We start from the raw sequence: 115343 nt of genomic DNA on the forward strand, positions 1-115343 counted from the left end.
CTCTCCGACGCCGTGGACCCGCAGGCGCTCTATGAAGCCGTGGTGCGCTCCAACCCGGGCCTGCCCGCGGTGAGCGTCCAGCTGTGGAACCTGCGCGGCGAGCGGGGCAACCTCCGCCTCGCCGAGCTGATGGGCCTCTCGAACGCCGACCAGGTCAACGACCGCAGCGAGGTCTCGTCCTATCCGGCGAGCCTGCGCCCGGTCTGCGACACGGATCCCGAGTACGACCCGCTGAAGCACCCGTTCCTGGCCGGGTACAACTCGCTGAACTACGACATGACCATGCTCGCGCTGTACCTGATGGAGACCTTCCCGGCTCCGCACTCCGGTCGTCTTGTCCAGCCGACCACCGCGCGCGAGATGCGCGAGCACAACGACAAACTGTTCAACGAGCACATCGAGTACATGCCCGGCTACCTCGGCTGGGACGGCCCGGCCGCCAAGATCCGCCGCGCCATGATGCACTCGGGCCGGCACCTGGACGTCGCCCGTCTCAACGAGCTGCAGACCAAGGTGAGCCTCAAGCGCCTGCTCGGGATGCTAGGCCGCCAGATCAAGGAGTCCGACAAGCTCAGCCACGACACCTCGATCGCCGCGATCGAGGATCTCTACGAGCTGCTGGCCTACAACGTCTCCGACTGCCTGGGCCTGGCCCAGCTCTTCCAGCACCCGGCCTACGCCAGCAACTTCGACCTCAAGGCCGGTCTGCTGGCGCAGTACTCCGAGACCGTCTACGCCAAGAACGGCTCGGTGCGCCGGGACCGCCTGACCATCGACTCGTCCTCCGCGAAGTTCGTCGGCCGCATCCTCGCGCCGTACACCTCGCTGAACGACATCGAGGCCGTGTCGTTCCTCTATCCGGCCAAGGAGGTGGCCGAGAAGCAGGGCATCTCCCAGGTCAACGTGCTCGACGAGTGCGTGCGCTTCTTCGAGGACAACGTGGCCCCCGACCCTGCCAAGGACCCATCCGCGACGCCGGCACAGGCGCAGGCGCACCGCCAGTTCATGCAGGTCGTCAACTACTACCGCTCGATCGAGGGACAGAACTTCAACGACTCCGAGGAGTACCGCGACCTGTTCGACCTCCCGGCCAAGTCCTTGCGCGAGCTGCCGAAGACCCCGAACAACGTGCCCTACTTCCACCGTGACGCCTCTCCGTCATCGTGCTTCGCCACGTTCAGCACAGGCGGCATCCACGGAGCCGAGGCAGACATGACAGTCTTCGACGCCGACTCCTTCGAGCACCGAGAACAGGCAGCGATGATCGGCCTCGCCAAGCTCTTCTACCCGGACGCGAAGGACTTCGTCGCCGAGGCCAAGCGCCAGCACAACCTGCTCGCGCTGCCCGACGGGACGACCGTCGACAAACGGCTCGTGCTGCTGGGCTCGGACCCGAAAAGGGTGAAGTACCGCAAGTCGAAGAAGGGCGACCAGGACCAGGCCGAGCAGCTCGCGCGTGCGCAGGCCCAAGTGCCGGATCCGGCCCAGCTGCTGGACACGCAGCGCCCGGACACCGAGGCGATGCACGTGCGCCTGGCCGACGGGACCGTGCTCGACGGCAAGATAGTCCTGGCCGTCACCTCGGCGGTCAAGGCCGTCTATCGCGATGAGCCGGCGAAGAAGGCCCCCACGCTGTTCACTGCGAAGGCCGACAAATCCACCAAGCTGCACCCGAAGTTCGCACGGACCTCGGCAGGCCTCGTCATCCATGAGGACTTCACGAGCTACTACCCGAACCTGCTGCGCAACATGAGGGCGTTCTACAACCCCGAGCTGGGCGCGGACCGCTACACGACGATCTTCTTCGAGAAGGAGCGCCTGGGCTTCGAGATGAAGAAGCCGGGTATCTCCTCCGAGGAGAAGGCCCGGCTCACGACCCTGCGCAACGGCACCAAGCTGATCCTCAACTCGGCCTCTGGAGCTGCTGACGCCGCGCACCGGACCCCGATCAGGATGAACAACCGCACCATCTCGATGCGGATCATCGGCCAGCTGTTCAGCTGGCGGATCGGGCAGGCCCAGACGCTGGCCGGTGCGCGGATCATCTCGACGAACACCGACGGCCTCTACTCCGTCGTCGGCGGCGAGAACGGCTTCGATGAGACCACCAACAACCGGGTGCTCGCCGAGCAGCAGGCCGCCATCGGCATCGACATCGAACCGGAGCTGATGTTCCTCATCAGCAAGGACTCGAACAACCGGCTCGAGCTGGAGTCGCCCAGTGAGGACCGGAGCGTCGCCGACAGCCCGATCATCACCGCCTCCGGCGGGACGCTGGCCTGCCACGCGGGTCCTACCCCGACGAAGTCGCTGGCCCACCCGGCCGTGATCGACTTCGCCCTGGCCCGCTACCTGCAGACCGTCGCCAGCAGGGGAGAGGAGGCTCTCGCCGAGCCGTTCGATCCTGTGCTGGGCCGGAAGATGATCGAGGAGGCGATCGACCCGGCCGATCCCGTGCGGACGCTGCTGCTGTTCCAGAACGTCCTCGCCGCCTCGCGCGGATCAATCACCTACCCGTTCGCCGCCGACCCGGTCAGCGCCGCGCCCGACCGTGACGACAACGAGGACGCCGATGCGCAGCTGGTGAACCCGCGGGCCCTGCAGATGGTCAACCGGGTCTTCATCGTCCACGACGGCACTGATGGTGCCGTGAGCCTGCACAACGCCGGCGCATGGAAGGTGAACCCGGCCAGCCAGGGCAAGCGCCGCGAGTCCGGCAGCGCCGGGGTGCGACGTGACCCGATCGCGCTGGAGATCCTGCGCCACCACGGGTGGGCGAAGAACCGCAGCGAGGCCAGCATCTCCGACGGCCTCACGCTGCTGCCCGATAACCAGGACGTCGTGATCCGCCGGATCAACGGCATCGACCCGCACTGGTCGGTGATCGTCGTCAACGACGACCTCCGCGCGCTGCCGGCCGCCCGAGTCGAGCAGCTCATCGGGGCGCTCGATCTCGGCATCTACACCCGAATGCTCGACGAGACGTTCACCAAGAACTGGAAGAACGCCGCCTGATCAGCTCCCCGCTCCACCATCGGACCGCAGGGTGCCGGGCCGTGCCGACACGACGCTGCTCGGGGCCCGATTCGAATTTCGGATGAAGGCGAGTCTTGCTCGCCATGGCAAGAGAATCGAGAGACGTCATGTTCCAGACCACACTTCCCGTCCGCACCGTTGAGGGGGGCGACGAGTTGTGAGTGCCGCGACCGACACCTCCGCCGAGGACGACGACGCCCAGGTCCAGCAGGAAAAGAACACGACCCGCGAGGGCATCCTGGTCTGCCCGGGTCAGATCTGGGAGGACCTCGACACCCGGCAGAACCAGCGCCGCGTCGTCGTCGAGTTCGTCAAAAACGGCAGGGCCCGGGTCCGGGCCCACTACGGCACGAGGCGCTCGACCATCAGCGTCTCCCGGATGCACAAGCACTCCTCGGGCTTCCGCCTCGTCGATCCCAGTGAGCTGAAGTACGGCGTGCCGACGGTCTCCTCGGACGAGACGGCACAGCGCTGATGGCTCGCACGCGAGAGAGCACCATCGAGGACTATCTCCTCAGCCAGTGCCGGGCGCACGGCTTCCTGTGCCTGAAATTCGTCTCACCAGCCCGCGGGGGAGTGCCCGACCGGATCGTCGTCGCCCCCCGCGGCACCGTGTTCGTCGAGGTCAAACGCCCCGGCGGCCAGCTGCGGAAGCTGCAACAGCTCACGCACGCCAAGCTGCGCCGCCACGGCGCCGAGGTTCACGTCGTCGACGACAAGCCGAGCGTCGACGTCTTCATCGCGCACCTCCTCAAGACCTCATCCGACCAACAGGGAGCAGCACCATGACCCACACATACATAGCCGCGGCCCGGCAACCGCAGTATGAGACCAAAGACTCCGGCCAGCGCGACGAGTTCTCCTCCGGGATGCTGCGCGAGCCCGACACCGTCTTCATCAGCCTGTACGTCGTCGGCTACGCCACCACCGTGATCGGCCTGGTAAATGGGCACATGGCGCAGATCAACGCGCAGACGGACGTCGCGCAGACGTGGTGGGCCCGCAAGCAGGGCCGCGAGAGGTGCAGCGTCCACGACGCCAACCGGCGCACGGCCCGCTGCTCGGGGCGTGCCGCATGAGCACTCGCGATCGGATCATCAATCACCCCGGAGTGCTCGCCACTGCCGACGCAGAGATCGTCGAACTGCTGGATGCGTACCGCACTGAGGTCATCCAGAAGTGCATCGGCCGACTCCGTGCCATCCCGGTCACCTGTACCGCCCTCACCGGACCCATCTGGTACGGCACTGGCTGGAACGACGCGATCACCCAGCTCGAGGAGATCGCCGACTACCAGACGCCAGACGACGAGGCCTACGTCGGCGAACTCGAACTGCTACGCGCCCTCGCCCTCAACGTGCGTGCCGCCGCCCGCCGAGGCGACCTCAGCCACGTCCAGCAGCTCAGCCACCAGCATCACCAGGCTGACAAGGACGCCCGCAACAAGGTGCGGCAGTAGAACCCCACCGTCATCAACACCGCACTGAACGAGCAGGACGGACAGGTTGGCGCAGTCGAGCAGCCTGACGACCCGGTGGCAGTGCTGCAACGCGTGCGCGAAGCCCTCGGGCCCGACCCGCGCGTCCGCAACCTTCCCGCCCTGAGCACCTCGAACTGACCATCCGCTCGCCCCGAGTCGGCGCACCCGCCCGCGCCGGCCCGACTTCCACCACCAGAGGAGACCCATGAACAGCCCGGTCCTGCAGGCGTTCCCGGCATTCCGGCTGCGCCCGCCCGCCGACGGCTCCGCATCGGCCGAAGTCGTCGACGCCAACGACTTAGTCGTGGGCCAGGTCGACGCCGCCGGCGGCGCCTACCGCGGCCGCGTCGGAACGGATGTCGGCCCCCGGCGCACGGACGCTCCGCGGGCGGCCGAGGACGTCGGGGTCTTCCATATCGCCCTGCACGCCACGGCCGACGCAGAGCACCAGCCGTACTCCAGTGTCTTCGAGGCCCGGGCCGCGCTCTCCCCCATTCCGCTCCAGCGCCAGGAGATCGTCGACTCCGCCGCCCGCGCCTACTTCTTCCACGCCCTGCGCCAGCCGCACGTGGCCGCGATCCTCGACGGCCTGGAGGCCATCGTGCGGGAGCACGACGCGTCCGGTACCCGCGGCGGATGCCTGCGCGTCGTCCGCCTCCTGGACCAGGTCCGTGAACCCGCCCGGGCCCTGCTCTCCGACGCCACCGGCGACGAACGTGAATGGATGGCCTTCCCCCTCGCCCGCCTGCTGGCCTTCACCGAACTGGTCACCGCCCGCCTCGGCGCCACCGCGTCGAAGCCGCCCTCCGACCTCGACGGCCCCTTCCCCGACCCTCACACCGCCGACCGGGCACTCGCCACCGCCTTCCGCACCTACCGCGACGTCCAGGCCGGCGTCCGCGCTCTCCCCTCCCTGCCGACCAGCGCCCTCCACACGCTCGGAGCGCTCGACGCAGCAGCGGCCCAGCTTCCCAGCGGTCCCTGCGCGAAGAACCGGGCCGACTGCCGAGCAGCCGCCTCCGCCCTGGACGAACTGGCCGCCGCGGCCCGCAACGTCGAAGCCTCCGCCACTGCGGCCGAGGTCCGCACCCTGGCCCTGGAACTGTCTGCCATCGCCACCGACACCAGCGCCCGGCTGGAGGCCACGGCCCTGCTGCTCGAGGACGCCAGCCGCCACGGCAGCGTCCGCACGATCCTCACCACCCTCCACGACGCCGAGCTGGGCCCCGAGACCGACGCCGGCACCCGTTCCCTCCTCGTGGACGACAGCGAGGCCGGCCCGATCCGGCGTACGGACAACGGCCGCTGGACCGGACCCGGCATCACCGACCCCTACCGCTCCCCCGAGGGCGCCGCGGCAGCACTCATCAACACCTTCCGCGACCGGCAGGCCACCGACCGCACCCGCGCCTGAGGGCGTCCCCGACCGCCCCCTGGAGCCAACGCGCGTCACGCGGCTCGAAGCGAGGGTCGACACGAGCTGGAGACCGAGGGCGCGCAGTAAAGGTCTCGACCCCGCGCAGTGCGACGGGGGGGCTCGACCCCTCGCACCAGAGAGCCGACGAGGCCCATGCCCGACTCGCCCTCATTCAAAAGGCCTTCCATGCCTGACCACTCACTCGAAGAGAAGGGATGACCAGCGACATGACTACGGCTACTGCTCCGTCCCCGATCTCGCTGATGCCGCATCAGCAGCAGATCCACGACTTCCTCGTTGACCATCCCTTCGCCGGCGCGTGGCTCGGCGTTGGGGCCGGCAAGACGCTCACGACCCTCAGTGTCCTGCAGACGATCCGCCCGATGGGTCACATCCTCGTCATAGCGCCCGTGGCGATCGCCCGCTCCACCTGGATCGACGAGATCGAGAAGTGGGGCTTCCCCATCCGGACGAAGTCGCTCATCGTCGACGAGAACGACAGGAAGCTCTCCAAGGCCAAGCGCCTGAGGCGCTTCCAGGAAGTCGCCACAGATCCGCCGACGATGTACTTCATCAACCAGGAGCTGCTGACTCAGCCGTCCCAGGAGACGAAGCTGATCACGCCAGTGCCGGGCGCAGTGCCTGCCCCGACCGTCTCACCGGAGGCGACGGCGATCCTGGGTCTGTTCCAGGTACGCGGGCCACTGGGCCGAGACGAGCTGATCGACGAGTACCGTGCTCTGGTCGCCGGCAACGCCAACAACCGGGTCCCCGCCAAGGCCAAGATCCGCGCCTGGATTCAGGAGTTGCTCAAGTCGGCCCTGGTGGCGTGGGAAGCCTATGACTGCCGAACCTGTTCCGGCGCAGGCTGCGCTCAGTGCCGCTTCGGTCTGGTCGACCAGCTGCCGGTCCAGAACATCAACGGCCAGAACACCATCATCTGGCCCTTCCAGACGGTCATCATCGACGAGTCCCAGGGTTTCAAGTCGCACGACTCGCAGCGCTTCCTGGCCCTGGCGACGGTGCGGCCGGCCATGAACCGACTCATCGAGCTGACGGGAACGCCCAGCCCTAACGGTCTCCACGACTTGTGGAGCCAGGTCTACCTGCTCGACCAGGGCCAGACGCTAGGTCAGAACATCACCGCGTACCGCAACCGCTGGTTCACGCCGAAGATGGTGCCCGGCACCACGACGCCGGCGAAATGGATCCCCACGGCAAACGCCGAGGCTGAGATCCATCAGGCCATCTCGCACCTGGTGATGAGCGCGCAGAACACGAGCCTGCAGCTCCCGGCGCTCAGCATCCAGGACGTTAATGTCACGCTCCCGCCGGATCTGCTCCAGGCCTACAAGGACTTCAAGCGCGACCTGGTCCTGGACATCGTGCAGACCTACACCGACGACGACGGGAAGCTGACGCAGAGCGTCGAATCGATCGTTGCCGCGAACCAGGCGGTGCTGACGAGCAAGCTGATGCAGTTCGCCTCGGGCACGCTCTACACCGCGGATCCTGACGACCCGACCACGAAGGGCCGCTACGAGGTCATCCACGACAAGAAGATCGAGATGACCGAGTACCTGGTGCGGAACAACGGCGGCGAGCCCGTGCTCATCGCCTATCACTTCAAGTCCGACAAGGAACAGCTGCTCACGCGGCTCCGGAAGGCCGGCATCGACGCGCAGGCCTTCGACGGCTCGCGCGACATGGTCCGCCGGTGGAATGCCAAGCAGATCCCGGTGATGCTGCTCCACCCCGCCGCCGCGGGGCACGGCCTGAACCTGCAGCACGGTGGCTCGACACTGATCTGGTACACGCTGCCCTTCTCGCTCGAGCACTACCTGCAGACCAACGGCCGGCTCTTCCGCACGGGCCAGACGAAGCCGGTGACAATCCATCGGCTCATTGCCAAGGGTACGCAGGACGAGCGGATGCCCTCGGTGCTCGCCGGCAAGCAGCAGGTCCAGGACGACCTCATCCAGGCCGTGTCCGGGGACTTCAACGCCGAGCAGGCACTCCTCGCTGCCCTGGAAGAAGAGATCCGCGAGGACCTCAACGACCTCTGGGCCTCCGAGCGGGTCTGACCCGCACCCATCCGACGATAGCCCGGTTGTGATCCCACAGCTGGGCTGTCGCTTCGGCGACCGCTCACCGACACGCATGATCAAGAAGAGGACTCCTTCATGGAGAAGATCACCGACCTCCGGTAGAGCAAGAACTTCGCGTCACGTTTCGATGGGTGACAGCGTGATCCCCTCGGCTTCGCGTCCTACGGGCGCTGGGCTCGGCGGTCCGGGTCGGCATAGCCGACCCAGGTGCGGGATTGATACCGGAACAGGCCGGGTGTTCGTGCACCCGGCCTGTTCCCTTCTTGTCCATCGACGTCTCGGCAGTGGCATTTCCGAGTCCCGGTGATGCACCGAACAAGACGCGTTGCAGCCACCGGCCAGACGCGAGGGCGACGCTGATCGCCGATGCCCCGGGCAAGACACCGATGAGGCCCCTCAGTGCACCAGCTGGGACACGCATCGGCCGCCAACCGGACACCAAGGAGGCTCGACTGATGCAGGCCTACAGCGGCACCACCCGCCAGACCTACCCCTCGTGGGAAGACCGGCTGGCGACCGTACATCGCGCGTCTGAGCCACCACCTCGCCGGCTGACCCAGGCACACCCTCCTGACCGGCCTCTGAAAGGACCGCAATCATGCCCTTCGAGATCTATCGCCCTGACCTGGGACAGCCGCGGCGAAAGCAGGGACCAGCGAAGCTCACCGTGCTCCACAGCGAGAACGGACGCTCGCAGATCACCCTGTCCGCGGGCACGCGGGACTGGCTCCGTCCCACGCCAGGCGACGACAGTGCTCGCTGGCCGGGCAACGTGCCAACGATGAAGCTCGTCGTCCTTGTGGACCGGGACGCCCGCAAGCTCATGCTGCAGCGTTGCGCCGACAACGAGACCGGTGAGCACGTCTACGAAGTCCGTGGGCTCAACTCCAGCGGAACCGCATACATCACCGGGTGGAAGTTCGACGAAGCACTCGACATCGAGGCCGGCCACTACTTCTGTGAGCTGATCCCTGACATGGCCGACGGCAGCGGCGGCACCGCACGCGCCGTCACCATCTCCATGGACGCCGGCGTGCCGCCGAAGAAGAGGAGGACCTCCGCCCAGCGCACTCATGTGCAGCAGCATGCTGCCGGTTCTCCCGCTGAATCGACGACGGAGATCGACCAGCAGCGCATCGACGAGATCCGCACTGTGCTCGACGAGGGCGTCACCGTCGTCGCGCCCTAGCTGCGCACCGCGCCTCCACACAGCCGCAGTCCCTCCCACACGAGCCAGAAAGGCATTCGCATGCCTCCCGTCAACAGCATGGACCTCCCGCGGACCATGCGTGTTCTGCCGACGATCACGATCTACGGCCCGCACGACTGCCCGAACTGCGATAAAGCCATACAGCTCTTCGACGGCAAAGGCATCGCCTACACGAAGGTCGACCTTGAGCCGGGCGACGAGAACCACCGCCACGTCACTGAGAAGCTCGGCTACCAGCAGACCCCGGTGATCACCGTCAAGTTGGAGGGTCAGCGGACCGTCCACTGGGGCGGGCACCGCATGGACGTGCTCATGGCCCTCGGCAGGCTCTGTGCCGAGGGCGTGGCGTCCGACCACAAAGAGGCTTCGCGATGACGGCCACCGAACCCACCATCAGCATCGAGCTGACCGAACGCCAGCAGAGCGTCGCCCTCGACGCGTTGTACGACAAATCCGCCGAGACCGACCGGTACCTCAGCTCCTACCGGGACACCGAGAAACCCGGACCGCTCGACAGTTGCTGCGCGGCGCACCTCGCCCGCTTCGAGGAACGCAGCGCCCAGCGCGCGGACTTGCTTGAGCGCAAGCGACATGTCCGCAGCGCCATCAGCATCGTCGACGGGGCTGTGCCTGCTGTCTGGGACAACGCAGTACCGCGGGCCCTCGCGGACGCCTTGCGCGACCGCGAGGACGACCGGTCCGTGCAGGCAGCCGAGTGGCTGGCCGAGCACGAGAACGACGACGAGCTCTGGAGCCTCATCGGTAGCCTGCTCGATCGGATCACGGAATTTGCAGATCCGGATGGAGGTCCGTCATGAGCATCGATGCCCGCACATCCAAATCGAGCCGGCGCATGTTCCATAACACCGACCGACCCAAACCCGGTGACTACGTCATCGTCGCCGAGCCCAGCATCGACAAGGGTCACGAGTCCTACGCGTCCCTGGCGATCGGCCGGGTGACCCGGCTCGCCGACGACGGTGAACCGCTGATCGTCTACGTCGGCAGCACCGACGATACCAAGGTGACCTTCGGCGAAGCACTGGTCATCCCGCAGGCCGTGTTCGAACAGCTCACTGGGTGCGAAGAGATCTCCCTCCCCGACGCGGAACCGGACTCCGTCCACGACTACTTCGATCGTCCACTTCGCGCCGGCGACTCGGTGCTGATCCCGGAAGGAGCGACGGCGGACCGCATCGCGGCGAGGTCGCTCTCGATCACCGATGGCATCGCCGGGCGCACCGACACCATCGTCAGGATCGGCACCGACGGTCTCGTGGCCTTGCTCTCGCCCGGCGCTGGCGACTTCCCCGCGGATCTGCTGATCCGCACCAACGAACGTTGACAGGCAGGCACCCCATGACCCACCTGACCGAGGCTGCCCCGCACATTCGTCTCTCGTCGCCATGAAGGAGCACGCCGACTCCATCGGCGCTGAGCCGTCGATGTACTTCCCCGAGCAGGACGGCAAGGCCGTCCCGGAGGAGGGCGCGTGGATCATCGTGGTCGAGGAGCCGATGACCGAGCTTCGCTTGAGGTTCCGCGTCCCCGAGCTGTCGATGTGGCGTGCCCGTCCGCACCAGCTGAACTCCGGCGCGATCACCGTCGGCCACGGCAAGCAGGCCGCCAAGGTGTACCCCAAACAGGCGGTCATCGCCACGCCCCGGGGAGACCTGCACCTGTGGCCGCACGAGTACGTCGTCGCCGACCGCCCAATGGAGCTCGCGTCGGATCCCGAAGCGACCCTCAACTCGCTCGGAGGGCAGCCAGTGCTCGACGAAGGGGAGCTGTTCTACCTCATGAGCCGCGGCATCCCGCGCCACGAGGCCGTGATGCTTCTGTTCGACAGGGTGACCTCGCTCGACTTCGTCTACGTGACGTTTCCCAAGGAGGTCACTGACGTCCTCGCCGGCGCAGGGCGGAGCCTGCGCCGGCACATGACACTGAACCCCCGCGCCTAGCTCCACCATCACGCGCAGCATCCAACCCACATCACGCCCTTCGAGGAGGGACTGACTCATGGCCCGCACGCAGACGATCACGAAGTACCAGGTCGACCACTGGAAGAACACGCTGGAACAGATGCTCGAAGAAGGCAACTTCAGGCAGGACGGCCGGCCGCTGAGCCCCGCCGGCATCGCGGAGCGCAAGCAGGAGGTCGCGATGCTCCGAGGGCTGAACACCCTTCGCGTGGGCCAGGTCGTCGACCTGGACACCGTGCAGCCCATCCACGAGGACACCAACAACGCCGGAAGCTAGACCCAGGTCGCCTTCGATCCGAACAACGACGTGCACTTCGCCTCGGAGATGTCTCTGACCGCCGCCCAGGCAGTCGGCATGTTCCAGGGCATCGGAGAAGCAGACCAGCGCTGCGCCCAGACCCATGAACGCTCCGACCTCCGAGTCAGCATCCGTGCCGCCCTGGCGAACCGTGAGCACCAGGTCATCGTTTTCCTGGGTCCCAACGAGGTGGCCGTCGGATCCACTGGCCACTTCTCGCCCAGTGGCCACAGCGCTACCCGTCGGCCCTACGACTGGATCCCCCCCACGACGTCAGCTTCACGCCGCCCGACGGCGAGGTCTTCACCTCGCACCACGGGCCGGCCAACGACGAGAAGCTCGTCGAACTGCTCGTCGCGGCGCTCGTCACCGAGTGCAGCACACCTGGGGAGAGCGACCTCCCGCACGGACTGTGCGGCGACAAGGCCGATCATCAGCCGCACTCGTACATCAGCGGATCGCTGGGTGAGTTCCGGCTACCGTACGCGCCCGAGATCCAGCAGAGACCACACCCCGACACGAAGGAGCAGACTCGACCATGAGCATCCGCATCGACACCCTCGCCATGACCGTCCGCGACTCGGTGACGGATGCCGACGCCACCCGGGAAGACTGGATCCGGGCTATCAACCTTGCCTTCGACCAAGGCTCCGCCCCCGCCGAGCTCGACCCAACAACGGAGCGCGACACCGCGTGGCTCGTGAGCTGGGAGATCGACGCCGAAGGAGGCTCGGCTCTCGGAGCCGCGCGCCAGGTCTGGGCGGACATCTTCGGCCGCGACGGTGCCACGGACGGGGACACCTGTGTCTTTACCGTCGTTGACAAGGCGACGGGCCAGTCCGTGGTGATCGACCTTAGTGACTACGAGGGCCGCGACGCCAAGAGTCAGGTCGCCGAACCGCTCTGAAGCACAAGCGTTGGGCCGGCACTGCCGGCTCGGGGGCGAAAGAAACACCCGCCTGCCGGTGGGGCCGTGCTGGAACGACCAGCCCAGCTCCACCGGCAGATTCGTTGCTGGCCCCAGCCATCTGCCGTACCCAACAAGCTCAAGGAGCAGCGCTCATGACCGATCACCACTGGGACAACCCAATCACCTGCGAGTCCGTCGGCGCGCAGCCACCCGAACACCCGAATGGGGAAAACACCGTGTCCAGTACCGCGATTCCCGAGAAGCTCATACGCGCCGTCACCGACGCCTACCTGATGGCCCTCAGGCAGGGGGATCTTCACGCAGCGCTCGGACTCATGACGCAACTGGCCAACACGTACGGTCTGGTAGCCGTCCGCGGCCTCGCCGCCGAGCTCGCCATGAACCTTCACACCCACTGCCCGTCACGCTTCCGTACTGCCTTCGGCGGCGCGAACCTCTCCGCTCTCGCCCCCGCGGTGGACGACGACGCGCTCACCACCATCGATGTCGCCTCCAAGACCAACCGCCTCATGGGGCGCGGGCAGGTCACAGCTGCCGACTTGGAGGACACCGAAGTCCAGATGCGCGTCACGGAAACCGTCCGCCACGTCGTTCAGGCGGCACTCAATGCCGCTGCTGGGCAAAGCAGTTCGGCTGTGGCCTCTCAGCTGGGCGCGCTGACCACACCCCGCGAGTTGTCTGCGGCCGTGGCCCTGCTCACCAACGGGTTCCGCGCCGTGCTGCCGTAGGCGCACGGCATGAGCCCCCGTGTCTGCCGCAAGGGCCATGGCCGCCCGATCCCGTTCGACTGCAAGTCCGGCGCCGGACACCCAGGAACGTGCAGCCCCTTCACCCACCGGCCCCACCCACCCGAGAACGCTGACGATCACGCTGCGCTCCTCGCTATGAGCAGGGAACGCCCGGACGCCAGCGCGAGTGCACGGGCACGCTCGGCCCCTGATTTCGCTTCACCTTCATGACGGACCTGGAGTGTCCTTGCATGCCCGCATTCCTGGAGCAGCCGACGTCGCTCGACCAGATCGTCGGACAGGCGCACCTCGTCTTCCCGGGCTCGCCGCTCGAACTGCTCGTGTCCGGCCGCGGCGCGACCTCAGTGCTCCTGTATGGCCCGCCCGGATGCGGCAAGACCACCATCGCCAGCATCGTCGCGCACCAAACGGGCCGCCGCTTCGTCCTGCGCGCTCTACACGGGTCCCGACGTCGGTGCGGAGCGGGCGGCACAGCCGCCCCGGACGACAGCATGAGATGCCGAGAAGCTCTGGAGGACCCGTGTTCCCCAGGGCTTCCGCATTCCTGCGACCCACCACGAGCACCACGAAGCACTGGACGTGCCAACACACGACAGAGGAGTGACAGCACAGTGCAGGACTTTACCGCCGGCAGGCACCGTAGGAGCCCCAAGCCGAACCCGGCAAATCAGAACGTCACGTTCACCGGGCTGGACGTCGATACCTACGACCCGAATGTGGCGGCCCTCAAGAAATCCATCGCTGGGAACCTCGCCCCGATGGGCGTAAACGGCATCACCTTCGCCGAGCCTGGTGAAATCACCGATGCCCGCAACCAGATCCAAGGGCGAGAAGACGCCTACATGCACGTGAGCGACGGCACATTCCATGGTTGCCTGTGCGGCTACACCGTGCAGCGCGACGCACCATCCGGAGCACCCGAGTGCCCCGTCTGCGCACTTCTGGACGCCTGAACGACGCAGCCGCCGCGATGGCCGGCAGGAGACCGACGTGCCCTCCAATTGCCGCCGAGCTCCAGATCTCCGACAAGACCGTGTACCGGGTGCTCAACAAGCTCCGCACGCAGGAAAAGGAGCCAGCGCAGGCCGCGCCGGCTGATCCCGATCCAGCCGGCCGACCAGACGCAAGAGGAGGCTCCCTCCCGTCCGACCATCGACGAAAGGGGCCATCGTGTCCTCCAGCCGCCAGCCGCTGGCCGCCCGCATGCGGCCCACCTCGCTCGACCAGATGGTGGGCCAGGAGCACCTGATCTTCCCCGGCTCACCGCTGGAGCTGCTCGCCGGCGGACAGGGGGCCACCTCGGTCCTACTCTGGGGCCCGCCCGGGTCGGGCAAGACCACGGTCGCCAGCGCTATCGCGCATCAGACCAGCCGGTGCTTCGTCGAACTCTCGGCCACGTCCGCGGGCGTCGCCGACGTGCGCAAGACGCTGGCTGCTGCTCAGAAGACGCTGGACGCTGGCGAGCAGACGCTGGTGTTCATCGACGAGATCCACCGCTTCTCGAAGGCCCAGCAGGATGTGCTCCTGCCCGCCGTCGAGGCCGGGCTGATCTCACTCATCGGGGCGACGACCGAGAATCCGAGCTTCGCGGTCAACGCTGCGCTCGTCTCACGCTCGATCCTCATGGTGCTGCGACCCCTGGAGAGCCGCGACATCGTCGCACTCCTGGCGCGGGCGCTCGATGACGACCCGCAACTCAGCGCGACCGGAATCGGCGTCGAGGACGCTGCACTCGATGCGATCGCCGACCTCTCCAGCGGCGACGTCCGCCAGGCGTTGAACCGTCTGGAGACCGCTGTCGCCACGGCGCAGGCCGCCGGTAAGAGCACCATCAACCGTGAGGTGTTGGAGCAGATCACCGGATCCGTGCTGCAGCGCTACGACCGCGACCAGCACTACGACGTCATCTCGGCGTTCATCAAGTCGCTTCGCGGCTCGGATCCCGACGCTGCCCTGCACTGGCTGGCCCGGATGCTCGAGGCAGGGGAGGACCCGCGGTTCATCGCTCGCCGGCTGATCGTGCACGCCAGCGAGGACGTCGGCATGGCTGATCCGTCGGTGCTCTCCATCGCAGTGGCCGCCGCGCAGGCGGTCCAGCTGATCGGCATGCCCGAAGCCCGGATCAACCTCGCCCAGGCGACGGTCGCGATCGCCACGGCTCCCAAGTCGCCGGCAATCGTCCGCGGTATCGACCAGGCGCTCGGAGATGTGCGGCGTGGCCGCACCGGGGAGGTCCCGGTGCATCTGCGCGATGCGCACTACCCGGGAGCCAAGGCCCTCGGCCACGGCCAGGGATACCTGTACCCGCACGACTTCGAGCACGGCGTCGTCACCCAGCAGTACCTACCTGACCGAGCGCTCGGCACGCAGTACTACGTGCCGACATCTAACGGCTTCGAACAAACCATCAGCCAGCGGCTGAGCGCTATCCGTAGCCTCACCGCGACCCAGGAGAACAGACCATGACCTACACCACTGTTGACCCGCCCCCTCGTCACCGAGGACGACCTCACCGTCCAGTACGACGAGACCCGGTCGTCCCTGCCCCGGCGCCCCCGGCTGAGGCCCGCTGCTGTCGGTGGATCCGTTCGACGCACTGACGGCGTCGCTTGACGATCTCCGCTCGCCTTGGGGGGAAGTGGTCTGATGAGCAGCAAGACGACGGCCGCCCTCTTCGGGGCGGCCCCCCGCCCCCGGCTGGCGCTGGTCGCTGGCCCCCGGGTCATGGTCGGCTCGCAGGGCCCGGATAGCGACGCCGCGCGGACCATGGCCGATCTCGGCTGGTGTGCCGCGTTCGTGGACACGGTGCGGCTGGCTGTCACCGGTGGCCTGAAAGCCGACGCTTCCGGGTTCCGCGCGGCAGACGCGGACGGCCGTACAGGGCGGCGGGTCAAGGGTGAGCGGGTGCGGCTACTCGCCCGCTGCGGGTACCTCGCGCGTCACGCCTCGGGCCTGGTCGTGGCGACGGAGGACGGACACGAGGCGCTCAGGCTCGCCGAGGCTGCCGGGCCGGGCGTGCTGCGCGATGAGGCCGACGTCATGGCGTCGGTTCGCAAGGCCCGCCGCGCCCGCCAGTGGGACAGCCACGCTGGCCAGGACGCGCACGCCTTGCCGGTGCTCCCCGGGGGCGGTGCGGAACGCCGCCGCCTGGCCGTCGCCCGCAAGGGCGCGGAGCGGGCGGCCGTCGAGGCGGAGAAGACCCGCAAGCGCATCGAGGCCCTGATGCGGCGGGCGCGGATCCGGGACCGCCGGGAGGCCCGCCGCGAGGCAGCACGGGAGGCCGAGCGCACCGCGCCGCGCCGGTGCTGCCGGGGGGTGTGGCCGCTGGACTGGCGGTGCGGGGAGTGCCGGGAACTGGCAGCGCGGGGCATCGAGGACTTCCCCGCCCTCCCTCCGGGCGACAGCGACAGCGACAGCAGGACACAGCAGGACCACGACAACGACACGGATGGACGCACGGACATGGCGGGTAAGCGGTGTATCACGGTGAAGCGGATCACGGGGTTTCTGTAGCACGCGACCACGCGCGCGCAGGTGTACACGATCGTGAAGGAGGACGGCCGCGAGTGGCCGTGGATCGTGGTGTCCCCCGACGGTGAACGCATCGCCCACCCGTCCGTGATCAACGACGAGCCGTTTATCGACGACATCCGCGACATTGTCAGGGCGCACGCCGACGGCAAGCCCGTTCCCTGTCTCCCCCGCTGACTCCGAGCCGGCCGCCGATGCCGTCGCTACCCCCGAGGAGGCAATCGGCGAGAGCGCCGAGAGCAGCGACGCGGACGAGGCCGCTCTGGTCACCGCCGACCTCAACAGCCTCCCCACCGGGCGCCTCGCTGCCCGCGAAGACACCACGTACATCTTCGCCGACATGCACGAGCTGCTCGCCTGGCTGCGTGCACTCGGCGGCCACGTCACCCACCAGGCGGCTGGCGACGGCGTCACCCTCTGGACCCTTCACACCCACACCGAGCCCCGCCGGGACGGCTCCCGGACCCCGGTCCTGGTGCACGCACTCGCCATGACGACCGAGCTGGTCCCCGCCGCCATCACCGACCCTGACGCCTGAAGGGCCCACCGTGAGCACCCTGTTCGACATCGAGCCCACCGCGCTGGTCGTGCCCGACAACACAGTCACTCGTGACCAGTTGCCGAATTTGGCGGACTACGACCTGATCGTTGGGAATCTGTCCGGCGGCAAGGACAGCTGGCTGATGCAGAGCGTTCTGATGGACGCTGCCCGTGCGGCTGGTGTCGCCGACCGCGTGTGGACGTTCCACGCCACCCTGGGCCCGCTGGAATGGCCCGGCGTCGAGTACGGCGGCCAGTACTACCCGAGCGTGTCCGAGCTCGCTGCCCAGCAGAGCGCCGCATCAGGTGTGCCAGCCGAGCGGCACATCGAGGCCACCAAGCTCACTCTGGACGACGATCCGGAGCCGTACGACCTGCTGACGTACATCGCCGCGTACGGCTGTTTTCCCCGGTTGGGCACCAGGTACTGCACGAAGGCCTTCAAGGAGCAGGTCGAGGATGCCTCGTTCACCCCGATCATCAACGGCTTGAAGGTGAAGCTGGGTCTGGCGACCAAGCCCAACGCGGTCAAGTTGACCCGGCGCGTTCGCCGCCTGAAGTCGCTCGGACTCCGCAGCGACGAATCTCGCGACCGCGCCGCCCGCCCCGCCTACCGAAACGTCATGACCAACGGCGTCCGCCACCTGGACGAGTGGTGCCCGGCCAAGGACTGGACCACGCAGCAGGTCAAGGACTTCCACGCGGAGACCGGCTTCCCGCACCACTGGACGTACGACTCCCACCCCGGCGCAGGCGACTGGGCAGGTACCTCCCGCTGCTCCTGCTCCTTCTGCATCCTCGGCTCCAAGCGGGACCTGCTGATCTCCGTACAGCGCCGCCCGCGCCTCGCCGAGCTGATCGCCCACGTGGAGACCGTCCGCGGCGACACCTTCCGCCCCGACATCTCCATGCACGAACTCCTCGCCCTGTCCCGCCAGCCTGGCGCGCCCAAGGGCGGCGTGGTCATCCCCGACGAGACCCCCGAGTTCCAGGCCATGAAGGCGTCCGTCATGGACGCCCTTTCCAAGCCGCCCCGCAAGGAAACCAGGCTGGCTGGCCGCCCCCGGACCTCGCTGCCCCTGCTCACCGACACCTGCGCCAGCTGCAACAGGTGCGCCTGACACCAGAACGGACCTCGCTATGACCACCATGACCATCGCGCCCGCCGCCTGACCCGCAACGCAGACCAACCGCCCCCAGCAGCACCGGAGCACCACTCGGACCCAGCACCACACCCGCAGGACGGAGAACCGCCGTGACCGCCACCAGCTGCGAGGTAGCCGAGGAGCAGACCGAGGCGGCCGGCGAGTCCCGTGCGGGCAGCGACGCCGACGAGGTCATAACGGAGGTGGACGACGAGGCGGCGGCGGACATCGTCATTCGCCCCAGCCGCGCCCAGGGAACCAGCGTTGAAGGTGACACCCACCCGGCGGCGTGCGGGAGATCTTGAAGCGGAACCGGTACGGGCGCCATTGTCCGCGACGACGGTTCAACCTCTCTGATGAACGGCACCCGACTGACCACCCGGGTCGAGCACCCGACGCCCCACCTGCTGGAGTGCGGGCACCCGCCCATGCCGAGCGACGGCCCCGGTACCGGCTACGCCCGGGACCCGAAGACCGACGAACGGCGCTGCTCCCCCTGCGCGGACGCCTGGCAGCGGGAGCAGATGAAGACGGCCGACGTATGGATCGGCTACACCGGCGAAGACCGTAAGCGGTTCGCCACCTGGTCCGGCGGAGTGCTGGGCAAGGTCACCAGCTACGTGACCGAGGAACGAGTCCGGAGCACGCCCAGCGGCGGCCAGTACCGGATGCGCGGCACGTGACGGTACAGCCATGGATGCAATCACAAGCTCAATTGAGGGGGAAGTTCAATGACCCGTGCCCAACTACCGTACGGGTGGGACGGAAAGAAGCCGATCACTCGGGCCGACCGCGGGATGAGCATCAAGGTCGAGGGCCAGGAGCTGGTCTACCGATGCGACGCGTCCGGCCACATGCCCGAGCGGAACACCCGGTACCTGATCCTCAACGAGCGCCCGACGATGCCGCGTGGTGAGGCCCGTCTCGTGGACGACAACGGTCAGACATGGTGGACCGGGGCCGCATACGTGAACCTCAAGGGCACGTTCGGCGACGGTGAAGACCGCATGCTCGCCTGGAAGTTGGGCGAGGCCGACGCGCGGGATGGGTATCCCAGCTACCACATGCAGCAGCAGCGCCGTCCTGTCGGCTCGCACGGCGAGTGGGAGAACTATAAATCCTCGTTCTCGATTCGGGCGACCGGGTGGACCGGACAGCCGCACGCGTTCAAGTCGGAGGCACTGGCGTTCCTGCGCTGGCTGCCGGAGGAACAGCCAGCCTACGAGTGGCGCGGCCGGGTCTTCCAATGGGTGAACGGCTATGCCGGCCGACCGCACACCGTCTACCCGGACGGCAAGGTTGTGCCCGACAACTGATCACGTGCCGCTGTGGATTTTCATGCTCCAGCAGTACGTGCCCCCGGCTGGTGACGAACCGGCCGCATGGGTCGACACAGCGACCCGATACGTGCAACTGAAACCGCGCGGGGCGGCGCGGAATCCGATCCGGTCGCGGCTTGCTGCGTGCGCCACATGAGTGCACGCATGCGTAAGGGCAAGCCCCAATACCGCGTGAAAGACCGCGAGTTCAGAGGCGCACATTCCATCAGGCATTCGTGGTGTACACCGATGGCACCTGCACAGCAATCGATGTCTGAGTCTAACGGCAGCCCAGGAGGCAGCAGCAACGCCGCGCCCCGGGCTTCCGAATGTCAGCCGCAGTAGAAGTCCAGGAGGGGAAACCAGATGCCGCACGTCTACAAGAGGCCCGAAAAGCACTACGTCCAGCCCGGTGACACCGTCGTCGTCAAGCTCGGTGCGTCCGAATGCATGCAGAGTATGGGGCTGACCGGCAAGCTGATGCCGGTCTACATCCTGAGGGACGGATTCGGGCAACTCCGCGACCAGGAGACGGGCCACGACTACTCCATGCCGAACCCGCTCGGCTGGATGGAGTTCTACAAGGACGAGACCGGCTGGTACTCGTACGACGTCTACGAGATCGGTGTGAGCCACACCGTGACCCACGCGACCGGCCGCTTCTACGTCTACGTGGAAGGCAGGCAGCTATTCGGGGTCCAGTCTCCGCGTTTCGAGGAGATGCGCGACGCAGCCCGCGAAATGCACGGGCGGGATATCCCGAGCGCGGAGGTCCGCTTCGTGGAGAACAGCCGCTGTCTGCCCATCTGGTGGTCCCGCTCCGTTGTCGTGCCCCTCGACACCGAGGTCCGCGAGCGGGCTGGCCGCACCTACCGTGATACGTGGATCGACATTCCCGAGTACTTCAACCTGTTCGCCGGCCGGTACCATTTCCAGGAGGTCTGAGCCCATGCGGCCTGCTGCCGAAAAATACCAGAAGTACAGCCGCAACGACGGAATGCCGATCAACCTTCCGGACACAAAGCGAGTCGTCGAGTTCGTCGACCGGCTCGTGGAAACGGTCTGGACGCATGAGGAGCGCCTGGCCTTCGAGGCGAAGTACTACCACAGAGATACCAAGCAGGGGATCGTCGAGTTCTGGCAGGACCGGTGGTTGGAATACGCCCCGGAGATTGCCCGCCACGGCCGGTGCGTTACCTGGAAGCACCAGCGCGACGAGTGGACCCCATACCGAGTCGACGGTGTTCGCCTGGAGGACGGCGAGATCAAGGCCGTGATCCTCAAGGACCGCATGGGTTCGCGGTGGCAGGCGTGGCCTCGGGATCTGGAGCCCGCCCCCGAGCCGCACAAGCCGCTCGTCCCGGTCCGGATGACGACCGGCTACCGCACTGACCCCACGCCGAACCGGGTCAGCGTCGAGACCGCCGTGAAGGTGCTGCGCATGGCGGACCGCTACAGCAATGCGCCCCACGACCCGCACTGGACAGTCACACGCGAGACCTACGCCCACCACGTCAAGGTCGTGATCAAGAGCAACCGCAGCTTGCTGGTCGACAGCATCCGCGTCCCGCATGGGGTAGCGCTGCTGGCGGCCGACGGCCGGTTCCAGATCACCCACACCTGGGACGGCCACGCGACGCGACGATGGCACGCCCGCTTCTGTGACCAGTTCCTCGGAACGTACGCCACGGACGTCGAGGCCGCCGATCGGCTGCACACCTTCAACGTCAAGCGCATGGGCTGACCGACACCCCGATCCGCCAGCAGGACCAAAGGGAGCACACGTGCAGATCACAGTCCAGGCCCGTCGACGCCCCAAGTGCCGAGCCCGGAAACTGGCGTAGGAGAACGGCCCCCTAGCTAGGGTGGACACATGGATCTTGCGGACGATTTGATCACCCGCCCATACGACGTATACCAGGGGCTGCGGACCACCTCTCCGGTACACCGCATCACGGGAACGGATGGGCAACCTGCCTGGCTCGTCACTCGGTTCGACGACGTTCGCGCAGGCCTTGCCGATCCGCTGCTGTCGCTGGACAAGACGCATGCGCGTGAGGGCAATTACCGGGGGCTGTCCCTGCCTCCGGCTCTGGACGCCAACCTCCTGAATATGGATCCTCCCGACCACACCCGTCTGCGTCGCCTCGTCGGGAAGGCCTTCACCCAGCGCCGGGTCGAGCAGCTGCGCGCGCCGATCCGCGCCACCGCCGACCAACTCCTGGACGCTCTGGGCGCGGATGGCACCACAGACCTGATCACCGCCTTTGCGGCCCCGCTGCCGATCACCGTAATCTGCGATCTCCTCGGCGTCCCGGCAAGCCACCGCAGGGACTTCCGCTCCTGGACAACAGCGCTGATCGCCCCGGATCCGGCCCGCCCCCACGAAGCCAAGGAAGCCATCGTGGCCATGCTGGGCTTCTTCACAGAGCTCATGGCCCACAAGCGGCGCGAGCCGGCCGACGATCTCCTTTGCGACCTGATCGCCGTACGGGACACGGAGGGCGACCGGCTCACCGAGGACGAGCTGATGTCCTTGGCCTTCCTCATCCTCTTCGCTGGCTATGAGAACACCGTCCAGCTGATCGGCAACGGGATCCTGGCCCTGTTGCAGCATCCGGACCAGATGGTGCTGCTGAGGCAGGACCCGTCCCGGATTCCTGCCGCCGTCGAGGAGTTCGCCCGTTTCGAGGGCCCGGCCTTGCTTGCCATCCGGCGCTTCGCGATCGAGGACGTGACGATCGGCGGCATCCGGATTCCGGCGGGCGAGACGGTACTGCTGTCCCTGTCCGCCGCCAACCGCGACCCGGATCGCTTCCCGGACCCGGACCGCCTGGACCTCGGCCGCGATGCCGGCGGCCACCTGGCGCTCGGCCACGGCATCCACTACTGCCTGGGCGCACCCTTGGCACGAGCCGAGACTGAGATCGCCCTGGCCGCGCTCCTGGAGCGGTTCGCGGATCTTGAGCTCACCGGGAACGAACCGCGGTGGCGGCCTTCGCTGCGCGCCCGAGGACTCCTCGAACTGCCGGTGCGCTACGCAGCCACCGAGTCCTCGTCCTGACCGAGGCACTCGTCGACGACGCCGCTGCCCTGTCCGGCGTGGGCGGGGCAGCTAGTCTCCGGCCAGTGCCTTCTTGTCGCGCAGGCGCTCACGCAGGGCACCGACCATGGGGAGCGTCAGACCGCAGAAGAGGAACAGCACCGCCAGTCCGCTCAGCGTGGGGCTCACGACCTCCTCGGCCTTCAGCGGCCAGGGATTGTCGAGGGTGTAGAAGATGATGTACGAGCCCTTGGAGAACGCGTACGCCAGGCCGAGGGCCGCCGACACGGAGGACAAGGCGAAGCCGGCGCCGCTCCACGGTCTGATGCCCCAGTTGCGGCGTGCCGTCCTGCCGCACATGAATGCGAGTTCAGCGCAGGTGACCAGGACGTAGGAGAGGTAGATCAGCAGATACGCGGCGACCTTCGGGTCGTCGGCGTACTCGGTCGTGAACTCGACATCGGGCCGGTTCGTGGCCAGGAAGAGCGGCACCAGGATCATCAGTTCCACCGCGGCGGCGAAGCCGCGCTGGAACATCGCGGCCTTCAGGTACTCGGGCCGGTAGGCGAGGTCCACCATCGTGATCTGAAGGAAGGCACACCACAGGACCGCACAGATGTGAGCCACCAGCTTGCCGACGTTGTGCAGGCCCGTGATGTCCTGCAACGCATCGGCCACCGCGGGGACGGCGCACAGGACGCCCAGTGTGCACACCCCGAAGGCGAGGGCGATCGCCCAGGTGGACACCCGCGGATTGCCCACGGCCCTCCGTGTGCAGAGCGCTGTGACCACCAATCCGGCTGCGGTGCACGTCCCGAAGACTATGCCGTCGACCACTTACAAACCCTCCAGTGCATCTGCCGCATAGCGTGCGGCGTCGTCCATACTCCGGCGTCGTTGAGGCTTGTCGGGCGACTTGTCCGCCTCGTCGTCCGGCACCGGCTCTAGACCGAGATCATCCCGACGCTGTTCAAGGTCCGCGATGAGGTTCTGCACCTCGTCGGGCGGCATGCCGTTCAGCAGTGCGAGAACTCGACGTACCTGAGGATCCTCGAAGGCCTCCAGGGCCTTGAGATCGCCATAGGTGTTGTGCGGCAGAAGATGTGCGGGTGGGACGCCGCCGAGAGCTTCGCACAGTGCCAGGATGGTGCCCACCGTCGGGTTGTCCTGGGAACCCTTGGCCAATTTGGCGATGGCGGCGTGAGACACCGACGGGTGCTCGCCCGGCAGTGCGTCGACGGCGGCAGACAGCGTGCGCGACGAGAACGCGCGGCCTTTGGCATCGCGGCGGGCGGCCATCAACGCGCTAAGTCTCTCCGCCAGAGGGCGGCGGCCGCGCCTCAGCACAGGCAGGGATTGCCGGACAGGGCCTGGGAGCCGTCCTGCTGCAGGCTGTACACCACTATGTATCGGTCTCTCACTCAGGCGGGGTTCGGTGCTGTGTATTTTAGTTGACATAGCCGGGGGCGCAAGGCAGGATCACGATAGGGTGAATGAAACCCTGCGCAGCAGATTGATTACTGACCGTAACGACTGTAGTGCGGGAATGATCTCCTGGGTGCTGGGTCCCCAGTAGCCCGAAGAGTTGGACACGACGGCGGTGGATGCGGCGTTGGTGTTTGCCGAACTGCGGCTCACGCTCGCAGTTCGGGCGCTGCACCGGCAGGGGGAAGAGTTGAGGATGGAGCTGGCATCCAACAGCAGTGACCATGCTGGCCGGGATGTGCGGGGAGAGTCAGCCATGGCGCGTGCTCTTCGTGAACGCCACTGCTCTCGACGGGGGAGGGTGAGCGCCGGGGGAGGGGCTCGTCCGTGCCCTCGCGTGACTCCCCGCCGGGCGCAACTGGCCCGCGCCCGCAGATGGCGCCGGGCCGAGCGCCTCGTGCATCCCGCGGTACCTCCCGCGGGACGCCGTCTCGAGCGGGCGGCACCTCCACGCCCCCGGCTTCTTCTCGCTGGCGCGCGGGTGGGTCAAAGCGCACCTCCAGGACCAGTAATGCGAATCGACGGAAGCGGAGCCATGAGGTCGTGATCACTGAGTGCCTGTGCCGGCCAGCCGGTACCGGAGGCACTTCACGACCTCGTCCCGACTCCCGAGGAGCGCACCATGCTGACTCTGGGCTCACTGCCCACTGACCGGCCGGAACTCGAACTGACATTCGTAGCAAGCGGTTCCCTGCGTGCCCAGACCGCGGAGATCACCGGCGTGGTGACGGTGACGCCGGAGCAGCTGCTGGAAGACGGTATCCCGTCGGCTCTGCCTGACGGCTCGCTCGTCTTGATCACCGGAATTTCTCCCTTCCGCCTGCGTGGCCGTATCACCACGGTTCTCGATCTGTTGCTGCAGCGGATGAGCCGGGACGGCGGCGCAGGTCTGGCCGTCAGTGCAGCTCCCGGGGCGCGCCAGCCGTTCCCCCCGGTCATCGTGGACCGGGCCAGTGGGCTGGGCATCGCCCTGCTGATCACGTCTGCTCCCACCGAGTGCTGGGAAGGCGTGCATGAGGAGATCCAGCAGTCCCGCCTGAGGTTCGCTGAGCGTCGTGCCGCCCAACTCAGCTCCCTGGTACAGGAGTTGCCGGCCCAGCTGGCCGATTCCAGGGCCATGCAGCGCATCGCGGACTGGCTCGCCCGGGTCCTCGACTGCCAGGTTCTGGTCAGCGAACCGGAGCGGGTCCTCGCCGCCTCACCGGCCACGGCAGCAGAGCAGCTGGCTCAGGCCATCATCCGGCAGTCCGTCGACGGAGTTCTCCCCGAGACGCTCTCCGGACCCCACACCCAGCTCATCTCGCTCGCCCCGGCCTCGGCCGCGGACACCGTACTCGCGGTGGCCCGCAGAACCCCATTCGACGAGGCGGATCTGCGGTTGCTGCGTCATGCGGCGAAACTCCTGGGCCTCGTGGACCAGGCGCACCGCGAATACCGGGCAGCCTCCGGTGCCTCCCAAGCGGCGCGCAGCGCAGCGTTCGAGCTTCTTCTAGACGGCGAGGTTGAAAAGGCGCGGCGTGTCATGGCCAATTTGGCGCCCGGACTTCTGGAAACGGAAACCGCCCGCGTCTTCGTTGTGGAGACCCAGCCGTCACGCCGGGAGCTGACTGTCCGCCGCTGCAGGACATCTGTCGGCCAGCATGCCCTCGTCGTGCCTGCCCCGAGAGACGACCGGCGGATACTGATCGTGCAGCCGATCCGCCCCGACGAGGATTCCGGGGAGGATGTCTCCGCCGAACTCACCCGCCTGGTGGGCGCATTGGGGCCGCCGTCGTCTCTGGGGGGCAGCGGGGTCTACTCCATGGCCCTGCTCGCCGACGCACTTCACGAGGCCATCACCGCCCAGAGGTTTGCCGCCTTCCAGCCTGACTCCGTGGCCCTCTCCGTGCACGGCTCCGACCTCGTCAGTCTCCTGCCGCAGGCGGAAGCGCAACACTGGGCCCGCCGCCTGCTGCACCCGCTGATGCGCGACGAGACGCAGTGGGAGTCCATGCGCGAAACCCTTCCGGCCGCCCTCGCCTACCCATACACGGTGGCCGCCCGCCGGCTGCGCCTGCACCGCAACACGGTCATGCGCCGCGCCTCACGAGCCGCCGAACTCCTACGCATGGACTTCACGTCCATAAGCGACCGCATAGCCGTCGCCCTGGCCATGGAACTGGTCACGCAACGAGAGGGTTCCGCCTCTCCGCGGCTGGCCGGTGCGGAACCGCCCTCCTTGGCGCGGCTGTTGGACACTCCCCAGGTGCACGCCTGGGCACAGACCTTGGTCAGACCGGTCCAGGCAGACCGGCGTGACCTCCAGTCCACGGCGCTCGCCTGGCTCACCTTCGACACGCACGTCGAGCCGGCAGCCCGCGCGCTCGGTCTCTCCGAGGTCACAGTGCGTTCCCATCTGCGGGCCGTGGAGAACCACATGCAGCGCGATCTCGCCACCCTCGCGGGCGTACGCGATCTGCAGTTCTCACTTCATGTCGTCACGGGCCAGCCTGATCTGCCCTCAGATCAGCAAGGACTGTCTGTCGTTGCCTGCTGAGCGCCTCGGCGTCACAGAACTCGGCGTGAGAGAGACCCCTGCTTTTTCTTCCTCATGTGGCCGGCCTTCGCAGCGCGTCGAGGGGCGGCACGTCCTCGACGGCCATGTCCGCACGCACCCGCACAAAGCGCACAGGGTGGCGCAGACGGCCGCGGGCGTCCCGGGAGACATCCACGCTGATCTCGACGACGGTCTCCGGAACGACCAGAGACACCTGCAGTTTCTCCCGTGATCCCCAGCCGGCGGAGAAAGACCACCCGGCCCACGGGTGATCCGCTACCGGGCGCAAGAGACCCCCCATGATCTGAGCCTGAACTCCCGGCAAGGCGCTCGTGCTCCCGCATACTGCAGTCGTCCGTCGAAGTCGTGCCGGCCGAGCAGCAGTGTCCGGGGACGGTGGGGCGCCCCGGTGACCGCACCGACGATCATCTCCAGGGTGTCGCGCACCCACTGGTGGACTTCCGCCAGGAGCGTTCTCCTGGCCGATAGCTTTCGCCGCCGTCCTTGAACACGCAGCCTTCCACGCCGGCCACGGACCAGGCCAGCCACCCTCGGGCCACTTCGGCATCGTTTGTTGACGGGCACAACGTCCACGGCGCAGCCAGCCCCTCCCGCTGGAACAGGGTTTCGAGTGCCCGCCGTCTCTCGACGTATGAGCGTTCGCGCAGGCTCTGGCCCTCGACGTGGAGCAGGTCGAACACGACGTAGTGGGCCGGCTGGGCAGCCGCGGCCTGCTGAGCGACGGCACCCCGGCGGTGCAACCGCTGCGTGAGCCGCCCGAACGCGAGCCTGTTCTCCTCCCACACGACCAATTCGCCGTCGAAGACGACGGAAAAGGGCAACCACCGAAGGGCTGAGGTGATCTCCGGAAAGGCCGCGGATAGATGACTGCCCGTGCGCGAGCGCAGCACCGTAGGACCGGTAGCATCGTGTGCCGCGAACGCCCGGAAGCCATCCCATTTCGGTTCGGCAAACCAGTTCAAGAGAAGTGCAAACGTCTCGACGGGATTCGCCAGCATTGGCTCGGAGGGAAGGTCGATCACATCGGAGGGCTACCACAAACGCCTCGCGGGACGAAGGAAGACACGAGGAAAAACGGCTCGTCAGTATGGGGTTAGATCACCTTCCACGCCACCGCAAGAGACCACCGGGAAATGTCTCCTTATCGACCAACCTGCCGTTCGTGGCGTGGTGTTCAGGATGGGGCGGAAGTTTGCCAAGTGATAGACGAGCTACGCGTGGGGCCTGAAAGTGTGCAACCCCGACACCCCTGTCATGAGGAAGGTGCACTTCCGCGCCGGCGTGTAGCCGACTGGTGCAATACCGACAGGTGTCAACGGCCAGTTTGTGCACCGGCGAAATGGCATCGCCACGCGCATATGCCTAGCGTTGCCGATGCAAGCCCGGCCAACCATGAGGCGAGTGAGGCTCAAGCCGAAATTGCCCACGGGGAAGCCGACAAAGCCCGCGGCGGTGAACCGCTGCACGCACCAGGAGGCGGGCGCTGAAAGGTGGTTGGAGCCACCGCATATGAAGGAGCGCACCGATGATCCACCCCCACCCCGAAGCGTCCAACTCTGACGAGTTCAAAGGTTTCGATGAAGCCCGGCGCATCATGTGGTGCCATGAAGCTCGTGCCCGCGTGTACGAACGGTTCGAGCAGACGAGCTTCATCGGTGACACGAACGTTGCAGCGGTCCACGTCGACAACACCACCAGGGCAGACCGTGTGTTCCTCGTGGCTTTCGACAAGGCCGGCCAGCAGGTCGGCGTCGACACGCTCTACATCGACGAGCCGAATCAACACCTCGGCATCGCGCCCGAGTTCGACCACGATTTCACCGGCATGGACGTCGTTCCGGACTCTCAGCTTGACCAGTCCATCTCTCGCGAGAACGGCTGGGTCGTCAACCTGAAGGTACTGCGCGAGTACGACCCCTTGGCCGATCGCCGGGCCACGCAGCGTGCGGTGTTCCTGGCGCATCTGCAGGACATGATGAAGAACGGTGATGTCCGCGGATTCCTGTTTGGCCGGGGTGAGTCCGACGACACCGATGCGGCGTGAGAGACCACGACCTCGTACCTCAGACGACCCCCGCCGGCAGCCTGGCCGGCGGGGGTCGTCTGATCTCTGACGCTGTTACGAGTGCTGCGTTTCGCAACAGGAGAGGGGATCAGCACAGCTGATCCGGGTGTCGAACCCAGGCCGAGTGCTTTGCGGGGAGACATGCCGTGGACCGGCTAACGCCGGTCCCGGGTGACGCCTCGCGGTGAGCTCTACGAGGCCCACGCAGTTCGTCTTCGACACCGTCGACCAGAACCTTCCCCCCGACCTCGAGCAGCGACTGGGCGGCAGAGCCCAGGACCGAAGCATGACCGCCTCCGCCGATTCCGGGCTCCCGCTGGACGACGTCCTCGATCTGAGCACAGCGCTCGATCTCGGCGATGCGAAGATCGAGCTGCTCAGCGAGTACAAGCTCAAATACCCGCAGGACTACACGCCGGATGGCATCCGGTCCATGAACGACGAGGTCGAGCAGCTGCACCAGCTGCGCACGCGCCTGATGGACCTGCGGGCCCGCCGGGAAGCAGAGTCCTCCGCCCTGAGAAGACGACGATGCCCTGACCGCCTCGTGGCGGTCAGGGCATCGAATCAGGCTCGGTACGCGGCAGTGCCGCCCTGCCGGGTCGTCACACCGGCGGGATGAGCAGCGAGGCCCCCGCATAGATGAGATCCGGATTCTGGATCTTGTTCGTCTCGACCAGGATGCCGATCGGCATCCCCGTCGTCCCCGAGATCGCGGTGAGCGTATCGCCTGGCTTGATGGTGTACGGCTTCGCCTTCGGCGAGGGCTTCGCCTCGGCCGGGGCACCCGATCCGTTGGGCTTGTCCTCGTCGCCGCGACCCGGCGTCGGATCCTGACTCGCCCCGTTCTCGTCCTGCTTCCCCGTGCCGCCCTCGCTCGGCTGCTGGGCGCTGCCGCCTCCGGCGTTCTTCTCGCCGGGATTCACCGGTGCCTCGACCGGGGCGTGATTGCCCTGCAGTGCCTGGATGAAGCCGCCGTCGGACGTCGCGAGCTGCGTTAGGCCCCATCCGGCGAAGAGCGCCGCTCCGCCCACCATGACGCTGGCGGCGATGACGGGTCCATTGCCGAAGCCCATCGGGCCGGCGTGACTCCCGGCAGCTGCTCTCGTCTGCGCCGACGGCTTCGACGCCGTCCCCACTGGCCTCTGAATCGTAGCCGTCATCCCTGTCCCGACTCCTCTGCGAATAGCACGCACAATCATTCATGTCCGGCATTGGCATTCTACTCATAGTCGAACTGAAGTTGATAGAATAAGGGATTGGATGGCAGTCCGAATCCTGTCCGATAGCCCCCCAATGGACCCCTGAGTCACCGACCGCCAGACCGAACGAAGGAACCGCATCACCATGGCCAACTACTCCATCTCCGCCAGCCAGATCACCGAGGGCAAGAACGTCTTCATCCGCGGGAAGCTCGGCTTCGCCGTACTCGCCCGCCTCATCGAAGGCGCGGAGCTCGTTGCCAGCGACCAGCGCAAGACGACGAACGGGATGAGCCCCGTCGGCAAGCCGCACACCACCGCGACGATCATTCACGCCGAGGTTCAGTTCGCCGATCCGAACAACCCCACCCTCGAAGAGCAGTTCGTCTCCGAGCGCCGCTACGACTCCCCGAAGCGGCCCGAAACCGGACCCAACTACTCCATCGACTCCAAGGGCAGCACCCTGCCGGTCATCGCGATCCCTTCTCCGAAGGGCGACGGCACCTACGACCAGGACGAGTCCGGTCAGGAGCTCGCGCAGGGCCTCGACGTCACGCTCGTGCTGCGCACCTACAAGCCGAAGAACTTCAACAACCGAGGCCTGGCCCTCGAGCAGGTGATCGTCCACGAGGCGCCGCGCTACTACAAGGCCGGCGGCATCGACCAGGCTGAGCTGGCTGCGCGTGGCATCGTGCTCAACGGCACTCCGCGTCCCGTTCAGGCCACTCCTGCCAGCGCTGCCCCTGCCGCCGCCGTCCCGGTGGCGACCGAGGTCGAGGACGGCCTGTCCTTCCCGGCCCCCCAGCCGGCGTCCGCACCTGTGGCCGTGGCCGCGCAGGCTCCCGTTCAGGCTCAGGCCCCGGCGACCGCCGTGGCTGCGCCCGTCGCTGCGGCTCCTGCTCCGGCCGCGGCTCCTGCCCAGCAGGAGACCCTGGAGCAGAAGCTCGCGCGCCTTGAGGCCGAGAACGCCTCCCTCAAGGACGCCGGTTCGGCCGTGGGCTCGCCCGTGGCCACCGACCCCTGGAACGGCTCCGGCCTGGCCCAGCAGGCGGGGATCACCTACCAGGGCTGATCCACGCTGACCCTCGATGAGACCCCCGTACTCGCATCCGTGCGGTACGGGGGTCCTGTCTTTCTCTTCCCTTCCTGACGCCTCCGACCGAAAGCGTGCGTCCCACGATGACTCCAGCCGACCCCCATGCCTGGTTCCCGCAGTTCTACGGCAACCCCGCGATCCGCACTCTCGCCAGTGCCTGTCGGTGGACCATCTCCGGACAGATCGGGGAAGAGACCCCCGACAATCCCACCAAGCCGCCGAAGCGCAAGGCCCCGATCGACGTACGGCACCTGCTCGCCGGCTGCACGTCCAGCTGCAAGCACGCCAGCCCACTACGCGGAGCCTTCGCCCTGGACGAGACCTGCCTGCTCACCCTCGACGAACTCACCGCGGCGATACCGAACGCCGCGAACACCGCCTTCTACCTCCAGGCCCAGACTGACGGGCTGCTCGTCCTCGACATCGAGGCCGACTGCCCGCCAGGAGTGGCCACAGACCTGCTGCGGCTGCCGGGCATCCTCTACTCGGAGCTGTCGATGTCCGGCCAGGGCTTCCATCTCGTCATGCCGCTGCCGAAGAACTTCCACGACTTCCCTGTAGCCGCCGGCAAGCGCGTCCTGCGTGAGGAACACGGCTGGTACGAGCTGCTCCTGGACCACTGGTCGACCTTCACCCGCCAGCCGGTGCCCGATCGCATCGTCGCTCACGTCAACACAGCAACTAATGTGCCGGCCTTCGCCTCCATCGAGGACCTCTACGCGCAGCTGGCCGTGAACGCCAGCGAGAGCTCCGGTGCTTCAGCATCAGCTGTCGACACCACCGAGGACATGCCCGACATCCCGTACTCGCAGGCGATCGTCGAGCAGGCCCTGGCCAGTGCACGCCATCAGCTCCGGGATCCCGGCGACTTCAACCACGACATGTCCCGCTGGGAATTCTCGGTTCTCGCCTCGCTCTACGGCTGGATGCGGACGCAACTGCGCGCCTACAGCGCCCTCGGCGTCGAGTACTCGACGGGCGACACCGCGTGGTTGCTCTACAAGGCGGCGGTCGATGTCATCCCTGCGCGCCCCAAGCACCGCGAGCGACGCAACGGCCGGCCCTTCCTCCTCGACCGGGCGGCTGCGCTCGTGGCCGACCGCGAGGCCCGTTCCTCGTCGACCAACTGACGCTCTGTGCCTGTTCCTGCTGCTGCTTCTGCTCCTGGTTCATCTGCTGCCTCCGGCAACGGGGGTGGGGTGGGTGACGGGTGCTGCGGCGGGGCCGGGCACAGGTGGAGGACAGTGCTGGATCGCGCGGAGCGCGATCGGGTGGCGATGTGCAGCGGGGCTCCATCGCCACCAATGGCGGGAGTGCAGGTCTCCGCCAGGCTCCGACGGCGCGGCCCGCGCCACAGGACCTTCACGGCCTATGCAGCATCGGCGACGCCGAGAGCAGCAGCGCCGTCCTCCGACATCTCTTGGCTTTCTCTCTCTTCCTCGCCCACGCACAGAAAAGACGTCGACATGAAGTTCAACGACACCCTGACGACCCTCATCAAGCAGTCCCTTGAGGTCGGCGCGACGCCCGCTCTCATGGGCGAACCCGGCATCGGCAAGTCCAGCTTCGTCGAGGACCTGGCCTACTCCATGGGCACGCAGGCATTCACGCTGCCGTGCAACCAGCTCGCCGACAAAGCAGACCTCACCGGTGCGCGCCTGGTGCCGTACACCAAGGACGACGGCACGCAGAGCTACAAGCAGGTCTTTTACCCGCACCAGGTGATCCAGGAGTGCATCGACTACGCCGAGAAGAACCCGCGCGAGTGGCCGATCCTCTTCCTCGACGAGATCAACCGCACCACCTCCGACGTCACCTCCGGCGCGCTGACCCTGGTCACGCTGCGCCGCATGGGGTACGTCGACCTGCCCAAGAACGTCCGCATCGTCGTGGCCGGCAACGACAGGGGCAACGTCACCTCGCTCGACGAGGCAAGCCTGTCCCGCTTCGCGATCTTTCACGTCGAGCCCGACGCCGCCACCCTCATGTCCGTCCTCGGCGACAACATGAACCCCTGGGTGAAGACGGTGCTCACGCAAGCCCCCGGGCTCGTCTTCCAGAAGTCGACGCCCGAGGCCATCGTCGCCGACGGCCAGGACGACGACGACAACGGCAACGTCACGATGGCCGATCTGTTCGACGGCGGCGAGGAGATGAACCAGCTCACCACGCCGCGCACCATCGACAACCTGTCGAAGTGGCTCAACGCGGCCGACCCGCAGCAGCTGGCGCAGTATCTGGCCACCCCGATCCAGATCGGCGACCGCGAGACCTCGCTGCTGAACGAGGCCATCGAGGCCTACGTCGGGGACACCATGTTCACCACGCAGCTCGTGGCCACCATCGCCCAGGACTTGGCGAGCAACGTCGGCGGCGTGCAGCAGAACCGGGTGAACGTCCCGAAGCCGAACTGCTACCAGAGCTTGAAGGCCGCAGCGACCATGACCGACATGGCCGCGGTCATCGCGACGCTGACCGACAACGAGAAGTCCGGGTCGCTGCTGTACGCGCTCAAGGAGAGCAAGGACAACGCGCGCCTCATCGAGCAGCTGGCCCAGGCCATCACCCAGATCGAGCCGGAGCACACCCGCACGCTCATCGAGATGGTGACCAGCCAGCAGATCGACCGCCAGAACCTCGAGGCCTTCATGGAGATCGACGCTCCGATCGTCAACCAGGCCAAGCCGGTCCTCTCGGCCTTCCTCTGATCGCTCGCTCACCGGTGGTGGGGACTACTGCGGTGCAGTCCTTGCTGCAACTCCCCACCACCGGCGGCGTTCTGCCGCTGCCTTGTCCTCAGAAGGAGACCACGACCCATGACGATCACCGTCACGAACCAGAAGCCGGCCGTACTCGACGCACTGCACACCATCTCGTGCACCGGTGATTACGACCCGATGCCGGCGATCCAGCAGACCCTCATCGACCCGCTGCTGGAGCCGTTGAACCCCAACGCCCCGGCGAGCATCACCGACGCCCAGGGCGCTGATCTGACGGGGAACATCCCGGATCTGGTCCTGAGCTGCCTCGGCGACACGCTGAACGTGGCCAGCGAGCAGACCGTCAAGGAGCTGCTCGGGCAGACCCTGATCAACTTCGACCAGGGCACACCGCTGCCGGTCGCCGAGCTCTTCGCCGTCCAGGCCGGACAGCAGAACAAGATGCCCGCGCCCTCCCCGCGGGTGCTCTACACCGCGCAGGCTGATGTCCTCCCGGCCGCGAAGGCTCTGCTGGCGGGGACCGGCGACGAGAGCGCCTTCTTCGCCTCGATCGCCTACACCTTCCACCCCGACACCCTCGGGTTCTGGTTCCAGTCCTCCGCGGCCTTCGACGACTTCAAGATCTGGCTGTCCCAGCAGACACAGACGATGGCCAGTGCGTTGCCGCTGGCCACCACCAAGCTGCTCAACGACTTCACGGCCCTGTCCCTGAAGGGGCTCACCGAGTCGCTGCTGGTGCGCAAGGACGACTCTGACGCCAACGATGAGCACTCCTTCGCCCGCGTGCTCGTGCACATGCTCATGAACTACATCGAGCAGCAGCGGGTCCAGGCCAGCCAGCAGAACACCGCCCTGGACACAGGCGTCCTGCCGTTCACGATCGGGGAGTTGTTCTGCCCGCGCTCCCTCGTCCTGGTCAACGTCGAGGCCCATGCCCGGGCCACTGCGGCGAAGATCACGGGGGAGTGGAACCTCATCAACCAGTCGCTGGCCTCGCCGGTGAAGGTCGTCTCGAACACGTCGCTGTCCAAGCTCACGTCGCTGCCACGGGCCGCCGCCCGGGCCGCCGCCCTGGGAGCCACGCAGCAACCGGGCCAGCCTGGCAGCCGTAGCGCCCAGGTGGCGTTCCGCAAGCAGCCGCCGAGCAAGCTCGACCTGCTCAAGGACATCACCCGGGTGCTGCGCCGGATGGGCAAGGTCAACAAGTCACAGAACATCTTCCGCACAACGAAGGCGACCTTCCTCAAGGCCAACCGCCGGGACCCGGACGACTGCAACAAGCCCGGCCGGATCACCTCGGTGCAGTACATGCCCGACCTGCACATCTACATCGACACCTCCGGTTCGATCTCCGAGGAGAACTACCAGGAGGCGGTCATGATGCTCATCCGGATCGCCAAGAAGCTCAACATCAACCTGTACTTCAACTCGTTCAGCCACTTCCTGTCCCAGGAGGTGATGCTGCGCACGGAGAACAAGTCGACGACTCAGATCTGGAAGGAGTTCCGCAGGATCCCGAAGGTGTCGGGCGGAACGGAGTACACCCAGATCTGGCGGTACATCAACGCCAGCCGCGTGCGCCAGCGCAGGCTCTCGCTCGTGGTCACCGACTTCGACTGGCTGCCGCCGTCCACGCGCCAGGACCACCCGAAGAACCTGTACTACGCACCGTGCTCCGCCATGGACTGGTCGTTCATGGTTGACCTGGCAAAACGCTACGCCGACTCGATGCAGCACATCGATCCGAGCATCCGGCAGAAGCTCCTCGGCATGGTCGTCTGACCCTGCTGCCCCAAGAACCGCCAAGAGCGGTGCCATGCAACCAACTCACCTGGCTGGCACCGCTCTTGGCGACCCCTGACTTTCCCCTCTCACTCATCCATATCCCTGCTCGGGACACCGTGGCGCATCCACCCAGCGCGCCACCACGCCGAGCGACCCGCACCGAAGGAGGACCCGGTGGGTCTCAGCAACTTCACACCCGGCGGCTCCGACGACGACAAGGGCAACGGCGGTGGCGGCAGCTTCCCTCCGCAGTTCCCGTCCGCGGCCTTGCCGTCCAGCGGTGGCAGCGCCGATGACGTCAAGGAGCTCCTCGTCGACTACAACGAGAAGTTCAAGAACGCCGATCCGACCATGTTCCGTGACACGCTCATCGGGCAGGTCCTCTCGGTCATCATCAGCAAGACCAAGCCCAACGCTCTGCTGGTCGGTTCCGCCGGCGTCGGCAAGACGAAGATCGTCGAGGACGTTGCACGGCGCATCGCGCTCGGCGACGCCCTCATTCCCGACCAGCTCAAGGACTACACGATCTACGAGCTGCCCATCACCAACATCATCGCCGGGACCGGCATAGTCGGCTCGCTGGAGGAGAAGGTCAAGGCGATCGTCGAGTTCGCCTCGGACCCCAAGAACAAGGCCATCCTGTTCATGGACGAGATCCACCAGATCACCGGAGGGTCCGGCAGCCATGGCGACGCCGTCGGCCGCAAGATCTCGCAGATCCTCAAGCCGGCCCTGGCCCGCGGCGACATGTCCGTCATCGGTGCGACCACCAGCACGGAGTCTCGTGCCTTCGATGAGGACCCGGCCTTTGCCCGTCGCTTCACCCGGCTCATCGTCGACGAGCTGAGCGTGGAACAGACGCTGGCCGTGATGACCACGGTCCGGCCCGGCCTGATGGCGCACTACCGTCACCAGATCGGGGTCTCCGACGACGTCCTGGCCTCGGTGGTGCAGATCGCCGAAGCGAACTCCCGGGCTGGCCAGCACCGTCCGGACAACGCCATCACGCTGCTCGACCGGGCGATGGCTGACCGGGTCCTGGAGCAGAAGAAGCTCATCGTCCAGGCCGAGGTCGCCGGCGACACGGCGCTCGCGCAGACCTTGCGGTCCATTCCGCAGGTGCCGCTGACGAGCACCCGTGTGCTCGATGTGGCCAAGCGCCTGATGACCGGAAACGCCCAGCGCAAGGACCTCGACGTTGCCGCGCTGAGCGCCACGCTCACCAGCCGCCTGCAGGGCCAGGACGACGTGCTCGCCAAGCTCACGGACCGTCTGGCCCGCGAAGAGCTCGACCTGTTCCCGACGAAGACGCCCACGACGTGGCTGTTCGCCGGGGCCTCGGGTGTGGGTAAGACCGAGGCGGTCAAGATCATCGCTGAGGAGACGACCGGCACCGAGCCGATCATCCTCAACCTGACCGAATTCCACAGCGAGTGGTCGACGTCGAAGATCATCGGCGCACCTCCCGGCTATGTCGGATCGGACTCCAACCAGGAGCTCCCGTTCGACACGCTGGAGTCCAACCCCCACCGGGTGATCCTGCTCGACGAGTTCGAGAAGGCCGACAAGGCCGTGCAGCGCCTGTTCCTCTCGGCATTCGACGAAGGCTACATCCGCAATGCCCATGGCAAGATCCTGGACTTCTCCAAGGCCCTGGTCATCTGCACGACCAACGCCGCCCGTGATTCGCTCGACGGCAAGATGATCGGCTTCGGCAACAACCCGAAGACCATCTCGAACCAGAGCCTCAACAAGGCACTGGAGCAGTTCTTCGACGCCGAGCTGCTGGGCCGGTTCTCACTGGTCGTGGGGTTCAACCCCATCGACCGGCAGACCTACCGACAGATCATGGCCGCCGACTACGAGCGGCAGCGTGAACGGATCGTCGAGGCCAAGCCGCGGCTGGCCCAGGCGCTTCCCGCGTCGATGCCCGACGACGAGCTGCGCGCCATCGAAGAGACCACCTACGTGGACTCCCAGGGTGCGCGGCCGGCGCGCAAGGCAGTTCGCACCTGGATCGAGGACTACCTGCTCGCTGCCCAGACCGGCGGCACAGCCTCGGCATCCCCCTCGGATGACTGAGCAGCCGTCCACATCGCACCGAGTGCTCCCGTTCCGGATGTTCCGGAACAGGAGCGCTCGGCGTCAAGTCCGTCGACGACATCACAGCGGCGCTGGCCCGGCCCTGACCAGCATCGCGGGGGCGAACACGCTCCCGCGTCGGGCGGCCGGGCCTGGACCAGACAGCGGCCGCCGCCGGCCCGGCTCCGAGGGGCCGGGCCGGTGCCACCCCACCGAACAGGAAGTGACATGACCGAGGAGATCCGGAGCACCGCAGGGCGCCCGATCGGGGCACGCGGTCTGAAGACTCGCAGCCAACTGCTGCTCTGTCTCAAGGAGTTGCTGGCCGAGCACGGCTATCACGCGACGAGAGTGATCGATGTCGCCCGTCGCGCGCGTACCTCGCCCGCGACCTTTTATCAGTACTTCGCAGACGTCGACGCGGCCGCCCTGGAGCTGGCCCGGCCCGTGGCGCAGGAGGGAAGCGACGGACTGATCTACGCGGAGATCGGCAGTTGGTGGGGCGGCGGGCGTCACGCGGCCGGGAGCACGGTGGACGCCTTCTTCGCGTTCTGGCGGGAGCACGAGGTGGTCCTGCGGGTGGTCGACCTGCGGGCGGCCGAGGACGACAGCCGGTTCGCCGAGATCCGCCGCCGCATACTCGCCGGTCTCCTGGGGCACCTGGAGTACGCGATCACCGCTCGTCCGTCATCACCCGGCGCGACGGACGACTCCTTCGCCGCGGCCGAGGCGCTGACGGTGCTGCTTGCCGCGGCCGCCGGGCACCAAAACCCCGAGACAGCGGACTCACAGGTGGTTCGCCAGATGCTGGTCGAACTCATCGCCCGGGCCGTGTCCGGCGGAACCGTCGCCGTTCAGCTGCCGACTGCGTGACCCGTCAGGGACGCGAGTCGAGCACGCGATGTCCGACCGGCGACACGCTCGCGGTAGTGACGTGGTGCGCTAACCCCGGCCCAGACGGGCCGGGTACCCGCCACAACCCTCTCGGGAGTACCGCGTTGGCCGTGACCGCCAATGTGATCGACACGCTGATCGGGCGGCCACGGGCCAGCGACGGCTCGGGCCAGCCCGCACCTGGCCGGACCGCCCTTCCCCACCAGACGACTTCGGCGCCCCGCCTCCCGGCCGGGCACCACTGATTCCACTGCCCATGGGCCGTGCAAAGGACGTCCGTCATGCCACTGTCGCTCTCTCAGCTCGAGAGGCACCTGCTGGGCGCCGCCGAGGTGCTGCGCGGCCCGCTGAGCCCGCACCAATATCAGGACTATCTGCTGCCGTTCGTCTTCCTGAAGCACGCCAGCGACGTACCTCACCCCCACGCCCTCATTGCTCAGAAAGGGGGACAGCCATGTCCACCATGCTCCCCAAACCTCTGCTCCAAGAGCACCGAAAGCGAGCCATGGAGCTCTCCGCCGCGGCCCGAACGAACCTCACCGCCCATGTCCGGAGCACCGATGAACTCCGCGAACTGGGCCTCATGCTTGGTCTGATCGAGGTCGATCCCGCAGGATCCCTCGTCACGGCCTGTCCCTGGGATCTCGATGCCGACGATGCTGCCGTCGATGGAACCGACCGGCGCCGCTCGGAGTCGACCTCGACGTGAGGTGAGTTGCCGCTGATGAACGACCGCGCGCCTGGGTAGCGCGCGGTGTCCGGGGCGTGGCTTCGCCACATACCCCGGACTCAGGGGCCTAACGGCCCCTGACGGGTGGGTTGAGAGGAACACGGGCGGGGCTCGTCGGCTGACGAGAGCCCCGCCCGTGTTCGTACCTGCGCCCCCATGGTCTAGCCCTGTCGCTGTGCTCTTCGCTCACCTTCGAGCATTCGACTTGCTGTTAATCTCTTGTCGGAATTGCTATGCGGCGTGATTCATGCCTTCTATCAATCCGCCTCTCAATCCACTCAAGAAAGGCAGCGACATGCCTGTCCTGCTTGATGACCTCGACCTCTCGGCCAATGCCGTTGCTCAGAAGGCCGTCGACCCGAAGTTCTTCTCCTCGAAGCTCACCGGCAACGGCAAGAAGATCGGCCTGCTCAACGAGTCCTTGCTGCCGATCAACACTGCCACCAACACCGCCTACGCCATGGCCACCGATATCGAGGTCAAGCAGAGCTCGACGCAGCATGACATCACCACGACGTCGATCCCGCTCGCGCCGATCACGCGCCGCGCTCTGAACGCCGGCGGGTCCTTCACCTTGCCGAGCCCGCACGCCGACGACTGCTTCGCTGTCGACACCGCGTCCAGCCGATTCGACGACTGGGACGTCGCCTTCGACATGACCCCGCAGGCGCTCGTGTTCTACGAGGACAAGTCCGGCGGCAAGTCCACGCGCGACCTCGTCATCCAGTACCGGATGGAGCTGTACTTCTTCAAGAATGGGCTGCCCGACCCGGAGTACGCGACCGCTGTCTCGCGCTCGGCCGGCTACGGCAACCACGACGCCGCCGTCTTCCTGCAGTGGGACACCAGCCCGCTGGAGAACGCCCGTGACTACGTCCAGGACGTGCTCACATCCGCCGGCCTGACGGCCTCCAACCTCGGCGATGAGTTTGACGAGTGGATGCGCCAGTACTCGATCTACGAGCGCATTACGCGCCTGGCCCAGATCTGGGACTCCGAGGTGATTGCCGACGAGGTCTGCCGCTACATCCAGGACATGCCCGCGGGCCCGACGGAGCAGCAGCTGAATATGCTCGCCGTCCAGCTGCGCTACCTGGAGAACTACAACGTCCCGCTGGAGGCCTACCGCCAGATCCACAAGCAGCTGGATGCGACCTTCTCCGACCGGATCGCCACGAAGCTGTCGAAGCAGAACCTCAGCCTGCTGATGAACCGCACGCTCGACCACCTGGAGCAGATGAAGCCTCAGCTGATCGTGCCTGCGCAGCCGGCCACGCCTCCGAATCTGCCGCCCCACCTGTCCAAGCAGCAGCTCGACGCGCTCACCACGCACGAGCCGCTGGTGATGACGCAGGCGGGAGCCGGCACCGGCAAGTCGACCGTGATCCTCGAACGGATTAAGTACCTCGAAGCCTGCGGCGTCCCCGCCTCGGACATCACGGTGCTCTCGTTCACCAACGCCGCAGCCGACAACATCACGGAGAAGAACCCGGACGTCGGCTCGATGACGATCGCCAAGATGATCATCGACATCTACTCGATGAACCACCCGAGGCACAAGGTCTCGGCCATCGACACCATCATCAACTCGATCGACATCTTCTACCCGAACAGCCAGTTCGCGGCGACGTTCCGCCACCGCCTGCTGGAGGTCGACCAGAACAGGACCGGTGCCTTCACGGCCCTGAACACCTTCGTCGAGAGCCACTTCGACGAGGTGATCGCCCTGCTCGACCGCATCGAGCAGACGTCGCTGGAGCTGCAGATCATCATCTGCTACCAGAAGATCGACGACATGGCCGAGCCGGCCCACGTGCAGTCGAAGTACCTCATCATCGACGAGGTGCAGGACAACAGCGTGTTTGAGTTCATCTACGTGCTGAAGTACATCACCAAGCACGCTCAGTCCCTGTTCATCGTCGGCGATGCCTCGCAGACGCTGTACGAGTTCCGCTCAGCGAACCCGCGCGCGCTCAACACGCTGGAGGGCTCGGGGGTCTTCGCGACTTTCAAGCTCACGACGAACTACCGGAGCAACCAGGAGATCCTGGACTTCGCGAACGTCGTGCTCGGCGGCCTGGAGACCAACCAGTTCGCCAACATCCAGCTGCAGGCGAACTCGCTCGCCATGCCTACGGCCGACTCGTTCCAGGAGAAGGTCACCCTGGAGTACCGCGAGGTGGCCAGACTCACTGGGTTCGTCACCCAGGACCTGCAGGCGATCGTGCGTAACACGGTCATCCCCGACTACGTGGACAAGTGCCTGGACCGGGGCGAGCAGGTGGCTTTCCTGGCCTACTCGCGCCGCGAGGTGTCCTTGATCCAGGATGTGCTCGAAAAGCGCTACCCGGACCGCCACGTCGCCTCTCTGGTCAGCGATCGGGTCTACGCCACGGACATCTTCTCGAAGTACATCAAGTTCTTCTGGAACGACGTCCTGCAGGCACCGCCGGCCAACGCCGCGTTCGTGGTCTCCCAGGGGATCAAGGACAACATGGGCAAGCTGACAAAGAACGCTGCCAACGCCAACGTTGAGAAGGCGATCCTGCGCACGATCTCCGAGTGGTGGATCGAGAACAGCGCGACCATCAACGGCTGGGTCACGCTCTGCCACCAGGGCACGCTCACGCACGTGGCGTTCTTCGATCGGCTGCGCGACAACCTGCTCTCCTTCGAGATTCGGCGGAACCAGCAGAAGCTGAACATCAACAAGCAGAAGAACCAGGAGCGCAAGCGGAAGAACCTCGAGTCCAAGGCCGACCTGGTCGTTTCGACGATCCACGGTGCCAAGGGTCTCGAATTCGACAACGTTGTCGTCCTCTACAGGGAGGACACGAAGATGACCCAGGACGTCAAGCGGATGTTCTACGTCGCCTTTACCCGCGCCATGAAGAGCCAGTACGTACTCGGCTACGGCACCGTGAAGAACCCGCCGATCCAGAGCAGTTACGAGCAGATCGTGACGGCTCTGACCGAGCGCGACAAGAGGAACGCCGCTCGCGCCCTCGGCATCGATCCGGACCTCTTGGACGACAACGACAGCGCTGCTCCCGGCAACACCGAAGATCGCTCTGCGGTCACTGCGGCCGTCTGACCAACCGCCGCCACCCCATGCCGCAGGGGCGGGTGTTCTCGACGAGCGAGACACCCACCCCTGCGGTCTTCCACATTGCACAAACCTACCTCGTCCAATGGGCCATCCAGGGCGAGGTCCTCTTCGCCTTCAACGCCCTGGCAGAACGCCAGGCGCAGCAAGCCGCACCCGCCATGTCCCCCTCCCGCACAGCGACCTAGCTAGGCGGAACGGCGGTGTTTGAGCAGCGCCGGGTCTTGCCTCCCGCCTCCACCACGCTTTCCCGCCGAAGAACAGGAATCCACCCATGGACTTTCCCGGCCTGGAACTGAAGATCCGCATGACGCTCGTGGCCGGCCCGGACGCGCGTGTCTTCGTTCCCGTGCGGCTGTACTACACGGACTCCGACCCGTACGCGGTGCAGTTCTCCTTTGACGTCACGCCCGACGAGGTGGTCCGGTGGACGTTCGCCCGGGAACTGCTCGACCAGGGCCTCATCACACCCGCTGGCATCGGGGACGTGAAGATCACTCCGATCGGTCCTTACCGAAACCGCTGCTTCAGCATCGAACTGGAATCCCCCGGCGGATACGCCTGCCTTGAAGGGCCGGCAGCTTCCGTGAAGGCATGGCTCGCCAAGACCTTCGAGGTCGTCCCCGCAGGCCGGGAGTCTGAATCCGTCGATATCGACAGCTTCCTCGACGAGCTTTTGACCCACTGAGCCAAGCACCGCCCCGCACGCCCGCAACGGGCCCAGCGCAAGAAGACCCGCGCCGCCATGTCACACGAGCGGCGCGCAGCAGCCTTCGCAAAAGCGGCGGCCTCGGCGACCGCGCCGCCGTCTACCTCGTGATCGACCGCTCCTACTTCATGAAGAACTACTTCACCGACGGCACCGTCCAGCGGCTGAGCGACCAGATCCTCAGCCTGTCGGCACACCTCGACGACGGGCAAGGTCCCGGTCGGCGCGGCTTCTTCTCCGGCGGAATACACGCCCTCACGCGAGGCGGCTTGTTCCGCCGCTCCCAGAGTTTCGTCGTCGTCGCACTCGGCGCTCACCAGGGTCGCATCGCGGAGCTGCACAACTCCCTGGGGCACCTCCCTATTGCCCTCGGACAACAGGGGGCTTCCGATCCGCTGGTCCGCCGCCATCTCCATCCACTCAACTCCCGCGAAAGCGAGAAGTCTTCATGCCCGCATCCACGATCGTCGCCTCCGGCGGGGAGTTCCGCCTCTACGGGGACTCCGTGCAGACCTTCGCTGACCTGCCCGTGGCCACCTACACGATCGCCTTCTCTCAGACGACCGGCTACAGCCTGCGCCAGACGGAGCCGCTGGGATGCGCCGGAGAGACCGTCTACGGCAGCCACGCCTCCCGTGTACGGAGGATCGTCACCGGCTACTCCGCCATGGACCGCTCGCTCGGCGTCATCCTCTCCGGCGACAAGGGCATGGGTAAGAGCCTCATGCTCCGCCTGCTCGCCGAGCGGATGCGCGAGGAGCACCACCTGCCCACCGTGCTCGTACACCACGACACACCGGGGCTGGCAGCCTTCCTCGACGAGCTGGGCGAAGTCGTCGTCGTCTTCGACGAGTTCGAGAAGATCTTCTCCAACGAGGACGACGAGTCGCAGAACCAGTTCCTGAGTCTGTTCGACGGGCTGAGCACGACGAAGCGCCTCTACGTCCTGTCGGTCAACGAGCTGCACCGCGTCAACGACTACATGCTCAACCGCCCCGGCCGCTTCCACTACCACATGCGCTTCGCCTACCCCGAGCCCGAGACGGTGGCCACCTACCTGCGCGACCAGGTGCCCGGAGTAGCCGAGAAGCAAGTGGCCGAGATCGTCGACTTCTCCCGGAAGTACGACATCAACTTCGACCACCTGCGGGCGATCGCCTTCGAGCTGCGCCTGGGAGAGTCGTTCGCCGAGGTGATCGGTGACCTGAATATCAAGCGCAGCGAGCACGCCGGCTCGCGGATCGAGGCCCACATCACCTGGAAGAACGGCGACACCGACGTCTTCGACGGTCGTGTCGATCTGTTCAACAGCGACAGCCTGCAGACCATCAACGACTGGGACACCGGCATCGGGCTGCAGTTCCGCATGCGCGACGCCGTCCCGTCCGAGGACGGCTACCAGCTCCCGGATGGTGCCTTCACGCTCACCGACCTCCGTGACGAGGACGACAGGTCGCCCGACGACGAGAAGGACCTGCGTGCCGCCGCGGTGATCCTGCGCCGTCCCCCGAAGTACTCCATCGACTTCTGAGGACGCCCCCATCTGAACCGCCGAGGCGCCACTCCAGTCTCCTCGGCGGTTCGCTGTCCGGCTCACGCGTTCCTGTACAGAAAGCAGCCTTCGACCATGCCCGAGTACCACATCGTCTCCGAGCCCCGCCCCGGCGCAGAGCATCGTGAGCCCCGAAGGGCCAACCTTTGCCTCGGCAAGGTCAGTCTCGTCACGGCCATCGACTCCGAGGATCTGTTCCGGGTGACCAGGCGTGAGCTGATCTCCTTCGGCAACGACCTGCACTGAGCGCTATGCAGCCAGATCCGACTGTGCTGCTCGCCTGCCTGGCCGTCGCTGCGCTCGGTGTCCTGTGTCTCGCCATCGGCGTTGGCCGTAAGCGGCGTTGGCGTGATCCCACCCGGCTCTTCAGCTGGCCCCAGAAGCAGCAGCTCATCCGCCAGGCCAACGGCCGGTGCGAGCACAAGCCGCCCCTCTGGTTCCGGTGCCCGGCACCGGGAACTGAGGCCGATCACATACACCCCTGGAGCCGCGGCGGGGCGACTGAACTGTGGAACGGCCAGATGCTCTGCCGCCGGCACAACCGGCGGAAGTCCAACCGTGTGCCGAGCCCCCTCTACCGCTGGCGTCTCGCGCGCCGGCGCAAGAGATACGCGGACGACTCCTGGAGCCGTCGCGACTCGTTCGGCCGTTACGAGCGCGAGGAGTACGAGGTCGGAATGCGCAGGGCCTCGGAACTGATCGACCCCGACGAGGACGGCGGCCCGAATCCGTCACAGCTCCAGTGCTCGCAGCACAACGGCTTCGGCCCCTGCCCCGGCGCCCCCTACTGCACTCCGAAGGATTCCTGATGACCGACCTGACCCCGAACGACTGGCAGCGTGAGAACCTGCCGCCGCTCGCCGTCGCCTGCCCGGACTGCGGCTCGGCGGCCGGCGAACTGTGCACGAGCCACGGCGGCACCCGCGCCCGCAACTCCCAGGTGCACCAAGGACGTTCCGCCGCATGGAACCAGGCCCGGATCGACGGCAACCCAGCCGTCCGCCTCATCCTCGACGCCACCAAGACCCGGCGGGGCATGCACGGCACGCACGCCGCCGAGCTGCTCGACGCCCATGGCCACACGGCCGAGGCCGAGCGGATCCGCCGCGCCGTGTCCGAGCGGAACGGACTGCTGTCCGCCAAACAGGCCGCCGCGCTCATCCTCGACGAAGCCGAGGGAGGTAAGACCCAGTGAGCGCCCGCGACACACTCATCGGGATCCTCCGACAGTGGGCCGAGCGGCACGACGCCGCCCCCCAGACGTCCGAAGCGCTGGTGGCGGCTTCCGACGCAGAGTTGCTGCGCGAGTGGTCCGTGAAGATCCGCGAGGTCGGCACCGCGAGGGGTTGGTCGCTGTGGGCTGCCGCCTACATGGACCCCGATGTTGAGTTCGTCGACACCGGCATGCCGTCGACCGAGACTATCGTTGCCGCGCTGCGCCGCCTCGATCGCGTCTCGGTCCTGCGCGAGGTCGACGAGCAGTTCGCCGCGATGAAGCTGCCCGACGAGTTGAAGGGCACGTTCAACGCCGGTTCCTATGCCGACGCGTGGCGCCGTTGCCGGGTGATCGTCCAGGCCATGGCCAAGGAGAAGGGAAGCCGCCCAGAGCACGAACCGCTGGTCGTGTCGCGGTACGACGTCGCCATGGAGCCCGCCTCGGAGGAAGAGCCGGTCTTCACGGTCGGCGCGGTCACCGAGGACGGGCGGCCCGTGGCGCTGTGCTTCGACCCAGAGACGCGCCGGAAGGTCGCGGCCTGGCTCGCACCGGGCGAGATCGCCGAGCTGGAGCGGCTGCGGGCTCGATTCAGTCGAGGCCCGGCACAGAGTCAGGACCTCACCCAGCGAATCGCCGCGCTGAAGACGGCCAACGCCCAGTGCCGGGCGGCAACGTTCGTTGCTCTCGCCCTGGCGCTGCGCCAGGAGCCGTCGTATGACCTGGTGACCAAGCTGGAGGACCTCGGAGAACTCGCGTTGACGGGTGAGCCGGATGAGATTGGAACGCTGGTAGAGCAGATCAGTGAACTGGCTTCGGTCGATGAAGTCGCCACTCGGCTCGGCGGAGAGATCCCGTATGTGCCGGGCCCGAACAGCCAGGACGCGCCGGAGGCCCCGGCCGCTCCCGACTTCTTCCAGCCGGAGCGCACCTATCAGCGCGGACGCTGGATGTTCCAGTGCCTCGCCGTAGCCCCCGCGCCCCACAACGGCCAGGTCCACGCGGTCGGCTACCTCGCCCGCCAAGACGGAACCGCGACCGTGCACGGAATGAGCCCCGAGAACTGGAAGCACGACGGCTGGACCGACGTCACCGAGACGGAGGCGGCGTACCCGGACGTCTCACCCGTGGCTCACGCCGATGCGCCGTCGCGCACTACCGGCGACACCGCGGGGGAGGACCGGTGAGCCAGCCGCACGACCCGCACGATCCTCAGCGAAGGGCCTCGACGGCTCCACCGGCGCGAAGGCCGCCTTCTTCCAGGAGCGCATCAGCGACGCCATGAGCCGCGCCGCCAACGACGTGAGCGATCTCGCGCCCGAGAACGAGCAGGTACGTGACGCGGCCAACCTCATCGACAGCGCCGCGCTGCACTACCTCGAGAACCCCGGCGCGACCCCGCGCCAGGCGATCAAGGCCAGCTGCGACCAGGACGTCGACGACGTCCTCGGCTGGATCCAGGACTGATTCGACCCACTAATTCTTCCATCCTTGAGGAGCAGATCATCATGGGCGCGAGCATGCTCACCGCCACCATCGCCTTCCCGGCCGGAAGCACCGAACCGCCGAACTTCGACCGAGGCCGTCAGCTGCTCGAGAAGATCGAAGATCCCTCGCTCTTCACCTTCGACGAGCCCGGAACTGAGCTGGAGGAGCTGCTACCGGATCTGGACGACGAGTCCGACCTCTTCGACGAGAACGGCGCAGTGCTCATCGAGTACGCCCGGCGCGCCGGGCTCGTCATCATCAACAACCTCGAAATGGCCCTCGACTCCCGTGAGACGACATTCCTCACGGTCGCCGACTACAGGCTCTATATCTCCGGCGGGCTCTCCAACGGCGACACCCCCACGAACGTGACCCAAGCGATCTGGGACGCCTACAAGCTGCCCGAGAGCGTGATCCTCGCCATGGGCTTCATCCCGGACTACGAGCAGCCGCTCTCCCACACGAACAGCCGCGGGGCCAGCGCGCCCCTCACTGACACCGATGTGGTCGACGCGATCGCGCTCGGCCTGGGCACCTCGCCGGAGTGGCCCGGCACGGACACCCTCAAGTGGATCGCCGAGGCCATCGGCAAGGTGCGTGACGAACCCGGCAACGCTGAGCCCGTCGAGTACCTCAAGCGCTGGTCAGAGCGGTACGGCCTCGACCCGCTGTCGAGCAAGTTCCTCTCGGCGTACATCGTCGAAGAGATCGGCAAGGCCGGCGAAGACGAGAGCGAGGACTGACAGCGCTCGCACGACCCATAATCTGCAGCACTTGGTCAACCAGCTCAACCACCCCTCGAAGAGGCCGGATACGAGACCCCCAGGCCGCCGGTGGAGGAGTTCGGCTACCGGAAGCGACCAGGGAGCCCACCAACAAGGGCACCTTCCGGCACGAGCAGGTGGTATGGGATGACCCGGAGCTTCAGGGCGAGCCACCAGCCGGCGCCGGAGAATCCGCCGAAATCGGGCCATCAGGGACGGGGAAACCGGCGCCGGTGTGCCAGTGACCACCACCCCGACGCATGTCCGCGCCCATGACCACTCTCCACGTGACCCCGGACGCCCTGTATGCCGCAGCTGTGGAAACGGAGTAGACCGGGCCCGGCGCATATGGGTCGACCAAGGCGGCGAAACAGTCGTACCGATCCCGCCCGCCACCAACGACGACCCCACACCTGACACCTCGCCACCGACAGGGTGGGGAATTACGTGACCACACGGCCGGGGAATTACGTGATCGTCCACAGTTCTTGCGGGAGGGCTGCTCCCAATGGCTGTCCGAGACGGATTTCGACTGATCGCCCGCTGTCGACCACCACGCCCGCGTGCTGCACGCTCCTACTGGAAGGAAGACCCTGTGATGACGCTCCCCACCCCCGGCCAGTTGCGCACGCTCATACATGACGCGCTCACCACAGCGCTGACCCGCGACGCCGCCACACTGCCGGCCTCCATGCTCTACACGCCCGGCTGCCGCCCCGCGCTGTTCATCGACAGCAGCGTGGTCCGAGGCGGTCCCGGAGTCGGCAAGACGTTGTGGGCCCGGGTCCTGACCGACCCTGACCTCCGTGCGGCAGCCGCCCATGACCTGAAGATGCCGCGCCTGGAGGATACCCGGGTGATCTCCGCCCCAGGGGCCGCAGGAGACAGCGACGGCTATCCGGCCGCGCCGGAGCTGGAGGCACTGATCGGCGAAGGAATCCGCCCCGTGACGGTGTGGACCGCTGTCGCCCTGACCGCCCTGGGCGTCTGCGACCTCACACACCTGCCCAGCTGGCGCGACCGCGCGCAGTGGTTGCTGCGTAACCCCGACGCCCTGCGCCAGGCCGTGGCCGACCTGAACTCGCAGGGCCACACTCATCTGGTTGTCTTCGACAGCTTGGACCGTCTCCACCCCGATCAGCGCATTACGGACCGCCTCGCCTCCGGAGTCCTCCAGCTCGCTGCCGACCTGGCCCGCCTCGGGCCGCGCGTGAGGGCGAAGGTCTTCCTACGCCCCGACACCCTCGACGCGGCCCTGTGGGCGCTCAGGTCCGAGGCCCGACGTGCTCTGCGTACGACCGACTTGAACTGGAGCACGCCGGACCACTGGGGCCAGGTGACCGGAACGCACCTCTACGGGCTGTTCTTCCAGCTCCTGGCGAACCACCCCAGTGAAGGTGCCGCCGCCTTCCGTTCTCTGACCCCGGGCTGGAGGCTCACCCCCGACGGTCGCTTCAGCGCGCCCGAGCAACTGACCTCCGATCCCGCCGCGCAGGAACGCCTCTTCACCGTGATCGCGGACCCGTACATGGGCGCGACCGCCCGCAAGGGCTCCACGTACCGGTTCATGCTCACGTATCTCCAGGACGGTGTCGGCGGACTCAGCCCGCGCCCGTTCCTCATCGCACTGAGGCAGGCCGTGCGCCACGCCCTGGACGATCACCCCGACCACCCGCGCGCCCTTCACCACCGGGACATCCGCCGGGGCGTGCCAGACGGAGCGCGTGCGCGCGCCGCAGAGGTCGAGCAGGCCATGCCGTGGGTGCAGGCGGCACTCGCTCCGCTGGCCGGGCAGCAGCTGCCCGTCGACTCCGACCAGGTCATCGCCCAGTGGGACCATGCGTGCCTGCCAGACCGTCTTCGCCGTCTCGGCTCCCGCGCGGCGGACCCGTACCCCAGCGGCATGCGGCACCTGGCTCGCTACCACGACCTCCTCGAAGAGCTCACTGCCGCTGGCGTCGTGCACCCCAGGACCGATGGGTCCTGGGACATGCCCGAGCCGTTCCGCATCGCGTACGGCCTGGGACGCCGACGAGGTGTGAAACCGGCCTCGGCCCCTGTCTAGCCCAGGCTGAGGCGCGCCCGGACTCCGGCCACGCACCGGCACGCGCACCAGCTTCGCGCTGCCCCGCCGCCGGATACCGATAGTGGGGGTGCGCCTCCCGTCGGCTGCGACGAGTGGTCGCACAGCGTGAGCGCAGGCGCTGGTTGGCTCGTCGATTCCTGAAGCCGAAGGCGTTGCGTGCTTCGAACCGCGCATCACCCGCGCCCTCAAGGTCCTCGCCGAGGCGGGCAAGCCTGTGACGCTCGGCACCTTGCAGTGAGAGCTGGAAGGGCCGCCGACGTTCGAGCGGCAGCCGCGCACGGCTGACGACCCGTGAGTGACCCCCGACTACGTCCCCGGCTCCCGGCCTCCAGCGGCCCCACCGCCCGCAGAGCACCACTTCGGCTAGCCGGGCACCGTACCCGTGGGCCGAGTGCAGGTGCACGCACGAGCCTCCGTGCGTGGCGGGCTGGATCGACACCGTCGAGCAGGAGCCCGAGAGCGGCGCCGACAGCCGACCGTACCCGGGACAGCCAGCCCGTCACCCACCAGACGAAACGCCCTTGTCCCAACTGCCGCTCCGAGGCGGCCCAAGCCCTGGCCGACTCGATGCCCGCGCGGCCAGTAATTCTCGAAGTTCCGTAAGCGCAAGGAGCGCTGATATGTCCTTAGCCCAACCCACCGAGACGCGCCCCCCGACCTGGCGCGAGGAACTGACCCACGACCTGGCCGACGCCACAGAGAAGACGCGGGCGGCCTGGCTGTCGCAGCGCAACGTCGTCGCCACCTACCTGCGGGCCGTCATGCCCCACTTGGAGGCGGCGTTCCACCGGGGCAGGCGCGGCCACCTCCGCGACCTGGGGATGCTCCCGCCCTCGCTGACGCACCCGCTCACCGGCCGCGAGAAGCAGGTCATCGTCCGCGTGGCGCGCGGCATGTCCAACGCGAAGACCGGCGTGGACCTGTTCCTCTCCGAGGACACGATCAAGACCCACCTGCGGCGCATCTACAAGAAGACCGGCACGCACGACCGGGCCCACGCTGTCGCCCTCCTGCTGATCCGGGGCGACATCACGGCGGCCGACGTCCTGGAGCCCCTGGATGACGACCGTTGACGCCCCTCTCCCGCACCTGGCGCCCGCAGACAGCACCGAGCGCCCGGTCCACCTCGTCGAAATCCGGTGCCCCGACGACGAGTACCCAGCCGCTGCGCCGGTGGGCATGGTGCGGCGGCTGCCAGTTTCACAGCGCCACTGTGAACGCCTGGCCCCCGGACGGCTCGTATCCCATCGAGGCGACCACGCTCACCGACACCTAGGAGTTCCAGGGCTTCTCATGGGGCCACGGGTACGAGCGCGAGATGCCGCTCGACACCCCCGCGAAGGAAGTGGCCGACGCCGTCCTCGTCACGCTCCCGGCCCAGGAGAAGCAGAGCGTGCCGGTCAGCTGAGCCCCGGCTTCGTCATGCCGTCGTGCTCGCCGCCTCCCCACAACATCCCACCGCACGTCAGAGAAAGCGCAGCACACTCATCATGACCAAGCCGACCAACCCCTACGCCCACGCCTACGCGGACTTCCTGCGCGAAACCGCCGAGCACCAGCTCGTGGTGCTCCACAATGACGGCCTCTACCGCCATCTGCGGATCCAGGAGCCCGGCACGCGCATCTGGTCCTGGGACATCACCACCTGGCAGAGCCACTACTCCGACGGCGCGCCGAGCATCGACGTGCACTACTGGGCCGAGAAGCTCTGCGGCGGCCGTTCGTACGAGGTGGAAATGTACGACGCCGACGTGCGCGGCTTCCGCGCGCGCGGCCGTCCGCGACGGCGGAGCAGCCACCCGACGACTGAGGCGGTGCAGTCATGAGCCGCCGTCCTGTCCAGGACCCAGTGATTGACGCAGCGCAGGGCGATGAGATCCACCCCGCCTTCGGCGTCGCGGTCGTGACACGGAGGAGCGGCGGAGGTCGTTCGCTGTTCCAGTCCGACCTGCTCCACAACGAGACCATCTCGCTCTCGGTCCACCAGGCCACGCGCAAACGCGACCTCAACCACGACTGGGTTCATCCAGGCCGAGAGCTCGTGGAGATCGAGATGAGCCTCGCGCAGTGGGGCTCGCTCGTGTCCTCCATGGGGCTCGGCAGCGGCGTGCCGGTGACCATCCGGTGTACCGAGCACGACGCCTTCGTGCCCGAGATCCCTCATCAGCCCCGCACCGCCGAGAGCCTGCGGGAGGTCCGCGAGGTCACCGACCGGATGTACGCCCGTGTCAAGGCCGCCACGGCGGCACTGCACGAGGCGATCCACGAGAAGAAGGGCGTGAGAGCCACCAAGGAGGCACTCAACGCACTGGAGAACGCCGTCGCCGGTGCGGGCAGCAACGCCCAGTTCACCGTCGACTCACTCGTGAAGGCCGGCGAGCAGGTCGTCGCCCAGGCCCGCGCCGACATCGAGGCCCACGTCCTGGAGGTTGTCCGGCTGACGGGTGCCGAGCCCTCCATCGAAAGCTCGTCATTCGATGCCCCGGCGCTGCCGGGGCCCACTACCAGCCGAGAGGAGCCCACCGATGCCTGAACTCACCGTGCCCGACGAGCTGTTCGACGCCGATTCCGTCGCCTCCGACGAGCACAGGCTGGCCGACCGCTTCGACTGGATCATCCAGGACGGCCAGATCGTCCACGCTCCCGTCGTCGGCTGGACCTGGGCGTGCCCCAAGTGCGGCGAGTCCGGAACCCTGCCGGAGGCCCCTGTTGCTCTTTTCCACAGTGCCTCCCCGCACGGGAAACAGCACGCAGCTGGCCCGTTCGACACCCTCGTGCCGTTCCTGGTCTCCGTCGTGCGCGAGTTCCCTGGCTCTGCTCCGGGAGCCGACTGAAGCACCAGCCTCGATACGGAGAGACGTTCGACCTCGAGGAGATCGACGGCGGCGAACGCTGGCGCTGCAAACATGCGGGGCGCATGGCGAGACGTGGAAGCCCATGCCCGGCCTCTACGACTACCCGCACGCCATCGGCACCGCCGCCCACCGCCACCCCACCTGCGAAAGGACCAGCGCGTGACCGATCAGCCGACCGCAGACACGATCACTCCGGAGGAACTCGCCGACCTGCGGCGCGAACTCGCTGGTCTGCACATCACGATGGGCCTGCGCACCTGCCTGACACCGGGCTGCCTGAAGCAGTACGACCACTTCGCCACGCTCACCGGCGGCCAGCCGGCCCGCCCCGAGTGGTCAGGGGAGGGATGGCGGCAGGTAACCCGCGGGCCCGCCACGGGCAGCATCTGCCCCGAGCACCTCGATGCCGTCACCGCGCACCTGCCCCGCACCGTGGACCTGCCCAACGGACGGTGGATGGTGGCCTGCGCATGCGAGTGGATGTCCCGCCCGCAGACGTACGGCGGTCTCCTGCGCCCCCTGTGGGAGGAACATCTCCTGCTCGCCACGGGCCAGCTCGAGGCCCCTGTCTCGCTCGCTGAGAAGCTCGGCCGGCTCCCGCTGGAGGAGCACACCGAGGACAGCCTGCGCGAGCTGTACGAGGCCGTCGAAGACACCGAGCACGACCGTGCGGAGACCTACGACGCCGCGCAGGCCATGTTCAAGGCCTGGGACTGGCACCGGCAGACCCTCGGCGGCGTATCCAGCGCCATCGCCGCGGTCCGCAACATGATGCGGACGTCGGCCGACTTCCTGGATCACCGCGACTGGACAGTCGACCGGATCGACGCCTACCTGTGGGCGATCCTCATCGGTTGGGACGACCGCACCCTCCAGGAGGTCGCGGTCAGGCACCGGTGGGACGAGCACAGCATCAAGTACGTACGGCGGATGCACGGCTACCTCGCACCGATCACCGACCCGCAGCCGAAGGAAGACCAGCGATGACCTCGCACCGATCACCGACCCGCAGCCGAAGGAAGACCAGCGATGACCTCCCAGCTTCCCGAGACCACGCCGCTGGTCTGGTACCGCTCGCGCTGCCGCAAGTCCTAGAAGGTGCAGGACCCCGCCTGCCGCTGTAAGACTCCTGTGCCGAGTCTGCGCCCCACCCAGGTCACCGTTGCACGCTCCGACGCGGCGCCCCCTGCACGCGCTCAGCGACGAAGAGGCCAGGACCCGCGCGCTCCCCCGCAAGAGCACCAAGGTCCGCGTCACCTTTCGGAGCCGAAGTCGTCGACGCCTGGCAGTGGTCCAGCGCAGGCAACCGCAGCCTGGGCTTCACCGTTCGCACCTCGGACGGCCGCAGTTTCACCATCAACCCTCAACTGCTCGGTCTCTCCATCGAACGCATCAATGACAGCGTGGAGGAGCCGTGATGGATGAACAGAGGAGGCAGGAATTGCAGGACAGCCTGCCGGACGACCCGGTCAACGCCGAGCGGCTCCCGGAGTCCCTCCAGCAGAAGACAGACCGAATCGCCTCTGCCACCGGCCATCCCACCGAGGACAACATCACCCTGCCGTCCCAACTGGAGCGCCTGGCCGACCAGCTGGCCCGCCAGTACGACTACCGGCCCCTGGCCGAGCTCGAGCAGGAAGACCCCGAACGCGCCCAGGAACACTGGGACGCGGCCGCGCACCTGGCGCCGTGGATCCAGGGGTGCCCCCGCGAGGAACGCCGTGCCGCCTTTGGCCGCGGCTTCGACAAGGGCAAGGAACGCCAGAAGCTGCGCACTGCCGGCGACGTACGGCGTCTCAAGGACGAGGTAGCCGAACTACGGCAGGACCGTGACCCGGACGGGCTGCGGGCTCGTATCCGGGACCTGGAGTACGCGCTGGAAGGCTGGGACCGCTTCATGACCGGCCGGGTCCTTCCTCGGCCGGACGTGCCAGCGGACTGGAAGATGCAGGCCGCCGAGTACCTGGCCAAGTTGACCGCGGTACAGCGGGAACTTGCCGTGCTGAAGGGCGTGCAGCCATCCAACGCCACCCGGAGCAGCTCGTCGTGACCGAAGGCACCTTGTACGCGCGGCTGGACGGGTTACAGGCGGCCTTGTCCCGGCCCACACCGGCCCCGCTGGACGGCCAGAGGTCATCGACCTGACCCACCCCGCCGTAAACGGCCAGACCCTGGCCCCCGCACTCGCCCCGTGGGTGGGCCCGGCCTGCCCGCGGGGTCACTACCCGAACGGATACAGACCATGTCCTCACCCGATAAAACCCCCACCCCCGGCGGCACTCCGGAGGTCCCGGGTCCTGGGCCGCTGCTCGTCGGTGCGCAGGTCGAGGCGTACGCCCTCGTGGTCCGCCGCCAGACCTGCGATGACCTTGCGGGGGAGCTCCGCGATGATGGCCAGGTTCTGGCCGCCGATCTCGTGGACGAGAACCACGACTTCACCGAGATATCCCGCTCCCTGGCCGCCATCCCCGCCGCACCGAAGACGGAACACGGTGCCCACTGCCGCCCCTTCGACTGCCGGTGCGGCTGCGACCGGGCCCAGAACTGTCTCGACTGTCGGCGACGTGCTGGCGCGCGCAGTGCTGCGCCCAGGTTGCCACCGACTACGCCCGCGCACGGGCCCGCAAGACCGCCCTGCGGGCACTCCTCGACGCCGTGGACCCGGTGATGCTGACCGAGGCTGCGGGAGACCGTCGCCGAGGCCGAGGAAGCCGCCCTGCGCGACACGATCGCCCGCCGGGTCCGCTTGCTCACGCCGACCGACGGCCCCCGCTACACGCATGCCGTCTTCGCGGCCTATGACTCCAAGCTGGGCATGGGCCATGCCGACTACCGCCTCCACGACGTGGAGCTGCACGAAGACGAGAACAAGCACGAGGACGAGGGCGGGCTTGCGACCGTCGACCTGGACGACGATGTCCTGTCCGCCGCGCTCGGCACTCTCGCCGGGCTGCTGCGCCCCGACGAAGGCGCGGACCTCGCCGTCGACCTCACCGACTGACCCCGTACACCGAAACGGCGGGGCGCGCGTGGCCTAGGGGGTCGCCCGAGGGCGCCTCGCCGCAGCGCTTCTGGCCCGCGCGCCACAGGAACCATGCGCGCCCTGCACCCCTTTGCTTTCACTACCCACCAGGAGAACCGCGTCATGTCCGCGATCACCACCGCCCCAGCCCAGGTCGGCAATGGCAAGGCCGTGCACTACGTCCGCAAGGACACGTTCCACTCCCACACCATCGGCTGCGGTCGACTGGTGTCCCGGGAGCTGACCGCCCAGGAGGCCGCCGACCGCAGGGCGTGCGGCCCCTGCAAGCGCGCCGTGGAGGTCCTGGCTACCGAGCCGCCGGCCGAGACCGAGGCCCCCGCCGCCGGCGCCGCCGAGCAGACCCCGGCAGCCCCAGCGGAGGACGACCAGGCCGCCAAGGTCGCCGACATCGAGCGGCGCGTGCGCCCCCTGGATGCCGACACCGTCACGACCGCGACCATGTTCGACCCGGAGTTGACCTACTACACGGACGGCACCCGGGTGGTCATGCGCGCCAAGGACACCGAGCGCACCGGCACCACGTTCGGCGTGGCGGACGGCGCCGCCCCCTACGCCTACCAGGCCGTGCGCTGGGACGACGGCGGCGCCGACCTGGTCGCCCCCCACGTCCTTCACCGCGCCGACCAGGACGACCAGGCGCGCCGTCAGGAGCTGGTGACCGAGGTCGCTGCCCGGACGCTCGTCCTGGCCAGCCACGCCACCGCCCACGCCTTCCAGCCGGTCGACCTGCCGGACGGCGAGCGTATCGCCTGGACGTTCCGCACCGGCCACGGCGCCCGCGCCCACTACCACTGGGTGTCCGTCCGCAACATCATCAGCCAGGGCGACGGCAGCGAGTACCGGTGGCAGGCTGACCAGGCCGCCCTCCTCGCCCGCCGCACCGGCCTGGACGACGCCCCCATGGCTGAGCACATCGCCGTGGTGACCGCCGAGCCCACCGAGGTTCTGGAGTGCATGGCCGCCGCCCTGGACCCGGACACAGTGCGCCTGGAGTCGGACGGCGCCGCCCGCTGGGCCGTCGTCCGCGGCGGCACCTTCCTGGGCACCGTCCACGATGAGGGCGCCCGCATGCGCCGCGGCCGCTACGCCGCCTGGGCCCCCTACGCTGAGCGCCGCGACGGCAAGGTCGGGTTCCACCACGACCTGGACGCCGCCAAGGACGCCGTGGCCCAGGCGTGGCCCGTGGAGGTCGCCGAGATCGCCGGCGAACTGGGCGTGCCGGTCACCCAGGTGATGGAGGTCGCCGAGCAGGTCGACCAGGATTGGAAGGTCCAGGGACGCCGCGCCGTCCTGCGTGCCGAGGCGTACACGGGCACGGACGGCCGGGTGACCCAGGCCGCCGCCGTCGAGGTGCGCAGCCGCCTGGCCGTGCCGTTCCACGGCCCGGCCGAGTACGACGGCCCGACCGGCTTGTGCGGCTACGACGACCACACCGCGCCCCTGCTGCCCTCCGGCAAGCTCGCCCAGTACGACCGCCAGCAGGGCGTCATGTGGGTGTGCCCGGGGAGCTGCCGCCCCGCACGCGGCAGCCGCGAGAAGCTGACCATGCGCGACACCACGGCCGTCTTCTACCACCCGCCGCCCCCCGCGGCCTGGCCTGCCACGCCAAGGACGGCGACCTGGTAGTGGTCGACGGCCAGGCGATGGAGGTCAAGGGTCTCCAGGTGGACAAGACCACCAACGCTCACGTGTGGCTGGTCCTGGACGGCATCAGCGCCGGGCCGCTCCGCTTCACGCTCGAAGACCGGCTGGAGTTCCGCCGGCGCGTGCGCCGCGTGGACGTGCCGTGCCGGGAGTGCTGCGTGTACGTGGTCATAGAGGTGGACGAGGTGGTCGACGGCGTGCCCAACACCCGCCTGTGCGGCCTGTGCGGCCTGTGCGACCGCCCGCAGCCGGACGAGCTGACCGAGGACCAGGCCCGCGCCCGCGTGGAACGCACGTACCCGCACGCCGAGGCATTCCAGGCCGAGCGTACCGAGCGCGGTCGGCTGACCGGCTACACGTTCCGGGCCGGCCGCCTGCACTCCGCCCGGTACGGCTGGATCACCGCGGCCGGGACGTACGCCCAGGGCCTGGAGGACTACCGGTCGCAGGCTGCCGCCATGCTGCCCATGGCCGTCCGCGACGAGCAGGCCGCCCGCCCCTCTACCCCCGGCCGGGACTGCCGACCTGGATGACGAGGTTCTGTCCGCGGCGCTCGGTACTCTCGCGCTGCTGCGCCCCGACGAGGGCGCTGACCTCACCGTCGACCTCACCGACGAGGGGAACTTCTGAAGTCGCGACCGTCCATCCATCAGGGCCCGTGCCCCGGCTCCGCACCGTGCGGGACTGGGGCACGGGTCTCTTCTTTCCCCTAACCGCTCCGTCTCTCAGAGGCGCAGCGATCGACCATTCGATGTCCTTATCGACTCGGCGAACAAAGTCGTATGCGAGTCGATGACAAGCTATTTAGGCTGAAGCTATGACTCACAACAGCAACGCTCACGACAACGGCACTCCCGACGCCGAGCTCCCGAAGTTCTCCGTCAATGTCGTCCCGACCGACCAGCTCAGGCGCGAGGACCTCGCCACGATGCTGAACCTCTATCGCCGCGGCGAGATCACGCCGCTGATCTTCGGGGACGGCAACAAGCCCGAGGCCGCGATCATCCCCTTCGCCGCGTTCGTGCGCCTCATGAAGTACGACCACGCGGCCCACGTCCACGCTGAGGCTGCTTTCCAGGCCGAGCTCTCCCGTCGCACCCAGGAGTCCGACGCTTCCGGCGAGGCGAGCATGACCATCGAAGAGCTCGCCGAGAGCCTTGGCCCGCTCGGTCAGCAGTGGGCGGATGGGCATCGTGCTGCCCAGCAGGAGAAGCGTGATGAGTGAGCGTCGGTCTCCCGTCCGCCTTCTGCCGACGACCGGTCTCAAGCAGGACCTCCAGACGCTCCACGACGCCGCGGTGATGCACCCTCATGGACCGGAGGACCGGCTCCTGCGCGTGGCTCTCAACCAGCTGGGCCGGATCCAGCAGGGCGCGCCGAGCACGCACCCGCTGGAGTACATGCCCAGTTATCCCGACCTCTCTGATTGCGAGACCACGTACGTCGGCGCGGATCCGAATGCGAAGCCCTCGCACCGGATCGTCTGGCGGGAGCGCGCGCCCCAACGCCCGGGCGAGCCCGTCACCCGCGAGATCATCGCCCTGGGTGAACGCGCGAACGGGCAGGCCTACTACATGGCCGGCCAGCGCCTCGGTCGCCCCCTGGGCTTCACTCTCGCCGAGCTGGCTGCGCAGCGCGAGCCGATCGCGAGTCCCTCACGACCCCGACAGCGCTCGATCAGCAGCTTCGGCACGCCATACGCGGGTGAGCCTGACCTCCAGTTCGAGTGACCTGTAATTCGCGATTCTTCTGACCATTGATGGTTTCTCATAGAATGGAGGTAATAGCTATTTGATAAGAGCGAGATGGTGGCGATGTACGACTACGAGTCAGTGACCCAGGCGGCAGCTCTGGATGCTGAACCCCAGTCCAGCACAACCGCGGGACGCCGCCGGTTGATCAGTCCTCGTTGCGCCCTCTTCGTACGGCGCGGCATCGGACTGGCGATCGCCCTCGGCATGGCCTACGGCACCTTCCACGTCATCTTCCGCACTGAGCTGTTCGCCCCCGTACTGGCCTACGTCGGACCCGTCAGGGACTTCATCGGCTGGGTGGTCGAGGACCCGGGGCGGGCCTGGATCGCGCTGGCGGCCCTCGTCATCCCGCACATCGGGCTGTACTACCTGCTCTTCGAGGACCGGAAGTAGTGCGGGGCGTCATGTGTAGGACCATGTTCAAGAGTGCTCGTGCCATCATCGCTCTCGGTCTGATCGGCGGCGTCAGTCTGGCGGTCATCGGCGGATGGGTCACCGGCTTCTTCGCCTCGATCGCGAGCACCGTCGCCGGCCTGTGAACGACTTCATGGGCTGGATCAACTCGCCGCTTGGGTGGGAGCACCTCCTCGCCGGGGCTGGCGTGCTCATCGTCCTGGTCATCGTGCTCGTGCTGATCTTTGCCATCGCCCACGGCTGAGCGTCGCAACTGGGCTCGTCCCGCCATAAAGAGAACCCCCGTGATGCCTGTGCATCACGGGGGTTCTCTTTTTCTGCTGGCTCCTCGTTGCCTACGACGCGGCCCGTAGCTCACGATCCTCAATGACGTTCTCGAACTCGTCGGCATCCTCGATCATCCCGTAGGTCTCCGGTGAGATCTCGTCCTCATCGCCGCCGAGCCGGCGGTTGAAGCTGCTCGACGCGGAGAACTTCAGCACCACGTAGTCGTCGACGTTGCTCTTGCCGAAGCGCACCTTGTGGCCCTTGTGGTCCTGTCGGTAGAAGCGGCCGAAGCTCGTGAGCACGACCGTCTCTCCGCAGCTGACTGCGCCCGTGAGTTCGCCGAGCAGCGACTCGTACACCTTGTTCACCACCCGGATCGGCAACCCACTGCGAGTCGCGACCCGAGAGATGAACTCGCGCTTACTGACACGCGGATTCGTCGTCGTCTCCATACCCACACCCTGTCCTGTCGTCCTTCATGACGCGGTTTCGCTGAGAAACCAGTCTATCGAAGATAGTAACGAGTCGAGAAGGAGAGACGGGCTTATAGAGTGCCACTCGCTACGCTTGTCTTGGCCCATTCGGCTAGAGCTCCAGATCCAGCTCGATCTCCTCCCGGTCGTCCTTGGGCTCGTAGTCGACCGATTCGATGCTGTTCCGCGTGTTCGGATCGCGGCGCTGGTTCACGACCCTGTCGTGGGACTCCTCGAACCGCTGCTGCGCCGCTACGCGGTGGGCGGCATCGAGCTTTGCGCCGATGTTGCGCTCCCCGAACTCCATCATCGAGCCCAGCGCCGACTTTGTGCCCTGCTTGATCGCGTTGACGTTCGGCTTGTTCTGCGCCCGCTGCTGCTCCCATCGGCTCCGGTCCTCCGGCGTGACGTAGCCGAACATCCGCGCAAAACGTGAGCCGAACCTGACCTGCTGTCCCTCATTCTGTTCCTGGCTCATGGCCCTTCCTCCTGCTCCTTGTTCGTGTTCTCGGATCGCCCTCAGGCGGGCTGGTAGTCCTCGGAATCGGCCTCAGCGTTCGGGCTCTCGTTCTGCGGGCCGGCCTCCTGCTCGGACGACGGACCCGTAGGGCGCGACCGCGGCTTGAGCCGCTGCTCCTCGAAGAAGGCACCCGGGTCGTCGACCGCCGTCTGCAGCGTCTGCTGCCAGTTCTCCCCGAGGCTCCGTTTCAGCTCGGCCTCAAGATCCGGGTACTTCTCGTTCACCGCCTCCATCGCGTCGACGTAAGCGTTGGAGTAGACCCGCTGCTGCTCCTCGGGCGGCAGGCCGTCGATGTCCATGCTCGCGATCATCACCTCGGACTGGTCCAGGCGGTGCTGGAGCGTGTCGGGCAGTCCGCTGGTGTCCAGGCCCTGCTTCTGTGCCGCGAAGCCGACCAGGTAGCCGAGCATGTTGCCCCCGTAGCCCTCTTGGTCGCTGCGGCCCAGCGCGTCGAGCAGCGAGGTCTTCATCGTCTCGGCGAGCTGGACCTGGTGGGCGTCCGCATCCATGGGCCGGCGCAGCGTGAACATCCCGTCCTCGGGCAGACGCTGACCCAGCTGGTCGTCGAACTCCCCGCTCCAGACCGTGCGGACCCGGTCGGAGCCTGCGATCCGCTCCTCGTGCGCGGGAGCCTTGACGATCCGGCCGTGGGCCACGCCGTTGAACATCGTGCGCAGCTCGGGCTCGTACTCCATCCGCTCGCCGATGATCATTCGCGCGCGCTGGACGACCTCCTGGCGCTCCAGGCCGTCTTCGCGCATCTGCTCGTGCAGCCGCTTGCGCATCGCCCGGTAGCTGTCGCGGATCAGGCCGGCGTCCGCGCCCGGCTCACGCATCTTCCAGAAGGCGTTCTCCATGAGCGCGACCTCGGTCATGGCTGCCGAGTCCGGGGTGAACATCTCCCGGTGGCCGCGCTCACGGTGCTGCATGGCGTCGAAGCGCTGGCGCCACTTCTTCGTCAGGTGGTCACGCGGATCGGTGCTGCCGATGAGGCGCTCGCGCCGGGCGTCGCTCGGCACGTCCTTGAAGATCCTCTGCCGGTGCGCGATGCCGCTCTCGGCAGAGGCGATCATGCCGCGGGTCCTGGTGTCGATGCGTTCCTGGATCTTGTCCTTGAGGGGCTGAAGGTAGCTGTCCATCTCCTTCTTGAAGTCCGGGGCGAGCATCCGCATCGTCATCACCATGCCGACGGCCTGGATGATCGAGTTGGCATTCACTCCGCGCGAGAGCGGCTTGAGACACGACTGCATCATCATCTGCATGTAGACGTGGTGCATGACGCCGAGCTCCTGCGTCCGTTCCTCGTCGTTGAAGCCGGGCACCAGCAGCTTCGAGTCACGCAGCGAGGCCATGTACTTCTCGCCGGCCAGCCGCGTCTCCGCCCGAAGCTTGAGCATCTGCTCGCGCTGTTCCAGGCCCTCGGTCTCGTCCTCTGCCCGGTCGACGTCGATCCCGTGCACGCGCTCGCGGTCGGCCATCCGATCCTGTGTCTTCGCGCCGAAGAACCCGCGAGCGCGGTCCCGGAGCCACTCGCGCCAGGCGCGCGAACCGTCGGCGTCCTCCGGTCCGGGCTCGTCGATCACCTCGGCGTCGATCGGCTCGTTCGAGCGCGAGTCCCAGTAGGCGTATGCGCTGCTCTGCGGCTCGTCGGCCTGCTGCCGATCGTCGTCCACCGGAAGCTCCTTGGCCGCGCGCGGGCGGCCCGCAGGGCCCGTTCCCAGTTCCTTGTGCTGTGCCATTTCAGTAGCCCGCCCCGTAGTCGTCGTCGCCCTGCGGCTGATCGATCTCGATGCTCGGCGTGTAGACCGGGCGCGACGCGCCCACGCCCACGGCATGCGCAGAGCGGCGGTGCGAGCCGCGGGTGCGGGAGGCCCCCGCGTCCTGAGAGATCACGTCGCGCTTGACCGCCGAGTCATCGACGGCGATCGCAGCGCTGTCCAGGCCCTGCGCCTCGGCGGAGCTCAGCTGATCGAGCTGCCGGGACATCTCCGCCCGGGCCTTCCGGGTCCCCGAGGACGCGAACTGCTCGTTCTTCTCGCCGTCGTAGACGCTCTCGCGGTTCTTGGCCGCCTGCACGAGCGCCTCGAAGCCACCGCCGTAGGCCATCCGGTCCATGACGGTGCCCCGCAGCGACGGGTCCTCTTCGAGGTTGCGGATGAGCCCGGTTTTCGGGTCCTCCAGCGAACTGGCCACGCGGGCCACGTAGGCCGGGTTGACCGTGACGCCGAAGCCCTCCTTGGACTCGTAGAACTCGATGAACTTCTTCTCCCACTCCTCGGCCGTGGCCTGGACGGGCTCACCGTCGAGGAATGCCGTGCGCCACTGACCGGGGCCGACGTGTTCGATGCTGCGGCCCCTCCAGAGCTCGCGGCCGGGGCCCTGGAGCATCGCGTACTTGTGCCGGGCCTCGGCGGCGTCGTGCTTGGCCTGCAGGATCGACTGGGTCACCGGGTAGGTGACCTCCAGGACGGCCTTGAGGTCTTCGCCGCGCAGCGCGCGCACGGCGCGCTGGCTGAACGAGCCGCCCAGGCCGGTGCCGTGAGCCTTGATCGCCGTGGCGAACATCGAGGCTTCCTGGTCGGCCTGCGTGATGCCGGGCGTGCCCTGCGCATCGCCCAGGTTCCGGGCGTAGTCGGTGAGCTTCTTCTCGCTGCCCTTGGCACCGGTCTCGACGCAGACCTCGCGCACGCTCTGCAGGTGCGCCTCGCGGTCCGAGAACGTCAGTGCCGCGCCGAACTCGCCACGCTGCGCCTGGCGGTACAGCGCGCTCAGCTCCTCCGTCACGACCTGCTGGTCGAGCTTGATGTCCTCAGGCGACTCTGCGCCCGTGAGCGCTTGCAGCCGGAGCCGGTTCGCCTCGCTGCGCGAGCTCTCCAGCTCCTCAGCCAGAGCAGTGTCCTTGGAGAGCGCGACCTGGGTGTCCAGCGAGACCTGCATGGCCAGCGGGTGCGAGCCGTCGCCCTTGACCACGCCGGTGTCCAGCAGGTTGGCCGGCACCGAGAGCTTCGCCAGGGCTTCCCCCTTGGCGGCCTCGCTGTGCAGCTTCACCACGGCGACCGCGTCGCCGTCGAAGTCGCCGTCGAAGCAGGCGTCCATCACCGGGTTGATCGCGGCACCGGTGAGCCGGTCGTCGATCGCGACCCGCATGTAACGCACGCCGGCGTCACGGAGCACCGGGTCACGCCACACCAGCGCGTGGTCACCCTCGGCCAGCCCCAGCTGCTCGGCCTTGACCGAGCTCAGCGCAACCTGGTCGACGTCCAGCCGCGGGTCCGCAGTCCACACCATCGTCGCCGAGTCGGTCAACCGCGAGGCCATCAGCCCGGTCTTGAAGATGTTGTTCTTGCCCGTGAGCACCCGGTTCTGCACGTCGGTCGTGATCGCCTCGAAGGCGCGCTGAGCGCGCGAGACCGACTCGCTCATGCCGCGGCGCACCTCGGAGCGCTTTTCCGCGGACAGACCCTGGCCGTCCAGCTGCTCGGTCATGTAGCGGTAGCGGCAGGCCTCGACGAAGACGTCCTGGTAGCTGCGGGTGTAGTCGTGCGTGACGGAGGACCCGTCCTCGAACTCCTGGCCACTGCGCAGATGTGAGGACATCACCGGCAGCTTCCACGAGCTCGCGCTCACCGTCTCGGTCTGCTCACCGGTCGGATACGTGAGCGGGAACGGGATCTCCATGTCGCCGCCGCGGTCGCCGATGAGATTGCCGAAGGACTTGCGCATCGCCGTGGTGTTCAGTCCCGGGAGCTGGCCCTCCTTGCGCGGCTGAGTGCGCAGCAGCTCGGGCATCGGGATGAACCGGCGCTCGGGGCGCTCGTCGATGCCCTCGGCCTGGCCGACCACCCGCAGTGTGCCGTCAGCCTCCATGTCCATGCCGGTCACCAGCAGGTACTCGCGCAGGTTCGACTCGGCCCCGCTGTTGTGGCCGTAGAACTCGCCCATGATCGCCGGGCAGTCCTGAGACTGCAGCGCCCAGGCCAGCTGCGAGGAGGCTTTGCGGCCCTTGCCAGCACGCACCTGCTCGTCGTCGTAGATCTTTGTCTTCTCGTCGACGGCCATGTGGGTGACCACGAAGCGCATCTCGCCCAGGGCACTCGGCCGCAGTTCTCCGTTGGGGGAGCGCAGGTCGGAGACGTTTCCGCTCATCAGCTCGCGCGCCGAGCCCGCGTTGCGCCGGGAGATCAGGCTGAACGGGCTCATCACTACGTCCAGGCCCGGGTTGGCCCGGAACCAGTTGACCTCTTCGACGACATCCTGCTCCTGCGCGTCCTGCAGCGGCATGTCCCGGTCGACGATCAGCGAGATCACGCCCTTGTTGCCGTGCAGATCCGAGATCTTGTCGCCCACGACGAGATCGCGCTCCTGGCCGCCGGCGCCGCGGATGCGGTGGCGCTCGGCGAACTCCTTCGACACCACGATCGGGTCATCAGCCGTCCAGCCGCCGAAGGTCATCAGCGCCGTCTTCGCCGGCGCGGTGACCTCAGAAGACTGCATGATCGTCGAGGCCGTCATCTGCTGGCGGTCGAACGGGTCGTACCGCAGCGTCTCGAGCTCGGGGAGAGCCATGAGCGGCGCACGCTGTCCGGCCACGCTCTCGTCGCCCGGCACGATCTGGCCGTCGGCGTCGACCTGGGCCTGAGTGGTCAGGTACCGCACGATGCCCTGGTTGGTCGCGCCTCCGGTCATCACCGGGTCGAAGTAGCCGCTGGGCGCAGCGACGTTGTTCCGGTCCTTGCCGGTGAGTACCGTCATGTTCCGCCCGCCGGTGAGCCGCCAGGCGTCGAAGCGGTTGTCGTCAGCCGGGTCAGTTTGGTCGCGCTGGGCCCGGTACTCGGCGTAGATCGTCGAGCCGGCCTTGATTTCGTTGGAGTAGCGCACACGGCGCGCCTCGGTCTGCAGGATCGCGGCCGTCCACTCGTCCAGGTGCTCCTTGATCTCGCCGGTGGACTCGTCGAGCTGGTACGTGGTGGCGCGCTCGATGAAGTCGATCGGGTGCTTCGTGCCGTACAGCTGCGAGTAGACCGCGTTGAGCGAGGAGGGCTCGCCGGTCTCGCTGCGCCCGGCGATGAGGTCGCCGGCGATCTGGTACTGGATGCGCTCGTGCATGAGCTGCTCGTAGCCGCGCAGGCGCGTGCGTTCCTCGACCGAGGTCGGAGCCTCGCCCGGAGTCTGGGCCGTGATCGTGGCCTCGTAGCCCGGCACGACCAGGGCGTTATCCCCGCTGGCGAAGGCGGTGGTGATCTCGCCGTACTCGCCGACATCGAAGACCTGGCCGATCTCACCCGAGATCGGAGTCCCCTTGCCGTCACGGCGCTGCTTCTCGCCGCTCCAGCGGATGACGCCCTGCTCGTCGACCAGGATCTCGGAGACCGTCGCCGCGTTGCGCTCGATGCTCTCGCGCACGGTGGCCCCGATGCGCCGCATGAATGCAGATTCGTGATCGGCGATCGGCACGGAGCGCTCGGCGTCGAAACGGACGAGCCGGTCCTTGAACCGGGTCGTCTGGAAGGTCGAGCCCATCATCTCGTCGGGGGAGATTCCGCAACGACGAAGCGCCGAGGCGAGGTTGTCGAGGTTCGACCACTGCCCGGTGGGGCTGGTCATGTACCGCGCCACCCGGTCCGGGTTGAAGCGCTGGTCGACCCACTCGCCGTCGACGTCGTGGGGCTCCGCCTCCCAGGTCCCGATGAGTTCGAAGGGGACGTCCTCGGCGTGCTGCCGGACCTTCTCGACGGCGGTGCCGCCGTAGACGAGGTTGCCCATCTCGGGCACCTCCTCGGCCTGCAACTCGCCGATCTCCTCCAGCCTTTCCTGGTACATCTCTTCGGTCGCCCCCGGGCGCAGCAGATCGCTGTGCGCGCCGGTGAGGACGTCCCAGTAGGAGCGCTGGATCGCAGCGACCTCAGAGTCAGCCGAGTACTCCGGCGGCTCGATCGCATCCAGCTGTCCGCCGGTTCGCTCCAGCTCGGCCTCAGCACGAGCGATCAGGTCTTCGACGCCAAGAGCTGCCTGCAGGTTCTGCCGCGCGCTCTCGACGGCGGCCTTCGCGTAGGCCTCAGCGGGCTGGGCGTCGATGAAGAAGGTCGGCAGGGAGCGGTTCTTCGCGTCTCGGCGCAGCATCACCTTCGACCCGGGCCGGGGACCGGACTCGCCCGGGGCCACATAGTTGCCGACCACGAACATCGACTCCCGGTCGACGTGGTAGCTGTCGGGCACATCCACCAGCGTGCGGCCACGGCCGCGCTCCTGGTGCGTCGTGCCCATCTCGCCGGCGGCGTGCCCCGGAAGATCCGTGCGCTCGATGCGGTGGCCCTGGGCGAAGCGCAGCAGCTGAACGGCTTCCGTCGGCGAGGGGGAGTAGACCGCCATGCCGCCGGGGACCCGGTAGTTCGTCGAGTAGCGCAGCACGGTGCCGTTGTCGTAAATCCGGGCTCCGGCGTACTCCTCCTGGCGCGTGTCGGTGAGGCGGATCTCCATGCCGGTCTGGGCGATCTTCGCCTTGATCTGACCGGGCTCGCGGTCGCGCATCACCTCGTAGGACACGCCCTGGGCCTTCAGCTCTTCGAGCAGTGCTGCCGAGCGTGCCACGGCGCGCCGGGACATGAAGCGGTTGCGGTCGACACGGTTCGTCTGGGGATCTCGGCCGCCGTCGATGACCCACTCGCGGACCTGGTCGTACTCCTGCTGGCTCATCTTGTCCATCAGCGCGGTGAGCCCAGCGGCGTCATCGTTCGTCATCGCTCGGCCGGCCTCGAAAGGTTTGCCCTCGTCGTCGATGCGCCAGAGCACCATGTTCCCGCGACGGGGATCGGCTAGGGTCTTCACCTCGCCGCCGGCCACGCGTGCGATCGTCTCGTCCGGCAGGTACACAAGCGCAGTCCCGGCGCGCTTCACGGTCGCGCGTTCGGACCAGTCGGGGTCGTAGGGGCTGATCGGCAGCCGGGCCGACTTCGGGTCGGCCTGGGCACCGACGCCGGTGGCACGGATGAACTCCCGCTGCGACTGCTGGTAGCTCTCGTTCTGCGGGGAATGGTCACCGAACTGCGGCTCGTAGTCAGACACCTTCTCCGCGAATGCCTGGTCGATGGCGGTGAGGCAGTCCGTGACGCCCAGCCGCGGGTCGGCCAGCGCGGTGCCCCGCTGTCCGAGGATCTCGTCGACCCGGGCGCGGATCGCCTTGGCCTGGGAGATCGGGATGACCTGTCCGGTCTGATCCCGGGCCTGCTCGACTGCCTTGTAGTAGACGTACTCATAGAAGTACCTGCGCAGTCCGTGTGCCTTCTTCATAGTCAATCAGCCTCTGTGGACGCTCGGGGTTACATAAGCATGTATAGAGCCTACTCTGCCTATCGAAAGGAAGTGAGGGGTCATCCAGAAAGGCCAGTGCCGAGGCAGTCTCCCTTAGTCGAGAGACGACCTCGGCACTGGCCGTGATCCTTGGCTGGCCCCCAAGTGGCCGTCGGCTACTTCGAGTTCATCTCGATGGCCATGGCCCGGTCGAACCGGCCGTCGGCCAGTACCTCCCAGCTCGGCAGCGAGGCCAGGTACTGGTAGAAGGCCGAGTGCACCTTCACCGTCGCCAGGGACTTCAGGTCCTCCTCGGTGACGTCCCCCTCCGCGAACACCCGCGAGTCCTCGTTGTTCACATGGCCGTTGATCCGGCGGGCCGCATGGGCGTACGCGTCCGAGCGGATCTGGCTGATGTACGTCTGAGACCCGTCGGCGCTGCGCAGCTCGCCGTCGCCGCCGACCGAGAAGTGCTCGCGATCCTGTTCCAACTCGGTCTGCGCCGACTTGTAGGCCTCACCGATCTCGATGTCCAGGCTCTTGACCTTCGCCGAGCCGTCGGGGTTGACCAGCATCTCCTTGCTGATCGTCCCCTCGGCGTAGAGCAGACGCTGCCGCTCGGCGCTGACCGCCTGACTCTCGGCGACCGCAACCCCGACCTCGACGTTCTCGATGAACTGGTCCTCGTCGAACATGCTCATCCCCTCGTACGCGTCGGGGTCGACGACCACCGGAGCGTTGGGGTCCTGGCCCTCGTCGACCGTGGTCATCGTCGTGATGACCTCCATGACCTCGTCGGCGTAGACATCGGGATCCAGGCGCTCGATGTCGACCTCCTGGTAGCTGTAGATCTCCTTGTACTGCGCCTTCGCGTCTGCGGCCTTGACTGCCTGCCGCATGCGCTTCTCCAGCATCTTCACGAAGTCCGGCTGGTTCATTCGCACGTCGAAGTCCATGGCACTGGACAGCGTCGGGATCGTCTGCAGCGAGTACGTGTGCCCCGGGTGCTTGATCGTGTTGCCCAGCAGCCGGAACGACATCGGCAGGATCGTCTGGTTGCGGTTCCAGATCGGCGCGTCGCCGGCCCGGAAGACGATCGAGTTGCGCGGCGAGAGGAATGCCATGTCGTTGTAGCTGATCAGCGGCTCTTCCTTGGTGTTCATCGTGTAGGAGACCCGGCCCTCGGTCTTGCCGCCGATGACCTTGTCGAGATCCTGGCTGATCTGCTTGCTGTCACGGTACGACCGGTGCGTCTTGCCGCTCATCTTCTCCAGCGTCTCGATCATCGAATCGTCCGTGGACTTCAAGAAGACGATGTTCGAGGTGTTGCCCTGTACGATCTTGTCGACGCTCTCGCCGTAGACGTCGCGCAGCTGCTGCAGGGTCTGCAGGATGAGCGTGAACTGCTGCTCCTGGCCCAGGCCGATGGAGAGCATCGTCTCGAAGCCGTCGATGCCTTTGCCCTCGGACTGCAGGTTGCCGAGCTCGTCGAGCATGAACCGCGTGCGGTAGAGCGGCTTCTGGTTCGACTTCGTCATGTACGCCTGGTCGGCGCTCACGTCGAACAGCTGCTTGACCAGGATCAGGATCAGCTTCGCGTACTTCATCAGGTGGGGTGGAGTCACCAGGAACAGCGCCTTGGGGGACTCCGAGTAGCGCGACAGCGTCTGCGTGATCGCCCGTGCCTGGTACGAGACCTTCTCCGGGTTGCCGACGCCGGAGAAGTCGAGTCGCGTGTCCGGGTAGAGCGTGTCCCCGGGCTGGAAGGACAGGATCTTCCCGTCCCGGGTGCCGCCCTCACGCACCGGCTTCAGCTCACGCATCACGCCGTTCTTCACGATCTTATTGCCCGTCACCGGCTCGACCACGTAGTGCCGGCCGTTGAGCGAGACCTGGTAGTTCTTCGTGAAGCTGAAGTAGAAGGTGCGCACCAGCATCTTTGTCTGCGGATTGACCAGCTCCAGCTTGAGCCAGGCCTCGTCGTCAGGGAACTTGCCCTTGAAGTTGTACCGGGCCCAACCCTCGCGGCCGACGATCTCCTCGTGCTCGAAGTCCTCACCCAGGTGCTCGGTGAACATCGGGTCCGCGTAGGCCGACCACACGGCTTGCTGACCGACGAGGTGGTCGCGCTTGACGTAGTTCGGCGCGAAGCGCACGCCGAGGCGACGCGGGAAGCTCAGGCCGGCCAGGTCGGTGTTCTGCGAGGGCTTGCCCGAGGTCAGCGTCGAGATCGTGGGGTCGGTGAAGAACGACATGGCGGTGATCGCGATTCCGTACACCGAGGCCAGCATCTTCTCCGCCCCGGCCATCGAGCGCAGCGCGTTGTGGGCGTTGCCCACCAGCGTGCGCATGTTGTTGCGGGGCAGCTCCTCGCTCGCGTTGAAGTACAGGCTGAGCATGTCCTGATCGGCCTTGCCCTCCCACATGAAGGCCTGGGCCGCAGCCTTCTCCTGCTCCTCGGCCAGGGCGTCCTCGTTGTTCTCGAACTCGCCGGCCTTGACCCGCTTCTCCAGCTCGGCCTCAGGGTTCTTGATCTTCTTCGAGCTCATCTGCACGAAGAGCTGGTAGCAGTTGTAGAGCGTGGCCTTGCCCCAGAGGTCATCGAGCTTCTGCTCCAGCAGCGCCGGGTCCATATTCAGCACGGCTGCGGCGCTGCGCAGCTCCCGCTCCTCCTCCAGATAGAAGTCGATGAGTCCGTAGGCCGCGCGCTTGAAGGCGTTGTTGGCGGCGTTGGGCCAGACCGGGTCCTCGCCGCCGTCGAGCGGAAAGAAGATCCCGGCGATGTTCTCCACGTACAGCGCGCACTTGGTGAAGTTGCCCTCACGCGCCGCGTCGGCCGCCAGTCCCAGGGGGTTGTAGATGTCGGTCTTCATGGAGTTGATCAGGTTGAACTGCACCGGCTCGAACCCGCGTGTGACCAGGGGCACGTAGTTCTTCACCAACAACTCGCCCTTGGGGTCGTTGATGACCATGTTCGAGGGCTTCTTCTCCCGCGACCACATGTCGATGATCGGCTCGATGTACGTCTGGCCCTTACCGGCTCGGGTGATGGCCAGCACCATGGTGTTCACCGGCGCGGTATCGACCACGTACGCCCCGGCCGGGCGCTGGACCTCGTACGCCGGGAACTCCCAGTCCTTCTTGATCAGGTCAGCGACGGTCTTGTACGTGTCCGATCCGAAGCCGAGCTTGTCCCGGTTCTTGCCGTCAGGGTTGTACGGGATCCGTGCCGTGTCGTACTTCTGCCGCAGCGTCTTGTCATCGGGGAGCCCGGATGCCTCGAACAGCTCGTCGCCGAAGTCTTCGTCGATGATCGGCAGGGTCTGCGTCAGCGGATCGCCCTCGTCGTCGTCCATGACCTCGCCAGCGTAGTAGACGAGGTTCCCCTCCTCATCGATGACGTCGTTCTTGGCGCGCTGGGCGACCTCGACGGTGCCCAGGCCCTTCTTCTTGAGCATCATGTGGCTGAGCATCGAGCTGACCTGCACGCTTGAGTGAGCACCGGCGTCGGGGAACCAGTCGTAGTTTTGCTGGATCTCTTCCGGCAGGGAGATGTGCTGGTCGTTCTGGTACTGGTTGATGTCGCTCGTGGTGTTCATCAGGTTCGCCGCGGCGACCTTCCGCGAGAACCACGTACCGATGATGAGGGCGACCATCAGACCCGAGCCGAGCGTGATGAAGAGCTTGAACCCCGAGACGTCGGCCAGCTGCTCGCCGACCGTCGTCTCGCTCTTCTTGGGCTCAGCCGGCTTCTCGGCGCTGGGCTTGCCGTCCTTCGCCGCGGTGTACCAGCTGGGGACCGGAACAGCCTCAGCGCTGTGGTAGCACTTCGCCTTCACGTCCGGGTTGCCGTCCTTGGCCAGGGGCCGGTAGCACTTCACGACCGAGCCGCCCGCACCCGTCGTGGTGTCCTGGACGTAGTACACGCTCGGCTTGCCGGTGCCGTTGCCGGGCACGCCCGAACCCACGGACGCGCCCACCGAGAGCACCGCCGTGGCGATGAGGGAGTAGAAGACCCAGGCGACGATCGTCACCAGCACGCCGGTAATCACCGCGACGACGATGCCCGGTCTGGTCGACCTCAGAGTCAGGAACGTGCTGCGGTCCAGCTGCTGGTTGTCGTGGACGTCTCGGTTCGTCAGCGTCTCGCCGGGCGTCCGCGCCGAGATCTTGTCCCAGCTGCTCGCCTTCGGCCGTGTTGCCTTCCGCCTGTTCGTGGCCATCGTGATCCCTTAATCTCGAGCCTCGCTCGTCCTGCTGTCCTGCTGTCCGGTGCGCCTGCCTGCGCAGACGACGACGGCGCATGGGGAATGCGCCCATGCGCCGTCAGATCACCCCGTCGGTCATGACCGGTCCGCTCAACGGGTCAAGACCACCCCGACGATGAAGCCGGCCGCGCCCATCAGGAGCGAGAGCGTGACGATCATGACGACGAGGATCTTGTTCGAGCGGCTTTGCATCTCGGAGGCCCGCGCCAGCTCGTTGGCGTAGGACTCCTTGTCGGCCTGCATCTCCGCCAGGCGCACCTCATACCGCCTGGCCACTGAATCCTCGACCGTCGACAGCTGCTGGAGCAGGTCGGTGACCCGTGCCACCTGGGAGTTGGTCTTCTCCTTCTCCAGGTCGAGGTTGTGCTGCCACTCGGCGTCCCGAGCCGTCATCTGCGTGATGGCGTCCTTGCGGTTGCGTTCGAGCTCGTCCTCCATCCGGCGGATCCGGTCGGCGTGCTCAGAGCGCACCGACTCCAGGAGGTCCTGCTGCTCCCGGCGCAGGGCGCCGATCTCGTCCGTGGTCCGCAGGTGCTCGGCCAGCGCCTCGGACTGGGCGATGTCGGCCTTGCGGTTGTCGTCGACGATCCGCTGGATCTCGGACTTCCACTGGTTCAGGCGCTCTTCCTCGGCCGCCAGGTATTTTGACTGCTGCTCGGCCAGCACCTCGAAGATCCGCGTCTGCCCGGTCTGCATCTTCAGCGTCGCGTCCGAACGCCGGACGCGCAGGATCTCCTGCTGGTTGTGCGCGTGGGTGTCCTCGATGTCCCGCTCGATCCCGGCGATGGAGTCGGTCTGCTCGCGCTCCATCTTCGAGCGGTTGCGCTCCTTGTACTGCAGTTCCGCCGAGAGCGCCGCCTGCTGGGCCACCTTGGAGGCCTGAGACTCGTAGTCCTTGGCGATCTCCGCCCGGCGGGCCCGGATCTTCTCATCCTTCTCCGTCTGCCGCTGCTGGTGCTCGGCCTCGGCGGCGTCCTTGAGCAGCTTGTACCGGGAGCCCGCGCGGTCGGTGGCCACATCGCGGATGACCTGCTCGGTGTGCGCCGACATGAGGTTGACGTAGAGCGCACGCAGCTCATCCTCATGCGCGGAACGGAGCTGCATCAGGTCTGCGTTGGCCTGCCGGTTGAGCTGGGCGACCTGGTCCCCGAGCCACTCCGTCGCGCCCTCGGGCACAGCGATCTGCACGACCGGCGCGCCGATGGCGAAGGTTGCGTTGAACTCATCGAGCCGGACGTCCAGGTCCAGCTCCTCGGAGAGGAACCGACGGGCGATGACGTCGCGCACCTGGGCCTGATCGGCCAGCAGCACAGTGTCGCCGGCCTCCTGGTAGTCGCCCTCGACGCCGTAGCCGGCGTCGGTCTCGTCGAAACCCTCGTAGCCGGCCACCTCGTCGCCGTCGTAGTCCGGCTCCGACTCGACCGGGACGGCGCCCGCGTCGTCGATACCTGCGGCGTCCTCGCCGAGCATGGATGCGTCCGCCCCTTCATCCGCGTCGACGACGTCGCTGAAGAGCGGCTCGTCGTCCAGGCCCTCGGCAGCCCCCTCGTCACCGGGGATTCCGTCGAAGATCGCATCCCCCTCGTCCTCCCCGAGGACCGCGGGGGCAGTGGCTCCAGCTTCGGCGACCAGGCCGCTGTGCTCCTCCCATGCCTTCTTGCCCACGGCTTCTTCGAGGCTCGTGGTACCTGCAGCGACAAAGCGTGCCTGCGCGAAGGTCGCATCGTTCACGAGATCGACGAGCAGATCGCCGCTGGGCTTCTGCCACACGACGGCCCAGGCGTAGGTGGCACCGGTGAGCAGCGAGTACTCCTCCATCCGCGCGAGAGTCTCGTCGGTGGGGATGATGCCGAAGACCTCCTCTTCGAGCATCTCCGCCGTGGCCACCGTGCGGATCTGGTCGGAGCTGATGAGCTCGATGATCGAGCCCTTCGCCTCGTCCCGGCCGTGCCGCTTGCTCAAGCCACCGATCGAGTCGGCTGCGAGCACGAGCATCACCCAGGCCGTACCGCTGGGAAAGACGAACTGCGTGTTCGACCGCAGCAGCTCTACCGCCGCCGGGATTGCCGTTTCTCTCACCACGGAGGCCAGAAGCTCGTCGGGCTTCTTCTTCCGCTCCTTCCTGCGGCTTCCCGTTGCCGTACCCAGAATGCCCATTGATGCACGATCCCTCCGCTAATAAAACACAGTTCACCTGATTTATGAGTATCTTATCGCCTCTCTATCGCGATAGGCAATCATGGGGCATGGATGGGCTATCGACTCGTGAGTCGACTCGTTCCCGCCGTCCTCGGACCGGTTCATCGCACCGCGCTGACCTCGACGTAGGCGTCGGAACTCAGCAGGTTCTTGTCGTCGCTGACCAGGTCGCCGACGACGTCGATGCGGATACGCCGTTCCGAGGGGTGCTCGTTGAGGAAGGTCGCCACCGCGGTGGTGACCTCGTCGGTCAGCTTCGCCACAGCCGCACGCGCACCGCCGGCATCAGAGGCGGTATCGCCCTTGTCCTCGATGAGGTACTGCAGGACCCTCGCATCGACGTCGATGCGCACGTTGTGCTTGACGAACACCTCCTGCACCATCTGGCGCAGCTTCTTCCGCACGATCTTTTGCTGCGTCAGCAGCGACAGCGGCTGGAAAGGCACGATCGCGTCGATACGACCCAGCAGCTCGGGCGGAAATCGGTTGTCGCCCGTCGTCGAGGAGATCGAGCGGCGGATGAGCTTCTCGTACTCCAGCAGCTGCTTGCCCGACCCGGTGTCGTCCGCCGCGTACTGCGCGATGTCCTTGTAGATCTCCGAGCCGGCGTTCGTCGTCAGCACGATGTAGGTGTTGAGGAAGCTCACCTCGCGGTTGTTGGCGTCGTTGAGCCGGCCGTCGTCGAGCACCTGCAGCAGCACGCGTGTCACCATCGCCGAGGCCTTCTCGACCTCGTCGAAAAGCAGCACAGCGTGGGAGAGGGCCCACACGCGCTTGGTGAGCTCAGAACGGAACGCCGCGAACGACGAGTCCTCGGCGTACTCCGTCATGTCGAACCGGATCAGGTGCCGCTGGTCGTCACCGAACAGCAGTCGTGCCAGCTGCTTCGTGAGCTCCGTGTTGTGCGTGACCACGAACTGACCAGCCTGGTAGAGGTGCTCCTCGTCGTTGACGTAGATGCACGACGAGCTCTGCTGCTCCGGCAGCTTCTCGATCGACGCGATGCCGACCATGTCGAACTTCTTCACGCGCTTACGACCCGAGGTCTCGATGGCCGCGCGCCGTGCGATCTCCTGCTTGCGGGGGAGGGAGAAGAACCCGGCCTTATCCTCGTTGCCGACCTTCACGTGCACGCCGTACTCGACCAGTTCGCGCCCGTCCTCCTTCGTGCGTGTCCACGATTTGATCGTGTTCGAGACGCCGAGCGAGAACAGCACCTCCCTAAGGTCCTCCGTGAGCCCCTTGGAGAACGTCGAGTACGAGACGTTGAAGCGGTCGTTCGAGGCACCGATCGATCCGTCGGTGTCGAAAAGGCCCCGCACCAGCGCCCACCGCTGCTGTACCGATCCGTGTTTGTACCTCTCCGGGATACGGCGCTCCGCCGAGCGCGCACCGATCAGATCGGGAACCGAGGCAAGCACGTCCTTCGTCTGGTACAGCGAATCGCGGCGGTCCTCCACCGGGCCAACACCGACAGGGAAAACCCAGCTGTAGTTGCGTCCGTACGACTTCGGTGCCGACCCCAGCCATTCGCCCACCATCCACACGGTGTGGTCGGCGTCGTCCCCGTCAGACGAGAGCGTCAGCTGCCTCTCAGTGAGGCACCCGTTACCGATGAGGACGCCCAAGACGTACGGGTCGACGTCGAAGTCCTGCTCCGGCCAGTGCACCGGTCCGTTCGCCGGGATGAAGAACTTCAGATCTTCCCGAGAGTCGCCGGGGTAGGTCCGCACGACGCCACGCTCGACCATTTCCTGCGTGCTCAGGACCATCGGCGCGACGTCCTTGCCCGCATGCTTCTTCGACCGCTGCTTGGCTGTGTAGACCGTCCACAAGTGCGGTCCTCCAACGTCGAGAGTCCGGCCGTCCCAGAGCGTGACCCGGTAGACGTCCTGCATGCCCTGCGGGAAGTGTCCGAGCACCTCGACCGGGTGACCTTGGCGACCGAACACTCTGTCGCCCGGGACCAGGTCGCCGTGCAGCTTCCAGGTGGTCTCGCCGTCGCTCGAGTAGACAGGAACCTGCGTCGAGTCGACGCAGAATTTCCCCGTTCCCGTCGATCCCGTGAACAGCAGGCTCGCCATCGGCTTCCCCTTGTCGTTGAGGTCCGCCACCGACAACTGCAGACGACGCGCCACCGCGCCGGTCGCCCAGTCCTGGCTGAACACCTTGGCGTCCAGCTGCTTCTTGATCTTCGCGCCGTCGACCCGGAATGCGACGTTCACGTTCAGGGACTCCATGAGCACGTCCGAGAGCAGGTCCCGATCCATCGGTCGGTGCGTCAGGCGATGCCAGCCGACCATGGAGTCGAGCACGAGGATCGACTTGCGCGGCTGGGCGCTGGCCGGCATGTAGCGCTGGGTGTACTCGTAGATCTGCTGGAAGACGTGGTCGTCGTAGAACTCGTCGGCCACCCCGTACCGTTCGGCCATGCCCTGCAGGATCTTGATGGTCGTCGCCTGGTCCGGCGGGTTGAGGTTGATGCGCTGCAGGCGCTCGACGAGCGGCTGGTTCGGCGAGATGTGCTTGTGGAACTCCTCGTAGGTCGTCGCCGCGATGATCCTGATGCCTCGGGTTCCCGAAGCCGCGAGGACCGGCTTGATGGCCTCGACAGCGGCGTCGGAGAGCTGGATGATCTGGTGGAACTCGTCGATGAAGAGCACCACTTCGTGCTTCTCGTCCTTGACGAAGTCCTCGGCCTCGTCGAAGAAACCCTTGAGCTTCGAGGCCATGTTCTCGGCGTTGCCCGCCTCGGAGATCATGCGCGCCGGGTCCACCTCCAGGTAGAGGCGGCCCGGATCCACGAGCATCGTGGCCTGGACCAATGCGGTCTTTCCCGTTCCGGCCTCGGCCAGTAGAAGCGCATTGCACAGCTCAGGGCGGCTCATCGAGGCCAGCAGCTGCATCGTCTCGTGCTCACGGCCGACGATGTCGCGCTCGGCCTTCTTCAGTGGCTCCGAGAGCTTGGACAGGAGTGGGTAGCGCTCGTTGAGCTGTGCCTCGTGGAACATGCCGCGCAAGACCTCTCGACTGGACTGAAGATTTAACTGGAAAATCAGTCGAAACCCTATCACGGGTAGCATTCGATAGGGCATTGAATGGAGAATGCGAAAGGCCCCGGAGTGAACTCCGGGGCCTTTCGTTCCATGCACTGGTCGCGGGTCGCTCACTCGCCGTATTCGGACTCGCGGAACCCTGCCGGACTGGGGTGAGGGCTGGAGTGGAAGCGCGGCGCCGAGGGGGCAGGCCAGGCGGAGGTGCCCCGGGCCGGGCGGCCCGGGGCACGGAAGTGAGGCGGTGCCTCAGTCCAGGCACATGCGCACGTCGCGGTAGACGTACTTGCCGGAGACCCAGCCCGTCTTCTTGGTGTTCTTGTCGGTGATGTACACCCAGGTCGCGCCCTTGGTGGTCTTGTGCACCGTGAACTTGTGCGACTTGTAGAGGACCCCGACTGCGGTCGACTTGGTGGTCGCCTTCGAGCGGATGGTCACCGCGCTGGTGCCGTGCACCGCCCACGGAAGGTAGGGGTTGGTGGTGCAGGACGAGGCGGGCACCGCGGTGGCGACCGACTGCGGCGCGGCGGTGGCCGCCGGGGCGGACAGCAGCGGCAGGGCGACGGCGGCCGCGGTGGCCGCGAGTACGGCTATGCGACGTGCAGACATGTGCAAACCTCCATAAAAGGGGTGTGGTTGGGTAGGGGTGTGCCTCGGCGAGAGGTTGGTGGGCAGGCGCTGGCGGGGTGTCGTGTCACCGGCGTCGCCAGGGGCCTGGAAGGCAGGCCTGGCCGTGGTCAGGTCAGGGCGTTTCTGCCAGGTCGCTCCAGGAGGGAGCGGTCTGGGGGCGCGTCGCGTCGGCGTCGCGCGGTGGTGCTAGAACCAGCTGGCGGCGACCCGGCCCTTCGTGCCGTACGAGCTGGAGGAGAGACTCTCCCCGTAGTACCAGCGGTTGCCGTACTTGTTGACGGCGGAGCACTCCACCCAGAACTCGCCGGCGGAGTCGAGGTGGCCCTTGGACTTGTATGCCACGCCGGGGCCGGTGCGAATGTTCGGCCACTCCAGGTTGGGGCCCCACACGGAGTGGTTGCGGTCGTTGCGGGTGCAGGCGGACGAGCCGACGGCGGACGCGGGCGTGGCGACGGCGGCGAGGCCGCCGAGCAGGACCGCGGTGGCCGTCGTCGTCATGACGGCGTTGCGGATGGCGGATCGCATGAGAAGAAACCTTCGGTTGGAGGTGTTCGTCGAGGTGCGGGGGACGCTGGAGACGCGGCCCCCGCCCAGCGCGGCGGACGCGCTGGGGATCTGTGGATCAGCCGTGCGAAGCTGGCTGATCGCCCTGACGGGAGCGGCGCCGTGAGTACGTCGAGGCACCCACGGCAGCGAGGCCGACAGCGAGCATTCCGCTTGCGACGACGGCGAGTTCACCAAGTGACATCCAGGGGCTTTTCGAACAAGGCTTAACTCGACCTCGGTCTCAGCCGACCGCCGGCTCGTCGACCTCGACCTCAGCTGCCTGCTCCTGCTTGGCCTCGGGAGCCGGGGCCTGAGCCCGCGACTCCTTGGCCGCCGCCCGTGCCTCGCGGGCGGCGCGCATGGACGCGAACTGGTTGTCCAGCGTCTTGTCGTCGACCTTGAACTCGGAGGCCTCGACGGACTTGGTGTTGACCACCAGGCCAGTGCCGCGCGTCGCGGGCATCACGTTGCCCTTGAAGCCGTAGATGGTGCCGACCTCGTTGCCGTCCTTGTTCAGGATCGGCTCGGTGTTCGGACCCGCGGCCTTGATGATCTCCTCCATCTGACCGGTGGAGTACGGAGCGCCGTTGTTGTAGCGGACCTTGCCGTCCTCACCCTGAACCCGATCGGACTTCAGATGTAGGTTCGTCTGCTCCGGACCGCGCGGATCTCGAGCGTCGAGCTGGACGTCGGCGTACTGGGACTTGCCGTCCTTGGTGACGCCGTTCTTGTAGACCTTCGCGATGAGGTTGACTCCGGTCATCGCGCCCTTGCCCTTGAGAAGTGCCATGATCTCTTCCTTCCGCTTGTTCCGACTGCCCTCTGACAAGTCGGCCGCGATCAGTCACATCGTCCGGGCAAGGCATTGAGTCCCGCCGAACGCTCTTTACGCTAATACTCTCATAGAGCATTCGACAAGACTGGAGACTAGTCTTTCTGTCCGCGTTCGAAGTCGGTCGGGATAGGGGATGACTACGAGTCGAATACCATTCCGGCATCCGCTGTGGTCACAGCCTGATCGACCTGGGCCTGGACCCGCACGACGAGGCCGGCGTCCAGTGACGAAGCCTTGGACCGCCGCATCCGCTCGGCCTGCTCGCGCTCGGCGCGCAGCTCCGCGATCCGGGAGCGCAACACGAGGGTGCTGGCTTTTTCGTCCGTCTGCTGAGGTGCCAGCTCCCGGGAGACCCGTGTCATCGCCGCGACATCGTCCACCGGCAGATCGGGAATTGCCTCGGCCTGGCCGGACTGGTCCAGGTAGTCCATCGCCGCCAGCAGCAGCCGCCGGCGGTCCCTGGTCGTCTCGACGAAGGTCTGGTGTGCGTGCGGCCCGATCTCGACGTCGGTGACGAAGTCGTAGCCCAGGTGGTGCAGGTCCAGGGCCTTGACCTCGTCGAAGTCATACGCGGCACCGGCGACGATCTTGAAGTCCGTGCTGACCGCGTCGGTCTCCGTACTCGCCTGATCCTCGGCGCTCGACCCCACGCGCAGCACCAGGCCGGAGGAAGCGAGATCGGCCCGCAGGTTATTCAGCTTCTGGTCATAGGACTGCTTCATTGTCCGGATACGCGCGTCCAGCACCGCCCGGCCGCGCTTGCCCTCGGTCAGGAGCCTGCCGCCGGGCTGATCGTAGATCGTCCGGCCCAGGTTCTCGGCCTCCTCGGGGTCTTTCATCCGCTGCAGGGAGGCATCCGCGCGCAGCGCCATGAGTGAGAGCAGCCGCTGGCCGTAGGTCGCCACGTCCTGCTCCTGCTCGTACCACTGGCCGCCGTCCCCGGGGAAGGGCAGGAAGTGCCGGTACTTGCTCATCAGCCGCCGGTGGTAGTTCTCCTCGAAGCGGTAGAAGTCGTAGAGCGGGCGCGAGTCCTCGGCGGCGACGTCGGCCTTCTCGGCCTGTTCCCACTGGTGCGCGAGGTCGCGGTAGACCCCGGCCTTCTCCCGGTGGTGCTGCAAGCGTGAGGCGTAACTGCGCAGCCGGAAGCCGAAGGAGACCAAGTCGGCCTCCCTATTCTCGTCTTCGCCCTGCCGGTCCGCAGCGAGCACCGCCATCTGCTGGTAGTCCATCCCCATGACTTCGAGCATCGGCGTGCGCACCCGCAGCTCCCACTCCGGCATGGCCCGCAGCATCTGGTAGATGCCGTTGACGGCGCGCTCCATGATCTGCGTACGTCCCTGCTCGACCAGCTTCTGCCATTCCTCCGTGCTCAGAGACTCCTTCGCGCGGCGCTCGTTGGCGTAGTCGACGATGCGTTCCATGGCCTCCGGCATCGGGGACCCGGCACGGTCGAGTTGCTCCTTCACGACCTCGGTCACCAGTTGGTTCGCCTTGCGCATGCGGGCGTCATGCGAGCCGGCGCGCCACAACGATCGGTCTGCAGGCAGGCAGGCGAGCAGGAACTGCGGCAGGGACTCGGCGCGGATCCGCTCGTGCGCCCACCGCTTGATGAAGGTGGTGACGTTGCGCCGCTCGTAGCCGACGGCGCTGGAGAGATGAGCCACCGCATGCTTCTCATCGAGCCAGGCGTCAACACCGCGGCGGAGCCTGGACTTGTGCCGGTCCAGGAGCTTGCCGCGCTGCGTACCGTTCTTCGTCACCTGGCCCCGGCCGCCGTCGACCATGGCCAGGTGGCAGTGCACGTGCTCGGTGTCGACCTGGATGACCCCGACGTAGCGCAGGTCGTCGAAGCCGCTGGTGCCTGAGCTCATCCGCTCCAGACCGTGCATGATCGCCATGCGCAGCTTCATCTGGTCGATGTGGCCGCGGTAGTCGCCGCGTGCCTCGCAGTGGAAGTCCTGATCGACGATGCGGTGCTTCCTCAGGTACTCCTCGTCGAAGGACAGCACCGTCTTGAGCACGGTCTTGCCGTTCTCGAAGTGCTGCTGGATGTCGTTGCCGGCCGCGCGCAGCTGCTCGTCGGAGAGTGAGACCGAGCCGTAGCCGAAGGCCACGCCGCCGTCGCCCTGGGCCTGGCGCATCTCATGCTTCGCCGCGCCCCGCGAGATACCGGCGCGCTCAACGGCAGACTCCCGCGCCATGTAGCGCATGATGAAGTCGTCGGTGCGCAGGCGCTGGATGGGAGCCAGCGACTCGGTCGCCTGCTCGCGGGCCATGTACCGAGTGACGTAGTCGCTTGGCGTCGCACCGCGCGATCCCCTGCCGCCGGGCAGCGGCACGCTGAATTCGTTGACCACGATGATGTCCTGCTTCAGGCCCATCGTCGCTCCCTTTCCTGTCTCGGTACCGATGCACTACGGCCCCGGCTGCTGTTCGCCAGCAACCGGGGCCGCGCTCGTCATGCCTGATACGTCCTCAGGACCCCAGGCTCTGCTCGCCGTCCTCGCCGAAGTCCAGATCGGCCGCACGCTGGGCCACCTGGCGCTTGCGCTTGTCCAGGCTCGGGACGGGCTTGACCTCACGTCGTCGGGTCTCCTGTTCCTGCTCCTCCAGCTCCAGGTCGAGATCCAGGTTCGGGTCGCGCTGCGCCTCACGGGCCGAAATCGGGGGAGCGAACGGCTCCTCCTGCTCCTCGGCCGGGTGCAGAGCCCCAGCCACGCGCTCCCGGTAGAGGTTCTCCGTGGTGCCCTCGGTGCTCGCGCGCTCGGTCTGGTACTGCTCCCGTTCGGCGGCGATCTCCGCCTCGATCTGCTGCAGACGCGCGCTCATGCCGTCAGCGACCGGCGCTGCCTCAGGCACGGGCGATCCGACGACCTGCTTGACCTCGGTGTCCAGGCCCAGCTCGTCCTCGGTGAACAACGAGTTGATCGCGTCCGAGCGCGCCTTCAGCCCACGTGTATCGACTACGGCCTCAGCCCGCGGGACGCCGTCCTTGGAGTGGTCGGCGAAGTAGCCGGCGAGGTCGTAGCCGCTGGACTCGAGATCGATCTCCAGGCCTCCGATGTCGTGGATCTGGGTGAAGACCACGGGCGCATCGCCTTCGGTCTGCGCCCCCGACGGAGCGAGGACAAGCATGTCCGCCGTGGCCGGCAGCTCCCACTCGATCCCGGTGACCTGCTCGGGCACGGCGAAGCCGCTCGTGAAGTAGCCCTTGCTGGCGAGCACGACCAGCTGCTGGTCGTCGAACTCGTAGAAGGCGTCTACCTTCTCGCCCTGGCCGGGGGAGTAGGTCACCTGGGAGATGCCGAACGGCAGGGCCTTGGCCGGGGTGACCGAGCGCAGTTCGCCCGTCATGTGCAGATACGGGCGGTAGTTCTCCTCCTTGCCCCGGTGCTTGAGGTCGAGCGATGCGACCATGACGCCGAGCTCGGCGGTCACCCCCTCCAGCCGGTACGTCTCCACTCCTCGTTCACGCAGGACACGGTGGGCCCATACGTCGTTCATCGTCAGTCCTGCGGTGCGCATCACTTGCTCCTCTTGCGGTTGGTCTTGCTCTGGTTGGTGATCTTGGTCCTGGACTTCGGTGTGACGTCGGCGCCGGTCGCCTCGCCCCGGGCGTCCCGGATCTTCGCGATCATCCGCGTTGCCCAGCGCCACATGCCGCGCATCACGACGATCTCGCCCGCGGCGAGCAGTGCGACCAGGAAGAGAAGCGGCATCAGCCACATGGCGATGGTTCCGTCCGCACTGAGCGCACCCCGGGATGCGCCCGACCGCTGGTGCAGCCATGCGCCCAGCAGCGGGATGATGACCCGGGCTGTGATGAACGCCAGCAGGTAGTCGGCGAGAAGAACGATGGCCCGGAAGAACCCCGCCCACACCACGACGGAGAACCTGCCGGTCTCCTTCTTCGGGGCCAGACGCCGCCATCCAGTGCGCAGCTTCGAGTCCTTCTGCTCCTTCACGGGCTTCACCGTGGTCTTCTTCGCCGTCGCGGCCGTGCTCGTCGGGGCGGTCGTCTCGGTCTTCTCCAGAGTCTGGGTCGACATGTTCGTGTCCTTACGTCTCGTCGGGGTCTTCTGGGACGCGTGCTGCAGCGGTGGGCGCTTTGCTCACCCGGTCGGCTTGAGGGAGGGCTGCTCCTCGCTGGCGGCAGCGAGGGCGTCGCGGGTCTTGCTGGAGGCCCGATAGGCGTCCAGCGACGTCACCGTGCCGTCCTGAGAGGTGGAGTAGGTGAAGACCAGGAACTCGCTCTTGGCAGCGCTGTTCTGATCCGGTCCGACGCGGACTGGATCGAGCCGGGCCACCCCTGTGTAGGAGTAGTTCAGGCCCTGCACCCGACTCACACCGATGTCCAGATCAGCGAGCGTGTACGTCGTCCCAGCGCCCTTCGTGGCTCCGGTCGCCGTCATCCACTCCGGTACGAACTCGGTGAGCACCCGGGACTTGTGGTCGAGGAAGCCGTAGCGCGTGTCGAGCAGTACCTGCTGCTCCTTGACGGTCCGGGTCGACGCCGAGCTGTCGGTGAGGCTGAGCAGGAGGGACCGGCCCGTCGCCCTGTCACGGTTCACCCGCTCGATGTCCATGCCCGGCAGCTGAACCAGCAGCGCCGTGTGCTGTGTTGCGAGCTTGGCCCGGGCGTCGCCGAGGTTGCCTTCGAGCTTCTGAATAACCGCATCGGCCTGGGTGTCCGACGCGGCCGGGCCGTCGCTGAGCAGACTGGCTCCGAGCGTGACCACCGAGAGCGCGAGCAGCGCCCCGGTACCGCCGAGCAGGATCTTCCCGGCGTGCTGGCGCAGCTTGTCCTTGATCTCCTCCTTCACGGTGCCTTCACCTCCTGCTTCAAGGCCTCGCCGCTGGCCGTCGTGCCGGTCTGGATGTTCACGAACGCCTTGCGGACCAGGTCGTAATCGGCGCGGGCCCAGGCCAGCACTGCCGGCTTCTCGCCCGCACCGGTCCTGGTCTCCATCGCCAGCCAGGTCACCGTGATGGTGCTGTCGTCGTTGACCAGGTAGGGCACCTGGGCGACCCACACAAAGCCGGAGTTGAAGCTCATCGGGATCCCGACGCCGGCCGCCACGTCCTTGTCACTGGCGAGCAGGTACCACGGCCCCAGGTCCGCCTGGTGCACCGAGGGGGCGAAGTAGGGGATGAGGTTGCGCAGCGTCGACTGAGACGTCGCCGTGTCGAGCGTGCCGCCGGCTGCCGCCACGCTGGGCGTCAGGTAGCGGTAGTTGTTCTGCAGCTTTGCGACCTGACCAGCCGCCGTCAGGGCCGCGGTCAGACCACGCTCGGCGTCGTCGGCCTTCGGCAGCGCCGCCGTCTTCGCCTCGGTGATCCTGATCTGCTCCTGCAGAGAGGAGATCTCCGGCGCAGCCGTATCGCTCACCGCGCTCTGACCGCCGGAGAACCCCGCGGAGAGTACGAAGCACAGCAGTGCGCCCACACCCATGCTCACGCCGGCCACGAGGGTGCGCTTGCGCAGGCCGCCCGCGGGCTCCGTTTGCTCAGGAGTGTCCGCGCCCTCCTGCGAGAACGTGGACGTCGCGACGAAGCGCGTCTTGCGCACTGCGCTCCCACCCGACTCATCGGTCTGTGTCGATGCCATTGGTCCTCAACTCGCGTTTCACTCGAATATCAGTGCAACTCTATCAACGAGTCGAGTCGAAAGGGAGTCTTGGTTATCCGGAATGGCGAGTCTCGCCACTCGCCGGGACGCCGGAGAGATTCGAGACCTTGCCCTGGGCGTCGACCGTGACGAATAGCAGCGCGCGCCGGTGCGCCGTGACACTGGCTTTGCTCGACTTGTTCTGGGTCACTGCGTCGGAGGTGACCTCGACATCGGCCAGGATGGCGTAGGTGTAGACGCCCGCCTTGACGTCGACGACCTCGATGTCCGGATCCGCGCCGAGGGCCGAGTTCAGGCCGACCGTGTCGATGTAGTAGTAACGCCGCCCCTGGGAGTCCTCGTTGAACCTCGACGGAGGCATGAACGACTTCAGGAACGTCTCGTTCTCGGCGAGGCTGAACCGGCTCTTCAGGCTCTCGCGCGCCGCGTCGTAGCTTTGTCCTGAGTCCCATGTGAAGGCCATCGAAAGCAGCGACTTGATGCGCTCACCGTCGGTGCTCATCCGGTTCTGGCTGACACCCAGGGCCGCCATAACGTCCGCGTTCACCTGCTCGGCGTTCTGCTTCCGGATGCCTGCTAGATGTCCCTCGACGTCGTTGATCTGGGCTTCCTGCTCAGCCCGGGCCGCGTGCTGGCTGCTCCAGGTCGCACCGGCAGCCGTCGCGACGACCGTGAGGACCGCTGCCGTCACCAGGACCGAGAGGTTGCGCCGGAAGAATCCCCGCCGCGTGGGTGCTGCCGTCTGCTCCGTCACCGCTTCCCGCCCTTCTTCTGTGCGCCCGTGCCACTGAGTTCAGGGACTCCGGACCCGGCCGGCATCTTGATCGCGGGGTTCTCGTACTGAGCCCCGGCAGCGGTCACCACGAGCGCCAAGTGGTCGAAGGCCCCCGTCGTGCCGTTGTGCACGTAGCGCGCGCTCGCCCAGGCGAGCACCTCGCCGCTCTTCGTGTCCCGGCACAGCCAGACGACCTTTGCCTCGTTCGTCGCGCCCGAGCCGTCCTTCACGCTCAGATCGGGCATCACAGTCTCGACCTTCCACGCGTACGTGCTCGGGGCAACTGCGTTCTGGCCGACGTAGCGGATGTACCAGGCGTGGCGCGGATCGATCTCGGTAGTCGCATCGAACGGCGTCAACGACGAGGTGCCGTATGCCTCCTTGTCACTGACCAGGAAGGAGTCCTTGCTGAACAGCGGCGCCATGTCCCGGCGGTGCTTGATGATCTCCAGCGTGGCCTGGTTCGGAGCTCCGTTGTTCCGGCTGGGCTGGACGCTGGCCTGGTGGTACAACGCGGCGAAGGTCTGCTCCCCGGTCGCGACCTTCTTCGCGTCGGCGGCTGCCGCCTCGGTGAGCTTGGACAACTGCGCGCCGGCGTCCGCCTTCACGGGCGTGGACCGGGCATCGTCCAGTTGCCCCTTGAGCTGGACGATCTGGGCCTCGTTGTCCGACGTGCTCGCCTTGCAGCTCTCGCCGGCCACGCCCGTGGCGACGATCAGGGCGAGGATCCCGACCCCCATCACTGCGGTCACGCTGCGTCGGATCAGGCGCGCGTTGTCCTCCGGGCTGCGTGTCTGGACCCGTTCGTGCTGGCGCGTCGTCCAGCCCGCGAAGCGCTCTTCGAGCTCAGCTCCGGTGATCTTCTTGCGTGTCTTCGGTGCCGCGGGCTTCTCCTCGGGCATCGACCCGGTCTTCTGCTCGGGACCTGTGCTCTCGGACTCGTCATGGGCTGTCGTCACGGAACACACTCCTCACTCCATGTTGCTCTCATAAACGACTCAAGTCTATCCGTAAAGGCATCTGAGACCGACTCTGGCTCCATTCGATAAGCGTTCCGAAAAGCGAAGCTGGCGCGCAGTGCCTGCACCGGACAGGAAGAAGCCGGTGCCCGGATCGCCCGGCACCGGCTTCTCGCTCCCGGATCAGATACAGCGCATCAGACTGTCTTGATCTTGTCGGAGGGGAGCATCGAATCCGACATGTCCACGAACTTCCAGCCCTCGGCCGCCATCCGCGCCGCGCTGTCGACGCGGACCCGGCCCATGTAAGCGCAGTAGCCGGCCTCGCCGAGGATGACCTTGTCGCCCTGGATGCCGAGCACCACGAGAGTGTGGCCGGCGGGGGTGCTGCCCGGGGCGGAGCCCACCGAGTAGGCCGTCGGAGTCGAGGACATCTGCTTGCCGGTCACCCTCGCAATCGTGTACGCCGTCTCCTTGCCGTCACCGGCCGGGTAGGTCTGGAACGTCGTGTACTTGTTCACGAAGTAGGTCGAGAACGATGTGCAGTTCTGCGCGTGATTGCCCCCGCACGAGCCAGGACCACCTTGGTCGCCGTAGCGGTCGTCGAGGAACTTGTCACCCTCCTTGTTGAAGAGGTCGACGAGGGCCTGAGCCTCTTCCTGGGTCATCCCGCCGTCCTTCAATGAAACAGAAGTACCGCCCTTGGTACCGCAGTTGCCCAGGATCGTGTTGATGCCGTCGACGATGTTCTCGATGATCCCGCCGACGATGTTCTTGACGCCGTCCACGATCGAGTGGTCGACCGACCAGCCGCTCATCTTGCCGAACCACATCTCGGCGTTGTCGCCTCGTGCGGTGAGCCCGGCCGCGCCGTCAGTCGAACGCTCCCAGTTCTCGTGGAAGTGCAGCGCGGCCGCACGCGGGGAGCCCTGCGACGTCTTGAGCATGTCCTTGAAGACCGTGACATCGCCCGGATTGTCCCCGTCGGCCATGAACGCCAGCTGGGCCTTGATCGTGAACCAGTCGATGCCCTTGCTCTTCGCGTACTGGCGCAGCAACGTGCTGCGGCCGAACGTCCACTGCCCGAGACCGATGCCGTTGTCCGTGTTCTGTGCGGCGCTGGCCTTCTCGGCGGTCATGGCATACGTCCCCGTGGGGAAGTTCTGCACGCTCGTCGGATCGATCCCGGACTCCTGCGACCAGTTGCCGAGGATGCCCGCGATGTTCTCCTTCGGCATCCCCCAGCTGCTGAGCACCGAGTAGATCTCCTTGGCGTTCTTCTCCACGCCCGCCGGGACGGTGGCCCCGGAACCGTTGCCGGCGCTACCCGCGTTGACGACGCACGCCGTCCCGTTCGCGTTGATGCTGCCCTCGGTCAGTGCCGTCGAGTTGAGGACGCCGGTCAGGACCGTGCCCAGCAGGGCCACGGTGGCGGTCACCGCGACCGCACCCGACATGGCTGCCGCTACAGGGGTCATCGTCGCCGTGACGGTGACGCCCAGGACCGCGCCCGCCCCCTTGGCTATAAAGCTGCCGATCGCCATGAACGGCGCAGCGATCGCATGACCGATCGCCTTGGCGATGTTGACGATGAGCGTCCACAGCAGCTTCCCTGCGTTGACGGCCATCGCCATGGCGGCGAAGAACATGGACTTCAGCCAGTTCAGAAGGGCCATGGCCATGATCACCCCGATGGCTGGCGGAGCGGCAGCCGCGCCACCGCCGACGGCGGCACCCTTGGCCGCCTTCGAGCCGAGGCCCTCGTCGTCATTCGACGCACCGCGCTCGTAGCCCGTGCCGCCGGCACCCAGCTCGCGCTGGTCGGCAGGCTTGGCGTCCGGGCTGCCGCCGGTGACCTTGGACACGCCCTTAACCGCGTCCTGGGCCCCCTCGACACCGACGTTCTTCGCTGCCCCAACGGCGGCTCCCGGAAGCCCGCCGGCCTGTGCGCCAGCCACGGCACCGGAGACGGCAGCTCCCGCGTAACGCCCGGCGTTACGGCGGGTCGCGCTGCTGCCGTCTCCCTCGATGGCCTTCTGGGCCGCGCCTCCGGCCATGTTCCCGGCGACGCCGTTCATGCCCTGCTTGATCTTCGCCCCGGCATTCGCGGCACCGGCCGCCTTGCCTGCGGTTTCTGCGGTGTCTGCCGCGTCCGGCATCTTCGGCGCAGTGTTTGCCGCGCCAGAAGGACCAGAAGAAGCAGCTCCCGGGGCCGGGAGCTGCTTGGGCACGCTGGCCTTGCCCTCGGGAGGCTTCTCGATGCCCTCCTCAGGGCCGAGGCTCTTGGTCCCGCGACCTTGCCGGGGCATCCCCTGACTCACCGACGTGCTCGGCTGGTCCTTCGTCGTCCCCTTCTTGGGACTCCGATTCGGCTTGTCGGTGGCCATGTCGTTTTCCTTTCCGGGTCAATGTCAGGCAGCGGGATGCATCACTTCATCGCCGTACTCAATGGAGCGTGGCGAGGAAGTCCTTGTCGTCTCGAATGGTGCTGTTGGACTGCACGTCCCGCAGACTCACGTCCAGTCGGAGCAGATCGAGCGACAGATCAGACTCGTACTGCGACTTGTTTCGGGAGTAGTCCTGATACGCCTGTGAAAGGTTGTTCATGATGCTCATGAGCGGGCGCATCGTCACGTCAGAGGACTGGTAGTCCTTGGTGAGGCTGGTGCCGTCCGAGAGGATCCACTGCATGTCCGAGATCTGCTGGCTCGTCGGATCCGAGCCCTCGTCACGCTTCTTGGTGAAGAACTGGGCGTAGCTCTGACCGGCCGGCACCAGGGCGTCGAGGTAGCCGTCGTAGACGTTGCCTGCACGCCAGTTGAGGTCGAAGCCGCCGGGGACGACATGCTTGGTCTGCAGCGCCAGCGTCGAGACGCCGTCCTTGGCCGCGGCCGCGGAGACGCCCGTGATCTTGTCGGTGGCAATCGAGACCGGGACGGTCGGCGGACGCAGGAACAGGCCGTCGATCTTCGTCGTCTGCAGGTCGGAGGTATACGACTGAATCTGCGTCAGATTCGTGCGCATCTCGACGAGCTTCTGGTCCAGGGCATCCCTGGCCTCGGCCTCCATCTCCTTGAGCGCGACCTCGTAGTAGGCCTGCGCAGGGTCGAAGGTCAGAGCGTCGAGCGCCGCGATCTTCTGGACCCCGGACGCGCCGGGGTTGAAGAAGACCCGCCACTGGTCGTACTTGGAGAAGGTCTCGTCGCCGGCCAGCTTGCCGCTGCTATGCGCCTGCTCCGCTGCGGGCGTGGTGAGTTCGGCATTCGCACGGACCGTCAGGTTCAACACCTGACGGTCAAAGGGCCGGTCGGCGTTGAGGAGGACCCCGACGTAGCCGGTCGAACCGAAGGCGAAGAAGGAGCCCTTGATCCCGCTGGTGCTGACCGGCTCGCTGTTCAGCGAGGTGTCCGACCCGAGCAGGAACGCCCTGTAATCCGCGGCGTTGTACGAGATCTGAGCGGTCGGACTGAAGTGCATCATCACGAGCGCCTTGCTGCCGCTCTCGTTGGTGTAGACCCCGTCGACGGCGCCGTCGAGATTCGTCTTCGACGTCTTGAAGTCGCTGGTGTACAGCGCCGTCTGCGACAGCGAGTCACGCCCCGCCTGGTACGCCGAGGCACCCGATGCGCTGATCACGATCGCGCCCGTGACCGCGAAGATGCCGAAGAACACCCCAAACCGCTCGATCGCGTGGTGCGAGTCGAGCTTGAACTTCCTGCTGAAGGCCAGTGCCTTGTCCTTGATCCCCATGTTCTGCTCTCTTTCGTGCCTGCACCGTGCTGCGGGCCCGGATATGGCGAACCGGGCCGGAGGAGGCCTTGCACCTCAACCGACCCGGTTCGCTCGACGCCTCTGTCCCCGGTCGTGTGCACGTCTGTGACGGCCTCTTACTTGGAAGGGCCGCTCAGGAACCCGCTGAACTGATCGGTGGTCTGGACGATCACCGTGCCGCCGCCGAGGTCCGTGATGGTCTGCTGGCCGCCGGAACCGATCGTCGAGATCAGCGACCACCCGCCGGTGCCCAGGGCTCCGCCGACGAGAATGAGGAGCGCGATCGTGCCCCAGCCCTGCTGCTGACCCGCGGACTGCGGGTTGGCCATCAGCTTCTTGATCAGGAGCACACCGCCCCAGACCAGGCCGGCAGCGCCGAGCAGCATGAGCAGAAGACCGCCCCAGAGCTGGATCTGGGACTTGGCGTTCTGCAGGAAGCTGGTCAGGTCCCAGGCTGCACTCGGCAGGGAAGCCTGTGTGAGGACGGCTGCCTCGTAGATCTTCGTCATGGATCTCTCCTCTCGCCTTTCGAATCATTCGGTGGCATGACAGTGAGTCACAAGGCAACAAGCGCAGCTCATCCGCCCGGTCGGGCAGTGATAGAAGCCGGGGTGGTCGGTAGACATGCTGTCGGCTCCCCCCGCTGGCTCGTATACGTGCGCATCTGCAGTGACTAATCTACCTCATTCGAATGACTAGTCACATAGACCGTGAAAGGGTCTATTGATAAAGACCCAAAAGGGGCTCGGAAACGAGGCGAATCGGCATCGCGACGCGCGACCGCAGGGTCGCGGCGGAAGCCTGTGGAATCCGCAGTGTGAGATGTGTAATGTGCCGCTCCAGCACTGCTGCGGCGCTGGCCTGCTCGATTTCGAGGCGGGCCACCCTCACACACCCGATCGCGATCTTGACCAGGAAGTGCCAAACCGCCATGAACCCACTGCCCGGCGACCTTTTCGCCCGCCGACTTCGTCAAGAACGCGAACGCCTTGGCATCAGCCAGGCAGAGCTAGCGCGCCGTATGGCCGCCCTGCTCGGCACGAACGTTGACTCCACCGCCATCACACGCATCGAGCAGCAGACCCGCGCGGTCAGGCTCGACGAGGCGGTCACCGCTGCCGAAGCTCTCGGGGTCCCTCTGATCACACTGGTCAGCGACAATTACGCCCGCGAAAACGAAGCCGAGATCCAGAACCAGCTCGCCGAACTCGCCCTTGCCGAGCAGGAATGGGAGAGGCTGCGCCAGAAGATCCACCGGATCACCCAGACCATCCAGCATCTGTCCGCCGAGCGGGAGGCATTCCGCTCTCACGCGCTGGACGTCAAGCCGGAAACCGCCGGCGACTACGAGCTCGACCCTGAGACCCAGGCCGCTCTCGACGCCCGGATGCGTGATGTCCGCAACAAGCCGGCCGGAGAGATCACCGACCCAGGCGCATGACGCTGTTGCGGGCGGCCGGTTGAATTCCCGGTCGTAGACGCCGTCTCGGGCTTCCTCCACCGGCCGGCCCGCATGATTCCCCCGGTGCTCGCGCCGTTTCGTCTTCCCTGAGCGACGTGCCCTGCTCACAGACGGTAAAAGCCGGATGCCGACGGATCCATCCCGGCCTCTTCTATGCGCCTGTGCAGCATCGCGTGCAGCGCGTCGCCGCTCACACCGGCTTCCTGAATCCGTACGTCCCTCCTGTTGCGGTACGTCGCTCGCAGCAGGGGAGCGGGCGAGGCGAGGTCCGCGCCGCTGATCAGCCTCGCACGGCCGCCGACACCGAAGACATGCGCGTCGAGTTGGTACCTGTGCAGCTGCCGCATGATCGTCCGCCGACGCTTACGGGCGTCTTCCGTCGTAGAGGCGCCACCAGACCCATCGGTGATCCGGTGCCGCACAGCGCACAGCTCGATGACGTCCGCCTGAAAGGCAGGACGACGATGTCGGGCAGCACATTGTCCCGGTTGGCCTTCGACTCGCCCACGTGCACATAGATGCCCTCGATCGGATGCAGCTCCAGGCTGTTCAGCCGCAGGGCCGCAGTGTCTCGAGCGGTGCGGATAGGCTCGGAGGTATGGGAATTGACTGGGAGAACATGCTCGGCACAAGCGGGAACGGCCTCAACGATGCATACGACAGGGCGGTCTCCTCGGTCATCTACAGCGAGAGCCTGGGGGGCGACCATCGGCCACTCCCAGTCGGTGAAGAGTGCGACGACACAGACGGCCTGCGCTGACCTGAGGGCACACACAGAAACTGCCCGGTCCGCTTTGATGGACATTGGAGATCAGAGGCTTCGGGCCCCGGAGTGAACCGGTGGTCAAGCGAGTACACACGGCCGTCGGTCCACACCGTGGTCACCGTGACGACGCCGTTGTCGGTCTTGCCCAACCGGCCCAGCTACTGCCGACCCACATGTGCGGTGGCCGTGCCGTCCCTGCGGTCCCCGGAGTCGTCGATCACGATCACTCCGTCGGCGTGCGGAGCGGTCGCAGTCTGACCGCGCATCAGGTCAAGCCGTCGGCCGTTGACCTGCTCGGTGTCCCAGACGGACTCGGACAGAAAGTACTGCAATCGCTGCGCCGCAGCTGTTCGCGCGCCGACAACCGGCTCCGCTCCGGCCAGACAGGTGATCGTCTTGTTCCGCTCTAGGGTCAAGTAACCCCCGCCGCTGGGCGAGGCTGGCAAAGAGGTCGTCGAACCGGCTCGCGTACTCTTCCAATGGACCTGGCGCGGGCGGACACGAACGGCGGGCAGTCATCTCCAGCACGGCAGTTGACTCGTACCCACCGCTTTGCGGCCGAACCACCCAGCCGTTCAACCCACGGCTACCGGCGGGTCTAACGAACTACCGGTAGGACCCGCCCAGTCGGCGGGGTGCTCGTGCGCTACGCCGCCTTGACCATATCGGCCCGGGTGGCTTTCTCCCACTCGACCAGGAGCCGTTGGTACTCCACCGCGCGCCGGGGCGTGTTGGGCTCCTCCATGAGTCGTCCGATCGCCGTGTTGATCCGCGCAGCAGCAGGCTGCAGCCGACCGTGAGGCCTGGAGGGGGAGGGCATCCAGGTGCGGGTGGTATACGGGGAGCTGGGCGATCTTGCGGACGGACGCCTGGAGAAGCTGGGCGCCGGCGAAGCAGACGGGCTCATCCTGGCCGTCGCTGGCCTGGAGCGGCCAGGCGGCCCGCCCACTCGTGGGCGTAGATCATGACCTTCCCGTCCGGGGACGGTTCGCGTTACCGCGCATCGGGACCCACGCGGCCACGCTCATCCTCGAATGCCTGGAACGCAGCGGCGCAGCGAAGGCGAGCCGAGCTGTACATCGAGGCGATGACGGCCCGCGGCTGGTCTTTCCACGACGGCAGCCTGCGCTAGAGCGGATCTTCGTATCAGTGCGCGGGTCTTGAACGACTTGGGGCGAGCATTCCGTATGATCGATCAAGAGCGGGAAACGTTTGGATTGCATGGCAAGACGACCGTTGTGGAGTGCCGAGGGCTCGCACTAGGGTCATCGCTGTCACTCCGGCGACGGGGCAGGTGTGGCAGCACTAGCCTGACCTGAAGACAGGGGCTTGTGCCCGTGACCCGGGCAGCAGTGTCTCAGTTGTGCCTGGTAGGCGGCGTGGTCGTCGTGGATAGTGGCAGCCGCGGCCTGCAGTGCTGGCGCGTTCAGACCATTCCGTGAAAGGTTTCCTACCGGTAGGTAAGTAGGCGGTCGTCTGTGAAGGGCGAGCCTCCTTGAGGCGAGGGCAGAGGTAGCAACATGGCTGTGGCGGCGCGAGGTCCGGCGGAAGCGATCTCCGGAGCGGCGGCGCCTGGCACTCTGTTCCCTCAGGGCGCCGATATTGGCGTGTTGAACATGTTCGGTATCGATGCCGTAGTTGCATACAGCGAAAACGAGGACGAGATCGAGCGACGTGCTCGCGTCGGCACGCAGGAGCTCACCAATCCTCGGGCGCTGGACCTGCTGATGAACCTTCCACTGGGCGAGCCTGTCCCGGTCACTTCGCTGAGCGACACGGAGCAGCGCGTGCTGAGGCGGATGCCTAGGGGAACGGTTACCCGGCATGACAACGTCGTCGTCCGCGAAGCAACCCACCCCATCCGAGTCGATCTTGCCGTCGTCCCGGGTAAGGGCTGGGCCTCCGCTAAGGAAAAAGCCGAATGGTTCACACCTTTCTGCGCGCGGGCTGTCTTGATCGACCGGCCTCTGCGGCGTCGAGATGACGCCGTGATGGAGGCAGAGTTCTACGGCATTGGGCTACTCGTCGCGACCAGCAATGACGTTGAGGTCGTTGTCCCGCCTCGCCCCTTCGTTCGGCGTCGGCACACTGTGGCCGGCTGGAGGTTCGTGGAACAGGCGTATAAGCAGCTCTTGGCTCGGTGAGCCCGCCTCAGGGCGTGATAGGCAGCGTTGCCCAGGCCTCCAGCGGGTCAGGGACTGCAAAGCCCGCCTTCGAATTTGCCGACAGCCCCAGACGCTGGTTTTCCAGGGCGTAGTGCGCGATGGCTGCGGCACACTTGTCGCGCCACCACGCTTTGCGCTCCAGCCCGGGCTTCCTGCTGGTGATCTCGATGACCCAGGCGCTCCAGGTGCTGATGTTGTGGTCTTCCGACTCGCGCCGCGCTTCGCCGCCCGGATCGTTGAATCGGTCCAGGCCTCGACCGTCACAGACGTCGCAGCTGCACGTTGCTGGCGGGTGATTGGCGTACAGGCGGGCCAGTGACTGAGTGCCCTTGAAGCACATCAGGCTCGGCATCAGCACTGACGGATATTGGGGTCCACCGCCGTTGGGGTTGAACAACGCCCGCTCGCCAGGGGGAATGCTGTGCCGACTGGCGCTGTCGGCGCCGATACCGGCAAACAGCCCGCCGTGGGCGAGTACGTCCAGTGCGGCCAGATCGGTCCGCAGGAGGGCGACATCAGGCAGCTCGGCTACGACGCGGCGCAGGTTGGCGGGAACACTCTTGGCCTGCTCCATCGGATCGAACTGCCGGAACAGCGTCAGGGCCTTCGGTTGCGGGATGCGCTTGCAGACGGCGATCAGCTGGCTGAGGAATTCATCGGTGAGCCAGGCGATGTCGATCGGGAGGTTGACGATTGTGTCTGCCCGCTCGATGCGTTCGGCCTGGCGCATGACCGCCTTGAGCGCCCTGGAGGCTCCCGGGAGGATGTATCCAGTCGGTGTGAGAGCGGCGCTGGCACCGCGGGCCTTCTGCAGCTCAAGCGAGGTGTCGACCGTGTCGAACAGCTCGTTGCCATCCAGCAGAAAGGGTTCGTCGGCTGTCGCGGTGTGCGTCTTGTAGGCCGCAGTATCGATCAGCAGGGCGCCTGTGTAGCCGGAGGTTCGGAGCTGGTAGGCGCGTTCACCCGCCTTCTCCCCGCTCATGACGACGCCGCCGAGGTCATCGTCGAGCGGAGTCCGCATCTGCGGTACGAAGCGGGCGTTCTCATGCAGCAGTACACGCCCCTGTAGCAGCGGCGTGGCCGGTACCGACGCATCGAGGACCCGCAGGGCGGGGGTGCGGCCGGGAAACGGCGAGTTTGCCATTGTCACCTACTTGTTGGTGATTCCGGTGGCCGTGTGGTCACCGGGGCGGAGGAAGGACACGAGTAGATCTCGTTGAACTCCTCGAGTTCCAGGCCGGCTAGGTGGGCTGCCTGGGACAGGTCGAGGTTGTGCTGTTGCCTCAGTCGGGTCACGACCTCGGCAAGGTGACGCGGGGTCTCGAGCTCGAATGGAGCGGGTTCGGTGGTTCGGTAGCCCAGGGCGGACATCTCCACCATGAGCGAGCGGTACTGCCACTCGGTGAGGACGCCGAGTGATTTGGCTCGGCGGGCGAGCGCTGCCATCGAAACCCTCCACCGACGCTTCAGTTCCATCAGCCGCGCCAAGTCCACGCGCGGCCGAAGTTCGGCCACGATGCTCTCGTGCGGCATGAGGAATTCGGCTGCGAATTCATCGGCTTGCTGTTCCTGCAAGCGTCCGTCCCCAGGCTCAGTGTGCATCACGATGTGCCCGAGTTCGTGCGCCAGGCTGAAACGATAACGGTCCGCAGGGGCAGTCGAGTTGAGCAGGACGAGCGGGCGTTCACCGTGCGGCCACTGGCTCACGGCATCCAGCTCACGAGTTTCGAGATCGCGGATCACGAGCAGAGCGCCGGCGGCTTCGAGCACCTCTACCACATTGGAGACAGGGCCCTGCGGGAGCCCCCACTCCAACCGCAGCGACTCCGCGGCATCAGCCGGCGTATCAAAGTCGTCCACCGCGATGTGCCTGAACGCGTGCTTGTCGTCTTCGTGACCCGCTGCCGTCAGGGCATCCACCTGGAGACGGGTAACTGCCAAGGTCGCGTGCACACGCCGCAGTGCCAGTGCGCCCATGGACGCGCGCTTCCGGTGGTGAACGAGACCGACGCCCATCCCGCCACTGTCAGTGGCGCGGCATAGCATCTGGGGCGTGTACCTGAGAGCTGCGGCGAACAGGGCGAGACGCTCGCCCCTCACTGCCAGGCGACCGGCTTCGGCTCGGCTGACATACCCCTGCGACACCGTGTCGTCGGCCGTACGGCATGTCATTTCCCGTGCTACGTCAGCCTGCGTCCAACCACGCGACTCACGGGCCAGCGTCAACATGGCGGGCTGCGCCACCAAGTCGACAATGTCATCCACGACCACACCCACCTCCCGCGCTCAGGCTCGTCAGCGTGCCACCACCATACAACCCAGCGCAGTATACGCAGAAACATACCTCAAAATATTCCACTCATGACGTGCCCACTTTGCTTTCGGTGCAAAGATCGCCTGACGACACGGCTCCGCCCCCGTGCCCATCAGGTCAGACATCCGATCCGTTGTGGGTCGAGACGTTCACGGGCCTGCGGATGCGGCAGTACGAAGGCTGGTTACGGGTGGTGCGGGAACGGGGCGGCAGCGGTCCTGGCGGCGGCGGGCGGCCGTGGTGTCTGCCGTTGGCAGATCGGGTGCTGCTGGTGGCGGTCTACTACCGCACCAACCTGACCGTGTGACAGCTCGCGCCGCTGTTCGCCGTCTCGCCGGCGACGGTGTGCCGGGTCATCCAGCGGCTGCGGCCCCTCCTCGCCCTTGAGCCCATCTCCCGGCCCGCCGACACTACGGACCGGCTGTGGATCGTGGACGGCACGCTTGTCCCGGTCCGCGACCGGAAGATCGGCGCCTCGAGCCGCAACTACCGGTTCTCGGTAAAAGTGCAGGTCATCATCAATGCTGGCACCAGGCTGGTCGTGCCCGCCGCTTGCCTGGCCCGGGCAACCGGGCCGATGCCCAGGTCTGGCGGAACTCCGGTCTTGCCCAGCACTGCGACGGCGTCACGGTGCTGGGCGACGGCGCCTACATCAACACAGGCCTGGTCGCCCCGCACCGAAAACGGCCCGGCCGGCCACTCCTCGCGGGTGAGGAGGAAGACAACGCCGAGCATCGTCGGGTCTGTGCCCGCGTTGAGCATGCCTTTGCCCGGATGAAGAACTGCAAGATCCTGCGTGACTGCCGCCAGCGCAGCGGCGACGGCCTCCACCATGCGGTCCAGGCCGTCGCCCACATGCACAACCTCGCCTTGGCAGCATGATCAGAGCAGTAGAAGGCCCGGCTTGACCTGCCCGAACACGATCGTCAAGTCCGGTAAGTTTTCGGGAAGTTGCTTGCCGCCCGGCATCCCCTCACGGTCCTCACACAGCGCATCAACAGTGTGCGCACCCGGAGTTGGCGTGCGGCTGCTTACCTGCGACATAGGGGCGAATGTGCCCACTGGCAGTAGCGGGTCTGCGCTGCACGTCCCGGAGTCCGGGATGCGTAACTGCTCTGCGTGGTACGTATTTCACGGGTGGATGGTGCCTGAAGAGAACCAAGTGTGGAGTGTGGGCTCTGCTCCGTCCGGGAGATCGTCGATGAACACCACGGCCAGGCCACGCTGGGCTCGCGAGCAACAGACGTAGAACAGGTTGCGTGACCGTTCGGTACGGTCGGGGTTGTCGGTGCCGGCGAGCATCTTGCTGATGCTGTACCTGTTCCAGGCGCGGTCGTCGACCACCACTACGACGTTCTCGAATTCGTCACCCTTGACGCCGTGCTGGGTTGAGAACGGGGTGAGTTCGTCGATGAAGTGGGTGACGCTGATGACTTCACGGTAGGACACGGTGCGGAGGTTGTTGGAGAAGTCCGCCCGTCGCTGGTTGCGTTCGTCCAGGTCCGTTGCGGATCTCCGGCGTTCCAGATCCTTGAGTTTTCCCGGCTGGGGGAGGAGATGGCCGTCGGCCATCAGATCGAGCACCTCACCGATGGTGCCGGTGCTGCGTACGGCGTCGAGTGCACGGATCGCGTCACTGATGGCGCGTTTGTTAGCGTGACGGGTGACCCGTGTCCGCCCCTCGTCCAGCAGATCGGTCAGCCCGGCGAAGTCGTTTTCGCGGAACGCGGCGCTGATGGCCTCGATGCGGGTGAGGTACTGGATGTACGGCTCGTTGCGTGCCATGAGGTCGTCGGGACCGTAGCGGCCCAGCTTTCGGTACTGCTCCAGGAGGTTGGCGTACTCCAGGGTGCCGGCTATCCCTCGGTGGGTGAGCAGCAGGTATTTGCTGTTCTCCCGTGTCCAGCCGTTCCGGGCGAGTATTGCTTCAGCGGCGGTGAGTCGCTCAGGGCCGGCCGGGATGCTGCTGTTGAGGAACAAGTGGACCTCGCCGGTCTGCTGCTTGCCGACGGCGTCCTGGGTGAGCTCGGGACGCATCCGGTTGAGCAGCTCGACGACCGGAGGCGAGCACCGGTAGTTCTCGTGCTTGGTGATCTCGGTGAGAAGGCCGGGCCGTTTTACCGCTCCGACGCCCGACTCGTAGATCTTCTGCATGGAGTCGCCGAAGAGGCCGACCACGCATTTCTCGCGGCCTGCACCGGCCAGGTGGTCCAGCAGCAGCTGGATCGTCTTGGGCGAAGTGTCCTGGTACTCGTCGACAAAGATGACCGGGTACTTGCTGGTGATGATGCGTATGAGCTTGGGGTGGGCCGTGACGAGACGGAGCGACAGCGCGATGACGTCGTCGTGGGAGATGCGCCCCTCGTGCAGCCTGCGCCCGCGGTCGGAATACTCGATGACGGGAGGATCGGTGACATCATCAAGGTCTTCCGGTTTGGACAGGTCCTTGTTGTAGTCGAGGATCTGCTGCCAGAGCTCAAACTGGTAGGGCTGGATGACACTCCACAGGAATTCGTGGATGGTGTCGACATCGACGAGCGGGTCTGCGGCGATGCGTTCGACGATCTTTTTCTTGGCGACGTTGGTGTAGGTGATGCAGGCGATCCGCCGGCCGTGTACCTCCAGATCTGCGCGGTGGTGGGTCAGGAGGTGCTGCAGGGCGCGCACCAGGGTGGTCGTCTTGCCGGCGCCGGCCCCTGCTTCGACGAGGAAACTGCGCCGGGCCTCCAGCTCCGTGGTGACGGCTTCGAGGGTGTCTAGGCGAGCCACTGCAGTCCTTCGGCGATGTAGCGGGGAACGGCCCAGTCCTCCAGGAGCATGACGTCGAAGGCGAAGTCCGTCTTGTGGTCGCTGAGTTGCTGTGCGATGTCGTAAGACTTGGCTTCGATGTCGTCGGCGGTGGGGTCGGCCCCGACCTCCTTGACGAAGGCCGCCTTCAGGGCGAGCTGGCGGAAGCCACGTACGAGGGGTTCTGCGTTGGCGATGATGAAGGCGTCCTCGAAGCTCCGCGCGCAGGCTCCCGAATCCTTCTCCGGGATCTGGTAGGCGACGCGGACGTGTCCTTGCTCTTTGTCGGCCGGGTCGGTGGCGAGCAGCTCGGCGATGCTGGACTTTGCGGGCAGCCAGTTCTTGAGCGTCGCATTCGAGGTGACCGTCGGCCCCTGGCCGGGTGGGCAGGCCTTGCGGTGCTTGGGGCACACGGAGTCGATGTCGGTGATGACGAGCGTCTTGACGTTCAGGAAAGCGAGCAGTTCCCGGAAGCGAACGGCGTAGGCGTCGCCGACCTCGATGACCGATACGTACTGGTGCAGAAGACCTTTGGCGCACCGCCGGACCATTTCCGGCAGGATCAGTCGTTCTGCGGTGCCCTCGATCAGGATCACCTTGTCGGCGAAGAACATGTCACACCGGTGCAAGACCATGTACTGGCGCAGGAAGCGCAGGGTCTCGTCCCCCTGCGGAGTGGCCTTCACGTTGGCCTCGAAGGTCGAGAGATCCTTGACCGTGAGCTGCGGCTCGGAACGGTCGAAGTAGCGCACTGTGTGGAAGCCGCTGCTGGCGACGATGTGGGAGGAGTGCGTGGTGATGACCACCTGCACCTTCCAGCCCGTCTTACGGTCGATGAAGTCCTGGATGTTCTTGATGAACGTCTCCTGCATCTGGGGATGCAGATGGGCTTCGGGCTCCTCGATGAACAGCACCTGCAGCGCCGGCTTGGGTGTCGTGCGCTCGTAGGTCTGGTGAAAGCTGATGACCTGCAGGATCGTAAAGATCAGCTTGCTGTAGCCCAGCCCGTTGTGCCCTTCGGGAAGATGGAAGTCGTCGTCCCCGGACGGGTACTGGATGCGGGTACTGCCGCGCAGGATGCCTGAGGCCTCGATTAGGGAGACGATGCGGGGCTTCTGAACCGGGGTGATGGTGCCCAGCCCGAAGGTGCGCAGGTCCTCGAAGATCGGGTCGAACAGCGTGGCGTAGTTGTCGTCGAGCTGCTGCGAGGCGGACGCCAGAGCAGTCTCGATCTGCTCGATGCTCTGATGACGGTCCTCGTTCCCGCTGTTGACCTTGTAGTAGGCCTCGAACGTCTTCGACAACGTGCGGGCCTTGTCGCTCGGCGTGTCATCCATCTTGGTCTGCGCGTAGATGAACTTGACCGACAGGATGGACTCGGCGGCGCCGCGCTTGATCTCCTTGCGGACGTTCTCGTCCAAGGGGCTGACCGCGCGATAAGCCGGGGTGAAGTAGTCCGAGAAGTTCTTGCGCAGCCACTTGATGCGATCGAACTGCTCCCGCTGGCTGGCCGACCAGAAGTCCTTGAGGAAGTCGTTTGGGCGGGCCACCTCCAGCGCTGCTTCGATCTTGACCTCGAAGCAGGTGTCGTCCAGGTCGAGGATCACACCCGTGAGCGGCGCGAGGTCGTCGTCTTCCGCGTACTCGATGGTGAGGACCAAGCGGATGGCCGGGACGAGGTCGTAGGCCTTGGCCAGGAGGTCCTCGCTCGTCTCGGAGTCTCCACGGCCGGCATGCGCCTGAGCCTCGCCGAAGATCTGCCGCGCCTGTTCGATGTCGGCGATACGGCAGGTGGAGAAGTCCTCCAGGACGAACCTCGTGTCCTCCTCACCGAAGAACTTCTCGAAGAGATTGACGAACGACGTCTTGCCGCTGTTGTTGCGCCCAACGATGAGAGTGGCCTTCGGGTCAACTCGGACGTCCACCCTCTCCAGGGCGCGAAAGTTGATCACTTCGGCATGCGTCAGCTGCATCTCACTCCCGACATCGTCCCCAACCCCGCTCCCGGGACGGCATACGCGTGCGACTACCGAGAGTCAGAGCAGTATCTGATACGGAAGGGGCAGAGTTGCCTACTTGGCTCGAAGTGATCAGAGGTGTGGCGGGTTGGATCTGTTTCGGTCGTTGCTGATCGGTCATCCAGCCGAACCGCACACACCACCAGGATGGTGCTGTCCCCCGTGCTCGCGCCGTCTTCCCTAACGCAGCGCCCCCCAGGGGCACAGGCAAGGGGGAAAGATCGCGCAGGGGATCGTCCCCCATACGCTGTGGCCCAATGCGCTGCGCGGATTCTTCGTCGAGCTCGGGGATGTGTGTCGTGCTTATCAGCAGCGCACGGAACCTGGCCGGTTGCTTCGTGGTGTAAGCGATCAGCTGGCGGGCGTGTTGGTGGTGTTGGGTAGTGCGGTGGTGCTGCCGGGCTGGTCCTTGATCGACTGCTGTGATGGGGTTCCGGCACGGAGGAAGCTCTGGGAGTGGCAAGAAGCAGCCGCCAAATCAGTGCTCTCTACGAGTTGAGTTCCACAGCCTAGGGTGCTGTCCAGGGTGCGGACATGTGAGCTGACCTGTGGAAACGCCTGTGTGCAGGCTGGGGCGGGCGGAGCGCTGGGTCGGTACTTGCCGGGTCGCTGAATCAGATGGTTGGACTGTCTTGCCGGTTTAGCGGCGTTGGTCCGGGTGTGTCGATGACTTCCTGGTCCCCAAGGCCACGGACGGAATGCCCTCGCGTGGGTGTCGTGATGGAGTCCGTGGTGACCAAGTGCCTGGGCGCTCTGCCTGTCGCTGCCGAGTTTCTGCGGCGGCTGGATGTCGAGGATCGTCGACGGGCTGCGGCCACCGGCTCCGCGGGCGGACCTGACGCACGGCCAGGTGATCGAGGTACTGGTGGCGAAAGAACTGACCGCTCCCGCGCCGCTATCCGCGTCGGTACTGGGTGTACTCGGGTGAGGCCGTCAAGGGTCTTGGTGGAGGCCGATGCGTGTCCCGGCTGGTGCATTGACGGGTCTCATCGGTGTCTTGCCGGGGGCTTCGGCGATCAGCGGCGTTGTCGCGTCCGGCCGGTGGCAGCAAATGTCTCCTCAGGGACACCGCCGGAACTCGAAGATGTCCATGGCGAGACGCCGCTGCGATTTTGGCACCACATCTGACTCGCCGCGAGCTGTGCGAAGACCGCCGCTCAGTATTGATGGCGTTGTGTGACCTTGTACACCGCGAGTCGTGCAGGATCGGCCAGGCCTCACGCAGACGATGTCCTCGTCGTCCAGTCATATCCCGGTGTGGCGGCCCTCGGGCCACCATCGGGTGTGGCTCGGCGCCAACCCACGGAAGGGCGCCTCACACGTGGGGTGAGCCGAAGGAGTTCGTGGACGTCATCGTGACGGCCATGGTTGCCCTGGACACCGTGAGCGGGGACGGCGCGGCGGTGGTGGGGCACCAGCTCCAGGGCCGCGCTCCGGATGAGATCACCGGCGGCTGGGGACATCCGGCTCCTCCAGGTCCTCGCGATCAACGGGGACATGGGGGAAGTCGCCATAACGGTGTACGGGGCACGGGTCCGCATGGTGAGGCAGTCGAGGTGACGCACACGTGGGAGGACATGAAAGCACGCCTCGGCTGGCTTATCCTCACGGCTGCGGCGCTGGACGACCTCACCGGGTGCTGCCTGGGACACGGTGGATGAGCGGCTGCGTTTCCGCGTGGCGAGGGTCGCGGCCTTGGCCGGACATGAACCTCAGCTGACCCGCTCTACCCTCTGTGCGGAAGGGCCCGCACGTCCGTGCGGGCCCTTCCGCGTCATCCCCTGCTTTGTGGGGCGTATCCCGCCTCCCCGGTGGGAGATGAGTGGGAGACAAGTGGGAGATGATCATGGCGTGGTGCTGCAATCAGGCGCTAGGAAATGCTGGATAGCGCTACCCGCGAGCCCCTGGTTCAGCCGCCGGATTCGCCCGCGTGCGGGCTCAGCGCACCCATGCTGACCAGCACAATCACCACCACACCGAGGGCGATGCGGTAGTAGACGAACGGCATGAACGATTTGGTGCTGATGAACTTCATGAACCAGGCGATCACCGCGTATCCGACGGCGAAGGCGATCACCGTCGCGAAGAGCGTCGGGCCCCAGGAGACGTGCCCGCCTTCCGCGGCGTCCTTCAGCTCGAACGCCCCGGAGGCGAGCACCGCGGGGACGGCGAGCAGGAAGGAGTAGCGAGCCGCTGCCTCGCGCCGGTAGCCCATGAACAGACCGCCGCTGATGGTGGCGCCGGAGCGGGAGACGCCCGGGATGAGGGCCATGGCCTGGCAGATGCCGTAGATGAGACCGTCCCGGACGCTCAGGTCCTTGAGCTCCTTGCGCTGCTTGGCCACGCGGTGCCGGCCGCCGGCCTCGTCCCGCGCCGCGAGCCGGTCGGCGACGCCGAGCACGATGCCCATGCCGATCAGCATCGCCGCGGTGAGCCGCAGATCGCGGAAGGGCCCCTCGATCTGGTCCTTCAGCGTCACACCGAGCACGCCGATCGGAATCGAGCCGACGATGACGAGCCAGCCCATGCGCGCGTCGTGGTCGCGGCGCATCTCCTTGTTCGTCAGGGAACGGGTCCAGGCGGCCAGGATGCGCCCGATGTCCTTGCGGAAGTAGATCAGGACCGCGGTCTCCGTGCCGATCTGGGTGATCGCGGTGAAGGCCGCGCCCGGGTCCTCCCAGCCGGAGAAGGCCGCCGTCAGCCGCAGATGCGCGCTGGAGGAGACGGGCAGGAACTCGGTCAGCCCCTGGACGAGTCCGAGGATGAGTGATTCGAACCAAGACATGAGGTAGCGGAGTCCAAGTGCCGATCGTGGAACGGAGGACGGGCACACCACACCGCCGTGTGCGGTGATCGATGATCGGGTGCGCCGCGGGGGGAAGCGTAGCGCCCCAAGATGACGGGACCCACACAGGGGCTTCACGCCCCCGCCCCGGCGGCGAAAGGGGCGTATCAGGCCGCCGTGGGACCGCCCACCGTCCACCCGGGAGCCTGAGGATGCGCGGCCAGGTGCTCGTGCCGCACCTCGTCGCCGCATGCCCGGCAGGTCACGACCGGCACGAACTCGTTGCCGCAGACGTGCTCGAGCACCATCGGCAGGTCGCCGTCCCGGTGCAGATGGCGGTCGCCCCACTCCTTGAGGGTCAGCAGGACGGGCTCCAGCTCGAGACCCGCCCGCGTGGGCCGGTACTCGAAACGCCGCGGGCGCTCGCTGTACGGGTGCTTGGCCAGGATCCCGGCGTCGACCAGCCGCCGCAGCCGGGTGGCCAGGATGTCGCGCGGAGCGCCGATGTTGCGCACCAGCTGGTCGAAGCGGCCGTTGCCGAGGCAGACCTCGCGCAGTACGAGCAGGGAGTACTTCTCGCCGACCAGCGCGAGCGTGTCGGCGATCGAGCAGGGGCGCGGGTCTTTGGAGGCGGCCATACGGCCGAGTCTAGGGGAGGGTTGGTTTTTCCAACCTACGTCGCCGGGGCAAGTCCGGATTCCCTGCTCACCGGAACGCACACGGTCTCACCGCCCGCGCAGCTGGTGCCGCTTGCGCCACGCCACCACCGCACCCACCAGACCCGGTACGGCGATGCAGGCCAGCGCGATCAGGAAGGCCGGGGACGTCGGCGTCGAGGCACGGGCGCCGGCCACGACGTAGGCGGCGGTGTTCGGGACCGACCCGAGGGCCGTCGCCAGCAGGAACGGCAGCAGCCGCATACGGGAGACGGCGGCGCAGTAGTTGGACGCGGCGAACGGGATGCCCGGGAACAGCCGGGCCGCCAGCATCGAGCGGAAGCCGTGCCGGCTCAGCTGGTCGTCCGCCGCCTTGAGCCAGCGCCCGCGCAGCAGCGGACGCAGCGCCTCCTGACCGAGCGCACGCCCCAGACAGAAGGCCAGCCCGGCACCGAGGACCGTACCGCCGAGCGCCGCGCCCAGGCCGAGCTGCGAGCCGAACAGCGCCCCCGCGGCCAGGTTCAGCAGCGGGCGCGGTACGAACGCCACCGTGCACACCCCGTAGGCCACCGCGTAGGCCACGACCGCCGCGGCCCCGCCCAGCTGAGCCGGCCAGCCGTCGGTGAGCAGCCGCTGCGGCTCGAACGCGAGCATCAGCGACGCGGCGGTGAGGAGCAGCAGGACCAGCAGGGACAGCCGTGACCAGGGGGACAGCAGGAGTCTGGCGCAGCGGGCGGCGAATCCCGTGGCCGGAGCCGGCGGGAGCGGCGCGGTGAGTTCCGCGGCGGTGGCCCGGGGAGAGGCCGTGGCGGTGCCCCCAGAGCGGGTGGTGGCATCGAGCATTCGGTGACACTAACCGACGAATATGTGTGATCGCCGTAGTCTTCGTCTCATGCGCGTCACAGGAGCCGGGGCACCCTCCGTGCCGGACAGTCCGCTCGCCGACACGGTGCTGGAACGGCTCACCGCCGCCTACGGGCCCGCCGGCGACCCGGAGCGCGCCGTGGCCCAGCGGGCGTACATGAAGGACGTCGCCCCCTTCCTGGGCATGACCACCCCGGCCCGCCGCGCCCTGTCCCGCACCGTCCTGGCCGGACTGCCCCGCCCCGGCGAGGCCGACTGCGCGGCCGTCGCCCTGCGCTGCTGGGAGCTGCCCGAGCGCGAGTACCAGTACTTCGCCGTGGACTATCTGCGCCGTCATGTACGGCACTGCTCCTCCGGCTTCCTGCCCGTCGCCCGGCACCTCGTCACCACGGTCCCCTGGTGGGACACCGTCGACCTGCTCGCCGCCCATGTCGTCGGGGCGCTGGTCGGTGCCGACCGGGGACTGGCCGCCGACATGGACGAGTGGATCGGCGACGACGACATGTGGCTCGCCCGCACCGCTCTCCTCCACCAGTTGCGCTACCGGGAACACACCGACACCGCACGGCTCTTCGACCACTGCCTGCGCCAGTCCGGCCACCCGGACTTCTTCATCCGCAAGGCCATCGGCTGGTGCCTACGCGAGTACGCCAAGACCGACCCCGACGCCGTACGGTCCTTCCTGGCGCGTGAGCAGGGACGGTTCGCGCCGCTGTCGGTGCGGGAGGCGCTGAAGAACATCGGCGCGTAGCGGCGCGGAAAACCATTCGACGCGGGGCGGGTTGTCGGCAAGGATCGACGACATGTTCCGGTACGCCTTCCACCTCGCAGCATCCGCGGTCGCGGATGCCCCGAAGGCTGCCGTCCCCGCTTTCCCCACCGCCGTCGACGGCGCCCGAAGCTGACCCTCCCCGGATCGACCGGCGGACCCCCCAGGGGGAGGGTCGGCCAGGTTCCCGGGGTCCCCGTTCCGGCCGCGCGCCGATCCGTTCGCGCCCGGGGCTTCACGCGTCACCATCGAGACTTCGAGGTACCGCCATGTCCAAGACGGCGTACGTCCGCACCAAACCGCATCTGAACATCGGCACGATGGGCCATGTCGACCACGGCAAGACCACCCTGACGGCCGCCATCACCAAGGTCCTCGCCGAGCGCGGCTCCGGCAGTTTCGTCCCGTTCGACCGCATCGACCGGGCGCCGGAGGAGGCCGCGCGCGGCATCACCATCAACATCGCGCACGTCGAGTACGAGACCGACACCCGGCACTACGCGCACGTCGACATGCCCGGCCACGCCGACTACGTCAAGAACATGGTCACCGGCGCGGCGCAGCTCGACGGGGCGATCCTCGTCGTCTCCGCGCTCGACGGGATCATGCCGCAGACCGCCGAACACGTGCTGCTCGCCCGCCAGGTGGGCGTCGACCACATCGTCGTGGCGATCAACAAGGCCGACGCGGGCGACGAGGAGCTCACCGACCTGGTCGAGCTGGAGGTCCGCGACCTGCTCTCCGCGCACGGCTACGGCGGCGACTCCGCGCCCGTCGTACGGGTCTCCGGGCTGAAGGCACTGGAGGGCGACCCGCGCTGGACGGCGTCGATCGACGCGCTGCTCGACGCGGTGGACACCTATGTGCCCATGCCCGAGCGGTATGTCGACGCGCCGTTCCTGCTGCCGGTGGAGAACGTGCTCACCATCACCGGCCGGGGCACCGTCGTGACCGGCGCCGTGGAGCGCGGCACCGTACGCGTGGGCGACCGGGTGCAGGTGCTCGGCGCCGAACTGGAGAGCGTCGTGACCGGTCTGGAGACCTTCGGCAAGCCCATGGAGGAGGCGCAGGCCGGGGACAACGTGGCGCTGCTGCTGCGCGGGGTGCCGCGTGACGCGGTGCGGCGCGGGCACGTGGTGGCCGCGCCGGGCAGTGTGGAGCCCAGCCGGCGCTTCACGGCGCGGGTGTATGTGCTGTCGGCCCGCGAGGGCGGCCGTACGACACCGGTGTCGACGGGGTACCGGCCGCAGTTCTACATCCGTACGGCCGACGTCGTGGGCGACGTCGACCTCGGCGAGGCCGCCGTGGCGCGGCCGGGCGACACGGTCACGATGACCGTCGAGCTGGGCCGGGACGTGCCCCTGGAGGCCGGGCTCGGATTCGCCATCCGTGAGGGCGGCCGCACGGTCGGCGCCGGAACGGTGACGACGGTCGGCTGAGCCCCGTACGGCCGGCCGCTCCCGCACACGGGGGCGGCCGGCCGTACGTCCGGACGACGGCGGACAATGGGGCGGTGAGCGAGCCCATTCCCGTGACCCGTGCCGTCGACCACGGCACCGCCAAGCTGATGCCCGACGTCGACCGCGAGCGGGCCTGGCTGCTGACCGTCGACGGGGCACCGCAGTCCTACGTCGACCTCGACGAGCCGACGCATCTGGAGTTCGAGTACGCGCGGCGGCTCGGGCACGTCCTCGACACCGTGGGTGAGCCGGGGCGCCCTCTGGACGCCGTGCACCTCGGCGGCGGGGCGCTCACCCTGCCCCGCTATCTGGCCGCCACCCGCCCCGGTTCCCGGCAGCACGTCGTGGAGTTCGACCGGGGGCTCCTCGACCTGGTCGCCGAGCAGCTGCCCCTCCCCGCCGGAGCCGGCGTGACCCTGCACGCGGCGGACGCCCGCGCCTGGCTGGCGGCGGCCCCGGACGACAGCGCCGACGTCCTGGTCTGCGACGTCTTCGGCGGCTCGCGGGTCCCGGCGCACCTGACCTCCGCCGGGTACGCGCACGAGGCCGCGCGTGTGCTGCGGCCGGACGGGGTGTATCTCGCGAACCTCGCGGACGCGGCCCCCTTCGCGTTCCTGCGCTCGCAACTCGCCACGCTCGGCGCCCGGTTCGCGGAGCTGGCGCTCATCGCCGAGCCGGGGGTGCTGCGCGGCCGCCGCTTCGGCAACGCCGTGCTGGCCGCCGCCCACCGGCCGTTGGACATCGCCGCCCTGTCCCGCGCCACCGCCGCCGACGCCTTCCCCGCGAGGGTCGAACACGGCACGGCGCTGCGGGACTTCACCCGCGGGGCACGTCCGGTGCGCGACGAGGACGCAGTGATGTCCCCGGAACCCCCGGAGGGGGCGTTCGGCATCGGCTGACGCGGTGGCCGCCCCGGGGGGACGTCGTGGGGGCCGTCGTGGGGGAGCCGAGTCAGCCGACGGGCCGTTCCGTGTCCGCGGACGCGGGGTCCGGGATCTTGCCGGTGATCTGGAGGCTGCGACGCCGCAGATTGCGTACGTCCGGCACACACAGGACCGCCGCGGTGACCACCACGACCAGCACCGCGCACCCCCACAGCGCCTCCGGGCGGCCGAACGCCGTCTCCGCCGGGCCCGCCAGCGCCATCGCCGCCGGCACCAGCGCGACCGAGCCGAACCAGTCGTACGCCGAGACCCGGGACAGCTTCTCCTCCGGTATCTCCTGGTGCAGCGCGGTCATCCAGGAGACGCCGAACACCTCGAGGGACACCCCGGTCACGAACATCACCGCGCACAGCACGGTGACCGGCGCCGGCACGGCGAGCGCCGCCGACGGCAGCGCCAGCGGGAACACGCACAGCGTGCCGGTGAACAGCAGACGGCGCGGCTGCCAGCGCGTCATCAGCAGCGCGCCCACCACCGTCCCCCCGCCGAAGAAGGCCAGCGCCACACCCCAGGGCGCGGCGCCGCCCAGATGGTCCCGGGCGACCAGCGGCCCGTAGACCGCGTCGGCCGCGCCGACGACCGCGTTGGCGACCGAGAACTGGACGACGATGCCCCACAGCCAGGGCCGGCCGATGAACTCCCGCCAGCCCTCCCTGAGATCGGCGAGCATGCCGCCGCCCGGCGCGCGCGGCGGTATGTGCTTCACATCGAGGAACGCCCGCAGCGCCGCCGCGCACGCGAACGCCACCGCGTCCACCGCCAGCACCCAGCCGGGCCCGATCGCGGCGACCATGGCCCCGCCGAGCGCGGCACCGCCGAGGGTCGCCCCGTGCATCGCCATCCGGAACACCGCGAACGCCCGGCCGGCCTGATCGCCCCGCACCGACGACAGCAGCATGCCCTCGGCGGCCGGGTTGAAGAACGCGTGCCCCGTACCGCCGAGGGCGCTGAGCAGCATCATCTGCCACAGCCTGGGCTCGCCCGCCAGCACCAGCGCCGCGAACGCGGCCTGCGAGACGCAGTTCAGGGCGTTGGCCGCGACCATCACCCGGTGCCTCGGCAGCCGGTCCGCGACGGCACCGCCGATCAGCAGGAACAGCACCAGCGGCAGGGTGCGGGCGGCGGCCACCAGACCGACGTCGCCGCCGTCGCCGCCGGCACCCAGCACGGCGAACGCGGCGGCGATCAGCGCGCCGTGGCTGCCCAGGTTGGTCACCACGGCGGCGGCGGTCAGCAGCGAGTAGTTGCGGCCGGCCCAGTCGGGGCGGCGGCGGAAGACGGTGGTCGGCACCCCGTGACTATCGCCGGGCGGGAGCCGACTTGCCAAATGCGTCGCCGGCCCCCCGACCTGCTACGACCCCGTCGGAGGCTCCTCCGTGAGACGCACCGTGCTGAGGATCTTCTGCACGGTCGCGTCCGGGATCTCCTCCTTGACGCCCTTCGCGCCGTACAGGTTCCAGGTGACGAAGTCCCCGGCGCCGTTCTTGAAGGCGAAGGTGGTGGCCTTGCCGTCGCTGTCGCACTTGCCCTTCTGCGGAGTGTTCTCCGAGTGCGCCGTGATCACGCTGCCCTTGATGCCGGACGCCGTGGTGTACGCCTTCGGCTTCCCGTACTTGATGCTCTTCTTGTCGGGCTGCGTGTACCCGCCGTAGATCCACCACGGCACCCGGGTCTCGGCGGCCATGTCCGTGTCCTTGGCACCGTTCTCACCGCGGGTTCCGGCGGTGGCGAGGGAGGTGTCGCTCTCGCGGCCGTCCTTGTCGTCGTCGCTCGAGCACCACTTGGACTTCAGGTACGCGGGAGCGGTGACGCTGGTGCGGCCCATCTCACCGTCCTTCTCCTCCCACTCGAAGCCCACGCTGGTGCCGGGCGTCTCGATCTCCCAGTCGGCGGGAACGTCGAACTTCGTGCCGAAGCGCGTGTTGACGACCACCTGCCAGCCCGGAATCGTCGCCTTCTCCGCCTCACCGCCGCGCGGGTTGCCGTCCGAGGCGGAGACGCTCGGCTCGGCGGAGGTGTCCTTGGTCGCGGTGGAGGTCGGCTTGGCGTCCTTCTTGCCGTCCGCCTCGTCGTCCTTGTCACCGCCGAGCACCAGGAACCCCGTGACACCGGCGGCCACGACGACGGCCGTCGCCGCGATGATCGCCACCAGCTTCGTCCGGTTGCCGCCGCCCCCGCCCTGCGGAGACTGCGGGCCGCCCGCCACGGTCTGCGCGCCCCAGCCGGGCTGCTGCGGATACGTGTTCGGCTGTTGATAGCCGGGCTGCTGATACGGATTCGGCTGTTGGTACCCCGGCTGCTGGTACGGATTGTTCGACTGCGGGTTCTGCTCGCCCCCGGGCGGCTGCTGTCCTGGCCACATGGGCAGCAACACTAACCGCGTCATGGACACGATTGGGTCACCGCCCTTTGACAGGGACGTAGCAACCTGGAGGCCGTACGGCATGGCGACATGAGACTACTCGCGGGTAACCTTCGGGTATGAGCGCAGACCAGATGTCCATCGGCGAGATGCTCGCCGCCACGGTGCCCATGGCCCGGACCCTCGACCTCCAGTTCCTGGAGACCACCGCCGAGCGGGCTGTCGTCGCCCTGCCCGACCAGGCCGACTACCACAACCACGTGGGCGGCCCGCACGCCGGCGCGATGTTCACCCTCGGCGAGTCGGCGAGCGGAGCGATCGTGCTCGCCGCGTTCGGCGACCAGCTCGCGCGGGCCGTACCGCTGGCCGTCCGGGCCGAGATCGCCTACAAGAAGCTGGCGATGGGCCCCGTCACCGCCACCGCCACCCTCGGCCGCCCAGCCGCCGAGGTCGTCGCCGAACTCGACGAGGGCATGCGCCCCGAATTCCCGGTCTCGGTCGCCATCCGCCGCGAGGACGGCGCCGTCACCGGCGAGATGACCGTCGTGTGGACCCTGCGCCCCAACGGCTGACCACGGGCACTCCGGCGGGGCCGGTAGGCTTCCCGTTCGTGCGCCGGTGGCGGCGCACGAACGGCGGACCGGGAGGACAGGGCGTTGCACGTGCAGGAGTGGCTCGAGACCGTACCCGCGGCCGCCGTGTACGCGCTGGTCGGGCTGGTCATCGGACTGGAGAGCCTGGGCATCCCGCTGCCGGGCGAGATCATCCTCGTCTCCTCCGCGCTGCTCGCCTCCCAGCACGGCGACATCGACCCGGTGGTCCTCGGCGCCTGCGCCACGGCCGGCGCGATCATCGGCGACTCGATCGGCTACGCCATCGGCCGCAAGGGCGGACGGCCGCTGCTGGCCTGGCTGGGCGCGAAGTTCCCCCGCCACTTCAGCGAGGGGCACATCGCGACGGCCGAACGGTCCTTCACGAAGTGGGGCATGTGGGCGGTCTTCTTCGGCCGCTTCGTCGCCCTGCTGCGCATCTTCGCCGGCCCGCTCGCGGGCGTGCTGCGGATGCCGTACTGGAAGTTCCTGATCGCCAACGTCCTCGGTGGCATCGTGTGGGCGGGCGGCACCACGGCCGTCATCTACTACGTCGGCATCGTCGCGGAATCCTGGCTGAAGCGCTTCTCCTGGCTGGGCCTGGTCCTGGCGGTACTGATCGGCGTCACCTCGATGCTGGTACTCAAGCGCAAGGCGAGGAAGGCAGTGCCGGAACCCGTGGTCGCCGGCGACTGAAGGGGCGCGGGGCCGTGTCGACATGCGGCTTGGCCGCGTGGGCGCGGCCGGCCACACACAACCGGCAGACCGCGCGCGGCGCTCACCCCCCGTGCTCCTCCCGGTGAGCCCCCGCCAACTCCGCGTACAGCGTCCCGTTGAGCGTCAGCCCCTCGCGCTCCTCCGCACTCAGCTCCCGCCGCACCTTCGCCGGCACCCCCGCCACCAGCGACCCCGCCGGCACCACCATGCCCTGCGGCACCAACGCCTGCGCGGCGACGAGGGACCCCGCGCCGATGACGGCGCCGTTGAGCACGGTCGCCCCCATCCCGATCAGACAGTCGTCGCCCACCGTCGCGCCGTGGACGACCGCGTTGTGCCCGATCGACACCCGCTCACCCACGCTGACCGGAAACCCCGGATCGGCGTGCAGCGTGCAGTTGTCCTGCACGTTGCTGCTCGCGCCGACGGAGATCCGCTCCACGTCACCGCGCAGCACCGCCCCGTACCAGACGCTCGCGCCCGCGCCCAGCGTCACGTCCCCGATCACCGAGGCCGTGGGCGCCACGAACGCGTCCTCGTCGATCTTCGGCTCCCTGCCCCCGATACCCGTGATCAGCGCGCGGTGCGTCATCGCCCTCTCCTCCACCCGACGTCGTAGACCCCCGCACCGTACGCCAACCCGGTGGGGTGAAGATCACAGGGGCGCGGGCCCGTCCGCGGGGTGCCCGCCGACTACGGTGAGCGGGTGCCCCACCGCAAGAACACGTTCTCGTCCTGGCCGCGCCGCCTCGCTCAGCGCGCGGTCCACGCGGGCTGGGCCTGGGCGCAGCGCACGGGTTCGGTGACCGCCGAACACCCCGGCCGCTTCCGCTTCGGGGCGATGGGAACAGGTACCAGGCTCGCCTTCCCGCTCGGCACGGTCTTCGGGGAGCCCTGGATCCGGATCGGCGCCCACTGCATCGTCGGCGAGCAGGTCACGCTCACCGCCGGTCTGATGCCCGGCCTCGACCTCGGACCCGAGCCGATCCTGCGCATCGGCGACGGGGTCGTGCTGGGCCGGGGCAGCCATGTCATCGCCGACACGACGGTCACCATCGGCAGCGACTGCTACTTCGGGCCGTACGTCTACGTCACCTCCACCAACCACTCCTACGACGATCCGCACGAGCCCATCGGCAAGCAGTGGCCGCGGATGGAGCCGGTTCAGATCGGCCCCGGCTGCTGGATTGGCACCGGCGCGGTGATCCTTCCGGGGGCGCGCGTCGGGCGGAACGTGGTGGTGGCCGCGGGCGCGGTGGTCAGGGGCACGGTGCCCGACCACGCCGTGGTGGCGGGTGCCCCCGCCCGTGTCGTACGCCGCTGGACTCCCGCCGACGGCTGGCAGCCGCCGCTGCGCACCCCGGCGCCCGTACCGATCCCGGAGGGCATCACCCCGGAGCAGCTGAGGGCGCTGTCGGAACTCGACGAGGAGAGTGTCG

The 115343-nt window shown here is 67.2% G+C and carries 109 protein-coding genes and 5 pseudogenes (2 of these 114 only partly in view); 74 read left to right on the forward strand and 40 right to left on the reverse strand.

Annotated elements, in window-relative coordinates:
• The 28 genes and pseudogenes from IF28_RS0104030 to IF28_RS0104165 form a co-directional block, all read left to right on the forward strand.
• Positions 1–3015, forward strand: the 3' portion of a protein-coding gene (locus IF28_RS0104030) for a hypothetical protein (RefSeq protein ID WP_030213952.1). 159 nt of this gene lie to the left of the window's left edge; only the last 3015 of its 3174 coding nucleotides appear in the window; the start codon falls outside the window, past its left edge; the stop codon is at positions 3013–3015.
• A 178-nt stretch (positions 3016–3193) separates the two neighbouring features.
• Positions 3194–3511: a hypothetical protein gene (locus IF28_RS0104035; protein WP_006378714.1), complete on the forward strand. Its 318-nt coding sequence runs from the start codon at positions 3194–3196 to the stop codon at positions 3509–3511.
• On the forward strand, positions 3511–3825 hold the full coding sequence (locus IF28_RS0104040) for a VRR-NUC domain-containing protein (protein WP_030213954.1): 315 nt from the start codon (positions 3511–3513) through the stop codon (positions 3823–3825). The genes IF28_RS0104035 and IF28_RS0104040 overlap by 1 nt, the downstream gene beginning before the upstream one ends.
• A complete protein-coding gene (locus IF28_RS0104045) occupies positions 3822–4115 on the forward strand; it encodes a hypothetical protein (RefSeq protein ID WP_030213961.1) in 294 nt (97 codons plus the stop codon). The genes IF28_RS0104040 and IF28_RS0104045 overlap by 4 nt, the downstream gene beginning before the upstream one ends.
• On the forward strand, positions 4112–4495 hold the full coding sequence (locus IF28_RS0104050) for a hypothetical protein (RefSeq protein WP_158713652.1): 384 nt from the start codon (positions 4112–4114) through the stop codon (positions 4493–4495). Before IF28_RS0104045 ends, IF28_RS0104050 begins: the two co-directional genes overlap by 4 nt.
• A gap of 226 nt (positions 4496–4721) precedes the next feature.
• The gene (locus IF28_RS0104055) at positions 4722–5930 is read left to right on the forward strand and encodes a hypothetical protein (RefSeq protein WP_030213967.1); all 1209 of its coding nucleotides are present in this window, start codon (positions 4722–4724) and stop codon (positions 5928–5930) included.
• 218 nt (positions 5931–6148) lie between these two features.
• Positions 6149–8017: a DEAD/DEAH box helicase gene (locus IF28_RS0104060; RefSeq protein ID WP_234324909.1), complete on the forward strand. Its 1869-nt coding sequence runs from the start codon at positions 6149–6151 to the stop codon at positions 8015–8017.
• A gap of 622 nt (positions 8018–8639) precedes the next feature.
• Positions 8640–9230, forward strand: a complete 591-nt coding sequence (locus IF28_RS0104065) for a hypothetical protein (RefSeq protein WP_030213973.1) — start codon at positions 8640–8642, stop codon at positions 9228–9230.
• Positions 9231–9290: 60 nt separating this feature from the next.
• Positions 9291–9626, forward strand: a complete 336-nt coding sequence (locus IF28_RS36080) for a glutaredoxin family protein (protein WP_037892481.1) — start codon at positions 9291–9293, stop codon at positions 9624–9626.
• A complete protein-coding gene (locus IF28_RS0104075) occupies positions 9623–10069 on the forward strand; it encodes a hypothetical protein (RefSeq protein ID WP_030213976.1) in 447 nt (148 codons plus the stop codon). The genes IF28_RS36080 and IF28_RS0104075 overlap by 4 nt, the downstream gene beginning before the upstream one ends.
• Positions 10066–10596 carry a hypothetical protein gene (locus IF28_RS0104080; protein WP_158713653.1) on the forward strand — a complete coding sequence of 177 codons (531 nt, stop codon included), beginning with the start codon at positions 10066–10068 and terminating at the stop codon, positions 10594–10596. The genes IF28_RS0104075 and IF28_RS0104080 overlap by 4 nt, the downstream gene beginning before the upstream one ends.
• Positions 10597–10657: 61 nt before the next feature.
• Positions 10658–11212 (forward strand): SufD family Fe-S cluster assembly protein, encoded by a 555-nt coding sequence (locus IF28_RS0104085; RefSeq protein WP_030213982.1) that lies wholly within the window; start codon positions 10658–10660, stop codon positions 11210–11212.
• Between the two features lie 58 nt (positions 11213–11270).
• Positions 11271–11510: a hypothetical protein gene (locus IF28_RS0104090; protein WP_030213985.1), complete on the forward strand. Its 240-nt coding sequence runs from the start codon at positions 11271–11273 to the stop codon at positions 11508–11510.
• Positions 11511–12069: 559 nt separating this feature from the next.
• A complete protein-coding gene (locus IF28_RS0104100; RefSeq protein WP_030213991.1) occupies positions 12070–12438 on the forward strand; it encodes a hypothetical protein in 369 nt (122 codons plus the stop codon).
• Between the two features lie 155 nt (positions 12439–12593).
• Entirely contained in the window at positions 12594–13190 is a 597-nt protein-coding gene (locus tag IF28_RS0104105; RefSeq protein WP_030213993.1) for a hypothetical protein, read from the forward strand.
• Positions 13191–13441: 251 nt separating this feature from the next.
• Positions 13442–13627 (forward strand): annotated as a pseudogene (locus IF28_RS39720) (AAA family ATPase); the annotation flags it as partial.
• A 195-nt stretch (positions 13628–13822) separates the two neighbouring features.
• Positions 13823–14164: a hypothetical protein gene (locus tag IF28_RS39725; protein ID WP_030213994.1), complete on the forward strand. Its 342-nt coding sequence runs from the start codon at positions 13823–13825 to the stop codon at positions 14162–14164.
• 217 nt (positions 14165–14381) lie between these two features.
• Complete coding sequence (locus IF28_RS0104115; protein ID WP_234324915.1) at positions 14382–15677, forward strand: replication-associated recombination protein A; 1296 nt, start codon at positions 14382–14384, stop codon at positions 15675–15677.
• Between the two features lie 180 nt (positions 15678–15857).
• Positions 15858–16724, forward strand: coding sequence for a hypothetical protein (locus tag IF28_RS0104120; protein WP_030213998.1), 867 nt, complete (start codon positions 15858–15860; stop codon positions 16722–16724).
• Between the two features lie 21 nt (positions 16725–16745).
• Positions 16746–16919, forward strand: a complete 174-nt coding sequence (locus IF28_RS39090) for a hypothetical protein (RefSeq protein WP_006378913.1) — start codon at positions 16746–16748, stop codon at positions 16917–16919.
• Complete coding sequence (locus IF28_RS36950) at positions 16870–17280, forward strand: hypothetical protein (protein ID WP_051713632.1); 411 nt, start codon at positions 16870–16872, stop codon at positions 17278–17280. Before IF28_RS39090 ends, IF28_RS36950 begins: the two co-directional genes overlap by 50 nt.
• A gap of 10 nt (positions 17281–17290) precedes the next feature.
• Complete coding sequence (locus IF28_RS0104135; RefSeq protein ID WP_030214003.1) at positions 17291–18403, forward strand: phosphoadenosine phosphosulfate reductase; 1113 nt, start codon at positions 17291–17293, stop codon at positions 18401–18403.
• Between the two features lie 134 nt (positions 18404–18537).
• Positions 18538–18732, forward strand: coding sequence for a hypothetical protein (locus IF28_RS0104140; protein ID WP_006379282.1), 195 nt, complete (start codon positions 18538–18540; stop codon positions 18730–18732).
• A 51-nt stretch (positions 18733–18783) separates the two neighbouring features.
• Positions 18784–19110: a hypothetical protein gene (locus IF28_RS0104145; protein ID WP_030214006.1), complete on the forward strand. Its 327-nt coding sequence runs from the start codon at positions 18784–18786 to the stop codon at positions 19108–19110.
• Between the two features lie 114 nt (positions 19111–19224).
• Positions 19225–19743, forward strand: coding sequence for a hypothetical protein (locus IF28_RS0104150; protein WP_030214010.1), 519 nt, complete (start codon positions 19225–19227; stop codon positions 19741–19743).
• Between the two features lie 369 nt (positions 19744–20112).
• The gene (locus IF28_RS0104155; RefSeq protein WP_030214013.1) at positions 20113–20691 is read left to right on the forward strand and encodes a hypothetical protein; all 579 of its coding nucleotides are present in this window, start codon (positions 20113–20115) and stop codon (positions 20689–20691) included.
• Positions 20692–20695: 4 nt separating this feature from the next.
• The gene (locus IF28_RS0104160; protein ID WP_158713654.1) at positions 20696–21490 is read left to right on the forward strand and encodes a hypothetical protein; all 795 of its coding nucleotides are present in this window, start codon (positions 20696–20698) and stop codon (positions 21488–21490) included.
• A gap of 129 nt (positions 21491–21619) precedes the next feature.
• On the forward strand, positions 21620–22810 hold the full coding sequence (locus IF28_RS0104165) for a cytochrome P450 family protein (protein ID WP_030214019.1): 1191 nt from the start codon (positions 21620–21622) through the stop codon (positions 22808–22810).
• Positions 22811–22861: 51 nt separating this feature from the next.
• Here IF28_RS0104165 and IF28_RS0104170 read toward each other — a convergent pair whose 3' ends face one another.
• Both IF28_RS0104170 and IF28_RS0104175 read right to left on the reverse strand, forming a co-directional pair.
• Positions 22862–23551, reverse strand: coding sequence for a hypothetical protein (locus tag IF28_RS0104170; RefSeq protein WP_234324918.1), 690 nt, complete (start codon positions 23549–23551; stop codon positions 22862–22864).
• A gap of 75 nt (positions 23552–23626) precedes the next feature.
• A complete protein-coding gene (locus IF28_RS0104175; protein ID WP_030214026.1) occupies positions 23627–24088 on the reverse strand; it encodes a hypothetical protein in 462 nt (153 codons plus the stop codon).
• Positions 24089–24896: 808 nt separating this feature from the next.
• Between IF28_RS0104175 and IF28_RS0104180 the strand changes: the two genes are divergently transcribed.
• Positions 24897–26810, forward strand: coding sequence for a helix-turn-helix domain-containing protein (locus tag IF28_RS0104180; protein WP_030214029.1), 1914 nt, complete (start codon positions 24897–24899; stop codon positions 26808–26810).
• A 52-nt stretch (positions 26811–26862) separates the two neighbouring features.
• On the opposite strand, the gene IF28_RS39730 is transcribed toward IF28_RS0104180, so the two are convergent.
• Positions 26863–27024 (reverse strand): hypothetical protein, encoded by a 162-nt coding sequence (locus IF28_RS39730; protein ID WP_234324920.1) that lies wholly within the window; start codon positions 27022–27024, stop codon positions 26863–26865.
• Positions 27025–27235: 211 nt separating this feature from the next.
• Positions 27236–27853, reverse strand: coding sequence for a hypothetical protein (locus tag IF28_RS39735; RefSeq protein WP_234324922.1), 618 nt, complete (start codon positions 27851–27853; stop codon positions 27236–27238).
• A gap of 503 nt (positions 27854–28356) precedes the next feature.
• Here IF28_RS39735 and IF28_RS0104190 point away from each other — a divergent pair.
• The gene (locus tag IF28_RS0104190; protein WP_006378675.1) at positions 28357–28875 is read left to right on the forward strand and encodes a hypothetical protein; all 519 of its coding nucleotides are present in this window, start codon (positions 28357–28359) and stop codon (positions 28873–28875) included.
• Positions 28876–29080: 205 nt separating this feature from the next.
• Entirely contained in the window at positions 29081–29518 is a 438-nt protein-coding gene (locus IF28_RS0104195) for a hypothetical protein (protein WP_030214032.1), read from the forward strand.
• Here the strand turns inward: IF28_RS0104195 and IF28_RS0104200 are convergent.
• A complete protein-coding gene (locus tag IF28_RS0104200; protein ID WP_030214035.1) occupies positions 29502–29972 on the reverse strand; it encodes a LysM peptidoglycan-binding domain-containing protein in 471 nt (156 codons plus the stop codon). The two genes, IF28_RS0104195 and IF28_RS0104200, sit on opposite strands and share 17 nt — an antisense overlap.
• A gap of 271 nt (positions 29973–30243) precedes the next feature.
• On the opposite strand from IF28_RS0104200, the gene IF28_RS0104205 reads away from it, so the two are divergent.
• The 25 genes and pseudogenes from IF28_RS0104205 to IF28_RS0104330 all read left to right on the forward strand — a co-directional run bounded on the left by IF28_RS0104205 (position 30244) and on the right by IF28_RS0104330 (position 55228).
• Positions 30244–31170 (forward strand): hypothetical protein, encoded by a 927-nt coding sequence (locus IF28_RS0104205; protein ID WP_030214038.1) that lies wholly within the window; start codon positions 30244–30246, stop codon positions 31168–31170.
• 107 nt (positions 31171–31277) lie between these two features.
• Positions 31278–32324 carry a hypothetical protein gene (locus IF28_RS0104210; protein ID WP_006378925.1) on the forward strand — a complete coding sequence of 349 codons (1047 nt, stop codon included), beginning with the start codon at positions 31278–31280 and terminating at the stop codon, positions 32322–32324.
• A 336-nt stretch (positions 32325–32660) separates the two neighbouring features.
• The gene (locus tag IF28_RS0104215) at positions 32661–33902 is read left to right on the forward strand and encodes an AAA family ATPase (protein ID WP_006378909.1); all 1242 of its coding nucleotides are present in this window, start codon (positions 32661–32663) and stop codon (positions 33900–33902) included.
• A gap of 108 nt (positions 33903–34010) precedes the next feature.
• Positions 34011–35696, forward strand: coding sequence for a hypothetical protein (locus IF28_RS0104220; RefSeq protein WP_006378804.1), 1686 nt, complete (start codon positions 34011–34013; stop codon positions 35694–35696).
• 177 nt (positions 35697–35873) lie between these two features.
• Positions 35874–37781: an AAA family ATPase gene (locus IF28_RS0104225; RefSeq protein WP_030214043.1), complete on the forward strand. Its 1908-nt coding sequence runs from the start codon at positions 35874–35876 to the stop codon at positions 37779–37781.
• A gap of 228 nt (positions 37782–38009) precedes the next feature.
• The gene (locus tag IF28_RS0104230; RefSeq protein ID WP_030214046.1) at positions 38010–38654 is read left to right on the forward strand and encodes a TetR family transcriptional regulator; all 645 of its coding nucleotides are present in this window, start codon (positions 38010–38012) and stop codon (positions 38652–38654) included.
• A gap of 302 nt (positions 38655–38956) precedes the next feature.
• Positions 38957–39085: pseudogene (locus tag IF28_RS40345) on the forward strand (type I restriction-modification system subunit M N-terminal domain-containing protein); the annotation flags it as partial.
• A 44-nt stretch (positions 39086–39129) separates the two neighbouring features.
• On the forward strand, positions 39130–39384 hold the full coding sequence (locus tag IF28_RS39095; RefSeq protein WP_158697438.1) for a hypothetical protein: 255 nt from the start codon (positions 39130–39132) through the stop codon (positions 39382–39384).
• A 316-nt stretch (positions 39385–39700) separates the two neighbouring features.
• A complete protein-coding gene (locus tag IF28_RS0104240) occupies positions 39701–42499 on the forward strand; it encodes a UvrD-helicase domain-containing protein (RefSeq protein WP_030214051.1) in 2799 nt (932 codons plus the stop codon).
• A gap of 286 nt (positions 42500–42785) precedes the next feature.
• On the forward strand, positions 42786–43199 hold the full coding sequence (locus IF28_RS0104250) for an SsgA family sporulation/cell division regulator (RefSeq protein ID WP_030214055.1): 414 nt from the start codon (positions 42786–42788) through the stop codon (positions 43197–43199).
• Positions 43196–43417 (forward strand): annotated as a pseudogene (locus tag IF28_RS40350) (toxic cation resistance protein); the annotation flags it as partial. The gene IF28_RS0104250 and the pseudogene IF28_RS40350, both read left to right, overlap by 4 nt.
• A 251-nt stretch (positions 43418–43668) precedes the next feature.
• Complete coding sequence (locus IF28_RS36095) at positions 43669–44751, forward strand: AAA family ATPase (protein WP_051713633.1); 1083 nt, start codon at positions 43669–43671, stop codon at positions 44749–44751.
• Positions 44752–44847: 96 nt separating this feature from the next.
• Complete coding sequence (locus tag IF28_RS39105; protein WP_158713657.1) at positions 44848–45018, forward strand: hypothetical protein; 171 nt, start codon at positions 44848–44850, stop codon at positions 45016–45018.
• Between the two features lie 5 nt (positions 45019–45023).
• Positions 45024–45581, forward strand: a complete 558-nt coding sequence (locus IF28_RS37475) for an HNH endonuclease (RefSeq protein WP_078620844.1) — start codon at positions 45024–45026, stop codon at positions 45579–45581.
• Positions 45581–45967, forward strand: a complete 387-nt coding sequence (locus IF28_RS0104270; RefSeq protein ID WP_030214061.1) for a hypothetical protein — start codon at positions 45581–45583, stop codon at positions 45965–45967. The genes IF28_RS37475 and IF28_RS0104270 overlap by 1 nt, the downstream gene beginning before the upstream one ends.
• Positions 45964–47172 (forward strand): hypothetical protein, encoded by a 1209-nt coding sequence (locus IF28_RS36960; protein ID WP_051713635.1) that lies wholly within the window; start codon positions 45964–45966, stop codon positions 47170–47172. Before IF28_RS0104270 ends, IF28_RS36960 begins: the two co-directional genes overlap by 4 nt.
• Before the next feature lie 94 nt (positions 47173–47266).
• Positions 47267–47452, forward strand: a complete 186-nt coding sequence (locus IF28_RS0104280; RefSeq protein WP_030214064.1) for a hypothetical protein — start codon at positions 47267–47269, stop codon at positions 47450–47452.
• Positions 47453–47493: 41 nt separating this feature from the next.
• Positions 47494–48216 (forward strand): hypothetical protein, encoded by a 723-nt coding sequence (locus IF28_RS0104285; protein ID WP_030214067.1) that lies wholly within the window; start codon positions 47494–47496, stop codon positions 48214–48216.
• A 619-nt stretch (positions 48217–48835) separates the two neighbouring features.
• Positions 48836–50302: a hypothetical protein gene (locus tag IF28_RS39110; protein ID WP_030214070.1), complete on the forward strand. Its 1467-nt coding sequence runs from the start codon at positions 48836–48838 to the stop codon at positions 50300–50302.
• Between the two features lie 641 nt (positions 50303–50943).
• Positions 50944–51396: a helix-turn-helix domain-containing protein gene (locus tag IF28_RS40355; RefSeq protein WP_006378846.1), complete on the forward strand. Its 453-nt coding sequence runs from the start codon at positions 50944–50946 to the stop codon at positions 51394–51396.
• Positions 51397–51813: 417 nt separating this feature from the next.
• Positions 51814–52149 (forward strand): hypothetical protein, encoded by a 336-nt coding sequence (locus IF28_RS0104305; protein ID WP_030214073.1) that lies wholly within the window; start codon positions 51814–51816, stop codon positions 52147–52149.
• 23 nt (positions 52150–52172) lie between these two features.
• Positions 52173–52856: a hypothetical protein gene (locus IF28_RS36965; RefSeq protein ID WP_030214076.1), complete on the forward strand. Its 684-nt coding sequence runs from the start codon at positions 52173–52175 to the stop codon at positions 52854–52856.
• Positions 52849–53157 (forward strand): hypothetical protein, encoded by a 309-nt coding sequence (locus IF28_RS0104315; RefSeq protein ID WP_030214078.1) that lies wholly within the window; start codon positions 52849–52851, stop codon positions 53155–53157. Before IF28_RS36965 ends, IF28_RS0104315 begins: the two co-directional genes overlap by 8 nt.
• Before the next feature lie 180 nt (positions 53158–53337).
• A complete protein-coding gene (locus IF28_RS0104325) occupies positions 53338–54165 on the forward strand; it encodes a hypothetical protein (protein ID WP_030214082.1) in 828 nt (275 codons plus the stop codon).
• 430 nt (positions 54166–54595) lie between these two features.
• Positions 54596–55228 carry a hypothetical protein gene (locus IF28_RS0104330; protein ID WP_158713658.1) on the forward strand — a complete coding sequence of 211 codons (633 nt, stop codon included), beginning with the start codon at positions 54596–54598 and terminating at the stop codon, positions 55226–55228.
• Positions 55229–55426: 198 nt separating this feature from the next.
• Here the strand turns inward: IF28_RS0104330 and IF28_RS0104335 are convergent, their stop codons facing one another.
• Positions 55427–55609, reverse strand: coding sequence for a hypothetical protein (locus IF28_RS0104335; protein ID WP_030214085.1), 183 nt, complete (start codon positions 55607–55609; stop codon positions 55427–55429).
• Positions 55610–55924: 315 nt separating this feature from the next.
• On the opposite strand from IF28_RS0104335, the gene IF28_RS0104340 reads away from it, so the two are divergent.
• The 8 genes from IF28_RS0104340 to IF28_RS40135 all read left to right on the forward strand — a co-directional run bounded on the left by IF28_RS0104340 (position 55925) and on the right by IF28_RS40135 (position 60277).
• Entirely contained in the window at positions 55925–56179 is a 255-nt protein-coding gene (locus IF28_RS0104340) for a hypothetical protein (RefSeq protein WP_030214087.1), read from the forward strand.
• Between the two features lie 144 nt (positions 56180–56323).
• A complete protein-coding gene (locus tag IF28_RS0104345; RefSeq protein WP_030214089.1) occupies positions 56324–57847 on the forward strand; it encodes a hypothetical protein in 1524 nt (507 codons plus the stop codon).
• A complete protein-coding gene (locus tag IF28_RS0104350; protein ID WP_030214091.1) occupies positions 57847–58398 on the forward strand; it encodes a hypothetical protein in 552 nt (183 codons plus the stop codon). Before IF28_RS0104345 ends, IF28_RS0104350 begins: the two co-directional genes overlap by 1 nt.
• 284 nt (positions 58399–58682) lie before the next feature.
• Positions 58683–59090, forward strand: coding sequence for a hypothetical protein (locus IF28_RS0104355; protein WP_030214093.1), 408 nt, complete (start codon positions 58683–58685; stop codon positions 59088–59090).
• Positions 59083–59595, forward strand: coding sequence for a hypothetical protein (locus IF28_RS0104360; RefSeq protein WP_030214095.1), 513 nt, complete (start codon positions 59083–59085; stop codon positions 59593–59595). Before IF28_RS0104355 ends, IF28_RS0104360 begins: the two co-directional genes overlap by 8 nt.
• A gap of 165 nt (positions 59596–59760) precedes the next feature.
• Complete coding sequence (locus IF28_RS0104365; RefSeq protein WP_030214097.1) at positions 59761–60012, forward strand: hypothetical protein; 252 nt, start codon at positions 59761–59763, stop codon at positions 60010–60012.
• Between the two features lie 23 nt (positions 60013–60035).
• Positions 60036–60158 carry a hypothetical protein gene (locus tag IF28_RS40130; protein ID WP_258039813.1) on the forward strand — a complete coding sequence of 41 codons (123 nt, stop codon included), beginning with the start codon at positions 60036–60038 and terminating at the stop codon, positions 60156–60158.
• Complete coding sequence (locus tag IF28_RS40135) at positions 60155–60277, forward strand: hypothetical protein (protein ID WP_267883048.1); 123 nt, start codon at positions 60155–60157, stop codon at positions 60275–60277. The genes IF28_RS40130 and IF28_RS40135 overlap by 4 nt, the downstream gene beginning before the upstream one ends.
• Before the next feature lie 91 nt (positions 60278–60368).
• Here the strand turns inward: IF28_RS40135 and IF28_RS0104380 are convergent, their stop codons facing one another.
• The 9 genes from IF28_RS0104380 to IF28_RS0104425 all read right to left on the reverse strand — a co-directional run bounded on the left by IF28_RS0104380 (position 60369) and on the right by IF28_RS0104425 (position 79255).
• Entirely contained in the window at positions 60369–60752 is a 384-nt protein-coding gene (locus IF28_RS0104380; protein ID WP_030214098.1) for an HU family DNA-binding protein, read from the reverse strand.
• Between the two features lie 133 nt (positions 60753–60885).
• Positions 60886–61251 (reverse strand): hypothetical protein, encoded by a 366-nt coding sequence (locus tag IF28_RS0104385; protein ID WP_030214099.1) that lies wholly within the window; start codon positions 61249–61251, stop codon positions 60886–60888.
• 41 nt (positions 61252–61292) lie between these two features.
• Positions 61293–62966 carry a hypothetical protein gene (locus IF28_RS0104390; RefSeq protein ID WP_158713659.1) on the reverse strand — a complete coding sequence of 558 codons (1674 nt, stop codon included), beginning with the start codon at positions 62964–62966 and terminating at the stop codon, positions 61293–61295.
• A gap of 67 nt (positions 62967–63033) precedes the next feature.
• Complete coding sequence (locus IF28_RS0104395; protein WP_030214101.1) at positions 63034–68580, reverse strand: hypothetical protein; 5547 nt, start codon at positions 68578–68580, stop codon at positions 63034–63036.
• Positions 68581–68756: 176 nt separating this feature from the next.
• On the reverse strand, positions 68757–72803 hold the full coding sequence (locus IF28_RS0104400; protein ID WP_030214102.1) for a type IV secretory system conjugative DNA transfer family protein: 4047 nt from the start codon (positions 72801–72803) through the stop codon (positions 68757–68759).
• Between the two features lie 135 nt (positions 72804–72938).
• Positions 72939–75005: a hypothetical protein gene (locus IF28_RS0104405; RefSeq protein ID WP_030214104.1), complete on the reverse strand. Its 2067-nt coding sequence runs from the start codon at positions 75003–75005 to the stop codon at positions 72939–72941.
• Positions 75006–75148: 143 nt separating this feature from the next.
• Positions 75149–78058, reverse strand: a complete 2910-nt coding sequence (locus IF28_RS37480) for an AAA family ATPase (protein ID WP_078620845.1) — start codon at positions 78056–78058, stop codon at positions 75149–75151.
• 291 nt (positions 78059–78349) lie between these two features.
• The gene (locus IF28_RS0104420) at positions 78350–78709 is read right to left on the reverse strand and encodes an SH3 domain-containing protein (protein ID WP_030214108.1); all 360 of its coding nucleotides are present in this window, start codon (positions 78707–78709) and stop codon (positions 78350–78352) included.
• Between the two features lie 207 nt (positions 78710–78916).
• The gene (locus IF28_RS0104425; RefSeq protein ID WP_030214112.1) at positions 78917–79255 is read right to left on the reverse strand and encodes a hypothetical protein; all 339 of its coding nucleotides are present in this window, start codon (positions 79253–79255) and stop codon (positions 78917–78919) included.
• On the opposite strand from IF28_RS0104425, the gene IF28_RS39115 reads away from it, so the two are divergent.
• Positions 79254–79400, forward strand: coding sequence for a hypothetical protein (locus IF28_RS39115; protein ID WP_158697430.1), 147 nt, complete (start codon positions 79254–79256; stop codon positions 79398–79400). The two genes, IF28_RS0104425 and IF28_RS39115, sit on opposite strands and share 2 nt — an antisense overlap.
• 117 nt (positions 79401–79517) lie before the next feature.
• On the opposite strand, the gene IF28_RS0104430 is transcribed toward IF28_RS39115, so the two are convergent.
• From IF28_RS0104430 to IF28_RS0104485, 12 genes are all read right to left on the reverse strand, one after another.
• Positions 79518–80066 carry a hypothetical protein gene (locus IF28_RS0104430; protein ID WP_030214114.1) on the reverse strand — a complete coding sequence of 183 codons (549 nt, stop codon included), beginning with the start codon at positions 80064–80066 and terminating at the stop codon, positions 79518–79520.
• A 182-nt stretch (positions 80067–80248) separates the two neighbouring features.
• Positions 80249–82492 carry a relaxase MobL gene (gene mobL / locus IF28_RS36970; protein ID WP_051713637.1) on the reverse strand — a complete coding sequence of 748 codons (2244 nt, stop codon included), beginning with the start codon at positions 82490–82492 and terminating at the stop codon, positions 80249–80251.
• A gap of 94 nt (positions 82493–82586) precedes the next feature.
• Positions 82587–83636, reverse strand: a complete 1050-nt coding sequence (locus IF28_RS36975; protein ID WP_051713638.1) for a hypothetical protein — start codon at positions 83634–83636, stop codon at positions 82587–82589.
• Positions 83636–84160, reverse strand: a complete 525-nt coding sequence (locus IF28_RS0104445) for a hypothetical protein (RefSeq protein ID WP_030214121.1) — start codon at positions 84158–84160, stop codon at positions 83636–83638. The genes IF28_RS36975 and IF28_RS0104445 overlap by 1 nt, the downstream gene beginning before the upstream one ends.
• 63 nt (positions 84161–84223) lie before the next feature.
• Positions 84224–84934: a hypothetical protein gene (locus IF28_RS0104450; protein WP_030214123.1), complete on the reverse strand. Its 711-nt coding sequence runs from the start codon at positions 84932–84934 to the stop codon at positions 84224–84226.
• Positions 84931–85680 carry a hypothetical protein gene (locus tag IF28_RS0104455; RefSeq protein ID WP_030214126.1) on the reverse strand — a complete coding sequence of 250 codons (750 nt, stop codon included), beginning with the start codon at positions 85678–85680 and terminating at the stop codon, positions 84931–84933. The genes IF28_RS0104450 and IF28_RS0104455 overlap by 4 nt, the downstream gene beginning before the upstream one ends.
• 112 nt (positions 85681–85792) lie before the next feature.
• Positions 85793–86494, reverse strand: a complete 702-nt coding sequence (locus IF28_RS0104460; RefSeq protein WP_030214128.1) for a hypothetical protein — start codon at positions 86492–86494, stop codon at positions 85793–85795.
• The gene (locus tag IF28_RS0104465) at positions 86491–87417 is read right to left on the reverse strand and encodes a hypothetical protein (protein WP_158713660.1); all 927 of its coding nucleotides are present in this window, start codon (positions 87415–87417) and stop codon (positions 86491–86493) included. Before IF28_RS0104465 ends, IF28_RS0104460 begins: the two co-directional genes overlap by 4 nt.
• Before the next feature lie 254 nt (positions 87418–87671).
• Positions 87672–89633 (reverse strand): phage tail tip lysozyme, encoded by a 1962-nt coding sequence (locus IF28_RS36980; RefSeq protein WP_158713661.1) that lies wholly within the window; start codon positions 89631–89633, stop codon positions 87672–87674.
• Between the two features lie 286 nt (positions 89634–89919).
• A complete protein-coding gene (locus IF28_RS0104475; protein WP_030214138.1) occupies positions 89920–91224 on the reverse strand; it encodes a hypothetical protein in 1305 nt (434 codons plus the stop codon).
• Positions 91225–91361: 137 nt separating this feature from the next.
• Positions 91362–91754, reverse strand: a complete 393-nt coding sequence (locus IF28_RS0104480; protein ID WP_006378607.1) for a hypothetical protein — start codon at positions 91752–91754, stop codon at positions 91362–91364.
• 211 nt (positions 91755–91965) lie between these two features.
• On the reverse strand, positions 91966–92178 hold the full coding sequence (locus IF28_RS0104485) for a hypothetical protein (protein ID WP_030214142.1): 213 nt from the start codon (positions 92176–92178) through the stop codon (positions 91966–91968).
• On the opposite strand from IF28_RS0104485, the gene IF28_RS0104490 reads away from it, so the two are divergent.
• On the forward strand, positions 92177–92686 hold the full coding sequence (locus tag IF28_RS0104490) for a helix-turn-helix domain-containing protein (protein ID WP_030214145.1): 510 nt from the start codon (positions 92177–92179) through the stop codon (positions 92684–92686). The two genes, IF28_RS0104485 and IF28_RS0104490, sit on opposite strands and share 2 nt — an antisense overlap.
• A gap of 125 nt (positions 92687–92811) precedes the next feature.
• Here the strand turns inward: IF28_RS0104490 and IF28_RS0104495 are convergent, their stop codons facing one another.
• Both IF28_RS0104495 and IF28_RS39745 read right to left on the reverse strand, forming a co-directional pair.
• Positions 92812–93054: a hypothetical protein gene (locus IF28_RS0104495; protein ID WP_030214148.1), complete on the reverse strand. Its 243-nt coding sequence runs from the start codon at positions 93052–93054 to the stop codon at positions 92812–92814.
• 505 nt (positions 93055–93559) lie between these two features.
• Positions 93560–93992: pseudogene (locus IF28_RS39745) on the reverse strand (transposase); the annotation flags it as partial.
• Between the two features lie 1001 nt (positions 93993–94993).
• Between IF28_RS39745 and IF28_RS0104515 the strand changes: the two are divergent.
• A complete protein-coding gene (locus tag IF28_RS0104515; protein ID WP_234324928.1) occupies positions 94994–95617 on the forward strand; it encodes a hypothetical protein in 624 nt (207 codons plus the stop codon).
• A 7-nt stretch (positions 95618–95624) separates the two neighbouring features.
• Here the strand turns inward: IF28_RS0104515 and IF28_RS0104520 are convergent, their stop codons facing one another.
• Together IF28_RS0104520 and IF28_RS36130 are read right to left on the reverse strand one after the other, a co-directional pair.
• Positions 95625–96782 (reverse strand): hypothetical protein, encoded by a 1158-nt coding sequence (locus IF28_RS0104520; protein ID WP_030214154.1) that lies wholly within the window; start codon positions 96780–96782, stop codon positions 95625–95627.
• Between the two features lie 2 nt (positions 96783–96784).
• Entirely contained in the window at positions 96785–97903 is a 1119-nt protein-coding gene (locus tag IF28_RS36130; RefSeq protein WP_234324929.1) for an ImmA/IrrE family metallo-endopeptidase, read from the reverse strand.
• A gap of 212 nt (positions 97904–98115) precedes the next feature.
• Between IF28_RS36130 and IF28_RS37490 the strand changes: the two are divergent.
• Positions 98116–98834: pseudogene (locus IF28_RS37490) on the forward strand (transposase family protein).
• On the opposite strand, the gene IF28_RS39120 reads toward IF28_RS37490, so the two are convergent.
• The 6 genes from IF28_RS39120 to IF28_RS0104565 all read right to left on the reverse strand — a co-directional run bounded on the left by IF28_RS39120 (position 98835) and on the right by IF28_RS0104565 (position 107041).
• Positions 98835–98996, reverse strand: coding sequence for a hypothetical protein (locus IF28_RS39120; protein ID WP_158713662.1), 162 nt, complete (start codon positions 98994–98996; stop codon positions 98835–98837).
• An 87-nt stretch (positions 98997–99083) separates the two neighbouring features.
• Entirely contained in the window at positions 99084–100721 is a 1638-nt protein-coding gene (locus IF28_RS0104540; protein ID WP_030214164.1) for a UvrD-helicase domain-containing protein, read from the reverse strand.
• Positions 100709–102712, reverse strand: coding sequence for an ATP-dependent nuclease (locus IF28_RS0104545; RefSeq protein ID WP_030214169.1), 2004 nt, complete (start codon positions 102710–102712; stop codon positions 100709–100711). Before IF28_RS0104545 ends, IF28_RS0104540 begins: the two co-directional genes overlap by 13 nt.
• Positions 102713–104666: 1954 nt before the next feature.
• Complete coding sequence (locus tag IF28_RS0104555; protein ID WP_030214172.1) at positions 104667–105542, reverse strand: undecaprenyl-diphosphate phosphatase; 876 nt, start codon at positions 105540–105542, stop codon at positions 104667–104669.
• A gap of 167 nt (positions 105543–105709) precedes the next feature.
• Positions 105710–106180 carry a winged helix-turn-helix transcriptional regulator gene (locus tag IF28_RS0104560; protein WP_030214177.1) on the reverse strand — a complete coding sequence of 157 codons (471 nt, stop codon included), beginning with the start codon at positions 106178–106180 and terminating at the stop codon, positions 105710–105712.
• A gap of 87 nt (positions 106181–106267) precedes the next feature.
• Positions 106268–107041 carry a TVP38/TMEM64 family protein gene (locus IF28_RS0104565; protein ID WP_030214181.1) on the reverse strand — a complete coding sequence of 258 codons (774 nt, stop codon included), beginning with the start codon at positions 107039–107041 and terminating at the stop codon, positions 106268–106270.
• A gap of 49 nt (positions 107042–107090) precedes the next feature.
• On the opposite strand from IF28_RS0104565, the gene IF28_RS0104570 reads away from it, so the two are divergent.
• The 3 genes from IF28_RS0104570 to IF28_RS0104585 all read left to right on the forward strand — a co-directional run bounded on the left by IF28_RS0104570 (position 107091) and on the right by IF28_RS0104585 (position 110190).
• On the forward strand, positions 107091–107813 hold the full coding sequence (locus IF28_RS0104570; protein WP_030214184.1) for a DNA alkylation repair protein: 723 nt from the start codon (positions 107091–107093) through the stop codon (positions 107811–107813).
• Positions 107814–108100: 287 nt separating this feature from the next.
• Entirely contained in the window at positions 108101–109270 is a 1170-nt protein-coding gene (gene tuf / locus IF28_RS0104580; RefSeq protein WP_030214187.1) for an elongation factor Tu, read from the forward strand.
• 74 nt (positions 109271–109344) lie between these two features.
• Positions 109345–110190: a spermidine synthase gene (locus tag IF28_RS0104585; protein ID WP_030214188.1), complete on the forward strand. Its 846-nt coding sequence runs from the start codon at positions 109345–109347 to the stop codon at positions 110188–110190.
• 52 nt (positions 110191–110242) lie between these two features.
• Here IF28_RS0104585 and IF28_RS0104590 read toward each other — a convergent pair whose 3' ends face one another.
• Both IF28_RS0104590 and IF28_RS0104595 read right to left on the reverse strand, forming a co-directional pair.
• The gene (locus IF28_RS0104590; RefSeq protein WP_030214191.1) at positions 110243–111526 is read right to left on the reverse strand and encodes an MFS transporter; all 1284 of its coding nucleotides are present in this window, start codon (positions 111524–111526) and stop codon (positions 110243–110245) included.
• A 60-nt stretch (positions 111527–111586) separates the two neighbouring features.
• Positions 111587–112597: a hypothetical protein gene (locus IF28_RS0104595; protein ID WP_030214193.1), complete on the reverse strand. Its 1011-nt coding sequence runs from the start codon at positions 112595–112597 to the stop codon at positions 111587–111589.
• A gap of 119 nt (positions 112598–112716) precedes the next feature.
• Between IF28_RS0104595 and IF28_RS0104600 the strand changes: the two genes are divergently transcribed.
• On the forward strand, positions 112717–113169 hold the full coding sequence (locus IF28_RS0104600; protein ID WP_199808952.1) for a DUF4442 domain-containing protein: 453 nt from the start codon (positions 112717–112719) through the stop codon (positions 113167–113169).
• Positions 113170–113253: 84 nt separating this feature from the next.
• The gene (locus IF28_RS0104605) at positions 113254–113883 is read left to right on the forward strand and encodes a DedA family protein (RefSeq protein ID WP_030214198.1); all 630 of its coding nucleotides are present in this window, start codon (positions 113254–113256) and stop codon (positions 113881–113883) included.
• Between the two features lie 82 nt (positions 113884–113965).
• Here the strand turns inward: IF28_RS0104605 and IF28_RS0104610 are convergent, their stop codons facing one another.
• Positions 113966–114496: a gamma carbonic anhydrase family protein gene (locus IF28_RS0104610; RefSeq protein ID WP_030214199.1), complete on the reverse strand. Its 531-nt coding sequence runs from the start codon at positions 114494–114496 to the stop codon at positions 113966–113968.
• Between the two features lie 114 nt (positions 114497–114610).
• Here IF28_RS0104610 and IF28_RS0104615 point away from each other — a divergent pair, with 114 nt between their 5' ends.
• Positions 114611–115343 carry the 5' portion of an acyltransferase gene (locus IF28_RS0104615; protein ID WP_030214201.1) on the forward strand. The gene runs 65 nt beyond the window's last position, so 733 of the gene's 798 nt are visible here — the first part of the coding sequence; it begins with the start codon at positions 114611–114613; the stop codon falls past the right edge of the window.

It is taken from the genome of Streptomyces sp. NRRL WC-3626, assembly GCF_000718785.1.
GTDB classification, from domain to species: Bacteria; Actinomycetota; Actinomycetes; order Streptomycetales; family Streptomycetaceae; genus Streptomyces; species Streptomyces edwardsiae.

What these genes read in the sequence shown, in the direction of transcription:
- IF28_RS0104565 (WP_030214181.1), bottom strand. Translation starts at nt 107,041, where the DNA reads ATGCTCGATGCCACCACCCGCTCTGGGGGCACCGCCACGGCCTCTCCC.
- IF28_RS39105 (WP_158713657.1), top strand. Translation starts at nt 44,848, where the DNA reads ATGCCCGAGTACCACATCGTCTCCGAGCCCCGCCCCGGCGCAGAGCAT.
- IF28_RS0104610 (WP_030214199.1), bottom strand. Translation starts at nt 114,496, where the DNA reads ATGACGCACCGCGCGCTGATCACGGGTATCGGGGGCAGGGAGCCGAAG.
- IF28_RS0104190 (WP_006378675.1), top strand. Translation starts at nt 28,357, where the DNA reads ATGATCCACCCCCACCCCGAAGCGTCCAACTCTGACGAGTTCAAAGGT.
- IF28_RS36095 (WP_051713633.1), top strand. Translation starts at nt 43,669, where the DNA reads ATGCCCGCATCCACGATCGTCGCCTCCGGCGGGGAGTTCCGCCTCTAC.
- IF28_RS0104315 (WP_030214078.1), top strand. Translation starts at nt 52,849, where the DNA reads ATGCCTGAACTCACCGTGCCCGACGAGCTGTTCGACGCCGATTCCGTC.
- IF28_RS0104285 (WP_030214067.1), top strand. Translation starts at nt 47,494, where the DNA reads ATGGGCGCGAGCATGCTCACCGCCACCATCGCCTTCCCGGCCGGAAGC.
- IF28_RS0104425 (WP_030214112.1), bottom strand. Translation starts at nt 79,255, where the DNA reads ATGCGATCCGCCATCCGCAACGCCGTCATGACGACGACGGCCACCGCG.
- IF28_RS0104160 (WP_158713654.1), top strand. Translation starts at nt 20,696, where the DNA reads ATGCGGCCTGCTGCCGAAAAATACCAGAAGTACAGCCGCAACGACGGA.
- IF28_RS40130 (WP_258039813.1), top strand. Translation starts at nt 60,036, where the DNA reads ATGTTCAAGAGTGCTCGTGCCATCATCGCTCTCGGTCTGATCGGCGGC.
- IF28_RS0104270 (WP_030214061.1), top strand. Translation starts at nt 45,581, where the DNA reads ATGACCGACCTGACCCCGAACGACTGGCAGCGTGAGAACCTGCCGCCG.
- IF28_RS0104220 (WP_006378804.1), top strand. Translation starts at nt 34,011, where the DNA reads ATGACGATCACCGTCACGAACCAGAAGCCGGCCGTACTCGACGCACTG.
- IF28_RS0104395 (WP_030214101.1), bottom strand. Translation starts at nt 68,580, where the DNA reads ATGAAGAAGGCACACGGACTGCGCAGGTACTTCTATGAGTACGTCTAC.
- IF28_RS37480 (WP_078620845.1), bottom strand. Translation starts at nt 78,058, where the DNA reads ATGTTCCACGAGGCACAGCTCAACGAGCGCTACCCACTCCTGTCCAAG.
- IF28_RS0104595 (WP_030214193.1), bottom strand. Translation starts at nt 112,597, where the DNA reads ATGTGGCCAGGACAGCAGCCGCCCGGGGGCGAGCAGAACCCGCAGTCG.
- IF28_RS0104515 (WP_234324928.1), top strand. Translation starts at nt 94,994, where the DNA reads ATGGCTGTGGCGGCGCGAGGTCCGGCGGAAGCGATCTCCGGAGCGGCG.
- IF28_RS0104445 (WP_030214121.1), bottom strand. Translation starts at nt 84,160, where the DNA reads ATGTCGACCCAGACTCTGGAGAAGACCGAGACGACCGCCCCGACGAGC.
- IF28_RS0104150 (WP_030214010.1), top strand. Translation starts at nt 19,225, where the DNA reads ATGAGCATCAAGGTCGAGGGCCAGGAGCTGGTCTACCGATGCGACGCG.
- IF28_RS0104520 (WP_030214154.1), bottom strand. Translation starts at nt 96,782, where the DNA reads ATGGCAAACTCGCCGTTTCCCGGCCGCACCCCCGCCCTGCGGGTCCTC.
- IF28_RS0104280 (WP_030214064.1), top strand. Translation starts at nt 47,267, where the DNA reads ATGAGCCGCGCCGCCAACGACGTGAGCGATCTCGCGCCCGAGAACGAG.
- IF28_RS0104250 (WP_030214055.1), top strand. Translation starts at nt 42,786, where the DNA reads ATGGACTTTCCCGGCCTGGAACTGAAGATCCGCATGACGCTCGTGGCC.
- IF28_RS0104165 (WP_030214019.1), top strand. Translation starts at nt 21,620, where the DNA reads ATGGATCTTGCGGACGATTTGATCACCCGCCCATACGACGTATACCAG.
- IF28_RS0104400 (WP_030214102.1), bottom strand. Translation starts at nt 72,803, where the DNA reads ATGGCCACGAACAGGCGGAAGGCAACACGGCCGAAGGCGAGCAGCTGG.
- IF28_RS39110 (WP_030214070.1), top strand. Translation starts at nt 48,836, where the DNA reads ATGACGCTCCCCACCCCCGGCCAGTTGCGCACGCTCATACATGACGCG.
- IF28_RS36980 (WP_158713661.1), bottom strand. Translation starts at nt 89,633, where the DNA reads ATGCCGGACGCGGCAGACACCGCAGAAACCGCAGGCAAGGCGGCCGGT.
- tuf (WP_030214187.1), top strand. Translation starts at nt 108,101, where the DNA reads ATGTCCAAGACGGCGTACGTCCGCACCAAACCGCATCTGAACATCGGC.
- IF28_RS0104100 (WP_030213991.1), top strand. Translation starts at nt 12,070, where the DNA reads ATGAGCATCCGCATCGACACCCTCGCCATGACCGTCCGCGACTCGGTG.
- IF28_RS0104145 (WP_030214006.1), top strand. Translation starts at nt 18,784, where the DNA reads ATGAACGGCACCCGACTGACCACCCGGGTCGAGCACCCGACGCCCCAC.
- IF28_RS0104075 (WP_030213976.1), top strand. Translation starts at nt 9,623, where the DNA reads ATGACGGCCACCGAACCCACCATCAGCATCGAGCTGACCGAACGCCAG.
- IF28_RS0104570 (WP_030214184.1), top strand. Translation starts at nt 107,091, where the DNA reads ATGCGCGTCACAGGAGCCGGGGCACCCTCCGTGCCGGACAGTCCGCTC.
- IF28_RS0104385 (WP_030214099.1), bottom strand. Translation starts at nt 61,251, where the DNA reads ATGAGCCAGGAACAGAATGAGGGACAGCAGGTCAGGTTCGGCTCACGT.
- IF28_RS0104480 (WP_006378607.1), bottom strand. Translation starts at nt 91,754, where the DNA reads ATGACGAAGATCTACGAGGCAGCCGTCCTCACACAGGCTTCCCTGCCG.
- IF28_RS0104230 (WP_030214046.1), top strand. Translation starts at nt 38,010, where the DNA reads ATGACCGAGGAGATCCGGAGCACCGCAGGGCGCCCGATCGGGGCACGC.
- IF28_RS0104065 (WP_030213973.1), top strand. Translation starts at nt 8,640, where the DNA reads ATGCCCTTCGAGATCTATCGCCCTGACCTGGGACAGCCGCGGCGAAAG.
- IF28_RS0104560 (WP_030214177.1), bottom strand. Translation starts at nt 106,180, where the DNA reads ATGGCCGCCTCCAAAGACCCGCGCCCCTGCTCGATCGCCGACACGCTC.
- IF28_RS0104380 (WP_030214098.1), bottom strand. Translation starts at nt 60,752, where the DNA reads ATGGAGACGACGACGAATCCGCGTGTCAGTAAGCGCGAGTTCATCTCT.
- IF28_RS0104205 (WP_030214038.1), top strand. Translation starts at nt 30,244, where the DNA reads ATGGCCAACTACTCCATCTCCGCCAGCCAGATCACCGAGGGCAAGAAC.
- IF28_RS0104055 (WP_030213967.1), top strand. Translation starts at nt 4,722, where the DNA reads ATGAACAGCCCGGTCCTGCAGGCGTTCCCGGCATTCCGGCTGCGCCCG.
- IF28_RS0104430 (WP_030214114.1), bottom strand. Translation starts at nt 80,066, where the DNA reads ATGGCACTTCTCAAGGGCAAGGGCGCGATGACCGGAGTCAACCTCATC.
- IF28_RS0104210 (WP_006378925.1), top strand. Translation starts at nt 31,278, where the DNA reads ATGACTCCAGCCGACCCCCATGCCTGGTTCCCGCAGTTCTACGGCAAC.
- IF28_RS0104105 (WP_030213993.1), top strand. Translation starts at nt 12,594, where the DNA reads ATGACCGATCACCACTGGGACAACCCAATCACCTGCGAGTCCGTCGGC.
- IF28_RS0104545 (WP_030214169.1), bottom strand. Translation starts at nt 102,712, where the DNA reads ATGCAGCTGACGCATGCCGAAGTGATCAACTTTCGCGCCCTGGAGAGG.
- IF28_RS0104305 (WP_030214073.1), top strand. Translation starts at nt 51,814, where the DNA reads ATGACCAAGCCGACCAACCCCTACGCCCACGCCTACGCGGACTTCCTG.
- IF28_RS40355 (WP_006378846.1), top strand. Translation starts at nt 50,944, where the DNA reads ATGTCCTTAGCCCAACCCACCGAGACGCGCCCCCCGACCTGGCGCGAG.
- IF28_RS0104045 (WP_030213961.1), top strand. Translation starts at nt 3,822, where the DNA reads ATGACCCACACATACATAGCCGCGGCCCGGCAACCGCAGTATGAGACC.
- IF28_RS37475 (WP_078620844.1), top strand. Translation starts at nt 45,024, where the DNA reads ATGCAGCCAGATCCGACTGTGCTGCTCGCCTGCCTGGCCGTCGCTGCG.
- IF28_RS36080 (WP_037892481.1), top strand. Translation starts at nt 9,291, where the DNA reads ATGCCTCCCGTCAACAGCATGGACCTCCCGCGGACCATGCGTGTTCTG.
- IF28_RS0104495 (WP_030214148.1), bottom strand. Translation starts at nt 93,054, where the DNA reads ATGCGGCAGCTGCACAGGTACCAACTCGACGCGCATGTCTTCGGTGTC.
- IF28_RS0104330 (WP_158713658.1), top strand. Translation starts at nt 54,596, where the DNA reads ATGGATGAACAGAGGAGGCAGGAATTGCAGGACAGCCTGCCGGACGAC.
- IF28_RS0104420 (WP_030214108.1), bottom strand. Translation starts at nt 78,709, where the DNA reads ATGTCTGCACGTCGCATAGCCGTACTCGCGGCCACCGCGGCCGCCGTC.
- IF28_RS0104215 (WP_006378909.1), top strand. Translation starts at nt 32,661, where the DNA reads ATGAAGTTCAACGACACCCTGACGACCCTCATCAAGCAGTCCCTTGAG.
- IF28_RS39115 (WP_158697430.1), top strand. Translation starts at nt 79,254, where the DNA reads ATGAGAAGAAACCTTCGGTTGGAGGTGTTCGTCGAGGTGCGGGGGACG.
- IF28_RS0104345 (WP_030214089.1), top strand. Translation starts at nt 56,324, where the DNA reads ATGTCCGCGATCACCACCGCCCCAGCCCAGGTCGGCAATGGCAAGGCC.
- IF28_RS0104175 (WP_030214026.1), bottom strand. Translation starts at nt 24,088, where the DNA reads ATGGCCGCCCGCCGCGATGCCAAAGGCCGCGCGTTCTCGTCGCGCACG.
- IF28_RS0104085 (WP_030213982.1), top strand. Translation starts at nt 10,658, where the DNA reads ATGAAGGAGCACGCCGACTCCATCGGCGCTGAGCCGTCGATGTACTTC.
- IF28_RS0104555 (WP_030214172.1), bottom strand. Translation starts at nt 105,542, where the DNA reads ATGTCTTGGTTCGAATCACTCATCCTCGGACTCGTCCAGGGGCTGACC.
- IF28_RS0104200 (WP_030214035.1), bottom strand. Translation starts at nt 29,972, where the DNA reads ATGGGCTTCGGCAATGGACCCGTCATCGCCGCCAGCGTCATGGTGGGC.
- IF28_RS0104080 (WP_158713653.1), top strand. Translation starts at nt 10,066, where the DNA reads ATGAGCATCGATGCCCGCACATCCAAATCGAGCCGGCGCATGTTCCAT.
- IF28_RS0104600 (WP_199808952.1), top strand. Translation starts at nt 112,717, where the DNA reads ATGAGCGCAGACCAGATGTCCATCGGCGAGATGCTCGCCGCCACGGTG.
- IF28_RS0104485 (WP_030214142.1), bottom strand. Translation starts at nt 92,178, where the DNA reads ATGGCGGTTTGGCACTTCCTGGTCAAGATCGCGATCGGGTGTGTGAGG.
- IF28_RS0104060 (WP_234324909.1), top strand. Translation starts at nt 6,149, where the DNA reads ATGACCAGCGACATGACTACGGCTACTGCTCCGTCCCCGATCTCGCTG.
- IF28_RS0104120 (WP_030213998.1), top strand. Translation starts at nt 15,858, where the DNA reads ATGAGCAGCAAGACGACGGCCGCCCTCTTCGGGGCGGCCCCCCGCCCC.
- IF28_RS0104050 (WP_158713652.1), top strand. Translation starts at nt 4,112, where the DNA reads ATGAGCACTCGCGATCGGATCATCAATCACCCCGGAGTGCTCGCCACT.
- IF28_RS0104465 (WP_158713660.1), bottom strand. Translation starts at nt 87,417, where the DNA reads ATGCCCGAGGAGAAGCCCGCGGCACCGAAGACACGCAAGAAGATCACC.
- IF28_RS0104405 (WP_030214104.1), bottom strand. Translation starts at nt 75,005, where the DNA reads ATGGGCATTCTGGGTACGGCAACGGGAAGCCGCAGGAAGGAGCGGAAG.
- IF28_RS0104155 (WP_030214013.1), top strand. Translation starts at nt 20,113, where the DNA reads ATGCCGCACGTCTACAAGAGGCCCGAAAAGCACTACGTCCAGCCCGGT.
- IF28_RS0104040 (WP_030213954.1), top strand. Translation starts at nt 3,511, where the DNA reads ATGGCTCGCACGCGAGAGAGCACCATCGAGGACTATCTCCTCAGCCAG.
- IF28_RS39095 (WP_158697438.1), top strand. Translation starts at nt 39,130, where the DNA reads ATGTCCACCATGCTCCCCAAACCTCTGCTCCAAGAGCACCGAAAGCGA.
- IF28_RS36975 (WP_051713638.1), bottom strand. Translation starts at nt 83,636, where the DNA reads ATGCGCACCGCAGGACTGACGATGAACGACGTATGGGCCCACCGTGTC.
- IF28_RS0104490 (WP_030214145.1), top strand. Translation starts at nt 92,177, where the DNA reads ATGAACCCACTGCCCGGCGACCTTTTCGCCCGCCGACTTCGTCAAGAA.
- IF28_RS0104355 (WP_030214093.1), top strand. Translation starts at nt 58,683, where the DNA reads ATGACTCACAACAGCAACGCTCACGACAACGGCACTCCCGACGCCGAG.
- IF28_RS0104240 (WP_030214051.1), top strand. Translation starts at nt 39,701, where the DNA reads ATGCCTGTCCTGCTTGATGACCTCGACCTCTCGGCCAATGCCGTTGCT.
- IF28_RS0104475 (WP_030214138.1), bottom strand. Translation starts at nt 91,224, where the DNA reads ATGGGGATCAAGGACAAGGCACTGGCCTTCAGCAGGAAGTTCAAGCTC.
- mobL (WP_051713637.1), bottom strand. Translation starts at nt 82,492, where the DNA reads ATGGGCCTGAAGCAGGACATCATCGTGGTCAACGAATTCAGCGTGCCG.
- IF28_RS0104180 (WP_030214029.1), top strand. Translation starts at nt 24,897, where the DNA reads ATGCTGACTCTGGGCTCACTGCCCACTGACCGGCCGGAACTCGAACTG.
- IF28_RS0104090 (WP_030213985.1), top strand. Translation starts at nt 11,271, where the DNA reads ATGGCCCGCACGCAGACGATCACGAAGTACCAGGTCGACCACTGGAAG.
- IF28_RS0104360 (WP_030214095.1), top strand. Translation starts at nt 59,083, where the DNA reads ATGAGTGAGCGTCGGTCTCCCGTCCGCCTTCTGCCGACGACCGGTCTC.
- IF28_RS39120 (WP_158713662.1), bottom strand. Translation starts at nt 98,996, where the DNA reads ATGTCGCAGGTAAGCAGCCGCACGCCAACTCCGGGTGCGCACACTGTT.